We start from the raw sequence: 91541 nt of genomic DNA, 5'->3' as shown, positions 1-91541 counted from the left end.
CAGCGCAGCTCCAGGTTGTAGTTCAGGCCGCCGCGGATCAGGTGAAGGTGAGAATCGTTGAGGCCGGGCACGGCGGTATGGCCCTTGAGGTCAATGACTTTGGTGCCTTCGCAGTGATGTTCCATTACTTCTGCCAGCGTACCAACGGTAACAAACTTGCCGTCACGAATGGCAACGGCTTCAGCAACCGGGTTTTCCCGATCGACCGTGTGAAATTTGCCGTTAGTTAAAATCAGCTCTGCTTTACCAAGCGAAACCATAGATCCTCCTGAACTGGTATGTCCGAATAGGGCGGCTGTGCCGCAGGACGGGAAATGCGCTGCCGCAGGGAAAGCAGAGCACGAACAGAACAGGATTATGGTGAGACTGAAGTGGCAGCGTCTAGTTATACGAAAGGATACCTATACCTTCGTATAGTTATACACAGAGATAATAGTGCGTATAAAGAAAGCCTCCTACACTGCGGCCTGACAGTGACCACCGGTTTAGCATGATGATGTTTGACGGCCTTGCCGTCATGCGCATGCCTGAGCCCTAAAGCGGCCTCGCATCTGGCTACTGTCACCTTTGATCCGTACTGATATTCACGGAAATCCAGTTACATTAACCTCAATGGGTAAATTCATGTCTAATTCAAAGCTTGAAGTCCTGACGCCACAGAACAGCCAGATTATTTTTATCGATCAGCAGCCACAGATGGCCTTTGGCGTGCAGTCAATTGACCGCCAGGTGCTGAAAAACAACGTGGTGGCGCTGGCCAAAGCGGCCAAAGTCTTCAACATCCCGACCGTCCTGACCACCGTTGAGACCGAAAGCTTTTCCGGCAACACCTTCCCGGAGCTGCTGGACGTGTTCCCGGGCCAGGACATCCTTGAGCGTACCTCAATGAACTCCTGGGATGACCAGAAAGTGCGTGACGCACTGGCCGCTAACGGCAAGAAAAAGGTGGTGGTTTCCGGCCTGTGGACGGAAGTCTGTAACAACAGCTTCGCCCTGTGCGCAATGCTGGAAGGCGACTACGAAATCTACATGGTGGCGGATGCGTCAGGCGGCACCACCAAAGAGGCCCACGACTACGCGATGCAGCGCATGATCCAGGCCGGCGTGATCCCGGTGACCTGGCAGCAGGTGATGCTGGAGTGGCAGCGTGACTGGGCACACAAAGAGACGTACAACGCGGTAATGGATATCGCGAAAGAGCACTCAGGCGCTTACGGTATTGGCGTTGATTATGCCTACACCATGGTGCACAAAGCGCCTTCCCGTCAGAAGAGCGAACACCAGACTCTGGCTCCGGTACCTGCACCGGTTCGCTAATTGCTAAGCTGGCTGGTCCGTTTTGCGGCTGGCCAGCCATTGCAGCATTAGTGGGGTTGCTGGGCATGTTGGTCTGTATTCCGCCAGACAAGCGGTTAATCACTTGTTAGCCCGTTATGCTGGCTTGATTTCACCCTGAATGCGTACCGACAATCAGCGGAACCCCGCCTCCGGGTGGAGGAAAAACACCTTAAGGAACATCCTCGTGCACGTGTGAGGATTATCAGAGGATAACAGCATGATGCTGTCTCATCGTATTGTCATTGTTGATGATGAACGCTCAGTGCGTAGCGGACTGAGCAATTTACTGCATTCTGATGGGTATACCACCCGGGCGTATGCGTCTGGCGAAGAGCTGCTCTGCGATGACACTGCGCTTGATGACGTCGACATGCTGATCCTCGATATCCGCTTAAAAGGAATGAGTGGTTTTGAACTTTTTGCAGAGTTGAAGAAAAAATCGGCTTTGCCCCCGGTGATCTTCATCTCGGCCGATCAAGAAGAAAACATGCAGTGGTATGCCATCGCGCTCGGCGCATTAACCTTTTTGCGCAAACCGATTGATGTTGATACGCTCCTGACACTGATTCGTAGCGAGTTATCTCAACGGGAAGCACGCTGATGAGTATCATTTCTGTCATTCCATCCGAGAACGACGATGAGGGCATTACGCTCTCAGACGATGCCAAACTCACTTTGCTGACGCAAGATGGTTGTATTGCCTGGTATATTGGCACGCCTTCTGTCGGAGAGATGTTTATCCTGGCGACAGCTGCCAGCGATGAGGTGGCATTTCAGAGCACGCAGTTGTTAAAAAATGAGTTCGCTCTTTCTACCCAACTTTCCTCACTATGGGCGGTAAAACCCTCTGGCCACTCACGCTATCATGGCCGCTATTCGCTGATTTATCCGGTTTTTCCCTTCAGAACGTTGGCACAAATCATAGGTACGCCCACCGAAAAAATCAGTGATTACCTGCGAAAAGCCATCCAGCTTTGCCTTCCTTTGAGTGAATTGCACCATCAGGGCATCGTGCATGGCGATATTAAACCCGGCAATCTGTTCCTCAATGATCAAGGCTCTTACCGAATTGGTGGATTTGGCCTGGCCTCCACGGCGGCTCACTCACTGTTGAAGAATACCTTTCGTGCCTCTGGCGGCACGTTAGCCTACATGTCGCCGGAACATACCGGACGCACGCCCAACCCGGTAAATAGCCTCAGCGATCTCTACAGCCTTGGCATTGTGTTGTATGAAATGCTGACCGGCAAGTTGCCCTTCGGCTCTCCCGATGCAGGGCAGGCGGAATGGATTCACCATCATATTGCGACGGCACCGCGCCCACCGGAGTGTGTCAGAGCCGATGTGCCACCGATGTTGTCCGCTATTTTGCTGCGGCTGATGACAAAATCACCGGCGAACGGTTATCAAACTATTGACGGGCTTATCGCGGATCTTCGCCGCTGCCAGGCGACGTTAACGCCCGAAAATGAGATTGCGCTGTTTACGCCTGGCTTACAGGAGCGTTTCACGACGAATTTTCGTGCTGAAACGCTCTTTACCAGCCATCCGCAAGCGCGACTGTTGATTCAAGCGTTGGAGGATGTGCATCGCAGTTCGACGCAAACGCTGGTGATGATCAGCGGTGCACCGGGCACAGGAAAGTCTTCGCTTATCGCGACCGCACTGAAAAAATTGCAGGACAAACACATCCTGTTGACGGTAAGCAAAGCCGATCAGCACTCACCGGTTGTGCCTTACTCGGTATTAGCGTCGGCATTTCGTAGGGTGACGTTATATCTGCTTGGTTTATCCGCAGCGGATGTTAAAGCGTGGCAAGCGCGGCTTTTACATTACCTCGATGATTACGTTGCTTTGGCGGTAGAGCTGGTGCCTGAATTAAAACAACTGCTCAATATCAGTGCGCCGGTTGTTTTAGAGATGGACACGCTGGATGCGCGTGAACGCTTTAATCAAATGGCTTGTCGCCTACTCAACGTATTTGCCACGCCCGGCAGGCCACTGGTGATGTTGATCGATGATATTCACTGGGCAGATCATGCCAGCTTGCAGTTGCTGGAAACGTTGATTGTGCGCAACGAAAATCTTCCTTTCATGCTGGTTGTTACACACAGAGATGCAGAATCGATGCCTTGCCCGTTGATTGCAGGCTTTCTTACCCGCATACGAGCATCAGCCGCGCGCGTCATGGACATTACGCCTGAACCCCTTTCGGTGAAAGCGGTGTCGCGCTGGCTCGCTGGCGCACTGCATACCCGAGCGAGTAGCACCTTTGAGCTGGCTCAACTTATCCATGAAAAAACGCACGGCAATCCGCTGTTTATTCGGGAGTTTTTCAGGCAGGCGGTAGAGGATGGGCTGGTTTTTTACAGTAAAGACCCACTGAAATGGCACTATGATCAAACAGCCCTGAAAGCTCGCCAGTACACAGATAATGTCGCGAGTATTGTGGTAAAGCAGCTCGAAAGGATGCCGGAGTCGGCGCGCCAGCTTTTAGGATGCCTTGCCTGTTTAGGCAGTAACGGCGATCTCGCTTTAATCAGTCAAATTCTTGGCATGAGTGTGCTAAAAGTTCAGGAACGGCTTGCGCCTGCCATTAGCGCAAAATTTATCACGCTCACCTTCGATGAATATGCTTTTAGCCACAATCGCGTTCACGATGCCGCATTTTCACTGATTAGCTTTAAACAAAAGCTTCGCCTACATCAACAAGCTGCCTGCCTGTTAGCGGAGTCTGCCAGGCGGGCTGAAGGCAACGAGACCTTGTTCCGTGCCGTGCATCACATTACGTTGATGTGTGACGTTCCGCTGACGTCAATGCAGAGTAAAAATTATTATCAACTTAGCTTTATGGCGGCTCAACAAGCAAAGCGAGCAGGGGATTACACCTCGGCATTACGTTATTTGCAGACGGCACATTCACTGAATGGCCAACTTACTCAACGCAATGATTTTGCCATAAGCCTGGAGCAGGCAGATTGCAAATTCCTGCAAGGGAATCTCAGCGAGGCTCAGCAGCTTTGCACGCAGTTGTTAAGTATGCCGGGCAATCTGACCGAAAAATCTGCCGCTGCCTGCTTGTCAGCTGAGATTCATATGCGCCAGTCAGACAACTATTTAGCCTTAGAAACGGCGCTTGCCTGGCTCGCGGTATTTGGTTTGCATTTCAATCGTTATCCTGATGATGCTGAATGTCACGCGGCCTGGCATTCGCTTAAAACCCGGTTAGGTGACGACCCCGAAGCGATATTAGGTTCGCTGCCTTTGATCACGGATCGTGAGAAAGAGTCGGTATTGAATTTGATGGCCAGCACCATCTTTGCCTCTTCCTATGATTGTCCGCAGCTGCACCTGTTGTTGGTGTGTAAGATGCTGGAAATGACGCTGGACCATGGATTAACGGGCGCTTCAGCATTTGGATTGGCATGGTTTAGCGTGCTGATTTCGGATCGCTACAAAGCGTATCACTTTGGTTATCAATGCGGTCTGCTGGCTACACAACTGGCGGAACAGCATGATTTTACCCGCTATAAAGCCCGGACGCTGTTACCCCTCGATCAAGTGGGGATTTGGACGCAACCTTTGTCGTTCGCTATTGATTGCGCAAAGCAAAGTTTTAATGTGGCTGTTGCGCATGGCGATCGTTCCTTTGCCTGCCTCGCGTTGCGCCATCAGATCATGAATTATCTGACGCGCGGCGATCATCTGGAATCCGTCCTGACCTCAATTGAACGTGGTCTGGCCTTTACCCAAAAATCCTATTATCCAGATGTTGAAAACGTTCTGTTAATGCAGAAGTACTTTGTGATGCATTTACGCAACGGAACGGGGCACACATTCACCGGTTTTGATTGGTATCCTGAAACATTAATTGGCAGTGAGCCGGGGCTCATGTCCGGGCCGAAAGCGATGGTGCAATTTTGGTCCTGGATCTATCGCGGGATGACCCATTTTTATGCCAGTGAATATTCAGACGCTTTGCGCTATTTCGATCTCGCAACACAGCTCATCAGTGCGGTGCCGGGATATATTTATCTGATGGATCTGCATTTCTACAGTACGCTTTCTCATACCTTGTCAATGCGTCACGAATCAAACAATCCTTCAAGTTACCGTGCAGCGAAAAGCCATCTTAACGTCATTTCTGAATGGGTAGCGCTCAACCCGGCGCTGTTTGCAGATAAAGAAGCGTTAATCAAAGCGGAACTGGCAAGGCTTGCCGGCGAATTAGGGCCTGCTCTGGCGCAGTATGAATCGGCGATTGCGCTTTCTCGCCAGGCTGGTTTTACCCACATCAATGCGTTGGCCAATGAGTTGGCAGGTCACTGCGCCCGAAGTTTTAAATTAGATATCGCCGCAGATGCCTATTTTAAAGGTGCGATGAGCGGTTGGGAAAACTGGGGAGCGATTGCCAAAGTTCGTCTGCTTGAGCAGAGCCATCCGCATCTGACCACGCAGGGGCAAAGTAGTGCATTTGCGACCATTCCTTTTGCTCAGGATGAATCGATCCAGGATCTTGAAAGCGTGGTTACGGCGGTTCGGGCTTTAACCGAAGAGATTAATCTGGATCGGTTGATTCATATTCTACTGAGGATGTTGCTTGAACGTTCAGGTGCGCAACGCTGCCATTTGATTCGCGTGCTGGATGGCAATATTCCGCAAACAGAAGCGTGGGCAGAAGCGACAGCGGATGGCGTTCGAGTAAAAATAGCGAGAGAAAGACCCGCAGCGACAGATTTACCGCTTTCAGTGCTCTCTGCTGTGATTCGAACAGGGCAGGAGATTCGCACGGGCAAGCCTGAAGATTTCAGCCCGTTTAGTCAGGATCCGTATCTTGTTGCCTCCGGCGCGGCTGTTTTGTGTGTGCCCATGTTTAAACAGGCCAATATGGTTGGGGTGCTCTATCTGGAAAATCGCCTGATGCCCGATGTCTTTACCGCAGAGCATTCACACATTGTAAAAACCCTCAGCGCGCAGGCTGCTGTTTCATTGGAAACTGCACGGTTGTATGCCGAACTGCTGGAAGAAAACATTCACAGACGTCGCGTTGAGAAACAGCTGCGTGATAGTCAGACTTCATTGATGTTGGGAGAAAAAATCAGCCATACCGGCACATGGAGCTGGGAAATTGAACAGGACATGATGATCGTATCGAATGAATATGGCCGAATTCTTGGCCTACCTGAAAATCAGGATCGATTGTCTATGGCCGATTTCCTGACCCGTGTTCACGCTGATGATTTTGAATGTATCAATGAACTCGTCAATGTCAGCGTTCGAAAAGGGATCACTATGCAGGCGGAGTTTCGCGTAATAAGACCTGATGGTGAATGTCGCTATATCAAGGGGATAGGGCAACCGGTGGATAACTGGCCGGAGGTTAAAGAATACTTTGGCACCATTGCAGACATTACGCTTCAGCGCAGAGCGGAAGATGCGGTGCGCATCGCACAAGCTGATTTGGCCCGCGTTTCTCGTGCCACAACGGTAGGCCAGCTAACATCCTCAATTGCCCACGAAATTAATCAGCCGTTGATGTCAATTGTGGCAAATGCAGGCGCAAGTCTCCGTTGGTTGAAGCGTGAACCGCTGAATCTGGAAAATGCCTGCCTGAGTCTGGATGAGATTATCGATGAAGGTAAACGTGCGGGTGAAATTATTCGTGGTTTGCAGTCGTTGACGCGGAACCACGATTCCGCCTATGCACCGGCTAATTTGCATCTTATCGCGAAAGATATTTTGTCGCTGTCACGCATGGAACTTGAAAGCAAAAGGGTTTCGCTGGAGTTGCAGCTAAGGGCAAACCAGGCGGAGATATTTTGCGATCGGATTCAAATTCAGCAGGTCTTACTGAATTTAGTCATCAACGCTATCGAGGCCATGTCGTCAGTAGACGATCGGACCCGAACACTGACACTTTCAACCTTTAATCCTACACCTGAGACGATTCGCTTCGAGGTGCTTGATAATGGAACCGGCCTGACACAAGAGGTTCATAAGCGTATTTTTGATTCGTTTTATACGACTAAAAAAGAGGGGATGGGAATGGGGTTGACCATCAGCAAAAGCATTATCAAAAAGCATTGTGGCGAGCTGGAAGCTGAAAATCGTCCTCTCTTCGGCAGCGTCTTCTGGTTTACGTTACCCACCGAGCAGTAAAGATCGTGTGCCCGCAAGGGCACAGTTTTGCGTTACGAGCCCTACGCCACCTAAAATTACGAAGGCGTCGGCTCCTTTATCGACGCCGGTTATTCATGATATTGAGTCGTTCTGCTGTTCTGACTAAATCAGAGAGGGAACGCGCATTCATTTTATCCATCACTCGACGTTTATGAACCTTTGCCGTGATCTCACTAATGCCCATCTCTGCGGCGATCTGTTTGTTAAGAAGCCCGCTTATCGCGAGCATCATGACCTCGCTTTCACGTGGCGTCAGCGTCTGATGCCGTGATGTCATCTCTAACTTCTCCTGAGATGAGGTCATATTTTCCTCAGAAATACGCAGCGCTTCCGCCACGGCTTCAAGGATGCGATCGGGATCAACAGGTTTAGTCAAAAATTCATACGCGCCCGTTTTCATCGCTTTTACCGTCACAGGAATGGTACCAAAACCCGTCAGGAATATGGTAGGAATGGAATAGCCCCGCGCATTTAAGGTTTTGACCACATCAAAACCGTCAGCGCCAGGCATATTAATATCCAAAACCAGGCAACAGGGCGTGGGATTAATGTTATAGGCCAAAAATTCCTGCGGTGAGGAAAAAGGAATAACGTCATAATTCACTGAGCTAAGCAGATTATTGAGCGCAGAGATTACGGATGGGTCATCATCAACTACATACACTATGTGATTCATAATTGGTCTCATTTAAAACCTGAAATTCACTGATGTTTAAAGTAGTGCGTAGATTTAATATACCGTTAAAAGGATGTTTTTCCACACGTGGTGTCTACAAGCCGCCAGCATTTCCACGATATTATCATAATAGTAATCATTATCATCCTTTAATGCATGACTTAACGATAAATATCTAACCTATTGAGTTGGCTGTATTAATTACATACAGCGCATGTGGTGAGAACATGAGCAAGTGTTGAAATAAGCATCATAAATAGCCATTAATTACATAACATGTGCGTTTATGCTCTTTTTCATTGAATAAGGGTGAGCGTTTCTCGAAAGATAAAAATGTTTAAATTTATTCGCGCATGTTTTTCATTGCCAAATTTACTATTGAGCAGATAAGGGCATGACAGAATGCGTTAACTTAAAAGACAATATTCTTTATGAAATGTAATAATCATTATTATATCCTGCCGTTACAGGTAACTTATTACAACAAATCATCAAAATTAGAGGTTAATCGCTATTCTTTAACACCGTGCGCTTTTAATTTAAACAGTTTAGCAGGGTGATTTTCTAAGCTGATGTGGTTATTTCTCAACACTATTTCAATATTGCGCGCCAATTTGATGCAACGATTGACACTATTTCGCACTATTTGGTGAGATGACCTCCATGAGTCTACTCTTTAGTGCTGACCTTCTCACATCATCCCTCGAAAGCCAGCGGGGCTTCAGCAAAAGTGGGCAATAAACTCGTTTTGCTGCAAATTTTATGCGCCATACACATTGAGAGAATCGTAAATCTGACGGCGTAAAAATTTTCGCCGCAGATTTGAGGAATTAACATGCATAGCGAAAATGAAAACAGTCAGGCAAGAAAAGTGCTCGTCATCGGTGGAAGCCGGGGTATCGGTGAAGCGATAGTTCGCCGCTTCGCTGAACAGGGCGATCGCGTTACTTTTACCTATGCCAGTTCCGAAGAGAAGGCACAGACGATAGCTCAGCAAACGCAAAGTCAGGCAATCAAGCTTGATGTATCTGATCGTGATGCGCTGATAGAGGCTGTAGCCGAAGCAGGCGCGCTGGATGTTCTTGTGTTTAATGCAGGATTATTAAGTGCTGGCGATCCGCTTGAGACAGCTGCTGATGAGATTGAAAAATTATTCATCGTTAATATACACGCTCCCTATTTTGCCGCCGTCGAAGCGGCGAGAGAGATGAATAAAGGTGGCCGAATTATCATTATCGGTTCTGTTAATGCCGATCGGATACCGATGAAAGGGCTCACAGCTTACGGCACCAGCAAGGCTGCATTACAAGGTGTAGCCAAAGGGCTGGCAAGAGATTTTGGCGATCGCGAAATAACGGTCAATGTGATCCAACCCGGTCCAACTGATACTGATATGAATCCGGCCGAAGGGCCAATGAATGAAACGATGCACAGCTTTATGGCGATCAAAAGACATGCTCATGCCAGCGAAGTTGCTGGCATGGTGTATTGGGTTGCCGGACCGGAAGCGAGCATGGTGACAGGAGCGGCACTGACCATTGACGGGGGCTTTGGTGCATAAAGATTTAACCAGCGGCATCTAAATTTTGTCACATGTGATTTAGATGCTTGCTTAACCCATTTGCCAATCATTTTTTTCTCAACCACAGTAGATTTTCAGCATCACGTCTCCGCTTCACACTTGCCCACATTCTCGGCAACGCATATCACATCATCCTTGATGTAATCCAACACAACATAGCAATTTTCATGCGATGCCCAAGGCTACCAGGCCCAAAAACCCACTCCGTTACCCTGCAGTAATAAAGGTGCGCATAATCAACATTATGTTAAATGTGATAACAAGGAACCTCGCCAATCTTGGGTTTAAGCGCACACTATTTCCTTCAGTTTACTAATAATTAATTCTTCGGGCTGGCTTACACGCCATAACGGTAAGCCAGCGCTATGTCAGTATTTTTCTATATTACTTCATGACACTGAACGGCAGTTTCAGGCCGCATCAAAAATGACATACAGCTTACGCATCTGTGTTTCGATAACCCACGTGCCTTGGGTATTTTCTTCAAAGAAAAAAGAATCTCCTGGTTTGAACGTCAAGGTAGCTTCGCCGTCTGGCGTAAATGAGCCCTCGCCGCTCAGGAAATGCATGATTTCTGCTTGCTTGACTGAGCGTCGATAGCTTCCGGCTGTACATTCAAAAATACCGGTATCAACATTCTCTTTGCCGGGAATGATTTTTTGCAGCCCGGATAGCTGAATAGTCGGTGTATCAGGTAAGCCCTCAACGCTTCCCCAAGGCTCTAACTTTTCTATGGACGCGGGCTGATCGATCTTTTGCACTTTCATTTTTTTTGCTTCCTTAAACGCAGGCTTTATTACTGTGACTTTTGCTAAAAATTGGCCAGTTTTCAGCGTGTTGCTTTATTTTAAGGATGAGGTAAAACAGCTTGATGGGGTTTTCAGTCGGCAATTACTATTTTTGCGCACAAAACATCGAGTATTTAACAGAAACTTTTGTGAACAGGGATTATCAATTAAGCGATGGCGTATCACCCATGAGAATCTAGCGCGCATGCTCATCAGGTTTAGCGTTGATATCAATCCGTTCTTCGCTGTAAATTCGTTTAATCCGGCTTTGTTAAGGATTCAAATCTCGCGCAGGCGCGCATCGTCTTCACATTACTTATCCAGCTTACTACTCAGCGCTACGCGCTCAAAACCCAGCGCAGTGAAATAATCAGTTATGGCGGAAAGTCTTCCTTGCTGATCAACCATTGCTATCCAAGTGTCTGGACGAATAAGATAAACGGCATTTTCAGCGAAGCCTTTTACCGCATATTCCTGTTTCCAAGCTATGTTATGCAGCGGAATCGCATGAGCCTCACACCAATCGACAAGTTCTTTTGTCGCTGTGCCTAAAATATGTATCTGCCAGGTCATTTCTCTGAGCGGCACATAATTGTCATATCCTTCAGGCGCGAGCCACGGCAGTCGATCACCTCCCCTGATTTTGCCTGCATCTCCCTTACTCAGTGGGCTGTGGTGATACTCCAGCATGGTTTGTGAAATGATTCGGAACAGCGCGCTGCGGGTGCTACCAAAGCTGTAAATCAGGCTGGCAAACAGAGGAAGAACATGCATTTTAAATTGTGTGGCAACGCTCCCTTCTTTGGTCATCAGCGTAAACATGCGATCAGTGGTAGAGACGAGTTTGCGAGCAAACGAGAGACGTTCCAGTTCATAACTCTCTAGCAGGCTTTCAGGCGCGTGAGTTCGTATAACCGCAGCCAGCTTCCAGGCAAGATTTATCGCATCCAGGATGCCGGTATTCATTCCCTGCCCGCCCGCTGGACTGTGCACATGGGCTGCATCGCCCAATAAAAAAACATGGCCTTTACTGAATTGTTCTGCCACCCGGTGGTGAACCCGGTACGTTGAAAACCAATTTACGCTTTTCACAGTGGCTTTAAGATTGTGCAATGCATGATGACTAACATCATCAAACGTGAGCGGTTTGTTATTGATAATTTTGTCCGCGCGCACTGTCCCAATTAATCGACGCTTACCCGACTTGCCGTAAGCCAGCACAGCAACAAAATCATCGCTGTCCAGCGCTACATGTACCTCGTCTGCGGGTTCTAGCCCGGTTAGCTCAACATCTGCAACATAGAATATTTTATTATACGTTCCGCCCGGAAACCCAATACCTAACTGATGACGAACTGTTGATCCCGCACCGTCACAACCTGCCAAAAATTGTGTTTCACACATTTCCTCTCTGCCATCTGGCAACCTTAACCAAGCGGTAATTTTTTGCCCATCGTCATCCATTTTTATGAGTTCAGTTTCTCGTTCAACGTCTATTCCGAGCGCGGTAAGTTGATCAATGAGCAATCTTTCATGCTCATCCTGCGGATAAACAAGAATGAACGGGTAAGGTGTAACATCTCTTCCTGCATCTCCAAATGAGAGGCTTGCCCGTCTCACTCCTTTTACCCACAAATTGATGGAAGGATTCTGATGACCGGCGTTAACGACCTTTTCGCTTAAATCTACTTGCTCATAAAGCTCGAGCGTCCGGGCCTGAACGGCCATGGCACGAGATGAATCTCCGGGGCCCGCGCTTTTATCAATAATACGTACTTTAACCTTCTGTTTAGTCAACCAGATGGCCAGCACTAAGCCAGTAGGCCCGGCCCCGATAATGAGTACCTCGCACATAATTAGCCTCGATGATAATGAATGACTCACAAATCATTCACGGTGACCCACGTAATCCTGTCAAGGTTGAAGCACTACTCCTGATATTCGGCATCACGAAATTATTCTCGTCTAGATAGAGAGATGTATTAGAGAGCGGGTTTTCGAGCAGCGAGAGTACTGTTTTAGCGTTGCGATGATTGTTCTGAATAGCGTGGACAGGAATATTCTTCAACGAGTGAGGTTATTGAATAAGGCACCCTGTTTTATATAAAGTCATATTGAATGATGTAACTAAGTAAAGTAACAGATTGCATTATGCCTGGTTTAATGGCTCCCTTAGGTTAAGTCTTGACCAATCATCATCCTGTGACCATCCGGTGTCGCTACGGTAAATTCCCGCATCCCATGTGATTTGTTTTCTGGGGCCGCTACCAGAATCGCGCCATGACGTAGAAATTCTTCATAAAGCGCATCGGCATCATCCACATAGAGATAGGCAAAATAGTTATGATCGCCGGTATCAGCGGGTGAAAGAGCATTGGGTGAATGGCCCAACATGATACGGACACTTCCCCTACTCGCCTGTTGCCATCCCAATCCTTCTGGCCACGTTAAATGAAATCCCAGAACGTCGCGGAAATACGCTGCGCTTTTAGTCAGATCAGGCACTGCAAGCACAAATGCGCTCGAATGTAGATGGGCAATAATATCAGTCACGCTGGCATCCTTATTGAAAAATTAACGCATCGTATTAACCCAAGACCTGCTGCCCTGCACTTTTTTCCAGCCGGTACACATCAATCATGGAAAAAAGAACCAAGACAGAAATACCTATGAATGCCAGATTAATATCAACGTGAGCAGGTGTGTGATGGTTATTCCACACCATTGATATACGCAGAAACAGTGCTGAAAGTGCAATACCCGCACTCATACTAAACTGGAAAAAAATACTGAAAATAACGGATGCATCACTCATTTTGTCCTGTGGCACATCGGCAAATCCCAGACTGTTATAGCAACTGAACTGCAATGAACGCGTCAGTCCGCCGATAAATAGAATAACGGCAATAGCGTAATAGCTCAGTGATGGGCTTAATAACAGGCAACTTAAAATAGCCAGCAGGCTGATCACCCCATTCCACATCAGAATGCGTCTGAAACCCCATCGTTTCATTAACCAGGTCGTAGCGGGTTTCATTGCTAAATTGCCAGCGAATACCCACAACACCATAGAGCCAGCCTGAACCGCGCTCCAGCCAAAACTCAGTTGGAACAGCAGCGGTAACAAAAATGGAATGGCATTAATGGAGGCGCGAAAGAGTGAGCCTCCTACCACTGCACTTCTGAAGGTCTGAATCGTCAGTGTTGAAAAAGGCAGCAGCGGACGGGGATGAACGAAGCTATGGCGAAACGTTAAAATACAAAAAATGAGACCGCCCGCAATAAGCAGACATCCACTGTCGATTTCACCATGCCCCATCAGCTCCAGACCGGTAATCATCATTACAAATGCGGACGCGGTAAAAATGAAGCCTTTAATATCGAAGGCTCTGATCACCTTTTCTCGGGTTTGCGGAACCAAGAAAAATGAGGCGATCAGCGCCAGAACACCCAGCGGAATATTGAGCCAAAATATCCACGACCAATGGCTGTAGGTGACGATTACGCCGCCCAACGGTGGCCCTAACACCGGCGCGATCAAGCCAGGCCAGGAGATAAAGGCGATCGTTTTAACCATATCTTTTTTTGCCGTCATCCCTAACACCACCATGCGCCCTACAGGCACCATCAATGCGCCGCCAATCCCCTGTAATATGCGGCTGAAAGCAAACATCGGCAGGCTCTTACTCATGCCGCACATCACAGAGGCGAGAGTGAAAATCAGAATGGCGCCCACGAAGACACGTCGCGCGCCGATTCGACCGGCCAACCATCCACTTATCGGAATAAAGATCGCTACCGCAAGCAGATACGCGCTAATACCGATATTCAGTTCTACGGGACTAACAACAAACTCTCTCGCCATCTGCGGAATTGCTGTCGCGATAACCGTCGCATCCAGGTTCTCCATAAAAAAAGTAACAGCCACTAAAAGTGCCAGCCAGAGCGTGCTTTTTGAGAGCGAGTTGCTGTGCGGATGACTGTGACTCATAAAGATAAATTCCTTATAAAATTAAAGCATTAAGCAATTTTATTCTGGCTATTGATAGCAAGCGATTCGTTATCGCGCGAGAAACATAGCGTAGCTATCCATAACCTCAGTAATCCCCGTTTTAGAAGGAACCTTTTAATCTTCTCTCAGTAGCTGGAAGTTTTGAAGCAAATCACAATAATCATGGAGATTCCTAATAAAAGGCATATTGATGAGGTGGATTACTCACGCACCTTGTCCCGATGTGGGTCGCCGCATTAAAAACAAACTGCCGTTGAAATCGCATTCCGCTGAATTTAAAGGGATAAGTGATAAAAACTGCCATCTGCTGCATGAGTAACTTTTAGCACTAAATCTTTGCGAAATTAAACCGATAACAGCTGCATCATGTGCCCTTCCTCAGGATATCGAGATGTCGCTTAAAAAATCCTCATTACTTGTTTTACTCACTCTTTTTATAGTGTTTTTTACCAGCATGAGCGCCAATTTCTGGCTGCTCAACCGAAGTAACCAATCACTTGATGCCGTTAATAAAGAGATTCGCGTCGTACTTTCAATTATTGATCCAATAAACCACAGCCGTACGTTGCGTGTACGGCTGATGGAATATATGAAAACATTGGAAACCAGCCAAAATCTGCAATCAAAAGATACGTTGGATGCTGCGAAAAGCGTCATAGCTAAAGCGGATATGGCTTTTCAAGCTTATTTAAATGCGCCTAAACTTCCCGGCGAAAATGCGGTGGCTGATGCTTACCGTAAAACCTATTTGGCTTACCGTGAACAAGGTATCCAACCCCTGCTTGACGCCGCTGAAGCGAATAATCAACAACGCTTTAACGAGCAAATTGCCACTGTTGCCCGTCTGGATCGGCAATATGAAATTGAACTCGATCAGGTGCTGGCGCAGCATGAAGCCTATGCGAAAGCGCTCAACCAAGATGCGCAAAGCCATTTCAGCTTTGGCATGGGCTTAATTATCGCCTTTGGCTTGCTGTTCCTGGTGGTGATTATCGCTGTACTGTTTTTTATAAAGCACTATGTTTTGAACCCTTTGAACAACGCAAAAGCACATTGTGGACAGATAGCCGAAGGGATTTTAAACACGCCAGTACCGGTAAAAGTGGGCTCACGCAGTGAGATTCAGGATTTGATGACGACCATGGAACAGATGCGTCTTTCATTAACAGACATTATCAGCCGGGTTCGTCACTCGACTCAGACTGTTTCTCATGCGTCACAAGAGATTGCCGCTGGGAATATCGATCTGGCCTCGCGTACCGAACAGCAGGCCGCAGCGCTGACGCAAACAGCCGCGAGTATGGAAGAACTGGGCGCAACGGTAAAACAGAATACTGAAAACGTTCAGGAAGCGAGCCGTCTGACCAGTGAAGCAGTGAAAAATGCGAGAACCGGCGAGAAAGTGTCGCAAGAAGTGATCGTCACCATGGGAATGATCAACAGCAGCTCGAAAAAGATCGAAGACATTATTGGCGTGATAAACAGCATCGCTTTCCAGACTAATATTCTCGCGCTCAACGCAGCAGTAGAAGCGGCGCGAGCCGGAGAACAAGGTCGAGGCTTTGCTGTCGTTGCGGGTGAAGTGCGTAATCTTGCCCAACGCAGTGCGGTGGCCGCTAAAGAAATCGAAACGCTCATTGCGGAATCCGTGGTAAATATCAAAGCAGGCTCGAATCAAGTTTCACGTACCGGTGAAGCGATCAGCGCCATTATCGCCTCAGTCAATCAGGTTGATGTTTTGATGGATCATATTTCCACTGCTTCTGATGAACAGAGTCGGGGCATTAATCAGATCGAACAGGCCGTTATTGAAATGGAAAGTGTGACCCAGCAGAACTCAGCCTTGGTGCATGAATCCGCAGCCGCTTCTTCTTCTCTCGAAGAGCAAGTGCATTATCTGACACATTCTGTGTCGGCTTTCAGGCTCTCTGCTGACTAAAGCAGAGAAAAAAGCACCAGAACCCCAAGCCGTTTAACGCTTGGGGTGACTTACTTTATTTTAAGCTCATACACGACACACGGCTGATCGTAGTGTTCTTCAATACCCACATATGTCATTCCCAACCGTTGCATCACCTTGTGTGAAGCCAGATTTTCTGGATGGGCGACGGCGACCAGATGCGCTGCGTTAAAACGTTCCACAGCAAAGTGGATAATCGCTTTGGCTGCTTCTGTTGCATAGCCTTTACCCTGTTGCTCTTTTCTTAAACGCCAGCCAAGTTCCAGAGGTGCGCCATCCAAATTGGCAAGGTGTTGCAGGCAAGCAGCCCCGATAACCTCTGCGGTTTCCTTTTCAATGATTGCCCACCATGAATATCCACGTTGCCGCCAGCGCAATTGTACGCGCTCGATAGATGCAACGGTTTGCTCATGTGTTTTGATGGTGCCATCGCCAATGTAGCGCATGATCTCGACATCGCTGTCCATGGCCCGCAGCCCATCAATATGTTTTAACTCATAGGGTTCTAAACGTAATCTTGCTGACTCAATAGTTAGGTTCATATTCACTCATGGTTATAAGTAGAAAGTCGCGCCAGAGATTTTGTATAACACAGCACAGAATTAAGCGCATAAGTTCATGCCTGTGGCTGTTATGTTAATGCGAGTAAGCAGTTCAGCTATGTGATTAAAAACAGGATGACCGCGACGTAACGACGGAGGGAATAGCGGTTCTGTTGTCATTGTACCGGTGGCCTCATTGAGGATCGTTTAAAAGCGCGACGCTAAATGCCTAACCTATTGACTTAAATTCAGATGATAAGAGAATGTTTCTTTTAGAACGACTACCAGAAAAAACTGGAGTTTATTATCGTCTGTTCTCGCCGTTATTCCCTTGTAACTCACATCAAAAAGCGAAGTGCGTTGGTCGCCTTTGCCCTTTTAGTTGTCAGTTGCTCCTCGGAGCCGCCTAAATCATTGGTCACTCCGCTGACTCCAGTGACAAAACAGCCACTGCCGAGCCAGCCTGAGCAGCAACACCAACCGGTACGCGGTGTTTGGCTCGCCACCGTTTCCCGTCTGGACTGGCCGCCGGTTTCATCCGTTAATCTAAGCAATGCAGAAAATCGCGTTAAACAGCAGCAGAATGCGCTGACACAAAAGCTGGATAAACTAAAAAGTCTGGGCATCAATACGGTATTTTTTCAGGTAAAACCCGATGGCACGGCCCTGTGGTCATCAAGGATTTTGCCTTGGTCAGATATGCTGACAGGCAAAATTGGTGAAGATCCGGGCTACGATCCGCTGCAGTTTATGCTGGATGAAGCGCACAAGCGCGGGATGAAAGTACATGCCTGGTTTAATCCCTACCGCGTCTCCGTGAACACCAAGCCTTCTACTGTTACCGAATTAAACCGGACATTGACGCTGCATCCTGCCAGCGTCTTCGTACTTCATCGCGACTGGATCCGTACAGCCAGCGATCGCTTTGTGCTTGATCCCGGCATTCCAGAGGCGCGAGATTGGATCACCAGTATTGTGGCTGAAGTGGTGGCGCGTTATCCGGTCGACGGTGTGCAGTTCGATGATTACTTCTATGCCGAAACCCCGGGTTCCACTCTCAATGACAGCCAGACCTTTAAACGATATGGTCAGGGATTCGCGTCCAAAGCAGACTGGCGGCGGCACAATACACAGACTCTGATTGAGCAGGTTTCTCATACCATTAAGCAGCTTAATCCCAATGTTGAATTTGGCGTCAGCCCCGCTGGCGTGTGGCGTAATCTTTCACACGATCCTGCCGGTTCCGACACGCGTGGCGCAGCAGCTTATGATGAAGCCTACGCCGATACCCGCCGCTGGGTACAGCAAGGTTTGCTGGACTACATTGCTCCGCAGTTGTATTGGCCCTTTTCACGTCAGGCGGCCCGTTATGATGTGCTGGCCAAATGGTGGGCAGAAGTGGTGAAACCCACCAACACCCGCCTCTATATTGGTATCGCACTCTATAAAGTGGGGGAACCCTCAAAAAATGAACCTGACTGGACGATAAAAGGCGGCGTGCCGGAGCTTAAAAATCAGATCGATTTGAATGAGTCTGTGCCGCAAATCAATGGCACCATTCTGTTCAGAGAAAATTATCTCAACCAACCTCAGACCCAGGATGCGGTGCATTACCTTAAAAACCGTTGGGGAAGCTGAGCTGAACCGCCATAAGTGCCATAGACCGTTCCGGTCAGTAAAAAGGCCGCAACAGATAACGTTGCGGCCTTTTGAAGGGGAAACCGTCAAGCAATAAAGCCTCACCGGCTTTTTTAGAAAGTGGCGTTTACGCCCACATTCCATGTCACCTGGTGATAATCGCTGTTGCCGCCCACCGTTGAAACGCCAGCAAATGCATTCACTTTTTCACCGAGCGGCACGTTCGCGCCCACCGCGACATCCAGCCAGTTCTTGTCACGTGCCTCCACCGTCCGTGCAAATGAGGTGCTGGTCGATTGCAATCCTGCTGTTACCGTAGAATCGGTGTCACCAAATTGATGGTTGTAACTGACCTGCGCCCATGGATTTATCAGCCACTCTTTACTGTCGATGCGCCAGCCGAGTGATCCAATCTGTGAATGGGTAGTTTGATCGGAATAACGCATAGACGTGCTGTTATTGCTCTGCTCACGATAACCGCCCACGCGACCATAATCCAACGCGTAACTGGCGACAGGACCGGTGGTGATGTGTGTACCCAGCGGCAGATCCCAACCGGTTTGCACACGCATACCCAACAATTTTCCGCCTGTGTTACCTTGCTCGGTTCGGCTAGCAGGACCGATTTTGATATCACGCTCTATGTCATCAAAATCGAGATCGGCATAATGAAGATCCGCGTTGATCCAGCCTTGTTCAAGCAAGGTCAATTGACTGTATAGCGCCACCAAATTGCCGCGTAAGCGATAATCAAAGTTAGACGAAGGTTCCTGTCGCTGGTTGGTATTGGAGAACAGCACACCTGTTTGCCAGTTGTCGGTGAGCTGATAACCAATACCCAGCGTCAGGTTAGCGGTATTGGCATCACCATCCGACCAGGCATCACCTTGATAATCGACATGTTGCCCGGCGTAACCGCCGAATACGGTAAATTCCCCGGCATCTGCAGGTTTATGGCGCTGCTGCTGTAAATGCCCATCAAGCGTGTTGTGCATGTCACGCGCCATCATCAGCGGTGACTGGGACAGCGCAGCGACTTGGGCTGGCGCATCAAGAATCGACTGAATGTAGTCGGCGATCATGGCATGCACTGCGGGGCTGGGATGAAGACGATCAGCGAACAGATAATCCTGAGCAGATGAGAAGCCTGGTGTAGAGGATGCACATTCATCTGCCGACGTGCCTACCGGACACGCCATGCCGATGGTGTTAGTCAATCCATATTGACCGGGACTGGCGATAACTTCATTGAGCAAGCCGGCAATATCAACCCGTACGATATTGCCCTTGATTGCAGCAAGGCCACTCTCTTCCTGCTGATTAAATTGCGTTGATAATGTGGTAGCCAACTCACTCAGCTCCTGCCAGGCATTGTAAAGTTGCTCCGCCAATGCATCACGCACCGCTGGCACGTCAGACACTTGCGCCGCAGCCTGAGTAAAAGCATTTTGCACCGCCTGATTACGTGATGCGGTGTCGGTAGTAGAGACGCTGTCCAGCGACTGGAATGCAGCAACCATTGCCGCATCAGAGACCGGGCCGAGCACTCTGAGCACCGTCTGAATCATAAAGGGCGTTTCACCCAGCTGCGGCGTGGTGGGCACAATCACCGCACCCGCACCGGCATCCAGCAAAGTCTTCACCTGCGAAGCGGCTGCGGCTGCACTGGTATCAATGGTTTCGATCGCTGTTAACGGATTAGTCACCGCAGCCGCTATGTCGTTGGCACCCACCCAATGAATATAAAGCCCGTTGCTGTCAGCCCTGCCGCCGGTTGATCGCAGATACGCGGCCAACTGATCTTGGGTATTTAACGCGGGATCAAGGGCTGGGATTGCCACCGCGCCGCCCTGCGCATAGTTACTGCCGCCCAATGTCGAACGCTGCAAATTTTGTCCCAATCGCTCGGCTAAAACTTCGTCATAAATAGGATATTGTCCCCCATCGTAAGTGAAGCGGCCAATGTTACCGCCGTCACTGAGACTGTCGCCAAAAACGGTGAGATTATCCCACGCCATGGCGGGAAATGACGCTAGCGAGGCGCTTAACGTGGCGAGGGCAGCAAAAGAAAGCGCGAATCTATTGTTTTTCATCATCAGCTCCGGATGAAGTGCCAGACAAAACCCGACTGGCGGCAAGAGTGTTCGTCTTGCGCGTATAAAAGCAGCAACGCAAGTCAGAGGTAAACGCCACATCAGAGATGTGCGCCAAATCAAAGAAATAACAAGGACGATAAAAACGTAGTCAGGAAAAATCCGCTTTACCAGTTTGGCAAGGGAATTTGACTTAAAAACAGTTTAGAAGAAGGGATGAATAACAAGGAATGCGGATGTGATTACATTGATCTGTGCAGCAAAGTAAACTCACCTTTGCTCAGTAAAACTTGGATTTGTCAGGGATTAACCCACTGAGAGTCCACAAGTGCGCCGCTGTTGTCATAAGTAAAAAACGCTCTCTGATTCTGTTCTTTGTGTAGCTGATACCAATCCAACGAGCTGGCGCGCACGATTAACACGCCAAAATTCGCCTTTCCTTCGGCTTCCTCAGCAGCGCTGATCGCTTTAATGTCATCACATGCTCGCGCGCCTCCGGGAGGCCCACCCGCGTAGGTTTTCTGTGTATGGGCGGGCAATCTGCTCCATGTCGCTTGAGCTAAATCGCTTTCAGCATCATAGGGCTCTACCTTTCCCTGAAGGCGCAGTTGCAGTCGCATTTGAGCGCAATATCCCAATACCGTGACGTGCGGATTGGCTGCAATCTCCTGCCATTTCAGACTCCGCGTATCGGTATGAAATTCCATAACCCGCATCAGTTTGTCAGCACGTCGCAAGACTATCGTTCGTGCCTGCGGTTTGCCTTGTTCATCGACTGAACAAAAAGTAAGGTAGCGAAAAGCGGATTCCGGCTCGCTCACGGCTTGTTCAAGCTCTGCCCAGGCAGCAGCATCAATCTCGTTGAGGTTTATTGGCATCATCATGCTCCTGTTAGTCGTACAGGCCGGCTGAAGCCCGAATTATAGACGCCAAAAGGAATAAAGGTTGGCGACGCCCCTTACGCAGCGGGTTTCAACCTTAGCGCTATCACAATCAACACCATGACGCCCGCGCTCATGATTAACCAGGCGCTAGAGAGTGAAGCGACACTGTCACGTATGAGTCCGGCGATTAGGGGCATCAGGGCGGCAATCAAATAGCCACCTCCTTGCACCCGTGACAATAATTTCCCCGCCTCAGTCGGCGTTCGAGCATGATCAAGCGTCACAATCAGCGAGAGTGGAAACAGTGCGCCAATGCCCACACCCAGCAGCAGCGTTGATGCAATCGGCATGGTACCAGGGGAAAAGACCAGACACAGCAACCCCACCAGCAACAGGAGCAGAACGACGATCAGCGGAGCACGGCGATCGGGAAAACGATGAATCAGCGCAGAGACGGCAAAACCCGCCGCGACTTCGGTTAACGTTAGCCAGGCCAGCATGTAACCGCTGCTGCGTGCGCTCCACCCCGCCTGAATATAGAATGGCGGCAACCAAGCCAAGACCAGCGTATACGCGCCTGTTCCAATGCCGAAGAACAGCATTAACAATGCAGTTCGGGATGACGATAAGGCAACATCTGCATGCGATGTTTTTTCCAATGGGCGATGTTTGATTTGGGTCAGCCAAATAACCAAAGCGAGAAGCGCCAGCAAACCGGCCATGGCAAGCGTAGGCTGTAGCCCCAATCGCGAAAAAACCGGCTCGGCGCTGGCAGCAGACAGCGCGGCACCCGCCATAATACCGGTGGTAAACAGCGACATTAAGGTACCCGCTGATTGCGCATACTCTTTTTTAATTAGTGCGGGCATTAAAGCCTGTATCACACCCACGCCGGCTCCACCCGCTAACGCAGTACACATCAATGCTGTCACAGATGAATCCCATCCCCGCAGCGAACAGGCGATAGTCAAAACCGTCAATCCAGCAGCGATACCCCGCACAGCGCCCACTTTAATTAATAGCCAGGGTCCACTCAGCGCTGCCAGCCCCATCATCGCAACCGGCAAGGTAGTAAGCAGACTAAATCCAGTGGCTGATAAGCCTGTTTCGCGCTGCAACACCGGAAACAACGGACCGATGGAGGCGAGAATAGGACGAAGATTCAACCCGACAAGAAAAGCGATAAATGCGAATATTATGGGCAATGGTACGACATGTTTCACAATGGACTCCTTTAGAACGGTTTTTGCTTTAGCAAATAAGCGCCACCAACATTTATCTTAACGTTAAGATAAATAATCATCTTGTGTAAGATGCACCGCACAACGCGACAAAATAGCCACACTGTTTAGGGGCGAATAATGCACGACCATATCGACTTCGTTATCGGCCAATGGGATAACGCCATGCCGGAACTGGATGTCTCTTCGATGAAAGTTTTTGGCAGAATGCTGCGGCTTATGAAACATGTAGGAAAAGCGCGGGCTCAAGCGCTGGAGCCGTTTGGGTTTCGTGAGGGTGAATTTGATGTGCTTGCCACTTTGCGCCGTGCCGGTGCGCCTTATTGCCTCTCGCCAACGCAGCTGTATAAATCGCTGCTGGTCACTTCAGGCGCAATGACGCATCGCCTGAGCCGGCTGGAGCAGGAGGGATTGATTGAGCGCATTGAGGATCCGCAGGATAAACGCAGCACATTGGTGGGACTGACCACGCAAGGCCAACAGCGGATTGAGCAAGCGCTGGTCGTTCACACCGCCACGCAAGCGGCGATATTGGCAACCTTATCTGCAGCTCAGCGAGAAGCGCTGGAAACGCAGTTAAGAGCGCTACTGCTTACCTTTCCCGGCGAATCTGTAGAGTAAATGACGTAGAGGGCTGCCAGGCAGATTCGCTATCGTCACAGAAAACAATCTGTAATAAGCTGGCTTTTTAGCGACTCAACTATAAGAAAATTATGGCAGCACCCTCAACAGAACAAGACATGCGTAGCCGGATTATTCAGGCTGCTCAGGATGTCATCATTGATCATGGTGTTGTGGGAGCGACCGCCCGTAAAATTTCATCACATGCCGGGATATCACCTGGTACGTTGACCTACCATTTTCAAACAGTGGATGAAATTCTTGAGGCCGCTTTCACGCGCCTGGCTGAGCACGTTTCCGTAAATTTCCGACAGCGGCTTGAATCGGCAGCTGATGTAAGCGAAGCAATAGAGGCCGTTTTGGACCTTATCTGTGGTGAAATCGTGGCTGCACCACGCAATATGCTGTTGAGTTTCGAACTCTATGCCTACGCGTCACGTAATCATAAAATTCGTCAGATATGCCGTAACTGGCTACGCAGAAGCAGAGACGCATTATCTTTGCATTTCGATATTCAAATCGCCATGACGATCGACGCGCTGATTGAAGGTTTTACCGCCCATCGGCACTTGGGCGAAAAGATGCTAAGTCGCGATGAATTGCGAAGTATCCTGCAAAAGTTAACCTCTGACTGACTTCTTTAAAAGAAACCCTCGACATTCAGGGAACAGTGTCGTGTATATTATCTGCTCTCGTACGGTTGTACGACAACCAGAAAATTCAATCCTTGCCGATCAGCATCATCGTGTAAGGCAGAAAACAGGTAAGCGAGGAACGATGAAAGCAAATGTGATTAACCCTGTTACGCAGGTTGAAGATGGTCTGCTTTATGACGCAAACCATGACGCTGAGATCATCTTGAAAAGAAAAAAAGCCAAGGAAGCCTGTTTCAATTTCAATAACTTAAATCCGGTAAAAGAAACTGAAAAACGTCAAATTCTGACGGAATTATTGGGCAGTCATGGCAAAAGCCTCACGATAGAATCCCCTTTCCATTGCGATTACGGGAGCAATATTTATCTGGGGGAAAACTTTTATGCTAATCATAATTTGGTGATTCTTGATGGCGCAGAGGTGATCATTGGGGACAATGTTTTTATCGCTCCAAATGTCGGTATTTATACTGCGGGACATCCCCTCGATCCAAAGAGGCGAGCTGAAGGTCTGGAATTTGTACTACCGATAAAGATTGGCAATAACGTTTGGATTGGTGGCGGTGTGACGATTACGCCAGGCGTGACAATCGGAGATAACACCGTGATTGGTGCGGGAAGCATGGTTAACCGTGATATTCCGTCAGATGTTATCGCCGTGGGTAATCCATGCAAAGTGATTCGCACGCGTTCAGAGGAAGATAGCCAGCGTGAAGATTTTCATCGCCGATAAGCTTCATCCAGTGAATCAAAGGGCAACGGGATTGCCCTTTTTTATGCGTTAAAGATTGAGTCAAGGCGCAAAGAGAGCAAAGAAAGATGTAGTGCTCTGAAGGCCCAAATCGATTACCCACGCGTTCAGATAGGTGCCTTACTTTTTGTCCAGCGACCACGTCGCGCTACTGACATCGACTTTCACCGGCAACAAACCGATTTGGGTAAATTTATCTGCCAGCGCCTGCTGTTCTTTGAACACTTCTGGCGTCATACGTTGCGCGCCATACGGCATTCTGGCTAACGCTTTCTGCCAAATAGGCTGAGGAAGTCCGGTTGATGTTGAAAGAATTTTCGCCGCTTCTTCCTGATGACTGTTTGCCCAGTGACTCAAGGAGCCTAACTCATCAATTACTTGCTTTGCCGTCTCTGGATAGGTATCCGCAAATTTGCGGCTAGCCAGATAGAATGTGTAGTGCGGAACCAATCCTTCGGCATTTTTCACCAAACGGGCTTTAGCGTTGCTTTCGACTTCCGCATAGTAAGGATCCCAAATCACCCAGGCATCCACAGCACCGCGTTGAAAGGCGGCGCGTGCATCTGCAGGTGGCAAATAGACCGGCGTAATATCTTTATAGCTCAGCCCAGCATTTTCTAGCGCAGTGACCAGAAGGTAGTTAACGTCAGAACCTTTATTCAGCGCCACGCGTTTGCCTTTCAGATCAGCAACCGTTTTGATGGCGGAATCAGCAGGAACCACAATCGCCTCGGTTTTAGGGTTAGCCGGTGAATGCGCAAGGTAAACAAGATCGGCTTTCGCTGCCTGTGCAAAGGTTGGTGGCGCATCGCCAGTTGCGGCCAGATCAATGCTGCCAATATTTAATCCTTCCAACATTTGCGGCCCGGCTGGAAATTCAACCCAGCGCACACCAATCCCCTGTTTCTTAAATTCACTTTCCAGCGTGCCACGGTATTTCAGCAGGGCAAAAATATTCGCTTTTTGAAAGCCAATATTAACGGTTTTTGGTTTCTCTTCTGCCTGTGCGTTACAAGCCATCCCCGCTTGTGCGGCAATAATCAGCGCGCTAAGTAATAGTTTTTTCATGTCTCTTTCCTGAGTGGTGTTGTAATCAGCGCAACATAACAAACGCAAGGTGAACGGCTTAGCGACTAAAAATTCTATGCTTAGTTAAAAAACGTCATTGCTGCCAAACGGCATCCCGCACCTTAATGGCATGATTAAGCAGTCCTAACGCATAAAAGCGATCCGCAATCCGCTGTTGCTCGCGAATCATGGCAAGATTCATGTGCTGCGTCTGATGACTGCGGCGTGCCAGGGCATGCGTCAGCGAATCAGTGCAAATACCTAACTCAGTAGAGAGCAACGCAGCGGCCTCCGGTCTGTGCGCGTCTATATAGCGCCCGGTCTGCTCCAGGGCAGACATGAGTGTCTGAAGCAGATCGCGGGAATGCGCTGCAAATTCACGACCCGCAAGATAAAACTGATAGTTATTAACCCGCCCTACGCCGTCAGCGATCACGCGCAAGTGCCCCTCTTTCTCCGCATCGCTAAGCAAGGGATCCCACATCATCCAGGCATCAATGGCATGACTGTCACTGGGTGTCAGAGGATACTTTGGCGGCGCATAAACAATACGCACATCGTCCTGCGCTAAACCGGCTTCATCAAGCAGTTGCAGTAACAGAAAATGGACGTTTGAGCCTTTAGTCACGGCAATACGTTTGCCTTTAAGATCCGCTATATGCTGGATCGGACTCTGCTTTGCTACCAGCAACGCTACGCTTTGCGGCGCAGCAGGTTCCCAGGCAACGTAAACCATTGCATCGTTATTCGCCTGAGCAAACAGAGGCGGCACCTCGCCGGTGGTACAAAAATCAATTTCTTTGTTACCCAGTGCGTGTAACAGCTGGGGTCCAGCAGGAAATTCGCTCCATAACACGCTCACGCCCTGATCGACGAGTTGCGCTTCCAGTGACTGACGCGCTTTGAGAAAACCGAGATTACCGAATTTCTGATAACCGATACGCAATTCTCTTTCTCGTTGTGGCCGTGAAGAATGGGCTGGGCTAGCGTGCCGGCCCAGGCTGCGACGCGGTTTAATCAGCCCAAGATGCCCAAGATGGGTACGCAAAGTATTACGTGAGATCCCCAGCAGCGTGGCCGCCTGTAGTTGATTTCCCTGGCTCAGCTCAACAGCATTTCTCACCAGAGATTCAATAACGCGGGGATAAAGCGGGCTAAGGCTTTCCAGCAGTTGCGTACGTAGGAAACGGTCAAGATCGCCGTCATCCTCGGGTTGATCGTGAACCGTGATAGCGCCCAGCCGCAGTTGCTGCGAGGTAATTAACGCTTCTTTACTGAGTAACACCGCATTGTGCAGCGTATTTTCCAGCTCACGAATATTGCCGGGCCACGGATAAGCCTTGAGGGTTGCCATGGCCTCATCGCTTAGCCGACATTGAGGACGGCCCAGACGGCGGGCATAAAGCTGCAAAAAATGCCCGGCCAGCAGGGGAATATCTTCACACCGCTGACGCAGCGGCGGCAACGTCACGCTGGCGACATTGAGCCGGTAATAGAGATCCTCACGAAACCGGCGTTCGCGTATCGCCACGGCTAAATCTCTATTGGTTGCCGCAATCACTCTGACATTAACCTTCACTGCGCGGGAAGAACCTACGCGCGTAATCTCTCGCTCCTGTAAAACACGGAGCAGCTTGACCTGTAACGGCAAGCTTAATTCACCGATCTCATCAAGCAAAAGCGTGCCACCGTCAGCCGCTTCAAACCAGCCTTGATGTCGATCCATTGCGCCGGTAAACGCCCCTTTTTCATGGCCAAAGAGTTCTGATTCCGCCAGGCTCTCGGTCAGCGCTCCGCAGTTAACCGCTAAAAACGGATGCTGACATCGCTGACTATGATGATGGAGGTAGCGCGCCATGACTTCTTTACCCGTTCCGGTTTCCCCAATGATCAATACGGTTGCGTCAGTGGGAGCCAACTGGTCGAGCACGCTTTTGACAGCCAATGAGGCAGGATCGATCAAATCAGGGCTGGGGAGCTGCATGGAATGTTCCCGAAAAAGATGAAGAACTTGAAGATATCGTGAGTCGAGCGCTGAAACGAGAGGCCGAATAGCCGCGAAAGTTGCAAATGCAACAGCGTACACACCACTGCTGTTGCATTTGCAACACATAAGATTTTAAATCGAAAACTTTACTTACTGAATTTTAAAGAAAAAATAGCGCACCTACCTTGGCATGTTTCCTGCAATCGCTTTTATAACCAAATGATCAGTCTCTATGTATTAAATTTAGATAACGTTATAAAGGAATCAGCTAATGAGCGAAGCGAATCAGGAAAACATTAAACTCTTTTGGTTTTTACCCACTCATGGCGATGGTCGCTATCTGGGTACCACACAAGGTGGCAGAGCCGTTGATCTCCCTTATTTACAACAAGTTGCGTTAGCCGCCGATAACCTGGGTTATTATGGAGTGCTGATCCCTACCGGTAAAAGCTGCGAGGATTCCTGGCTGGTGGCATCTGCGCTGGCCCCCATTACCAAAAAACTGCGCTATCTGGTGGCGGTACGTCCCGGTTTACAACCGCCCAGCCTTGCCGCCCGAATGGCTGCCACGCTGGACCGCCTTTCAGAAGGTCGCCTGCTGATCAACGTTGTCACCGGCGGCGATCCGGTAGAAAACAAAGGAGACGGTATTTTCCTCAATCACGAGCAGCGTTATCACGTTACCAAAGAGTTTCTGGAGGTCTATTCACGCTTATTGCAAGGTGAGAAAGTCGATTTCAACGGTGAGCACATCCGCGTTGAAGGCGCTGAAATCTTATTCCCGCCGGTACAGGAAAATGGCCCACCGCTCTATTTTGGCGGCTCCTCTGAAGAAGCCATTGACGTCGCGGCTAATCAGATCGATACCTACCTTACCTGGGGCGAGCCAGTTGCACAGGTGGCAGAAAAACTGGCAGTGGTTCGCAAACGGGCAGAGGAAAAAGGCCGCACGCTCTCTTATGGCATTCGCCTTCACGTTATTGTGCGTGAAACAGAAGAGGAAGCCTTGGCAGCAGCCAATCGGCTGATTGCACATCTGGATGAAGAAACCATTGCAGCTGCCCAGAAAATTTTTGCGCGCATGGATTCCACCGGGCAAGCACGAATGAGCGCACTTCACAGCGGCTCACGTGAGGGATTAGTGATTGGTCCGAACTTGTGGGCTGGTGTGGGCCTGGTGCGCGGTGGCGCTGGAACGGCGCTGGTGGGCAGCCCGCAGCAGGTCGCCGACCGCAGTCGTGAATATCAGGCGCTGGGTATCGAAAACTTTATATTCTCCGGTTATCCGCATTTGGAAGAAGCACACCGTTTTGCCGAACTGGTGATGCCATTATTGCCGCTGGCCGCTAACGCCGAGAAAAAGCAGCGTACTGTTAATACCGGACCTTTCGGCGAAACGATTGGTGGCGATCGCCGTCCGAGTAAGTAAGTCAGCTAATCAACAAGAGAGCCCGCGTATGTCTGAAAAGCACATTGTCATCATTGGTGGCGGATTTAGCGGCACGGCGCTGGCTATTCACCTGGCGCGTTACGGTCAGGCAGGTTTAAAGGTCTCGGTAATTGAGCCGCGACCTCAGCTGGCACAGGGTGTGGCTTACAGCACAGAAGATCCTGCACACCGTATTAATGTGCCCGCCTCGCGGATGCAACTTGCCGGCGATGAAGAAGGCGCTTTTGATCGCTGGTTCCGCTCATCACCTGACTTTCAGGCCGATACCGATGCCTTGTGGCATGATGGCGCTGTCTATCCGCAGCGCGGGCAGTTTGCCCGCTGGGTAAATGAACAGTTCCGGCAGCAGAAGCAGTATTCCGCGGTAGAACTCACCCATATTCATGACCGTGCGGTTTCATTCCATGCTGGCGTAGTGAGCACAGCTTCTGGCGCTAAGGTACAAGCCGATGTTGTAGTGCTGGCAATCAGTCATCCGCCGCCTGCCTTACCTGCAATACTCACGTCGTTACGCGGTCACGTCGGGCTGATTGCCGATCCGTGGCAGCCTAATGCCTTGGCAAAAGTGGGCGCTGATGATCAGGTCGCGATCATCGGTTCAGGCTTAACCATGTCAGATATGGTCGCTTCGCTGCATCGCAAGGGACATCGCGGAAAAATCACCGTGTTTTCCCGTCGTGGTCAATTACCTCGCCCTAACCTAAGCGGCAACTATGAGAACCGCGAGTTAAATTACCTTCAACCACAACAGCCTACTGCACGGGGCTGGCTGCGACGCATTCGTCAAGAAGTCACAGACGCTGCCGCTGAAAATCTGCCCTGGCAAGGGGTGCTGGATGATATTCGCCGTCATGGTCAGCAAATCTGGCAAACACTGTCGTTAACGGAGCAGCGTCGCTTTTTGCGGCATCTGCGCCCGTGGTGGGATGTTCATCGTTACCGAATTGCGCCACAAGTGAGTGCCGTGCTGTCTCAACTGCAGGCCAGCGGTCAGCTAACGGTTATGGCTGCTCGCCTGCTTGCGGCAGACGCAGCCGAAGACAGCCTCCAGCTGACGCTTCAGCCGCGAGGTTCATCACCTGAACTCTACCGGGTCGACAGAGTCATTGTGACCACCGGGCCCGCACATGGCGCCCTGCTTAACAGCGACGCGTTATTACACCAGCTTGCTACAGAAGGCGTAATCCAGGCCGATCCGCTGGCGCTGGGTATCAATGTCAATGCGCTGTCACAAACCCTGAATGCACAAGGTCTGGCTAATCCCCATCTTTATGTCGTCGGGCCAGCCGCCCGCGGCCGTTTTGGTGAATTGATGGGCTTGCCGCAAGTTGCTGAACATGCTGAGTCGGTGGCGAGACAGTTACTGAGCATCGCACCCTCCTCTTCTACGCAAGCGGGCTCACACGAGCACATTGACTAGAAATTGCTGGAAAGGGATCACGGCTGAACGGGTAGAGTGAACAGCCCTGATCTTTTAACGATGATTAAGGCGGCGCGATAGCCTATCGCCACAAAATTGCAGCAGCGTCACTAACGCCACCAGCACCACAATCACCGTGACCATCACCTGCATATCGAAGCGTTGATAACCATAACGATAAGCCAAATCCCCCAATCCTCCCGCACCGATTGCCCCCGCCATGGCCGATGCATTGATCATAGTAACCAAAGTAATGGTGAAGCCACTTACAATGCCAGGCCGCGCTTCCGGTAGCAAGACATGCCAGATGATATGCCAGCGATGGAAACCCATCGCCTGGGCCGCTTCGGTCAATCCTTTGTCCACTTCACGCAGGCTGACCTCAGCGATTCGCGCAAAAAATGGCGTCGAAGCCAGGGTTAACGGCACCACCGCCGCCCATACGCCGTAGGTCGTGCCCACGACCCAGCGCGTAAAGGGAATCAGCGCCACCATTAAAATCAGAAACGGAATGGAGCGGAATAGATTAACGACCCAACCCAAGATCCTGTTCACCATCGGGCTGGGAAACAAATCGCCGCGTCCGCTGACCACCAGAATCACCGCCATTGGCAAGCCCAATAACAGCGCCATCAACGAGGAAACTCCGACCATTAATAACGTGTCCAGCAGACCATTCCACAGACGATCAATAGCCAGTGACATAACCTAATACCTCCAGCCGATCGGCAAGGTTTGCCAGTTGCAACGCTGCCGACTTCGCCTCATGTTGTGCATCCAACAGCAGCAGCATTTGCCCGGTTGGTTTGTTTTCTACCCATTCAATGGCGCTGTAAATCAGCGTGATTTCACCCGTTGCCTGCGCACCTAAAGCCCCCAGATTAGGCTGCGCACCTTCTCCGGTATAGCGCAAACGCAGTAGCAAACGGGAGTCGGCATCTTGCCGCTGCGCATTCAGCAGCGGCACAATATTTTCTGGTAGCGCCTGATGATTAGGGTTGAGTAATTGCCGAGTGGTTTCTTGCTGCGGATCGCTGTAAACCTGCCAAACCGGCCCGCGTTCAATAATTTCACCTTTATCGATGACCGCCACTTTGTGGCAGAGATCGTGTACGACATCCATTTCATGGGTGATCAACACGATGGTGATATGACGCTGCTGATTGATCTTTTTTAGCAGTGCCAAAATGGCGCGCGTGGTTTCAGGATCAAGGGCTGACGTCGCTTCATCACACAGCAGAAGTTCGGGGTCGTGTACCAGTGCCCGCGCAATGCCAACGCGCTGTTTTTGTCCGCCTGAAAGCTGGGATGGCCACGCATGCTGCCGTTCTTCCAGCCCGACCAGCGCCAGCAGTTCATCTACTTTGCGCTCGCGTTCTGCTGCGGGGATACCCGCCACCTTCATCGGCAGTGAAATGTTCTGACGCACCGTTTTTGCTGAGAGCAAATTGAAATGCTGAAAAATCATGCCGGTGCGACGTCGCCACTCCACTAGCTGTCGCTCGCTGAGCGCGCTGATGTCGATACCATCAATCACCACCTGGCCTGCAGTCGGATTTTCCAGCCGGTTCAGACAGCGGATCAGGGTCGATTTGCCTGCACCGCTGCGGCCAATGATGCCAAAAATCTCACCACGCTGGACCTTCAAGCTGATGTTATGCAGTGCATCACTTTGCTGGCCCGCATATCGTTTGCTTAAAGCCTCAATATGGACGTGAACCTTGCCGTTGGCTTCCACCCTTGGCACATGCAGCGCATCGCGCTCACCGGGCAATGTCAGGCTAACCATAATTACTGGCTCCAACCCGGCTGGTAGAGTTTGCCATAGAAGCTATCGAGTTTGGCCCGTACTACTGGAGAGTGCTGATAGATATCGACAAATTTTTTCAGACGCGGATCGTCCTGATGACCGTCACGAACAACGAACTGAATGACATATTCGGGGTGTTCAAGGCCATCAAACAGCAGCGCTTTTTCCGGGTCGATGGTTTTCGCCAGGCGTAAATAGTGCGGATAGCCTTGGGCTAAATCCACTTCATCCAGCGAACGTGAAAGCTGTACTGCTTCAACTTCGATGATCTTCAGATCTTTGGGATTGCTGGCGATATCCTCCACGGTCGACTTCAGTCCAGCGCCCGGTTTCAAGGTTATCAGACCCGCTTTTTGTAACAACAACAGCCCACGCGCGCCGTTGATCGGGTCATTGGCGATAGCGACGGTTCCACCTTGTGGGATCTGATCAATAGCTGTGTGCTTTTTGGAATAAAGCCCAACGTTGTTGATGATGGCGGGTGCGTAAGGCACCAGATGGAATCCACCCTCTTGGTTGGCATTTTCCAGGAATGGCTTGTGCTGAAACAGGTTAACGTCAATATCCCCGTTTTCCACGCTGACGTTAGGCGCAGTCCAGTCGGTAAACTCCACCAACTCCACATTTAGTCCCTGTTTTTTCGCTTCCTCAACGGTGGTTTCCAATGGCGGTGCGAACGCAGCCGTGGTGCCCACTTTCAGCGGCCCGGAATAGTCAGCCGCTGATGCCGCGGCGCAGAGTGTTAACAGCGTCACGCCAAGCGCTGCCGCCAATTTTTGAGAATATTTCATCGCCTTTCCTTGAGGTTAATAGAATCAATTAAAATGGGCTGCTTGTCGCCAGCGTGCCGCCGGATGACGGTCAGGCAAACGGTCCTGTTGCTGAAAGATTTTTTTGCGTAATGAACCGGGTTGATAGGCAGTTTTGTAGCGACCGCGCTGCTGAAGTTCCGGCACCACCAGATCGATAAAATCGCTGTAACTCTGCGGATTGAGAATGTGAGTCAGGTTGAAGCCGTCAATATCGCCTTCATCTATCCACTGCAACAGCGCGTCGGCTACCTGAGCCGGATCGCCAATGATTAAGGGATAGCGGCTGCCCATCGCATGCTGCTCCAACAACCGACGTCGCGTCCAGCCGCTGTAAGCTTTGCTCACCGACTCAATCGCGCGGGTATCACCGGTTTCAATCGGTGCATCTAAATCGAACGCGGCTAGATCGACGCCGATCGAGCTAGAGAAATGGGCAATACCCGCTTCCGGGCTGGCATATTCGAGATAACTGCGATATTTCTCCTGCGCTTCGCGTTCCGTCGGTGCCACAATCACGCCGACGCCCATAAAAATACGCAAATCATCAGCGTGACGCCCCGCGTCCATCGCAGCCTGACGCAGCCGTTGCGTCTGCTGACGCATGGCGTCAGGTGAACGGGCATTGACGAAAGTACATTCAGCATGGCGAGCAGCAAACTGGATGCCGCGTGCAGAGGTTCCGGCCTGAAACAGCAATGGCGTGCGCTGCGGTGACGGGCTGCTGAGGTGATAACCCTCAACCTGATAGAATTCACCCTGATGGTTAATTAGATGAATTTTGTCGGCATCGGCATACAGCCGGCGCTGGCGATCGACCACCAACGCATCATCGTGCCAACTGCCTTCCCATAACTGATAAGTGACATCCAGAAACTCGTCAGCCTGATCGTAGCGTCGATCATGGGCCAACTGTTGTTTGTTGCCCATTGCACGGGCGGCGCTGTCCAGATAACCCGTGACGATATTCCAGCCAACACGCCCTTGGGTCAGATGATCCAGCGTCGACAGGCGACGCGCGAACGGATACGGTGCTTCGTAACTGAGATTGGCGGTAACGCCAAAACCGAGATGCTGCGTTACGCCAGCCATTGCCGACACCAGCATCAGCGGATCGTTAACCGGTAACTGAATCGACTCGCGCGCGGTGAGATCGATGCCCTGCTGATAAACGTCATACACGCCAAGAATGTCAGCGATAAAAATTCCGTCAAACAGCCCGCGTTCCAGCAGACGTGCCAAATCGGCCCAGTAATTCAGAGAATTAAATTCCACTGAACGATCCTGGGGATGCGTCCACATACCGTGATGAATATGGCCGACACAGTTCATCGTGAAAGCATTAAGTAAAATCTGCTTTTGACTCATATCGTGCCTCGGCGCGGCGGCAATACGCCATTAAGCAGATGATTGCCAATCGCCGGATATTTCCAGCGCACCGGATCGTGCAACGTATGGGTGCGGGCGTTGCGCCAGTGGCGGTCGAAGTTGTATTCACGCAGGCTGGCGCGAGAACCGGAAAGCTCAAACAATAAATTGCTCGCCTCCAGTGAAACCTCCGTGGTCCAGGCACGAGCTTTCGCCACCTCGACAGATGCCCAGGCGACCGTTTCCGCATTAGGCTGTTGTTGCGCGACATCTATGGCGACGCCTGCCTCTTCGATTAACGCGTCGCCTGCAGCGAGTCGTGCCGCCAGCCGACCGGTGCGGTCAAGGGTAAGCGGGTCTTCGCTCGCGTGATCAACCCCGCTGTCTGGCCAGGGTCGGGCGCGATGACGCAGGAAATCGAGCATGTCCCTGAACGCCGCACGTGCAATGCCCTGATCGATAGCCGCATGCAGGATTTGTGCAAGTGGCCCAACGGTGGTGGGCCGTTCGAATGCGCTCTGAAACGGCACCACATCCTCAGCGGCAACGGAGACATTCTCAAATAGGACGCTGCCGCTGCCGGTCGTGCGCTGGCCAAAGCCGCTCCAGTCATCAATCACCGTGATGCCAGGCTGATGCCGTGGCACAAAGACCAGTTGCTCTTTTCCCTCTGCGTCTTTTGCCGCTGTAGGAATGCGATCGGCAAACAGCGCACCGGTGGCGTAGAACTTGCTGCCGTTAAGGCGAAGATCGAGAATCTGCGTGCTACGCTGATGCGCTGCGGGTGAACTGAACTCTGCCAACGCATTGCCCAGATGCACACCCGCCAGCACTTCGGCGTAAAGTCGTTGTTGCTGCGCCTGGCTGCCGTTAATGCGTAACACTTCCAACGCGTAAAAATGGTTTTGCGGTACCTGACCTATCGCCGCATCGGCTTCGCTGATTATTGCAATAACCGCAGCCAGCGTAGCGGTGGAAACAGCAATGCCGCCGTATTGCTTCGGCACGGTGATCGCGCCTAATCCTGATGCGAAAAGCTGCTGTAATTCTTTATGAGGTAACAGACGTTCGCGGTCACGCTCTGAGGCTCCGCTGCGAAACTGCTGTGCCAGCTGGTGCGCCACATCCAACGCCTGTTGCGCATTTTTGATGTGGGTCGCGGGCTGTTTTGGCTGAACCTGTGTCATCGCTGCTCCTTAAATCCAGGCGTGGCGCGTTGGGTAGACCGCGTTGAGGTAATAGTGACCAATAGCATGTGTTTTCCAACGCACCGGATCGTGCAAGGTGTGGGTGCGCGCATTGCGCCAATGGCGATCCAATCCATGACGTAGCAACGTGGCGCGGCTGCCGCCCCACTCCAGCAATTTTTCACTGGCGCGTAGGGCGACGTCGGTGGTCAAGACTTTGGCCTCGGCGACCGCAATGGAGGCACGCGCACTGTTTTCAACACTGAGCGCCAGCGGATCGATGTTATCGAGTACGTTAGCCGCACGCTTAAGTAACGCATTGGCGGCACTCAGCTCGGTGCTAATGCGTCCGATATCGGCAAGAAGGTAAGGATCATCCGCATTGCGTTCGACATTGGCATCCACCCAAGGACGTGAACTACTGCGCACAAATTCCAGCGCATCATCCAGTGCGCCTTGCGCGATGCCTGCATCGATGGCTGCCTGAATTAGCTGAGATACCGCACCGCGCAGCGTCGGTTTTTCCGCTGATGGCAAAGGGATGATCAACGCGGGATCGACCGCAACCTGCTCCAGCCGCACCGTACCGCTGGCGGTGGTGCGCTGACCGATGCCAGACCAGTCATCGATGATCTGTACCCCTTCGGCGGGCAATGGAATAAAAGCCATTGTCGGCAGGCCGTTATCCTGGAGCGCGGTGGTGACCAGAATGTCGGCGAACAGTGCGCCGGTTGAATAGAATTTCTCGCCGGTTAACCGCAAACCTTGTTCGGTGCTCAGCAGTCGAGCCTGAACATCGCGGGTATGTCGGGTGTTCTTTTCCGGGCCGCCGTTGCCGAGCCGTTTGCCACTCACCACCGCTTGCAACAGTTTCTGCTGCTGCGCTGCGCTGCCTTCACCCAGAATGAACTGAATTAACCCAAAGTGGTTTTGCGGAATTTGTCCAAGCGACGGATCGCTGGCAGAAATCAGGCGAAACACCTCAGCCAGGGTTTGATAACTCAGCCCGCCGCCGCCAAAAGCGCGCGGTACGCTGATGCTACCTAAACCAATCTGGGTGAACTGTGCGAGCAGTTCACGTGGATAAATCCGTTGCTGATCGCGCGCTACTGCACCGACTTTCGCCTTTTCGGCCAAAGAACGTGCTGCCTGAATCGCCTTGTCATCCTCGGTCAGCACAGCCGCCTGGATTGCTTCGGGGAAATCGAAAGGGTTTGTCATGGTTTTTCCAGTTAATAAACGGAAAGTCAGGGGCGGACCGCTCTTAATCCAGCGTGTTAGTTGAAATAATTAAGTGACAGGGATAATAGTCAGTTCATTTAAGGCAAGTAAATAGCGCGGGTTGTTACAAATATGGGAAACGTAATTCACTTTTTAGCTATAGCGTGAGCGCACTGAATCAATGTAAACCCTGACAAGGCATCATCAATGATTTATAAGATAAATTGCAGCGCGCGTTAATTCTTAATTTAATAGAATGAATAGTTTTTCTTTTTACGTTACGCACGGCCATTGCTTTAGCAATTAATCCCACTAAAAACAGTAAGCACTGCATTATTTATAACTGCACAGGAAAGGCTATTATATTAATTGAATTCCTCAGCGTGCAGAAACGCCTATTGATCGCAGAGAGAATTATCCGGTGTCACTTGAAGCGACATATTATTCCCGAATAGGGATTAAAGGCGGAGGTAACAGCAAGGCGCAGAGTGATATTCCCTTAAGCGTGATGAGTAAAACCCTGTAAAGCACACTCCATTGCGAAAATTGCCGGATGATTCAGGCGAAAAAACTTAAGGCTATTACGGATCCTTTTACTCAAAAAAACGCCTTAACCCATTGAGTGAAGGGAATATTTATTCCGTCATGATAAACAGAGATTTACAATGAGGACATAATACGGCTTGTCCACGATCTCGTTTAGTTGAAGACTGCTTAGAAAATTTCTTACACACCGGGCACTGAGAATTAACTTCATGCTGCTGTAAGTTATCAAATATTCGATTTAGCCATGTCATGATAAATTCCTCTTTGAGGTTTATTTAGCCTAACACAATCGAATTTAGTTAACTTTTATATTTACGTCCTTTCCAATTAAACTCGCTAACATCAACAGAATGTTCACTATTTACTTTTGAATACCTGCCGCTCATTCATGAGCGGCAGGCAGATAGATAGAGAGTGCGGAATCAAATATTAGTACTCAGATTCCTCGCCTGGCAGAGGAATCGAGAGTTCCATACCTTCGGCACCTGCATAAAATATAATAAGATCAGTGGGTTCATTGGTTGTATAGCCGCGATGAGCAATATCGATGGACTCATTAAAGGCTTCTCCTGCACTGAAGGTTTTTGTCTCACCGGTGAATTTATCCTCAACGGTAAGCGAACCCGAAACGACGAAGGCGGTATTAGGGATAGGGTGCGTATGCCACGGCAACTCAGAATGAGCCGGAATGGTCATTTTCATTAGTGTAATCTCAGGTTTTCCCGTCGGGTAGTTTTCAATCCCCTGTCCGTTCCACGCTTTACCGCTATTTAATAACGTTTCACTTGTCACCGTTTTTTCTGAATCACTGCTCATATCACTATTACCCCTTAAAATTAACCCGCTGATAAACCAGCTATTCATAATGAATTTAAGTAGCTAATTATAGACGCAAATTTTTAAAATATTTTACAACATATTAATAAGGTTGGTTTTTCGTTTAGAGCAAGGGATTGCCAACCCTATTAACGAGGGTTATGACGAAAGGGCCAGCCAATAAATCACCGCGCAGTTTCACTCAAGATCTCACTGGCATCACAGTAAACCGGAGACATCTCAATTTATCTATAACGATAACATCCGCTATTAAAACCAGGTATGTTAAATCCAGTTGGCAGCGTAATGCCTCATTCAAAATCACTTTCTTTCAACAATGTTATGAGATTACTTTTACAGGGAGAGTCCATGGCTAATTATTGTTGTTTTAAAAAACAGGGCAAGCTTATTGCTCTTGAAGCAAATAAATGCAGCCATGAAAAAGCTGAGCGAGATTGTTGTGATCAACCTTGTAATGATATTGAAGCCCGCGATGCTGCTGAGGCCCTGCTGAAATTTTCAATCTTACTTCATGTAAATGAAGCGGTTAAGCCTGCATATGCTAAAGAGACAGTTTTTCATTCAGCGTTGAAGTTATTTTTTAAACGGCAAAACCTCAATAAACCCTTATGATCAGGCTAAACGGTATTTCAGCATGCCATCATCAATTTACTGTGGAACGAATTTCACCTTGCGCATGAGTGAAATTAGAAAAGATGACGCGAAAAATCATTTCAGCCCAAAAGAAAGCGTCAACTGCACTTGCGTTGATAAAAGAGTATTCGTAGAGGTTTAGGGCAACACTGTCACTGCCTTTATAGATGAAAGTATTCAGTATGAAAAACCAGAGGCAAGCGTAGCGTTAATCAGGCTCTTTTTTGACGTTAAAAAGAGCCTGTCAAAGTTTATGCGAGATCCAGTGAATCACGATGCTGCTGGCACTTAACCAGAATATGATTTTGAAAAGTGGTTGGCATACGATTTCGCACCACCGAAGAGGACCCGATATTGTTCTCAGACTCGTAATCATCACGGGTGATTTTGAGTGTGGCACTGTTTGTAAAGGATCCCGAAGGAGAGGCACTCCGCTGTTGCACATCGAACACGTTAACCACAAAGGTGTCATCATCGATTCTAATCACATCATAACGAACCAAGCGGCTATCTGTGTTGCTGTTTATATAGTGTGTTTCAACTTCAGAGAAAATCATCATCACATCCTTCGTGTTTTACAGCGGGTAATGCTGAAGCATGGATAATATGGAAACGGGCAAGCGATGTCATTGCCCGTTGTGCGATTATTGTTTATCCAGCATGAGGAGATGAGCTAAAAGAAGGCGTGCTTAAATGAGGTCACGAGAGGGATCATCGCCTATCCTGAACCATTTCCAGACGGCGCAAACGACGCTCGCAAAGCAGTGAATAAATACCGCCGACTGCGACCAGAAAAGCGCCCGCAATCGTCGCTTCCTCTGGCAAATTACCCAGAAACAAGAACCCAATAATCACTGACCAAAGCAGCGTGGTGTAATCGAAAGGCGCCAGCAAAGAAGCATCTGCATAGCGGAGGCTTAATGTCAGTAATATTTGGGTGATACCGCCAAACAGCCCGCAGCCGACCAGTAATAAAATTTCACGTCCTTCTGGTATTTTCCAGCCTGCAATCACTGTGACAAGTGAAGTTAATCCCGTCATGACGGTAAACCAAAAGGCGATCGCGCCGGCCTTTTCTGACCGATTCAACGAGCGGATTTGAATCAAGGCCCCGGCGGTAAAGAGGGCCGCCAGCAGTGCCAGAAACACGCCGGTAGAAGAACCGACATTCAAGGCGTTATCTGTCAGTGAAAGGTGCCCGGAAAGCATGATAACGATACCGCTAAATCCCGCCGCCACTGCCAGCCAGCGGTGAGCGCGCACCTTTTCTCGTAATATTAGTGCTGCAAGCAGAACCGTAAACAGCGGGGCCGCGTAATTGATTGCGGTGGCATCGGTAAGCGAAATGTAGAGCAGCGCTAAATAGCTTAAATACATGCTGCAGGTTCCGGCAAGTCCGCGGATAAAGTGTCCCCGCACATTGGCGGTTTTAATCCCTTCTCGCACGCTGCCCTGCACCTTCAGCCAGAGTATTAATGGCAGCATCGCAAAGCAGGAGCGAAAAAATATCACCTCGCCTACCGGGATCGTTCCATCCAGCGCTTTTACACAGGCAAGCATCAGCGTTGAACTGAGCGCAGCCATAATTTTCATTGATATACCGGTTGCAGCACTCATTCAGCATGGGATCCAAAGCGGGTTTAAAGCAGATTTACACTGCCTTTTGTCATCAAAAGCCTATCAGAATCTGTCAGTCACCCTGCGCTGAAGTTGAAGGGTTAATCAGCAGATAGTTTTGTTTCAAACCGATGGCCATTCGCGCCGCGCCATTGATAACCCTCTCTAAGCGCAATAAAAAAGGCACCAAACGGTGCCTTTGATATTTTAACGGTTCAAAATGACCAGCGAACACCGGCGTTATAACGCCAGCCTTTAGCGCCATTTCCGTCAATCTCTTTACGGTAATCCGCCTCGGCATAGAACGACACATCACGCTTCAACGATGCCGAGCCGCCAATGCCTACATCCCACATCTGCCCGAACTTTCCGCTGTCAAAGTTTTGATTGATGTCGCTGCCGGTTGAACCGATGTTCACTTTCGCCGTTCCGCCCCAGCCGTGAAAATAGTTCGCGCGAAGGTACGGCGTATAGAGACGCTGGCTGTCGTCCTGCCAGGTGCGAGCGAGACGTGCGCCCAGTCGGCCAATGGTTTGATCATAATCATCATAGGAAACGCGGGTGCGATCGCTGTCGGTAAAGTTTTCCATGTTTAAACGCAGCCAGGTTAGCTGAGCCTGCGGTTCGAATCGTACACCGTGAGCAAACTCAAACGGATAGCCCGATTCCAGCGACGCGGCCCAACCCTTGCCTTTTGGCGACGCCACCTCTTTCTGCCGCGCGATATCCGTTTCGCCGCGATACCAGCTCCATGCCAGCGAACCATCAACATAGAAACCGCTGTCACGTTGCCAGGTTCCATATAAAGCCAGGCTGTCGCTGTCGAAAGAGGTTGAGCTATAGCCATCAGCAGCATGTGGACGAATACGTGTGTTACCGCGCGTATAGGCGATGCCGCCGCGCAGGCTATCTTGTGCGCCATCTAACCTCAACAGGTTGCCGCCGAGCTGCACGGCACTGTAATCGAGGTCAAAATCATAGCCGTAATCACTGAATCCACGGTTGCTTTGGTATTCCAGGTTTGAGCCGATATAGCGGATAAACATTTCACCGCCCAGTGCATCCGGATTGTTTTGCTGATAGCGCAGCTCCCCAAGCCGTTTATGCAGATCGTCAGTAATAGCGAGTGTGTAATACGCCAAACCAACCGGGGCTGAAATGTAAGAAGGCACCTGCGGCGTGACAGCCGGACGCGCTGCCACCTTACCACTACCCGCTTGTGGCTGGCAGAGCGAGCCATCTTCACAGACAAAAGTATTGGCGAGGCGATAATCCCAGAACGCGTTACCGCTACCGCTGACTTCTCGCTGGCTGGCGTCGCTGCTGCCCGGCGCGAAACTATACACACTGTATTGCCACGGTCCCGATGCGACATAGCCCTGCTTTAAGGCAAAACTCGCGCGACTGGCGCTACCTGAAACCTGTGCCAGTGAAATACCCTCCGTTGCAGTGATTGTGCTGTCGCCGTTGGTATCCGCCACCGTGCCGCCAATAAGCGTATCGTCGATAAACGTGGTGCCGCTGACGTTACCATTAACACGCAACGCATCACTTTGCGTGTTAAACGAGTTGAGCCGCAGGCTACCGCCGTTTGAGACTAATTCGCCATCAAGGGTCAAGGTGTTATTGGCGACGTTAGCGCCGTTGGTTAAATCCAGCGTACCGGCGTTATTCACCACCAAAGAATCATCGGTTGCGCCCTGCAACAGTGGATTAACCCCATCACCCACAAACAGCGTTGAGCCGCTGTCGATATTGATGGTGCTGTGTGCCAGCTTGATGTTGTCCGTTAACGTCCATTGCGTGTTGTAGAAATTTAAGGTGCTCCAACCTGCACCGAGATTAGTGCCTTTGCTCAGGTCGTCATTGGAGAACGAACCACCGCGCGCAGTAATCTCACTTAAATTAAGCGTGCTGCCCGCGCCGCCCTGAGTCGTGATATGGCGTGTGTCTGCCAGGCTGACCTTTTCTATAGTGGCGGAATTATTCGTGCCGTTGCCCATCGTCAAGCTGCCGTTGATCGTGCCGCCGGTCAGGATCAGGGAATCACGCCCATTACCCGTATCCACATCGCCCAGTACCTTACCGTCCAGAAGTGCAATGAGATCATCCGTCGCGCCGCCGGCGATGACCACGGTTTCGGGATTGGGTGCAGTGATGATGCCTTCATTGATGAATACCGTTTCACCTCCACGCAGGTCGATGATCGGAGAACGCAAACTCAAAGAGGAGATTGAGCCCTGATTGATCACTTCGCTGGCAGTACGGGTGACAATCGCCGAGCCGCCATTAGCGGCCTGAATGTCAATCGAGCCTTGTGTCACCACCCTGCCGCTGGTGTTAGCCTGCACGCCGGTTCCCTCGCCGGGAACAACGATGGAATAGCCTTGCCCAATCAGCAAATCATTGCTGGTGGTGGAACCGTCCTCATTAGCAAACAGATAACCGGTGCCGCCGCTGCCTACGTTAATTAACGCGCTGCCGTCAGGATCGAAGGAGGTTGCCGAGCGAATAGCGGCACCGCGTCCACTTTCCAGCCGAACGTTTTGCAGAAAAATCGAGGCGGTTTCCGCGCGGTTGTTAATCGCACTTCCGCTGCCGTAGGCTCCAAGAATAATGTCATTGGCTTCAAATCGCTGCGCGCCGCTGTCAAGCAACAAACCGTCAGCGCTGCCGTTGGCGCTCAGCGTGCTGCTGCCTTGCCCATCGCCGTAGATTTTTAACTCTGCGCCACTGCCGACCCGCAGCGCAGCGATGCCGTCATCAACCCGTAATTCGCTGTCCATGGGCACGTATTGACCATAACCGCTGCTGACATCAACGCCGATACCTGAAGCCACATGCACGCTGCCGCGGTTGATAAAGTTACCGCCATCGTGAACCCGAGCGCCGGTGCTGTCAGGCCCGGTCAAATTGACCCGTCCTTGATACTGGTTGAATAATCTTGCAGCGTTGCTGACGTCAAAAGCGGTGATAGTTTCACCGTCACCCACAATGTCAGAGGCCGCATAAACGGTTGATTCATTGCCGACGCTGACCACAGCAGTGCTGTTGCGGCCATTAAGCGTGATGGGATTAGTGACAACGCCTTCCGCGTTATCGCTAACGCGGACGGCCGTTGCACCATTGCCGGTCACAGTAAACACGTCGGTGCCAAAGATGTTTGTGCCTAAGCCGGAAGCGACGATCCCCGTGCTGTTGGCTCCGCTTAACGTGACATTCGCGGCGCTGAAGGTTGAGAAGAAGGCCCCCGCGCTGATGCGATAAAGCGTGGATCCTTCAGTACTGACGTCCGTTGTGCCGCCGCCGCTGAACAACCTGGAACCGATATCCATGGCTTGATACGCAGTTTGGTTGGGACTGTGGAATACCACACGACTGTCGGGTCCAAGGTTGAGCGTTGCCCCTAACACAGCTTCAGCCCCTATCACATCATCACCGTACAGGTTAATGATCCCGTTCTGATTAATGCGTGATAGTGGGTAATACGCTACTGCGCCGTAGGTTGGCGACACCAGGATGCTCTCTCCCGCACTCACGTTTAGCGTTCCGCTGTTATTGATCACAGAGGGCGTAACGCCGTCACCGTCTAACGGATAGTTATAGGCATAAAGCCCGGTACCACCGCGCGTGACACTGATGTCGCCGCTGTTCGTCACGGTTGCGCCAGAGTACGCTTCAATACCGTAGGTTCCCTGACCAGCAAAAGTGATGTTACCGGTATTGACCAGTTGTGCCTGGTTCCATGCCTGTAGGCCGGTTTGCCAGTCAGCGCTACCCTGTATATCGGCATGGTTCACCAGCAAGGTATTAGCAACCGGCGGTGCATCGGGATCGCTGTATTCGCCGAGCAGATTACGTGTTTTGCCGTCTACTGCTGCCGCTCTTGCTGTTTCCCCCACCATATTAAATGTGGTGTTCGCGTCAATAGTGCCTTGAGCGCCGCCTTCTACCAGCACGCCAGTTGCGATCTGACCAATATTGAATGTCGCGCCGTTAGTGTTAATTGTCGTGCCTTTGCCGCTGCCCATTACGCCAATTGCCGAAAAGTCGTCGGGCGTGAGTGTCAGGCTGTGACCATCAAAATCTGCGCCATCCTGGTAGCGGAAAAGAACGGAAGACCAGCCAGGCGTAGTAAAGCTGCTGTTGGCGGGCAAATTGATTTTGGCGTCTGGACCGAGGGCATAGAAAGTGATCTGATATTGACCGCTGCTCTGTTGAGGCAAAGCGTTTGACGTTACGTTGACGGTGGCATCGCCTTCGGCGCGAATGCCAATGACCGAGTCGCCATTAAGGTTGATCGGCCCGCTAAGATCCGCTTTAGCCTGGCCGCCCGGTTCCCCTTTTACCCAAACGGCGGTATCGAAAGTGCCGTCATAGACATTAACGTGGGCGTTGACGTTTATCGTGCCGGTAGAGAACGCGCTGGCGCGGTTGCCCTCGCTGGCAATGACTTTAATTGCTGTGGTGCTGTCACCGTTGACGTTGATGGTGCCGGTATTACCCACCCGCCCGCTGCTGCCGGAATCGACCACCAGCATGCCGACGTTCTCGGCTGGCTGAGACTCTGCGCGCCCGTTGAGGTCAATCACACCATTATTGAGCGCCAGCGCGTCAGGCCCGAATCTAACGCGCATGCCGACGGCATTCTGTACCTTAGAACCCACCACGATACGACCATTATTGATTGCGCTGGCATTCAGAATTTGATCAATACCGAACACGCCGTCGTTCAGATACACCTCGACATCTTGTGTTGCGTCTGTTTTACGGTTCTGCGGGGTGCGGCCAATATACAGGGTGCCATCCTCTGCATTGATAAAACTCCCTTCACCGCTGAAACTCACCCCTGCCGCACTGCTGCCGTTACCAACATTAGCCACGCCAACATTGATATTACCGTGGTTAATGGCATGGCCGTTGCCGAGCCAAATCGCCGAACTGCCTCCCGATACGGGCGCATCACTAAGGGCAAAGTTGATTACGCCATTATTGGTAAACTGGCTGCCATAAGAGGACGCGACAACTTTTCCGATATAGCCCTGCGTGCGGTTATCCACCCCTTCGCCGTTGGCATTATTGAAGAAGCCACCGTTGATCACCCCATTATTAACCCCTGTGCTGCCGTTGATCAGCTCCAGCGCCTTGCTTTCTGACTGTACCGGTCCGCTGCTGGCAAGTTTTCCATTAATTATCGCGCGCGCCCCGTTGCTGGCGCGCATCACTGCGGTGCTGTTGTTTTTGACTTCAAGGGTTTTACCGCGATTGATTTTCACACTGGCATTCGGGCCATCGGCGCTCAGCACCACCTGATCACCTAAAGGCTGTGCGACTTCATCATCAAGGTTATTGGTGCTCATGCGGTAAACCACGCTGCCTTCGCGCAGTGCATAGGCTTTACTGAATTCGGGATTGTAATCTTCCGCCCTGAGATTGGCGCTTCTGAGTTGCAAAACCAGCCAGTCATTATAATTTCTTAGTTCGGTGCTGTTAGTGACATTGAAGGCATTCACCGCGCCATCTTTGGTGGTTACGGTAAAAGCACCGCCATAATCCACCACGTTACCCACGTTATAAGCGAGCCGATCGCCACTGTAAGGCGGGGTTGCCGCGGTAAACGTGATGCGGTTATTTGCGTCCCAGTTCAGGTGTCCCCGCTTCTTAGCGGTAAAGAGTTCGCTCTGTTTAGCCGCCATCGACCAACGATTGGTGCTCGCGCTGCTCGCGGCGCCTTGCTTGCCAATAGCGATATTAAGTGTGCCATTACTTACGGCGGCGACCCGCGCATTAATATATTGGCCATCTTTCACATCGTAATAATCAGGGACCTGCGCAGCGCCACTCACGCTAAGCAGATCGTTAAACGCAAACGTATCGTACACATCATAATATGTTGAGGTATGCGCTTCGAAATCGGGGATGCGGACAGTGAAATTTTGCAGTCCCAAATCGAGCCGTTTTTCACCGATCAGATTGTCGTTAATAATGCGGCCCGTGTTTTGCAACTCACCCAGCGTGATGCGAGTTGCACCACTTGCGCCCGGCGCAAACTGCGGTAAACCGCTTAGGGTTTGTGTCGTGCCGTTACACAGGCAATAGACACCAGCCTTATTATCGTTAAATTCAGGGGTATAAGGTTTGAGTAATGCAGCAGAAGCATTGAGTATCGGAAATAACAGACCTTGCGCAGCAACAAGGCTCAAAAACAGAGGATTTAATTTAAACACAATGTTTTCCTCATCAGAGAAAAGACAAAGCCTGCTTAACGTTAGGCGTTATATTTCAGGCGGAGTTTATGAATAAATTGTTTTGGAAATGATAACGTTTGAAATAGGATGAAATGAATCACAGCACTTTGTTGCACTAACGTCCAGCAGGACTTAACAATCGGCAGGCTGTAGAAAAATGATTTAGAAAAATAGTTAAAAAAATAAATAGGGTTTATTGGACCTAATTGAACCGATTTAGCCAAGGTAATTCAAACGGATGATTTTGAATTAACGGCCTGTGATAATTAAAAATATCGCATGAAAATTCACGCAAGGATTATTAAGGTTATAAAAGCGTTTTTTGTAAAGAAGAATAAGTCTAAGGACAATTTTTCTACTGAGGAAAATTTTATATCCACTAAGCGAATTTATATTGTCCTTAATAGGAACTATCGCAATTCCAACTTATAAAAATACCCCTCTTTTTATTAATTGTTGCCTTTTTACGGATTGTGTTTACCTGATAGAGATAACATCCATTAAAGCCGATTGATGGAAAGTTGTTCATCGCCCTAATCCACTTCAAGCGATGAACCTGTGTTGCGTTTTAGTCAGAGTATTTTCACAAGCCCAATGGCCTTCTCAATCACCATCAAAATAGCCACGGCGACCACAATGAAAATCACTGAAATAGCGTTGACCGTAGGATCAAAGGTTTGATCGACATAGTTAAACACCCGCACCGGTATTGTGATGGTATCCGGCGCGCTCAGAAACAGACTTACCGACACTTCGCCAAATGATGTCACGCCCGCAAATACCGCGCCGGCAACCATACCAGGCTTAATCAGCGGCAAGGTGACGTGCTGAAAGGTATACCAGCGTCCTGCGCCGAGACTCATCGAGACCGCTTCCAGCCGCCTATCCATTGCGGCCAGACTGACGCTAACGGTACGCACCACATAAGGCAGCGCAACCACGATATGCCCGATCACTAAGCCACTGATCATACCCGCGATACCGGCAGCTGTAAGGACATACAGTAAGGCGATACCCAACACCACTTGCGGGATCATCAAGGGTGACAAAATGAAAGCCTGTAACGCTTCGCGATAGCGAAATTCAAGACGCGCCAGTGCCCACGCGGCAAAAGTTCCAAGCATGACCGTTATCGGTGTGACCACCACCAATAAGATCACGCTAATGATCAGCGAGTCGCGCCAGCTCTCATCGTCCAGCAAGGCATAAAACCAGCGCAGCGAGATGCCCTGCGGCGGAAACTGCGGATAGGCTTCAGGGCTAAAGGCTGAAAGCACAATCACCAGCACCGGCAACGCTAAAAAGAGATACACCAGAATGCCCGCAAACGAAGCCAGAATTTGGCTCAGCCGTAACATCAGGTTGCGATCACGGCCCATAATTTTTCTTCTCCCAGCGCTTCAAAAACAGGCCCGTAACACCTGCCACCGCCAGCGTCATAACCAGCAACGTCAGCGACAAAGCGGCCGCCAAGGGTAAGTTGGCAATCTGCATTGCCTGCTGATAGATGGCGATTGGCAACAGCGGTTGCAGACGTCCTCCGATTAACAACGGCGTGATATAACTACCGGCAGCGAGCGAAAACACAATGATAAAACCGGTTAACATTCCGGGCAGCGTTAAAGGCAAAATTACCCGCCGAAATGTTTGAGCCGGTGTAGCGCCCAGGCTCATGGCGGCCAACCGCAGTGACGGCGCTATGTCGTTTAACGACGTAATTAAAGGCAATACGGCAAAAGGCAGCATCACTTGCACGTAGGCGATCACCACTGCATTCATATTCCACAACAAACTCAGCGGTTGGGGTATTAAGCCAGTAAACAGTAAAAAGCCGTTAATCAGCCCATTTTGTGCGAGCAACACAATCCAGGCGAACGTGCGGATCACCACGCTGGTTAATAGGGGGGAAATCAAAATCACATACAACACTGTTCGCAATCCGCGCTGCTTGAGTGAAACCAACAGCCAGGCCGCAGGCCATGCCAGCAGCACGGTAATCACGGCCGTGAGTAACGACACCCATAACGTTGTCCAAAGCGCGTAGCGATATTGCGGTTCGCTAAATACGATCAGGTACTGCGCAAAGCTGTATCCTGGCAACGGGTTAAGCAGGCTGTCGACATTGGTCAGGCTTTGATCGAACAGCAGCAGCAGCGGTACCAGCAAAAACAGCAGTAGAAACACCAGGCACGGCGTCAGCATGAGCCACGGGAAAGCATTAAGCTTCAGGGTTTCTTTTAGGTTGCTCATGGCTGTATCGCTTGGTCAGGCAGCACAATTACATCTTCCTCACGCCAGTGAAGATGCAGTGTATCCCCCACCGCAGGCAGGTTTTTAAAACCCGCTTCAGCAGGCTGCACGCTGAGTACACCGCCGCCAGGAAGCTCGCACAGCAGACGTAATGTTGAACCGGCGAAGCGAGCTTCTTTGATGATCGCACGCGAGCTGTTAACGGCCGATTCACCCGGCGACGAGGAAAGGCGTATACGTTCCGGCCTGACGATCAATAACGACGTATGTGGATGAAAAAGCGCAGCCGACAGTTGCAGCGGCTCAGCGTTTGCGCGGAAATGCGCCAGGGCAATATAGCGACCTGTAACAGGGTCGGGCGTAACGTGAAACAGGTTAGCCTGACCCACAAACTCAGCGACAAACCGGTTCTTCGGCAAGCGATAAAGCTCCGGCGGCGTGCCAACCTGCTGTAGCTGCCCTTGCCCCAAAATGCCGATGCGATCGGACAAGGTTAGCGCCTCTTCCTGATCATGGGTGACTAAAACCGTGGTGATGCCGACGCGTTTTTGCAGGGCGCGCAACTCGTCCTGCATCGCCTTGCGCAAGCGGGCATCGAGGTTTGATAAAGGTTCATCGAGCAGTAACACCTGCGGTTTTATCGCCAGCGCACGGGCAATAGCGACGCGCTGCTGTTGACCACCCGATAACTGATGCGGCCTGCGTGTTCCTAACCCTTCAAGCCGAACCTGCTTCAATGCGTCATCCACCCGCTGGCGCTGCTCGGCGCGCGGCACTTTACGCACCTTGAGTCCGAACGCGATATTCTCCTCAACGCTAAGATGAGGAAACAGCGCGTAGTTCTGAAACACCATGCCAATGTTGCGTCGATAAGGCGGTAGACCGGTCACGTCCTGACCGCCAATGAATACTCTGCCTTTATTGGGTGCTAAGAATCCAGCGATGATATTCAACAGCGTTGTTTTGCCACAGCCGCTAGGGCCCAGCAGAGAAAAGAATTCACCCTGTTCAATATTGATACTCACCCCGTCCAGCGCGCGGTGTTGCTCAAACTGACGCTCGACCGCTTCGATGATCACTGAACTCATTTTGCCGCTCCCAGCGACTGGCTCCAGCGGCGCGTCCAGTCAGCCAACTGCGGTGTAGCGCTGCGATAGTCGATCCAGATCAGCTTGCTATAAGCCTCTTCGCCCACTTTCACCTGACTTTTCAGTACATCACTGTACTGCACCTCTTTATTGGTCATACCGTAAAGCGATTTGTCTGAGAACGCTTTTTGCACCTCAGCGCTGGACAACGCGTTCACCACTTTATAAGCATTAGCCAGATTCGGTGCGCCTTTTGGGATCACCCAGTTAGCCGCACCAACCACTGGACCATCGGAAGGATAAACGAAGTCAACTTTCATGCCCTGCTGTTTCAGCGCGAATACGCGGCCATCCCAATAGGGCACAATCCACGCGTCACCTCGCTCCAATAGCGTTTGAATTGCGCCTGGGCTATCCGGGAAAGCGACAGCGTTACCGCGTAACGTTGCTAACTTAGCAAACGCGTTGTCTACATCTGCTGGTTTAGCCAGTTCTCCGCCTAACGCATGCACCAGCCCGGCAAAAAATTGCAGGCCCGCTGCGTAAGTGGGTGAAGAGATCGCAACGTGCCCTTTGTATTCTGGGTTCCACAAATCCAGCCAGCTTTTCGGCGGGGTTTTCACCAGATCAGTCCGATACGCCAGTCCTAACTGACCCAGACTGAACGCTGCCGCGTAGGTTTTATTGTCGGTGACAAAACGTGACTGTACGGTTTGATAAAGCTTACCCAAGTTAGGAATATCTGCTGCCTCAAGAGGCTGCAATAAACCTGCTGCTTGCGCACGCTGCACCGTATCAGGCTGAAAAACCACAATATCATAAGGTGAGCGGCGACCTTTCGCAGCCCGTAATTTAGCGAACCACTCGGCATCTGCACCGGGCACCACGGTGAGTTTGATATGGTTATCTTTAGCAAACTGCTCCAGCCCAGACGCACGGATGTTCTTTTCCCAGTCGCCGCCATACACGCCTACTACCACCGAATCAGTGGCTTCTGGCGTAGCTGCTGCCTGCGCAGTGGAACTGATGGCGAGGCCGATTAAAGCGGAAAGCACGATCTTTTTAATTTTTATGGCAGACATGAGCCATCTCCTGGCGGTTAAGGGGTGAAAGTTGCTGTTCCAGCGCGGCGACGGCGTGGACAAAACAGTGCCGCGCAATTGCGATGTTGTTATTGGTTTCAAGCGGAAAACAAGGGGGTAAATGAGCCAGTGCCTCAGCAAAAGCAGTGTGTCGATAACGCTGCCGCTCGGCAGGTGAGCGGGAATAGAGCAAGTGATTTAATCGACTGAGCACCGCCGGTTCGAACACCGTTAGCCAGTTATCACGCGCCACACCACGCGAGGATGGCGTAGCGCGTTCAGCCTGACGTAATGCCGCTGTCGCCGCCTCGTCAAGGCCTTCGGGGGTAATCGCCACGCCATATTGCTCAGCTGCTGCAGCCACCGTCAGCAACGCATTCTCCACATCCTGTTTCACAGCCACAGGATCGCGTTGAAAAGGATCACCCCAACCGCCTCCGCCCGGCGTTTGCAGCAACACTTCGTCGCCTTTCTTGACGCTTAACAGGTCTATTTTTCCCAGTATCTGACCGCCGTTAAGGTGCGGATTGAGCGTTAGCCGCGTGGGTTTGCCTGGCATTCCACCGTTCACGCCCCAAGGCTGAAAAAGCATTCGCTCCATGCCGCGCGCCAGCAGCGTAGTGTCATCCTGCAAAATACGCACGTGAATCTGCTGCCCCATGCCGCCGCGCCATTGACCTGCGCCTGCGGAATCTTCGCGTAAGGCATATTGCAGAATCTGGATCTGCGTTTCGGCCTCCACCATTTCGACCGGATTGTTTGCCAGGTTAGAAATACTGTTATCGCGGCCATCAATGCCATCCCGGCCATAGCGTCCGCCACCGCCGCCAACCATCGGCTCCATCACCTGCACGTTCAGCTCTTTGCCGTTGCCTCCACTTTCAGCCACCACAAACGGAATAATAGTGCCGCCGCTGGCGGCTGGCATGACTTGCGGTAAAGCCTGTCCTAACAGGCCATTCAGCAGATCGTTGACGCGCACTGCCGTGGCGTGTCTGACACCCACCGCAGCGGGATAAAGCGGATTTACCAGCGAACCAACGGGTGCGTAGAGCGAAATCGGTTCGAGCAGCCCGGCATTAAGCGGAATGGTTTTGTCCAGGGTGCAGATCAAGGCCAGAATACGCAGCGTGAGCCAGGCGTGCGGTTCACCGTGGCTGGGAATGTTCAGGGCGACAGCCACCTGCGCATCACTGCCGGAGAAGTCCAGATGCACGTGACCATCATCAAAGGTTGCGCTCAGCGCCAGCCGCACCGGCAAGCCACTGCCCGCCGCATCATCCAGAAAATCTTCAAACTGGTAGCAACCATCCGGGATGCGGCGCAGCACCTGACGCGCCCTTGCTGCCGCATACGTCTGCAAATCTCGCTGTGCCTGGACCACCGTTGGCGTGCCATGTTGAGCAACAATTTTTTCCAGCCGCTGGCGTCCCGCGCTCAGCGCCGCAAGCATGGCCTGAATATCGCCAGCGTTGGCTTCCGGTGTGCGGCTGTTGGCAGCCAGAATATTCACCACATCCTGATTCAGCTTGCCTGCACGCACCAGTTTCACCGGCGGGATTTGCAGTCCTTCCTGAAAAATATCGCTGTTAGTGGGCGATATACTGCTGGGTACTCTGCCGCCGACGTCTGAGGCGTGTAAAAAAGCCCAGCCCCAGGCGACGATTTCACCCTCAACAAACCAGGGTTCCAGCACTTGCAGATCGGGCAAATGCGTTGCTAAACCGCGTGATCGCCACGGATCGTTGGTGAGGATCACATCGCCCGGCTCTGGCTCAGTTATTGCCTGAAGAGTGGTGAGCGCATTTAACCCGACAAAGCCAGAAACGCCGATGCCTCGCGGATAGGCGAAAAATTTACCCTGTGGATCAGCGACCGCACAGCAGAAATCAGCGGTCTCTTTAACGTACAGTGTGCGGCCCGTTCGCTGCAGGATGTGACACATCTCTTCGGTCAGCGCCGTGAGTTTCTGATTCAAAATCTCAAGCGTAATCGCATCCAACTTCATCGTGTTTCCCCTTGCGGCTGACGGCTGATGATCAAATTACCCGCCTTATCCAGTTGCCCTGACCAGCCGGGTAAAATCAACGTAGTGGTATCGTCTTGTTCAACAATTGCCGGCCCTGCAAGAACGTGGTCGAACTGAATCTGTGACCGTGACCACACCTCAGCGGAGAGCCAGTTTTGATGGAGAAACAGTGGGCGCTGAAGGCGTGATTCACTCGCGGGTGCAGGAACAAACGCATTCTCTGACGGGCGCGGCAATGAAGCCGTTAATGAAAGACGCAGCGTGGTTAATTCAATCCCGACGGCCGCATTATTAAAGCCGTAACGTTGTTGATGAAGCTGTTGGAAAGCCTGTATCAAACCTTCCAGCTGGATATTTTCTGGCTCCGCCAGGCTAACGCTGAGTTCATAAGCCTGACCGCTGTAGCGCATATCTGCTTCTACCATGCAGCGCGATGTATGACTCAGCGTTGCGGCTTGCTCCTGGAACCATTGCTGGGCCAGCTGATTGAGTTCGGCAATCGTACTGCTTAAGGTGCTAAAGGTTTCTTGATTAACAAACACACGCAGGCTGCGAACAAAATCTCTGCGAATATCCGCCGTAATAGCGCCTTGTGCGCAAAATGTCCCTGGACGCAGCGGAACGACAAGGCGATCAATACCGGCTTCACTGGCGAAGAAATTAGCGTGTGTGGGGCCCGCACCACCAAACGGAATAAGTGTTAACGCATCCGCTGAAACGCCACGCTGCGCCAACGCTTTATTCAACGACGTCGCCATTTGCGTGGTCGCTACCGCCAACGCGCCGCTGGCAACGCGCTCTGCAGCATGGTCACCTTCAAGCCCCAACTGCCCGGCAAGGTTTGCCAGCGCCTGATGCGCCGCCGCAAAATCCAGCGGAAGAGTGCCAGCCAGCAGGGCGTCTGGCGCTAAAATGCCGCACACCAGATAGCAATCGGTAAGGGTTGGAACATTGCCGCCGCGATTGTAAGCAACCGGCCCGGGATCAGCGCCTGCGCTCTCTGGGCCCACTTTCAAAATGCCAAAATCGTCCACGTGAATAATCGATCCGCCCCCTGCGCCCAGCGCGGAGACACCCACCACCGGCAATATCAGTGGCATGCCGCCAATATCAGTACGATTGACGCGCTCTACTTCGCCGTCGGCCGAAACGGAGATATCGCTGCTGGTGCCGCCCATGTCAAATGTGACAAAGCCGCCGCTTTCGGTGCTTTTTGCTAAATACGCTGCGGCGATAACGCCTGACGCGGGACCGGATAATAAGGTATCAACCGGACGTTCACGGGCCGCATCCAGTGGCAAAACGCCGCCATTTGATGCGGTGATCAATAGCGGAGCATCTATCGTTTGCCGTTCAAGCAAATTGCTTAAACGGCTAAAGTAGCGCTGCATCAAGGGTTGGATATAGGCGTTCAGCCCAGCCACCAGGGTGCGTTCATACTCGCGGATCTCAGGCCACAATTGTGCAGATGAAAGCACCGGAATAGCAGCGAAGTAGCGACTCAGTTGTTCGGCAAGTTCGCCTTCAGCTCGTGGATTGGTATAACCATTGATAGTGACCAGCGCGACGGCACTGACGTTTAAAGCATGAATGCGCTGCGCCAGCGCGTTCAATTCACTTTCTTCAGGCCACTGCAATACCTTGCCCTGTGGACTGAAACGCGCCGAGATTTCCAGTATGCGCTGACGAGGCAAAAATGGCGGTTCTCGATCGGCATGAAAATCAAAAGAAGAAGGCATGCGGGCGCGAGCTATCTCCAGCACATCGCGAAAGCCTTGGCTGATCACCAGCGCGACGCGGGCACCGCGACGCTGAATGATGGCGTTCAGACCCAGCGTAGTGCCATGCAGCACTAAAGTGAGCGCGCTGGCCGGCAATCCACTTTTTGCCAGTAAAGCCATTAACCCCTCACTGACCGCCAAAGCAGGATCTGAAGGTGTACTGGGCTCCTTGTGGAAGAGCGTGTTCTGACGCTGAGGATCAAATAAGACAAAATCGGTAAATGTCCCGCCTACATCTATTCCCACGGTTACCCCGGCATCGGGCCTGTTATTCACCTTATGACTCCTGAATCACTGGCAACTTACTAAAATCGCAGACGAAAAGTGCTGCTAATTTCCTTTGCTTTCAGCCATAAGACGAGTAACAAAAATCACTATCCTTTGCCGTAATTCGCATTAAGCCTTGCGCGCTATTGGCGCTAAATGGCTATAGATGGGAAAAATCGGTCTAACTCTTCGCATCGTGATGCTTTATTTTGGCTTTAACGCAAAGGAGAAATGAGATGTCGACATCGCTAAGCCCAGAGGAAAATGCCCTACTGCCTGCTATTGAGGCGTGGATCTCGTCCCATCGTGAACAGCTGATCGCTGAGTTGGCAGAATGGATTGCCGTGCCCAGCATTAGCCGAGCTGACCTGGCTGTACCGGGCGCGCCGTTTGGTCCGGCATGTGCCGAAATACTGGAAAAAGTGTTATCGCAGGCCACTGCGGCGGGGTTCCACACTGAAAATCATCAAGGCTATGCGGGATCAGTGGTTTATGGCGAGCACCCGCAGGACATTGGCGTAATCAGCCACTTGGATGTCGTACCGCCCGGTGATAACTGGACTTATCCTCCCTTCACGCTGTCCCGCCATCACGACTTTTTAATTGGACGTGGCGTCGCAGATAACAAAGGCCCGGCAATTCTGGACCTTTATCTGCTTAAGCTGATACGTGATTTGGCGATTCCGCTGCATCACAACCTACGCATCGTTTACGGCTTAGCAGAAGAGACCACTATGGCGGATCTGGCCTGGTTCGCGCAGAACGGTCCGGTTCCTGACGTCTCGATTGTGACCGATGGTAAGTTTCCGGTGAACAATGCACAAAAGGGTCAGCTAACGCTGAGTCTCCATGTTCCCGATGCCGGTTTACTTGCCGCTATACAGGCTGGAACGGCCAGCAACAGCGTGCCGGAATTCGCCCAGATCCTACTTCCTTCGGCAAAAGTAGTGAATACCGATCAGCTTACTGGCTTAGCGGCTGGCAATGTGACAGGGGTCGAGACAGAGAAGGGGCTTGTACTGCAGGCGCGCGGAAATGGTGGGCACGCCGCGTTTCCTGATGGCACGCTTAATGCCGTACGTGTCTTGCTGGCCGCGTTGCTACAGCTGGATCTGCTGAGTGACACTGAGACGGTGTTGGCAAACCAGCTAGACCGACTGTTTGGTTCACCTTATGGTGAATCCGCAGGTATTGGGTTGGAGGATAATCATTCCGGCAAACTCACGCTCAACGCGGGTATCTGGACAAATGCGGCGCCCAATGTGCTGAGCATAACCTGCGATATACGTTATCCCGTTTCCTTTCGCGGCGAGCAGATTCTGGAAAGATTTAAACAGCATCTTAGCGCTTCGGATGTGCAACTTAATCCTCAATGGCGTGATGTGCCGCCTTTCTTTTTACCCGAAGAGAACGAGATTATTCAGCTGCTGCAACAGAGCTGGAACGACATCACCAGACGTGAGGATCGGCCCTATTCCATGGGCGGCGTCACACATTCCAAGGTGTTGCCCAATGCGATTACCTTTGGGCCCGGCTACATTCGCACCGCAGAAAATACCCCTGACTTTCTACCACAAGGACACGGCCTGCCGCACGGTGCTGATGAGGCTACGCATCTGCCCTCGCTGCTGGCAGCGTTACCACATTATGTTATTGCTCTGATTCGGCTGGATCAGCATTTATATCAAAAGCGGACTAACCGCTGATAACAACGCTGGTGTGGCGTTGATAACAAGCCAGAAAAAAATAGATGGGGTGCTGGAAAGATTTCAGTAAGCCCCCGTCACCCTTTTACCGCCTCGGGAAAAACCTCCACTAGCCAGGCGATAAACACCCGTAGACGATGTGTCACATGGCGGTTTTGCGGATAAACAACGTGGAAAGGATAAACCGGAGGCCGCCATTCATGCAGTATTTCCACCAGCGATCCCTGTTTCAGCTCCTGCTTTATTGAATAAGTGAAAGTTTGAATAATGCCCATTCCGGCAATCGCCGCCGCCAAATGCGCATTGCTTTCATTCACGCCAATGCGATGATCGGGTTTAATTTCTTTTTTCTCGCCGTCCCTTTGAAATCTAAAAGGAAAGGCTCTGCCCGTTAACGGAGAAAGGTAGCTGATCAGCTTATGGCCATTGCTGAGTTCTTCGGGATAGGCGGGGATACCGAACATTTTTAAGTATTCCGGCGTGGTGCAGGTAATCAGGCTTGCATTACCAATATGCCGCGCAATCAGCGATGAATCGTCGAGTGGGCCACCACGAATCACACAATCGATATTGCCACTGATCAAATCCACGGGGCGATCGGCAACGCCCAAATCAAGGCGAATATCAGGATAGCGTGAAAGGAAGTCCGGCAGCGCCGGAATCAACACGTCGCGAGCCGTTGATCCCCCCACATGAATATGTAAGTGCCCGTGCGGTTTGTTGCGAGACACGATAAATGACGTATCGATATCTTCCAGATCGATAAGAATACGCGAGGCTTTCTCGTAATATTCACGCCCTTCCGGCGTGGTCATGACGCGTCGGGTAGTGCGCTGCAACAGACGAACACCCAGATGCGCCTCAAGAGACTTCACTAATTTGCTTAAGGTGGCATTCGGCATGTTGAGTGAATCTGCCGCGCGCGTGAAGTTTCCGGTTTCCACTACCCGCGTAAAAGCCCGAATGGCCATCAACTGATCCAACTGCCGCTCTCCTCAATTCGCCAGAATGATTATCCACCGCTGTGAATAGTCATTTTCATTTTTGCTAATTTTTCCGCAATGTCTTCGACGCTACATTACTTACAGGGCCTGTTTAGCAAAACATTTAATAAGTAAATGGCTTCAAAAACAGGCAGGTAAATCAACTTATCGGAAGGAGTATGTAATGAGCAAGCAATTGTCTGGAAAGATCGCGCTGATTACCGGCGGTACGTCTGGGATTGGACTGGCAGCCGCCCAAGAGCTGGCTGCACAAGGTGCGCAGGTTTATATCACTGGACGCCGTCAACAAGAACTGGATGCGGCGGTTGCCATACTCGGCTCCACTGCTGTGGGCGTTCGTGCCGATGCGTCATCGTTGACGGAGCTGGATGCGGTTTACGCGTTAATCGCTAAACAATCTGGACGACTGGATATCTTGTTTGCTAACGCAGGCGGTGGCGACATGATGCCGCTGGGCGCGATTACCGAAGAACATTTTGACCGTATTTTTGCCACCAATGTGCGAGGCGTTTTATTTACCGTGCAGAAAGCCCTGCCGCTGCTGGTTGATGGTGCCTCTGTGATTCTGACCGGCTCCACCGTCTCCATTAAGGGGACAGAAAACTTCAGTGTCTACAGCGCCAGCAAAGCCGCCGTAAGGAATTTTGCGCGATCATGGTCGCTGGATTTGAAAAATCGTGGGATACGCGTCAACGTGGTCAGCCCTGGGCCAGTACGCACGAACGGCTTGGGTGGATTGGTTCCCGAAGAACACCGTCAGGGACTTTTTGACAGCCTGGCAGCACAGGTTCCATTGGGCCGGCTGGGTGAACCTGAGGAGATCGCTAAAGTGGTCGCGTTCCTGGCATCCGATGCGGCAAGCTTTGTGAATGGCATTGAGTTGTTTGTTGATGGGGGAATGGCTCAGGTTTAAGGGAGTGGTTTTTTGACTCTTGAGTAGACCGATAGGATAAAACGTCACCCTCTTTGGCGTTTTATCCTTTATTTGTCCTGTGCGATCTTTACCCCATGAAACCACCCGAGAATCCCCCTGCATTAACATAATCAAATGCGTGCGCACGCCGTCACGAATAAGGTTGAGCCGCCGTAACGTATCTTACCCGTGAAGTGTTGAGTGGAAGGAAATATTAACTACCGCAACACGTGGAACGATCGCGCCTGCGCCTGATAACGGCAGGCCTTAGAATGCGAAGACAAAAAAGGCCGCCCATTGGGCAGCCCGTTTTGGCACGTCCTTGTGCGACCATGTTTATTTGATTAGCTCAGCCGAAACATAGGCACCGTTATCAACGCGCGCGCCGGTGATTTTGTATGACGCGCCTGCTTTATGTGCCTGAGCCGCAATTTTGGCTTCAGCACTGTCCAGAGTGGAAGCTGAAGCGGTAACACTTTGTGCGAAGCTGCCGAAAGAAAACAGTATCAGAGCGGTAACTGCAACAGTAGTTTTGATGGATTTCATGGTCATTTCCTCAGTGAAGTTTGTTTGTTTGAGGCGTTCTGCCTCGATGTGAACAATCATAGAGCTGAGGAGAGCGGATTAAAAGCTGAGCTATTTGCTCAAATAAATCAAAAATATTGAATATGTTTCGAGGCCTCCGAAAAGGCTGTTTTACAAGAACAGATTGATACGTTGCACAGCCTTAGCCAAAAGCGTGTTTAAAACTTACTGTCAGAAACCGTTTGGCCATCAGCAAGTTGCCTTCAAGCCGGTGTCAAGACGCTCCCCTTTCTAGCTTCGCGGCTAAAGCTGCCAGTGGAAATGCCGATAAATCGTACTCATCCAACCACTGTATCAAGCGACTATGTTAACGATAAATCATAACCAAACCGCTGCATTGTCGAACAAAGGACGTTTGAGCACCGGCTCTGTGCTGGAAAGAACCATTGAAAGATTGTCATCAGGGTTGCGAATAAACAGCGCAAAAGATGATGCTGCAGGACAAGCCATCTCCAACCGCATGACGGCAAACATCAACGCTGATAGCGCCGTAGCGCGAGGTCTTAATGACGCGATTAGCTACTCACAAACCGCTGAAGGCAGCCTGAGTACCATCGGTGACTTGCTGATTCGGGCTAAAACGCTGTCGATTCAGGCTGCCAACGGCACGTTGTCTGATGCTGACCGCATAAGTGTAAATACTGAATATCAGCAAATTCTTGCCGGTATAAATGACATCGCCGATCAGACGGAAATTTTTGGTCAGTATCCCTTAGCCACTAATAACCCGGAATTGCCGCCGGCTCTGCTGGGTGATGTAGCACCTATCAAAACCCAATTTCCCGTATCGGGTAAAAGCTATTCGTTTACTTCCGGCATTATCTCGCTGGCGTATATCCCTGCGGGATCGACAAATATAAAAATCAGCATCGATTCGCTGGGTCAGGACGATGATCTCCAGTTATTTACGCGAGACGGCAAGCATCTGGTTGGCACGCCGATCAACGGCAGCGATCCCGATTTTACCTGGGTAAGTAAGGGAATAACGGATGACGCAACCGCGACATCACGTCTGCTTACCAGCAGCAACGGCTTCGCCAGCGGGGCAACCTACGACGATTCGCAGCTGACTGAAGGTGGTGCAACGTGGGCATTGGCGGGCAGCAATTCGCTTAGCTATAACGGAATGACCATTAGCTACAGCGGTGATGGCGATCGTTATGAAGATGCAACCACCGGCAATTTCAACGATGGCGTCAATGGCAGTAACCGTCAGGAACGCATCAGCATTAATACCGTCACGGAAGATCTGATTGTGGTGGTAGTCGGCAATGGTTCTTTTAACAGCAATCTTACCTGGGGATTACTGCCAGAACCCGCATCGACGCCCGCCGTTGCGCCAAAGCAGAGCCGGCCTTTAGACGTCGTGACCAGCGCAAACTTTGGTCAGCCGGTGCAGTCAGACAGGATTGCGGCTACGCCATCGGATACGAAAACCTTGGGACTGAACAACACCACGTTGCTGAGCGAAGGTGACATTTCCATTACCATGACAGCATTAGATGCAGCGCTAGAGAAAGTCAGCCAATACCGTTCAAGCTATGGCGCTAAGATCAATCGCTACGAATCGAATAAATCCGTGCTGACACAACAAGGGATCGACACAGAATCAGCCCGGAGCCGAATTCAGGACGCAGACTATGCCCAAGAAGCGAGTCTTTTAGCGCGAACGCAAATATTGCAGCAGGGACAAAATGCTGTCTCGAAAATAGCGAACAAAACGTCCGAACTCGTTCTTGATCTGTTGCGCGATCAATAACGGCTTCAGGTTCAACGCCCCCGGTTTTCATCTCCGCTTTAGCGCAACCACGCTTGATTATTCGCAGGTTATTTCACTCGGTGCCATGGAGGGCCACTGCCATAAAAGGCCAAACACGACAGCCTTTAAATACGCCTTTTTATGAACACTGACGCGCCATAATAATCTCCATACCAATTTGCTGGCCGTAAGAGAGTTCAAGCGTATTTCCATCCGGGTCATTAAAAAATGCCCAGTAGCCTACTGGCGGCAATGATTGCTGAGCTGCCCGCCGCAAAATCCCTTCCTGTTCAGCCAGTTTGACTTTGGCATCAATCTCTTCCTGGCTGCGACACGCCACTCCAATATGACCAAATGGCCCGAGCGGCGTATCCACGCTGACCTGAGACTGAACCAAGACCAACGCAAACGGACGCGTTAAGTCTGAAAGCCAGGCGACTTTCTGTGCCTCAGCTATGCCTGGCTCGCGCTGATGAATCACCTGCATATCGGCATAGCGCTGGTAAAAATCGATACTTTTTTGCAGATCTCTCACCTGTAATGCCACATGGCTAAATCCGATATCGTTCGCTGACATATCCCTGCTCCTTGAAATCGCTGGAATCTGAGGATGTCACAAGCAGTAATTAACAGTTGATCGCAGGTGCTTAACTGCTGCGCGGTTATGTCATGACGAAGCACACTGTGAGTTTGCTCACCCTTTTGACCCCTATGCGCAAATAAAAGGTAAAGGCTATCAAATCCGTAGATCAATACAGGTAGGAGTTATCAATCTGCCGCTATATCTTGTTACGAAACCGAAACGGAGAATAACAATGAGTTCGACAGAAGATACACACAACACGTTAGCTGCAGGTAAATGCCCCTTCCATCAAAGTACGCCAGATCAAAGCGCGGGCGCGGGCACGGCGAGCCGTGACTGGTGGCCAAAGCAGCTGCGGGTAGACCTGTTAAATCAACACTCCAATCGCTCTAATCCATTGGGCGAAACATTCAATTATCGTGAAGCGTTCAGCCAACTCGACTATTTCGCCCTGAAAGGCGATATCAAGGCATTATTGACCGACTCACAGCCCTGGTGGCCTGCGGATTGGGGCAGCTATATTGGCCTTTTCATCCGCATGGCATGGCACAGTGCAGGTACTTATCGCGCCGTTGATGGTCGTGGCGGTTCCGGTCGCGGTCAGCAGCGCTTTGCACCCTTAAACTCCTGGCCAGATAACGTCAGCCTGGATAAAGCGCGTCGCCTGTTGTGGCCAGTTAAGCAGAAATATGGTCAGAAAATTTCCTGGGCTGACCTCTATATTCTGGCGGGCAACGTGGCGTTGGAAAACGCCGGTTTCCGCACCTTTGGCTTTGGTGCCGGACGTGAAGATGTCTGGGAACCGGATCAGGATGTGAACTGGGGTGATGAAAAAACCTGGCTCGAACATCGTCATCCTGAATCTCTGGCGCAGGCTCCGTTAGGTGCGACCGAGATGGGCTTGATTTACGTTAACCCGGAAGGCCCAAATAACAGCGGCAATCCCGCTTCGGCAGCGCCAGCGATTCGCGCCACTTTCGGTAACATGGGTATGAACGACGAAGAGATCGTTGCGCTGATCGCGGGTGGCCACACGCTGGGTAAAACCCATGGTGCAGCCGCAGCCAGCCATGTTGGTGACGATCCTGAAGCCGCGCCGATTGAAGCTCAAGGCTTGGGTTGGGTCAATAGCCATGGCAGCGGTGTAGGTGCAGATGCTATTACATCGGGTCTGGAAGTTGCGTGGACGCAAACGCCAACGCAATGGAGCAACTACTTCTTTGAGAACCTGTTCAAGTATGAGTGGGTACAGACACGCAGCCCAGCTGGCGCTATTCAGTTTGAAGCCGTGGATGCCGATGAAATCATTCCTGATCCTTTCAATTCAGAGAAGAAACGCAAGCCAACCATGCTGGTAACAGACCTGACGCTGCGCTTCGATCCTGAGTTTGAAAAGATTTCGCGTCGTTTCCTGAACGATCCGCAGGCGTTTAATGAGTCGTTTGCGCGTGCCTGGTACAAGCTGACCCACAGAGATATGGGGCCAAAAGCGCGTTACATCGGGCCGGAAGTGCCAAAAGAAGATCTGATTTGGCAGGATCCGCTGCCGCAGGCAGTTCATACGCCAAACGCAGAAGATATTGCGCGTTTGAAAACAGACATTGCCAATGCTGGCCTTTCTGTCGGTGAACTGGTTTCTGTTGCCTGGGCCTCTGCTTCAACCTTCCGTGGCGGCGACAAGCGCGGCGGTGCGAATGGTGCCCGCCTGGCGCTGGCTCCACAAAGAGAATGGGAAGTGAATGCGCACGTTGCACATGCCCTTTCGGTGTTGGAATCAATCCAGCAAGCTTCAGGCAAAGCATCACTGGCTGACGTCATTGTGCTGGCCGGTGTTGTGGGTGTTGAGCAGGCTGCGGCAGCCGCTGATGTTAATATCAGCGTGCCTTTCACGGCCGGTCGTGTTGATGCTCGTCAGGATCAAACAGATGTAGATTCATTTAATCTGATGAAGCCGGCTGCTGATGGTTTCCGTAACTATCGTGGTGTATTGAATGGCACTTCAACTGAGGCGCTGTTGATTGATAAAGCGCAGCAGTTGACGCTGACCACCACGGAATTGACGGCGCTGGTGGGCGGTCTGCGTGCTATCGGCACCAATTTTGATGGCAGCCAGCATGGCGTGTTTACTGGCCGTTCCGGCGTGCTCAGCAATGACTTCTTTGTCAATCTGCTGGATATGCGTACCGAGTGGAAAGCGACCGACGTCACTTCGGAACTGTTTACGGGACGCGATCGTGTTAGCGGCGAAGAGAAATTCACCGCAACGCGTGCTGACCTGGTATTCGGTTCCAATGCCATCCTGCGCTCAGTGGCAGAAGTCTATGCCAGCAGCGATGCTAAAGAGAAGTTCGTTAAAGACTTCGTCGCCGCCTGGACGAAAGTGATGAATCTGGATCGCTTCGACCTGCTTTAAGAATCAAGCCCGGGAAAGGAACTCTCTCTTTCCCGGGCTTTTTCTTTAATAGCAATGTGATAAGGCCGCTTTACCACTGCGCTATATTCTAAAAATCATCCTGTTAAAGGGAATGACTTATGCTGATTAACCTACAAAATCACGTTAACGCAACCACACAGAATAAAAATAAAACGTGCCACAAGCGTGATACAACAACCAGAGTGCTGTGCTCAAACAGTCAGGCACATATCCAGGTAATGAACCTCAAAAAAATGGGGCTTTCACTTCAGGCTATTGCGGCTATTACTGGCTTCTCGGAAAAAGAGATCATTCATTTTCGCTAAAATACCTGATGGCGTTGAGTGAAAATATCTCTCTCGTTGTCGATTATTTACTGACTGACATTTCGAACGCTAACACAATAATAGCGTTTTACACCGTAGACACTTTACTCCTGTAAAGGATGACGTGCGCACTGTTATTCAAACAACAGCTTAGATAATGGGCAGCAGATATACCACGAAAAAGCCTCTGCTTATACAATAAAAAAGGCGAGACACGCTTTCTGTCTCGCCTTTTTAATCACTGTTAATCAAAGAGTAAATGCCTTATTGATTAACTGCTTCGTGCCTCTTTCTGCACGGCATTGGGCTTACGATGCGCCAGTGGATAAAGCATGCTGGTAATCACTAAACCAATAATCCATGAAATATTGGCGCCGGGAACCAACTTCGCATAAGGACCAGAAAAAAAGGCATTCTCTACAAAAGGCACCTGCACAATAATCCCGCAGAAATAAACCACCAATGCTTGCGTATTCACTAAGCCGTAGCGTCCACCATCAGCACGAAAAATGGACGGAATATGATAATGCTGCTTATTAACATAATAGAAGTCGATCAGGTTAATTACGCTCCACGGGATTAATACTGAAATCAACGCCAGAATAACGTTAATAAAGAGTGCCACGAAGTTATCTGAAGCACCCAACGCCACCAGCACACCGCCAATTAACAGCGAGGCAGAAAAGATCATGCGCACGGATGCGCCGGGGGACCATTTGGGGCGAAAGGTTTGCACTGCAGTTATCAGCGAAAGCACCGCGCCATATAAATTCATGGAGTTGTGGCAGATGATATTAATCAGAAACAGCACCATTAAAACCGGCCCTAACCAGCCAGTAGCATGGCGTACAGACATCATGGCATCGCTGGTTGGCGCAATATTCACCGCCATCATGCCAAACACAAACGCCAGAATAGTCCCGCCGCACGCGCCTAAGTAGGTGGCGATGAAGGGCTTCGCAATGCCAACATTGGCTGGCAGGTAACGTGAGTAATCTGAGGTATAGGGTGAAAAGCTAATCTGCCAAACCGCACCGATACAGAAGGTGCCGAACCAGCCCGCCGCACTGATACTGCCGCGTTCCCAGAAATCAGCTGGCAAGGGTTGCAACATCATCAATATCAGACCGACAATCAGTGCCGCGCCCATTACCCAGGCACCAATTTTGTTTATCTTATGAATAAAATGGTATCCCACCATGCCGATAAAGGTTGCCAAAATGGCACCAATAATTGTCGCGAGAGTAACCGGGATCGTCGGAATGACGTTATTAATCACCTTGCCAGAGAGCGATATATTTGAGATGAAAAAACCCAAATATATCACTGTCGTGAAACATATCATTAACAGCGAGCCGTAACGTCCAAACTGCGCCCGGCTTTGTACCATCTGGGGAATGCCGACTTTCGGGCCCTGAGCGGATGTCAGCGCCAGAAACAAACCGCCGAACATATGACCCGCGATAATCGCCGTTAATGCTGCAATAACATTAAGATGAAACGTTTCTGTTGCAATAGCACCACTGACAATCGCCAGGGGCGCGATGTTAGTACAAAACCAAAGCGTAAACAGGCTACGGGGTTTACCATGACGTTCCGATTCAGGTACATAATCTACTGATTTATCCTCAATAAGATTATTTTGGAGTGATTGAGTATTCACCGTATCCTCGAACTATAAAAATGAATTAGCGCGTAAAATAACAAAAAACGCACTCAAAAAAAACGCGCAGTTATTCTGACAGAATTATTAGTTTTTTTATCCTGCAAAGCCTTGTGATATTTCCGCTTAAAAAAAGCACTATTACGGCTTTTATTTTCTGCCGCTTGCGCTTAATAACAGACGTAAAATCAGCTTTATATAGAAATAATCCTTAGAAGCAGGATTGTTTAATCGGTGAATAACTGACCGCATTATTACACCGATTGGCAAGAAGGAGATTCGCCTTATATCGCCGGCACAAAATCGTCTCAGTCAGGCTAAACGTAGCCCATCATCCTCAACAGCGACTGCGCACGGTTCATCGCCTCAGCGCGATGCGTGACCCCCAGTTTCTGATACAAATTACGAATATGGGTTTTGATCGTTGTCGCCGCCACCGCCAGTTCTCCGGCAATCTGATCGTTGCTATAACCCGAATAAATCAGCCCCAATACCTGCCATTCACGCTGGGTTAAGGGGCTGGTGCGAATCAGTTCAGGCACGTCAGGATGATTGAGCAAACGGCTGATAAAGCTTTCATCAAAATGGGCGAATTTGTGACGATGATATTTATTAATTTCCAGCAGGATCCGACGGGCACGATGACTATCAAGCTCATTGAGGGTGTTTAGCTGAATCAGCTGACGCAGCTGCTGCGCCATCATTTCCCCTTCAATGACAAAATGGCTGATAAAACCGGTGCTGCGCGCGAGCTGAAGCGCCTCAATCAGCGTACGCTGAGCTTCAACTTTGCGATCGGTTTGCCAATAGATCTGGTTCATCAACAGCAGGTTGCGGTTCATGTCACTCATCAGCCGCAGCGCACGTGCGTTGTCATTCAGCTCTTCAAGCACCACTTCGGCCTGGTTCATATCCCCCAGCAGAATCTGCGCACGCGCAATATTGCGCCACTGTCCTTGCAAGAAATGGTTGTTGGCAAAGGCGGGCTTTGGCGTTTGCCGCATCCAGCTAGCGGCGCTTTGTTCATCGCCCGTCATCTGCCAGTAGATCACGCGTACTTTGTCAGCGTTAGCGATCCAGTCGCTGTGCCAGCTGCCGTTGTTAAGCAAATTCTCAAGTCGGTTAAGGTAGCTGCGTGCATTATCCAGATTACCGCGCGCTAAAGAGCATTGAACCAACAGGCCAAGGCATTGGATTTGCTGCTGCGGCTGATAACCGGTTAACACCTTGATGCCTTCGCGCGCGGCGTGCTCCGCCTCATCAAGCCGTCCCCACGCCCAGAGCAATTGTGCACGAATGCGCAGCAAAAATTCATGTAACGGGAACTGAGCCAGATGCTGTTCGCTCACCAGTACAAAGGCCCTTTCCTGGGTTTCATAAGCCGCTTGCAAAAATCCTTGAGCAAAGAGGATTTCGCTTTGCTGGATTAGACTCCAAAGCGCGTAATGCCAGGCTTCATCGCGGCGCGCCATCTGTTCCGTTTGGCGCATCAGCTTAAGTGAATTCACCAGATCGCCTTTGCAGTGCATCACTTCACCGTGCACAGATGTCGCCACAATGCGACTGTAGTGGCGCGTAGCCGGCAGGGTTTCAAGCGCCACTCTCGCCAGGCGCTCGGCTTCATCCGTATCGCCATCATTGATTGCAACCTGCGCGCGCAGCGCGTTAAATTCGCCGCGCAGCGCTTCATCAATTTCGCAGCTGGAGGCGTGTTCGAAGCGTGCCAGCAAACTGTTTACTTCAGAAAAACGGTGCTGGCTCTGCATCAACCAGGCTTGCAGCAGCAGCAGCTTCGGGTTCTCTAGCGTCATCTCCCACGGCAGCGCCTTGAGTGAGGTTTCGAGTAGCGCCAGTTCGCTCTGATTGAATAACGTCCAGGCGTGTTCCAATAACACGTCGCGCAGCATGCTGGCATCGCCAGAAGCCAGCGCATGATGAATCGCTTCACCGGGAAAGCCTTGCGCCATCCAGCTTTCCGCCGCCGCACGATGTATCGCAGGCAGTTCGGCAGCCAGTTCCCATTCACAACGCTGACGCAGAAAACTGCCGAACAGCGGATGATAGCTAAACCAACTGCCGGAATCGTCCATCCGTTGTAAAAACAGCCCCTGACGCTCAATCTCTTCCAGCCGCATCTGGCCATTCTCTTCGCGAGTCACACACGCGATAAGCACATCGTTCATTGAACGCAGCAAGGCGCTTTTTAACAAGAAGTTACGTGTAGGCAGATCGACATTATCCAGCACCTCTTCAACCAGATAATCGGCGAGATGGCTGGCATTAATTCCTGAAAGACGGCGCGCCGAGTGCTGCGCTGAACTCGCGCCCTGGCGGGCAGATAGCGCAATAAGCTGTAAAGCTGTGGCCCAGCCCGCGACGTCATCGCACAAGCGACCGCTCTCTTCGGTTTCCAGCGGTGAGGGCAACCGACAATCAAAAAACTGTTTCGCTTCCTGATGGGTAAACGCCAACTGCTGACTGCCCAATTCAATTAACTGCTCGCGCACGCGCAGATTGGCAATGCCAAGCTGTGGCAGATTACGTGACAGCAAAATTAACGTGAGATTTTCTGGCTGATGACGCAAGAAGAAACGCATCGCGTCATGGATCGCACTGTTCGTGATGAGATGGTAATCATCGACGATCAGCCACAGCGGCTGTTGCCACTCCGCCAGCTCAATAAACAGCTGCGAAAACAACGCATTGAGATTGACATACTGCCGCTTCTGAGCAAGGGCCTCGCTGCGTGGACAGCCGCCATTGCTTGCCTGCTGTAAGGCGGCAATCAAATAATCGGCAAAGCGTTCTGCCTGATTATCGCCCTCGTCCAGTGAATACCAGCCGAGATGCGTTTTGCCGGCTGCCCATTGTGATACGAGTGTCGTTTTACCATAGCCTGCCGGGCTGGTGACTAACACCAGACGATAGTTACCGGCTGCCGTGAGTTTTTGTAGTAGGCGTTCACGTATCACGGTGCTTTCGAGGCGCACGGGCCGACTCAGTTTTGAGGGTATTAACATTGGCGTATACAACTCCAGGAAGGATTAACGCATCATTTTTTTACGCTTCGTAATTAATCCTCACACGTTCAAACATTCGGGTACTGAATGCAAGCAGACCGATTAACTGATCTTTACAAAAGTGGGGTTAATCACACTCCTGCGCCGGTTTCAGATTAGCCTTAGCTTTCTCCACCCTGCTCATCCTCCCTGCGTAATTCTGAGGAGGAGGAGGATGGGTACAAGCTGGACGGGCAAACTGGTACGCATTCTGACCTACCGCTCTGACAGGACAACCTAGCCATGACACAGCATCAATTTGATCCCTCCAGCTTCACGAATGCCCTGACACGTCAGTGGCAACGCTTTGGTTTACGCGATGCCCGCGAAATGACGCGCACGCAATGGTGGCAAGCCCTTAGCGGCGCGCTCGCAGAGAGTGTGGCGGAACAACCTGCCGTAACAGCGCCAACGTCTGCCCCGCAGCGCCACGTAAATTACCTTTCGATGGAGTTTCTGATTGGGCGTTTGACCGGCAATAATCTGCTGAACCTCGGCTGGTATAACGGGGTGAATGACGTCCTTTCCACTTTTGATGTCACGCTCAGCGATATTCTGGAACGTGAAACCGATCCCGCCTTGGGTAACGGCGGCCTGGGCCGACTTGCCGCCTGTTTCCTCGACTCAATGGCAACCGTAGGCCAACCCGCTATCGGCTATGGGCTTAACTATCAATACGGCCTGTTTCGCCAACGCTTTGTTGACGGCGCACAGCATGAATCACCCGATGACTGGCAGCGCGATCGCTACCCTTGGTTCAACCACAACGCTGCGCTGAATGTTCAGGTCGGTTTGGGTGGCAAGATCATCAAAGAGAATGGCGAATCACGCTGGCAACCTGCGTATCAACTGTTAGGTGAAGCCTGGGATCTGCCGGTTGTTGGCTATCAAAACGGTGTCACCCAGCCGCTGCGTCTTTGGCAGGCAAAACATGCTCAACCTTTTGACCTCAGCCGTTTCAACGACGGCGATTTTCTGCGGGCCGAACAGCAAGGCATTGATGCAGAGAAACTGACCAAGGTGCTTTACCCTAATGACAATCATCAGGCCGGCAAGAAATTGCGTCTGATGCAGCAATATTTTCAGTGCGCCTGTACGTTGGTGGACATTTTGCGTCGCCACCATCAGGCAGGACGCACCATTGAAACGCTACCCGACTATGAAGTGATTCAACTCAATGACACACATCCAACTTTAGCGATTCCTGAACTGCTGCGCCTGCTGCTTGATGAACATCAACTGAGCTGGGATCAAGCCTTGAAAATCACCCAGCGCACTTTCGCCTATACCAACCATACCTTAATGCCAGAAGCGCTAGAGTGCTGGGATGTACGCATGGTGCGCAGCCTGTTGCCGCGCCACATGATGATCATCAATACGCTCAATGCGCAGTTAAAACAGCAAGTTGACGCTCAATGGCCAGGCGATGAGGCAAAATGGGCCAAGCTGGCGCTGGTACATAACAACCAGTTGCGTATGGCGAATCTTTGCGTCACCGGCGGTTTTGCGGTGAATGGCGTAGCTGCGTTGCACTCTAAACTGGTGGTGCAGGATCTCTTCCCGGAATACCACCAGCTTTGGCCACAGAAGTTTCACAACGTCACCAATGGCATTACGCCGCGTCGTTGGATCAATCAGTGCAATCCTGCGCTCTCGGCGCTTATCGACAAAACGCTGCAGAAACCGTGGATCAACGATCTTGATGCGCTGAAAGCGCTGGAGAATTACGCCGACGATGCGGCGTTCCGCGCTGAATACCGCGCGATTAAGCAGCAAAATAAAGAAGAACTGGCGCGTTGGATAGCCGCACGTACCAGCATTCATGTTGATCCCAATGCCATGTTCGATGTCCAGATCAAACGCCTGCATGAATACAAGCGCCAGCATCTGACACTGCTGCATATTATTGCGCTTTGGCAAACCATCGTCAGCGATCCGCAGGCTAACCGGGTTCCTCGCGTGGTGTTGTTTGGTGCGAAAGCGGCACCGGGCTACTATCTGGCTAAAAATATCATCTATGCCATCAATAAAGTGGCGGAGACGGTTAACAACGATCCACGCGTTGGCGACCGCCTGAAAGTGGTATTTATCCCCGATTACAACGTTTCAGTGGCTGAGCGACTGATCCCTGCCGCCGATCTTTCCGAGCAAATTTCAACGGCCGGTAAAGAAGCGTCAGGCACCGGCAATATGAAGCTGGCCTTAAACGGCGCCTTGACTATCGGTACGCTGGACGGCGCAAACGTTGAGATTGCCGAACAGGTCGGCAGCGACAATATCTTTATCTTTGGTCACACCGTAGAACAAGTCAGTGCGCTTAAGGCAGCGGGCTATGCACCGCAGACGTGGCGCAAAAAAGACAAACAGCTCGATCAGGTGCTAAAGGCGCTGGAGAACGGCACCTTCAGCAACGGCGATACCGAAGCGTTTGAGTCGCTGTTGCACAGCATCGGCCCCAAAGGCGGCGATCCTTATCTGGTACTGGCTGATTTCCGTGCGTATCTGGAGGCACAAGCCCAGGCAGAAGCGCTCTGGAGCGATCAAGATGCCTGGACGCGTGCGGCGATTCTTAACACCGCACGCTGTGGCATGTTCAGTTCCGATCGCGCTATCCGCGATTATCAGCATCGTATCTGGCAAGCATCACGCTGAGGATCGCTATGAAACCGAAAAACCATCTTGATGGCTTTGCTGAGGCCGTTATTGCGAGCGAGTTTATTAATGCACATGGCCAGCCGCAGGCGATCCCACTGGTGACCCGCCAGCGTTTGCTGGCGATGATGCAGCCGCCAACAGCGCCAGCGACCTCGCTTCCTCCGGTCACGATTTTCCGCGACGGTGAGCCGCTGATTCTGCACCCGATCATCGATTCAGAGGCGCAGTGGCAATTAGTGAGCGAAGCAGGCGAGCATTGGTCTGGTCGTTGTCATGGGAATCAGCCGCTCCGTTTGCCCGCGCTGTCCATGGGATATCACGAATTTACCTTGATACAAAAAGATGAGACCCGCCGCTGCCGTATTATTGTGACACCGTCACGCTGTTATGAGCCGCCCGCGCTGGTGGCTGGCAAGTCGTTGTGGGGCGCTTGCGTTCAGCTCTACACGCTGCGCTCAGATGATAACTGGGGCATTGGTGACTTTGGTGATCTGCAACGGATGTTGCAAGAATTGGCCCCGCGCGGTGGGGCCTTTATCGGCCTCAACCCAATTCACGCTCTTTTTCCGGCAGATCCTGAAAGCGCCAGCCCTTATAGCCCTTCGTCGCGACGCTGGCTCAACTTGCTCTATATCGACGTAGCAGCATTGCCCGATTTCCAACAATCACCGCAAGCGCAAGCGTGGTGGTTGTCAGCGGCTACGCAGCAGGCACTCACCGCAGCGCGTGAATGTCAGGACGTCGACTATACCGCTGTGACACAGTTGAAACTGGCTGCGTTGCGTTTGGCGTGGCAGCAATTCAAACTGCGCGCGCTTAACGACGATAACGTGAAAGCCTTTGCGGCATTCATCGACGAAGGTGGTGAAAGCCTGCGGCATCAAGCCTTGTTTGATGCGTTGCACGCCAAACAACGTGCAGAAAATCCTGCAAGCGGAGACTGGCCAACCTGGCCTGAGGCGTTACAGCATCCCGATAATCCCGCGGTACGCGCTTACGCGCAACAGCACGCCGACGAGGTGCGCTTTTATCTCTGGCTACAGTGGCTGGCGGCTCAGCAATTCGCGGCGTGCTGGAAGGTTTGTCAGCAGCAGGCGATGCCGATCGGGCTTTACCGTGATTTAGCGGTTGGCGTCGCGCAAGGCGGAGCAGAAACATGGAGCGAACGTGATCTCTACTGCCTTCAGGCGAGCGTTGGCGCACCACCTGACATTCTCGGACCGCTGGGTCAGAATTGGGGTTTACCCCCGATGGATCCGCAGATCATGCGGGCACGCGCCTTTGACCCTTGGATTGCGCTGCTGCGCGCTAATATGCGCGACTGCGGAGCGTTGCGTATCGATCATGTGATGGCGCTGCTGCGATTGTGGTGGATCCCCGTAGGACAAAGCGCTGCGCATGGCGCTTACGTCAATTACCCCATCGACGATTTGCTGGCTATCCTTGCGCTGGAAAGCCAACGCCATCAATGCATGGTGATTGGTGAAGATCTCGGCACGGTGCCCGAAGCCATCGTCGAAAAGCTGCGTGATGGTGGCGTGTACTCCTACAAGGTGCTCTATTTTGAGCAGGCGAATGAGCAAAGTTTTCGTGCGCCAGCAAACTGGCCACGCCAGGCAATGGCTGTAGCCACCACACACGATCTGCCCACACTGCGCGGTTGGTGGCAAAGCGACGATTTAACCTTAGGTAATCAACTGGGGCTTTATCCCGATAAACTGATCCTGGCGGGGCTTTATCAGCAACGGCTGGCCGCTAAGCAGGCGTTATTACACAGCCTGCATCGCACCGGGAGCCTGCCAAAACGCGCCGGGCGTCAGGCGCAGCGCACCTTAATGGGTAAATCCCTGAATCGTGCTATGCAGCGTTATCTGGCTGACAGCAACAGCGCATTGCTGGGATTGCAGCCCGAAGACTGGCTGGATATGGCCGCACCGGTCAACGTTCCCGGCACGTGTAACGAATATCCTAACTGGCGGCGCAAGCTAAGCGCATCGCTGGAACAGATATTCAGTGATCCAGAGATCACCACGTTGCTGCGCGATCTCGATGGTCGCCGACGTCAAAAATAAAACACAAAAAAACCTCACTGCTTAGCGGTGAGGTTTTTTCAATGCAGTGAAATAGGTTTTAAAAAGGGTGCGCCGAAGCGCACCAGATGGAGCAAATTCAGCCTTGTCGGGGTAACTTCACCCCTTGCCTTTTACACTGCTGATAAAAACTTTGCGCGCAGAGGTTGAACCTAAACGTTCCGCCTCATCCAGCAGCTTCAGCGCTTTATCAATGTTGCCGCTGTCGACGGCCTGTTTAATACTCTGATTAAAATAACCTTCAGTATCATTCATGATCGGTTCACGCTTAGCCGCAGGTGTTGGCGCGGGCGCAGCGGTATACGCCGCAGGCGCGACCGCTGGCGAGTTGCCGACCGTTACCGGTCCCGGACCCGATGAGCCAAACAGTGGCCCGACCAAAATGGATGAACCTGCACTGGTTTTCACTTTGAGCTTGAGCGTCCCTTCGCGGCTATGGTGAGCAATCGGATCGGGAATATCAGGCACCGCATTTCCCGTTCCTTTCGCGTAGGCTTTAGCGGGATCGATCATCGTAGTGGTTTGGGTTAGATCTTTTTCGGTAGTGAAAACCAGCAAATAGATTTTTTGCTGACCCAGCGCAGGCGTCAGCTTCATCACGCCTTCCAGTCGATCGGCGGACATGACGCCCGGCTGCTGATAGGTAAAGAAGCGGCTGGGAAACCACGCAGCGGGCCGCATGTTCTCATCCAGTACCAACACGTTAGGCGCAAAGACCTGATTCTTCTCTACTTCACTTGTCAACGTCAGGGTCAGTTCGCCGATATTGGCGGGCAGGCTGTATGCCGCAACCGGGCCGGCCAACTCCGCGTCATTCAAGCGCTGGCCGCTGTTCGCAAGCGTTGTGATTTGCGTGCGTGAAGGATCAACAGGTTGCCAGGTCAGTGACTGGATACTTTGAGCAGAGAGCGTGGGTGCAGCAGAGAGATCCTGCGGCACCAGATTGATATCAGCGTGAGCCGTGAAGCTTTGTCCCGCCAGGAGCGCAGCGCTCAGGCAGAACGCGACCAGCGTTTTTGTCATTTTCATTATGGTTACCTCAAAAAGACTGTCAGGCAGCGGCGTTAGCCAGGCAATAGCGTGCCGCGACCAAATTGACATAGCAGAGGCGAAAAGCGGCGCTTATCGCTGCCTTTCGCCTCTTTTTAGCGTGAAATCTCTTACCACCAAATTTCCATCTGCGCGCCGAATGACCACTCATCGTTGTCGCCACGGCTGCTGGTCAGCAAACCGTTACCGGTGCTGTCAGCCGAGGCAAATGAGGTCAGATCGCCTGCAGAGTCTTTGCTGTAGCCCCACTTCTCATCCCATTTTGCGTAGGTTGCAAACAGGCGCAGTGCAGGACGTGACCAAATGCTGTCACCCGCCTGCCACTGTTGAGCCAGCGTGACTTTGTATTGGCCGTTGCGTTCGCTGACTTCCTGCGACTTCACATTGTCGTAGCCCAGTTCCAGCAAGGTGCTCATGATTGGCGTCCATTTGTACATTGGGCGCACACCCACGGTGTACCACTCGGTTCCGCGATTGTTGTCGAGATCGGTGTTCTGATACATGGCGACGTACATCAGATCCCAGCGGTCAGCCAGGGTGATCGCCCCGTGATCGAGGATGCGATACATGTTGCCGTTGTTGTTGATGTTGGTGCCCTGCGGCAAGCCTTTGCCTTGAGAGGTCAGCGCATCCGTAGCGTACTGCAGCACGAATTTGTTGTAGCCCTTCATCATGCTTTGGGTATGTTCAGCCGTGAACATCCAACCATCTTTCGACGCACCGTCTTCCAGTCGATAACCGTCACGGGCGTTTGCGCGACCGTAATCAACACCTAACTCAAGCACGCCATCTGGGTTGGTTTCCAGTCCGGCCAGACGCATATCAAACACGTCATTCGCGGTGCTGGTGGCATAATCACGAATCTGATCGTTAGAGAATGTGTAGGAACCGCCCGCTTCGGATGAACGCGTAGCAGCAAACGAGAGCTTACCGAAGCCTAAATCAACATCTTCCAGGCCGGCACCGGGACCTGAAATATCCCAGTAGTAGAAGTCGATCATGTGAACGTCATGACGCTGATAGAAACGCTTACCGGCCCAGATGGTTGAACCCGGCAACGCTTCGATCAGGTTTTTACCCTTCACATTGGCTTCACGGAAGGCGGGAGACGTCGCTTCCCAGTCGTTTTGCTGAGAAACGGAATAGGCAACGTTGGTATCGAAGTAGAAGCTTTTATCGCCCTCTTTCCATACTTCTTGCCCCAGTTTCAGTTCAGCATAGGTTTCACACTCGTTGCCCAGACGATATTTACTTTGTGCACCGGTCGCCTGAAAACATTGTTGTTCACCACCGCTGCCCGTCCAGCCGATGCCGGAACGCGCGTAGCCGGTAAAATCTACCGCCATCGTTGGTGCAGAGAGCGTACCCACCGCGACGGCAACAGCGATGGGAAGTTTGCGCAGAGTTAACATTTTCTATCTCCTGAGGTCATTGCTTTTCTTGTTTTGGGGGTTACACACCAAGCTCTTGATGCAGCCTGCGACAGGCGCTTCCATCTTCACGGAACAAGTGGCAGCGCTCCGGCGGCAGGCCGATACCTAATGTGGCGCCCTCTTCTACCAGCACGACGTCCTCCTGGCGGTAAACCAGGTTTTGACGAATGGCGGGAATTTGGATGTGGATTTGCGTTTCATGCCCCAGTTGCTCGACCACCTGAACTTCACCTTCAAGGGTGACGTCAGCGATATCGCTGGGAAGCAGATGTTCTGGACGTATGCCTAACGACATGTTGCTGCCAACCTGCACGCCTGCGCTGTCAACCGGCAGCCAGACCAACTGCTGATTGGGCAACCTGACCTGCACCTGATCAATCGCGGTGGCGGTGACTTTGACGGGCAAGAAATTCATTTTTGGCGAACCGATAAAACCGGCCACAAAGCGGTTGGCGGGATAGTGATACAGCTCAAGGGGCTTGCCGATTTGCGCCACTACGCCGGCGTCCAGTACCACGATCTTGTCAGCCAGCGTCATCGCTTCGGTCTGATCGTGTGTGACGTAAATCATGGTGCGCTTCAGGCGCTTATGCAGACGTGATATCTCAATGCGCATTTGCACACGCAGCGCTGCATCGAGGTTGGAAAGAGGTTCATCCAGCAGAAACACGCGCGGTTCAGCCACCAGCGTTCGGCCAATGGCGACGCGCTGACGTTGCCCGCCGGAAAGGGCTTTAGGGCGGCGATCCAGCAGATGTGCCAATTGCAGCACTTCCGCCACCTGATTAACGCGCTGGTGAATCTCAGCTTTCTTCATACCCGCCAGCTTCAAGCCGAATGACATGTTCTCCTCCACCGAAAGGTGGGGATAAAGCGCATAAGATTGAAACACCATGCCAATGCCGCGCTCTGCTGGCGGCACCTCATTCATTCGTTTATTACCGATCAGCAGCTCACCGCTGGTGATGGTTTCCAGCCCTGCAATCATGCGCAGCAGCGTTGATTTTCCACAGCCAGAAGGACCGACAAAAACCACGAACTCTCCTTCGCGAATATCGAGATCAATATTCTTCGATACCACCGTCTCGCCCCAGGCTTTGGTGACATTGCGTAACGCGACGCTCGCCATGATGCTTTTCCTCTCAGCTTGCTTATCCTTGCCCACCCACTTGGCAGACAGACCCCGGCGACCACTATGGGCAAGGAAACAACCGGCAACATCCTCCATAACAGGTGTGAAGACTGGGGGAGGAGTCGGGAGGAGGAGAAAGCGGGCACGTCACCGTTGTTCAAGTGAATGACGCCATTTTTGTGATCGCAGCCGCAGACCGAAGGTGAGTTTTTTGTGCGCCTGACCGGTATAACGGGTTCGTTTTGCTAAGCCGATCACAGCTTGGTTGGCGAAGGCGTAGAACGTAGGAGGATGAGAAGTCGAAGCAGATAAACACAATGTAGCGGGTAGAGCATTTACCGCTTCCGCTAAAAGGATAGAGTTATGATGATGAAAACCGGCACCCGAATCCTGGCACTTTCAGCCCTTACGGCCGCACTCTTCTCGGCTTCCGCCGCGGCAAAAATAGAAGAGGGAAAATTGGTTATCTGGATCAATGGCGACAAAGGTTATAACGGACTCGCCGAGGTCGGCAAAAAGTTTGAAAAAGAGACCGGTATTCAGGTGACGGTTGAACATCCTGACAAGATGGAAGAGAAGTATTCGCAGGTTGCCGCCACGGGTGATGGCCCAGACATCATTTTTTGGGCGCACGACCGCTTTGGTGGCTATGCACAATCTGGCCTGCTGGCAGACGTTTCTCCCGATAGCGCTTTTCAGGAGAAGATTTTCCCCTTCACTTGGGATGCCGTTCGCTTTAACGGCAAACTGATTGGCTATCCGATCTCCGTAGAAGCGCTGTCGCTTATCTACAACAAAGACCTGTTGCCAACGCCGCCAAAAACCTGGGAAGAGATTGCGGGCATCGACAAGAAAATGCGTGAAAAAGGCAAAAGCGCCATCATGTTTAACCTGCAAGAGCCCTACTTTACCTGGCCGCTGCTGGCAGCAGGCGGGGCTTACGCCTACAAGCCCACCGATGGCGGTTATAACGTGAAAGATATCGGTGTTGATAATGCCGGTGCCAAAGCGGGTATGCAGTTCCTGGTTGATCAGGTGAAGGCAAAAACGTTGAATGCGGATACCGATTACTCTATTGCTGAAGCAGCCTTTAACAAGGGCGAAACCGCGATGACCATTAACGGTCCGTGGGCGTGGAGCAACATTGATAAAAGCGGCATCAATTATGGCGTGACGCTGCTGCCATCGTTAAAAGGCAAACCATCAAAAACATTCGTCGGCGTGCTGAGTGCCGGTATCAATGCTGCGAGTCCTAACAAAGAGTTGGCGAAAGAGTTTCTTGAAAACTATTTGCTGACCGATACGGGTCTCGAAACCGTCAATAAAGATAAGCCGCTGGGCGCAGTCGCGCTGAAGTCCTATCAGGAAAAACTGGAGAAAGATCCTCGCATCGCCGCCACCATGAACAACGCGCGCAGCGGTGACATCATGCCAAACATTCCCCAAATGGCCGCCTTCTGGTACGCCATGCGCACCGCCACACTTAATGCGTTCAGCGGCAGGCAAACCGTTGATGCAGCGCTAAAAGATGCCCAAGCGCGTCTGAACAAGTAATCCTCTCCTGGAGCCGGAATTGTCCGGCTCATTACCGCTGTTAAGGAAAACCGAATCATGTCAGGAAAACCGAAAGCGAGGCGGCACAGCGCAGTGCTGAAGGGCTTACTCGTCGGGATCTGCTGTCTGCTGGTCGGCTATCTGCTGATTTTAATGTATGCCCAAGGCGAATATCTGTTTGCGCTGCTTACGCTGATTGTCAGTGGACTCGGCATCTGGATTTTTTCCAATCGCCGCGCCTATGCATGGCGCTATGTTTATCCGGGCATTGCCGGGATGGCGCTGTTTGTGCTTTTTCCCTTGGCGTGTACCGTCGCTATCGCATTTACCAACTACAGCAGCACCAACCAGCTTACTTTTGAGCGCGCGCAGCAGGTGCTGTTGAGTCGTCAGTATCAGGCCGGTAACGCGGTAAATTTTTCACTGTTCCCTTCCGGGGATCGCTGGCTACTGGTGCTGACAGACGGCGAAAATGGTCAAACGTTTGTTTCTCCGCCTTTCACTTTTGGTGAAAAGCAGCAGTTAAAAATGACCATCGCGACGCCGCCTACAGGTGAACGCGCAACGCTGCGTACCATTACCGGTAATCGACAAGCGTTGAGCCAAATCAGCGCTGAACTGCCCGATGGTCGGCAGCTCGTCATGAGTTCGCTGCGCCAATTCTCAGGCACGCGACCGCTTTATGTAGAAAGCAGTAACGGCGATTTAAAAAACCAGCAGAGCGGCACTGTTTATCGCCCTAACGCTGAGAGCGGCTTTTATCAGGTGTTGAATGCCGATGGCAGCTGGGGCAGTGAGAAATTGAGTCCCGGTTATACCATCAACACCGGCTGGCAAAATTTTCTGCGCGTCTTCACTGACGAAGGCATTCAAAAACCCTTCCTTGCCATATTCGCCTGGACGCTGATCTTCTCGTTGCTGACAGTGGTTCTCACCGTCGCGGTTGGCATGGTTCTGGCTTGCGTGGTGCAATGGGAGGCGTTGAAAGGCAAAGCTATCTATCGCGTCATGCTGATTTTGCCTTACGCCGTGCCGGCGTTTATCTCCATCTTGATTTTCAAAGGCTTATTCAACCAAAGCTTCGGTGAAATCAACGTGATGCTCGACGCCCTGTTTGGCTTCAAACCGGCCTGGTTCAGCGATCCTACGCTGGCACGCGCCATGCTGATTTTGGTGAATACCTGGCTCGGCTATCCCTACATGATGATTTTGTGTATGGGACTGTTAAAAGCGATCCCGGACGATCTGTATGAAGCTTCCGCGATGGACGGAGCGGGACCGATGCAAAACTTCTTTCTCATTACCTTACCGTTGCTGATTAAACCGCTGACACCGCTGATCATCGCCAGCTTCGCGTTTAATTTTAATAACTTCGTGCTGGTGCAGTTGTTGACCAACGGCAGCCCCGATCGCCTCGGCACCACCACACCAGCGGGCTATACCGATTTGCTGGTGAACTACACCTGGCGTATCGCCTTTGAAGGCGGCGGCGGGCAGGACTTTGGTTTGGCTGCCGCTATCGCGACGCTGATCTTCCTGCTGGTGGGTGCGCTTGCGGTGATAAACCTGAAAGCAGCACGCTTAAAATTTGATTAAGGAGCAGTTATGGCAATGGTTCAACCTAAATCGCAGCTGCTGCGTCTGCTGCTAACGCATCTGCTGCTGCTGACCTTCATCGCCGCGATTCTGTTTCCGCTGATGATGGTGATTGCGATCTCGTTGCGTGCCGGTAATTTTGCGACAGGCAGCCTGATCCCGGATCAAATCTCGTGGGAACACTGGAAGCTGGCATTGGGCTTTAGCGTGGAGCACGCTGATGGACGCGTCACACCGCCGCCCTTTCCGGTGCTGCTCTGGCTTTGGAATTCAATAAAAATTGCTGCTATTAGCGCAATTGGCATTGTGGCTCTTTCGACCACCTGCGCTTACGCCTTTGCTCGAATGCGTTTTACCGGCCGCGCCAGCTTGTTAAAAGGGATGCTGATTTTTCAGATGTTCCCCGCCGTACTGTCACTGGTGGCTATTTATGCGCTGTTTGATCGCTTAGGACAGTATCTGCCCTTTATCGGTTTAAACACCCATGGCGGGGTGATCTTCGCCTACCTTGGCGGCATCGCTCTGCATGTCTGGACCATTAAAGGCTATTTTGAAACCATTGATGGATCGCTTGAAGAAGCGGCCGCCTTAGACGGTGCCACGCCGTGGCAGGCGTTCCGTTTGGTATTGCTGCCGCTTTCCGTGCCGATTTTAGCGGTGGTGTTTATTCTGGCGTTTATTGCCGCCGTGACTGAAGTGCCGGTTGCCTCGCTATTGCTGCGCGACGTCAACAGTTACACCCTGGCGGTGGGGATGCAACAATATCTCAACCCGCAAAACTATTTATGGGGCGACTTTGCCGCAGCTGCGGTGCTCTCCGCCATTCCGATCACACTGGTTTTCTTGCTGGCTCAACGCTGGCTGGTAAGCGGCCTCACTGCAGGCGGTGTGAAAGGCTAACGATCATCATTGTGTTATTGCCACTGCTTCCTCAATGCTCTCTGTGATTGAGGTCTTCGGCGGCCTTCAGGCCGCCTCTTTTCTTTTCAGCCATTCGGCTTTTATTCCCACAGACATCACGTCGCGCGCTCTGCTGCTAGCTGCGCCAGCCAGGATATCATCGCTTCGCTGCCAGGTTGATTCAGTGTTCGTTGCGGCCAGGCGAGCATATAAGGTTTGCTGAGCGGCAGGCTCATCTCGTCAATGATCACCAGATCCCCTCGCGACAGCTCAGCTGAAATTAATCGCCGCTGTCCTAATAAAACGCCCGCACCCGCGACTGCCGCATCAATGGCCAGCGACGTCAGGTTAAAGCTGAAGGCGGGCTGCGGCGAAGGTTCAGGCACGCCTCTGGCCTGAAACCAGCTGCGCCAGTCAGGCAAGAATCGCCCTTCGTTTCCCCAATCGAGGTGAATTAAAGGGGCTTGCTTGAGTAAAACCGCCTGCGGATAGCGCGTTAATAACAGCGGGCTGGCAACAGGAATGACCTCATCAGTAAACAGCCATTGCCTGTCCAGTTGCGGATAGCGATCCTCGCCAAAGCAGATAACAAAATCAGCAGGCGTGGCGGTGAAATCCACTGGTGCATGGGTGCCATGCAGACAAAGGTCAACCGTTGGGCAATGTTCACGCCACTGAGATAACTGCGGCATGATCCACTTTGACGCCAAGGCAGGCAGCGCATAGAGCGTAAGTTTCGGCGTGGCGGCTGCATGTCGAATGTTCTGCTGTCCAAGGTGCAAAATATCAAAGGCTTCGGTAACGTAGCGCAGATATTCTTTACCGGTTTCAGTGAGCATGACGCCGCTTTGCGTCCGTACAAACAGCGTGCTGCCGAGTTGCTCCTCAAGCTGTCGAATTTGCTGGCTAACGGCTGCGGGCGTCAGCGCCAGTTGTGCCGCTGCTTTTGCCAAACTTCCTAGCTCGGCGGCCACTTTAAAGGCGTGAATAACACTAATTTTGGGTAAACGCGATGTGTGCATAGGCATTAAGTTATCCTTATCAAAGCGTTAAATTTTTATCGTTATTCGGCATTGGCTTAGCGGGCTACAGTAAGTTGAAACCTGCCAACAAAGAGAATTGCACCCATGCCTGGATCACTTGTACGTTTGGACCTGCATCCTTTGGATGACATCGAATGGCGTCGTTCCTGCCGTGAGCAGCTCAACACGCAAGGTGCGCTGGTACTGCGCAACTTTTTGCAGCCTGAGGTGCTGGCGGCAATCAAGGCGGAAGGCGATGCACAGCGCCATCTGGCTTACCATACTGCCAGCAAACATAACGTTTTTCTGATGAAACCCGATGCCGATTTCAGCGCCGACCATCCTCGAAATCGTGACGTGATCAGCACCAAAGGGTGTATCACTGATGATGTCATCGCGGCCGATTCACCGTTACGTCAGCTCTATAACAATGACACGTTTAAGGCTTTCCTCTGCGATGTGCTGGGTGAAGCTGCGCTTTATCCTTACGCCGATCCTTTATCATCCATCAATCTTCATTACGCCCCGCACGGCCAGGAATTGGGGTGGCACTTTGATAATTCATCGTTTGCCATCACGCTGCTGGTACAAAAACCCCGTGGAGGCGGCATTTTTCAATACGTGAAGGATCTTCGAAATGCCGACGCGGGTGAGATGAATTTTAACGGCGTTGCGGCGGTACTGGATGAACGCCAGGCCGTTGATGACCTGGCGATTGAAGCGGGTGATTTGGTGCTGTTTCGTGGCCGTAATTCGCTGCATCGCGTAACACCAACTGAAGGCGACATCACCCGCATGCTTGCCGTCCTGGCTTATAACACGCAACCTGACATTGCTCTGTCAGAAACCGCTCGTATGACCTTTTACGGGCGACTTTAAGCGGTGGGTGCGCCGGTTAAGGCACGCCAACCTCGACGGAAAATTTGCTGCGTACGAAACGCCACTAATGCCTGCCAGTCATCATCGGCAGGCCAAAATCCTTCAACCAGGTCGCGCTTAATGTCACGGCCTTGCGGGCTGTCTGGGTTTCCATACAGATGCAGCCAGTGATCCTCACGTACCCGCCGATGCATATCCTCGCCTGAATACGTACCGCATTCAATAACCAGTGGAAGCATTCGCGTTTGCGGCAGCGATGTCAGCAAATATTGTGACAGGTAGCCTGTCGCGGTAGCCGTAACGCCAGTGACACTGTCACTATCTTTGCCGGTGAGCAGCAGCGTCAGCCATTCTCCATAGATCTCTGCCCCCCAGCTGTGCGCAGCAACGCGCTGTTCGGCAATTGAAAGCAGCATCGGGTGCCCCCAAGCGCCCGCCCCGGTGTGAAGATCAAAGCTGAGGAGGGTTTTGGCTTCGCTAAGGTGCGTTGCAATAATCTTTTGCATCGTCAAACAGGACCAACTTGGCCGTTCGCCGCCATAAAAGAACCCGGTCGGTTCGCTGTATTGTCCCGCCTCTACCACCGGTTTCACGGCTGACCAGCCAACGGTTTCCAGCGCGGCTGCCAGTTGCCGGTCAGCACTGGCTCGCTCGCCGTGATAAATGCTGTGCCATTGCCCATATTGGGCATTTACAGGTGCGGGTTGACTGAAGTCGATAAAGTTTCGGTTCAAATCAATATTGTCTTCATTTACCCGCCGCAAATGCGCTGCACCCCACGGATTCAGCAGATGAATAAATACCAGCGCGGTATCAGCTTGCAGGGTCGCAACATCCAGTGCATCAAGCCAGCCGATTTGGCTGTCTGAACCGTAATAACCTTCAACACCGTGTGTACCAGAAATGATCAACATCACGCGGCTGGCCTGTGCACTGCCAATTAGCGCAACATCGGTATAGAGCGTTTCATTGTTGGGGCCAGAAAGTGGATGTGGATACGAAGTAAGCGTGCCACTTTTACGTTCTACCGCAGCGATAAAACGCGCCCGCTGCACACTGTATTGAGGTAATTCACGTTGTGCCATCGTCGTTAATCCAGTGGGTAGACATCAAAATTGAAGTATTTTTTTGCTAACTGATCGTAGGTTCCGTTTTTATGCAGCTCCGCCAACGCCTGATTGATCAATTGCTGATTTGCGGTGTCACCTTTGCGTAATGCAATGCCGACACCATCACCAAAGATCTTGTTATCAATGATGGTGGCTTTAATGGCGTAATCTTTACCTTCCGCTTTGCTCAAAAAACCCTGCTCAGCCGATACCGCATTGGTCAGGCTTCCATCAAGACGTCCTGCAATCAGGTCGGGATAGACCTCCATCTGATTAGCATAAGAGACCACTTTTACGCCTTCAGGTGCCCACTTGGTTAACGCGTAGGTTTCCTGGATCGTACCTTGAGCGACACCAATACTTTTACCGCGTAAGGTGCTGATATCGACAGTGAGTTTGCTGGCTGAAGGTGCAAGTAATGCGCTTGGCGTGTTGTAGAGCATGTCGGTGAACAGGACCTGCTGGCGGCGTTTGTCCGTCATCGACATCGCCGAGAGAATGGCATCAAACTTTTTCGCCTGCAGTGCCGGGATGGTGCCGTCAAAGCCCATTTGAACCCATTCGCACTTCACCTTGGCCTGCTTACACAGGGCATTACCCAGATCGATATCGAAACCTTGCAATGAGCCATCGGATGCTTTTGATTCAAACGGCGGAAACGTGGGATCTACGCCAAAGCGTAAGGTTTGCTGTGCAGATGCCGCACAGCTGAACGCAGCAAGTGAAAGCATTAACAGGGCGGACAGGCTCTTGTTCATCATTAACTCCGGGCAGGTGAAGTTGGAAAAAGCACAACGAGTTAATAGCATGGTGCTGTGCACTCCACCAGAGAATATGAGGCTTAAGGTCAGAGTAAATTATTATGAAAGAGAAGGAGTTAAGTAAATTTAACGGTGGGATGAAGCTGCGGTTGATGCTAAATGTCCTGTTTTGATTTTTGATTCTATGCTGAACATATTCATTACCTTGTCATTTCGGTGTAAACGACACAAAGGCGGAGATAAATATGAAGTTTGATCACTTACGTATTGCCAGACCGGTCAGCGAATTAGAGAGAAGTTCTGGCATGTATTGCAGAGGGCTTGGCCTAAAAAAAGTGGGCGAATTCAGCGATCATGACGGTTTCAGCGGATGCATGTTGGGCCGCGATGATTTGTCCTGGCATCTGGAATTTACGGTATGTCATAGCCACCCTATTCTTCCTTCACCTTCACAGGAGGATCTACTGGTGCTTTATATCCCCGATAAAATCGACTGGCACAACGCTTGCGCCAGAATGGACGATGCGGGCTTTTCCCGATTGGGATCGTTCAATCCTTACTGGAACAATAACGGCGTGACCTTTGTGGACGTTGATGGTTATCGCGTTGTGCTGCATAACGCAGCATGGGGTTCGCCTTAAGCGGTTTTAAGGCATGATTAACATGGCTTAACCTACTTAATAGTTTTTTCTCACTTTTCTGCCCTACTGCTTATGTCAAAGGCATTGGCAGTCAGCCGAGGCGTCGGGCCGATTAACACTGAGCATCGGGCTATACGAAGCACAACGGCCCGGTCTGGCAGGACGCCAGCAACGTTAACTCTCTGCCGGCGTCTTCGGTGCGCCTGGGCACGCTGAACAGTAATCCGGCATTCTGAGAGCAATACACGTCGTTGTCAGGCGTTTTTACCCGCTGGTTTATGATCTTCAAGATAGAAAATAAGATAGATTCCCGGTGAGTTTTCGACTTCTAACGAGGTATAGGTGTAACGAGAAATACTGCCTTTATCATCAATGATGGCTTTATTACCGGCACCAATGCGGCTTACATCGTGGAAATCCCACATTTCACGAAATTCATCACTTTTCTCAATCAGCTCTGTGATTATCGACTCGAAGTTTTCCGTAAAGCGCTCTGCGACTTGATAGGCTCTGAAAGCCGCAATGGTGTGTCTGGCGGCCTTTTCCCATTCAAAAATCTTTTTACGGTACGCATCGCTAAGGAACATCAGTTTCAGTGAATTTCTCTCGGCAGGCGCAATTAAAGACCAGTCAAAAATCTGGGTTGCCGCTGCGCGGTTCCAGTAAAGGATATCCATGTTCGCACGCCGGACAAAGGCAGGGTGCGGATGAAGGGCATCCACCATAGCGATCACTTCAGGTGAAAGTTCAGCGTTATCCTCATTAGATGCCCCGCCACCGAAGACAATGGCATTGAGGTATTGCTGTTCAATCATCGTCAGTTGAAGCACTTTACCAATACGCTTGAGAGCCGCAGGCGAAATGCTGATATCTCTTCCCTGTTCAAGCCATGTATACCAACTGACGCTCACTGCCGCCAGCTGTGCGACTTCCTCTCTTCGCAACCCGTCAACACGTCGATTCTGCGCGCTGAACCCGAAATCAGCCGGATTCAATTTCGCCCGGTGTCTGACGAGAAAATTTTTGATATCTGCGTTTCTTGACATGCTCACTCCTGGGTATGACCTGAAGTCATAGGATAACCCGCCCTCTTTTTCGCCAGGCATACAGCTTTTATGATGCCGCAAACTTTGCTGATAAGTCCCGTTTTCAACACGCTAAATTCGTTTTTTATCAATGCCGTTAGACAATCTACTGGAAAATAAAATGAGTACGAGCAGCACCAGCAGTATTAAAACCATGCTTACTGGCCTTCTGACACTGGTCACTGTGATGGGAATTGGGCGATTTTCTCTAACACCGCAAATCCCGGTGATGATGAATGATGGTTATCTGACACTTTCGAGTGCGGGGATCCTGGCTGCCATGAATTACATCGGTTATTTGGCGGGAGCGATTCATGTCAGTCGTATTAAGCACAGCCATGCGCAATATCTAAAGGCGGGTATCATGGCGACGGTGCTGGTTACGCTACTTTCTGGCACCACCGGTTCGTTTGCGATTCAGTGCTTGTTCCGCCTGATTGCCGGTGTCGGTGGCGCATGGGCGCTGATCATCGTGACCGCATGGACGCAAATGACGCTGGCTGGCAATAATGCACCTCGCCTCTCTGCCGCGGTATTCACCGGCCCCGGCGTGGGTATCATGTTATCCGGGATATTGGCCTGGTTGATGGCAACGTATCATTTTCACTCCTCCGCCTCTTGGTATGTCTATGGTGCGGTCGCGCTGATCGTGAGCTTACTTATTAGCCGGAATCTTCCCGCTGAATTTGGTCCCGCTAAATCGCAGGTCGCGCGCCATGAACCTATCAGTGCCGATTTGAAAAAGTTGGTGGTGATCTACGCTCTGGCCGGCTTTGGTTACATTTTGCCAGCAACGTTTTTGTCTCAGATGGCGCATAGCGCCTTTCCTGACGGCAATCAGGCGGCCTTTTTCTGGCCGCTATTTGGCTTGTCTGCGGTTGCAGGCGTTGCGCTGATTATTCTTTTTTCAGCGCGATATAATACGCAAGTCAGTTTAGCGACAGCGATGATTTTGCAGGGACTAGGCGTGGCCGCAGCGGTTGTCGTGCATAACGCGGCGGGCTTGCTGATTTCAACGATTTTGACCGGATTGGGATTTCTGTCGATTATGCAGCTGACGATGCGCTTTGCGCGTGAAATATCATCAGGATCCGTGGCCAAAACCGTCGGAATTTTAACCTCGGGCTACGCCACCGGGCAGCTGGTCGGCCCGTTGGTTTCATCAGCAAGCGTTGCGCTCTTTGGTTCTTTAAACGAGGCGATTGTACTTGCGGCGCTTTGCCTGATTGCGGGCGGATGTAGCGTGATGTTGCTGATCAGGAATCCTCAGCCGCTCGCAGCGCAGGGTCAGCGCTAAGGGTCTGTGTTAAAAAAAGAAGCCGCTGTTCACATTCGCGAGCGGCGGCTTTGTTATCTGTTCTGTCATCGGTTAAGGGTTCAGGCCATTTTCTGTGAAACGTGCAGCGCCGCAGCATCATTGGCTTTAGCGACGGCATGGGCCAGATTGCTGTCGAGGCTCAACGCCTGACACAACACGCCCATAAAGCAGTCTCCCGCACCGTGCGTGCTCACTAAAGTAATCTTTTTGGCTGGCAAACTGTGGCTGGCTTGCCCCGCCTCAATAAAGGCCACGCCATGTTCACCCGCAGTAACCACCACGCTGGAAAAACGCGTAGCGAGCGTTTCCGCTGCGAGCACGGCTGAAGCCAAATCATGCACGGTCACATTGCTCATATCACGCGCTTCAATGGCATTCACCACCAGCAGATCAATGCAGCCCTCAAGCTCAGGTGTGAGTAAGCGTGCAGGTGCCGCGTTAATGCAAACCGGGATATTGCGCTGCTTTGCTGCACGTGCAGCGTGTAAGTTGACCGCTTCGGGAACCTCATTTTGCAGCACCAACATCGTTACATCTTGCCAAAAGGCCTCGTTGTCGAAGGTTTCTGCCGCGATGTGCTGATTGGCATTCGACACGACGACCGCGCCGTAATCACCTTCGGCGTCGGTGATCGCCACGCTCATGCCTGAAGGAATATCGTTAATCACGGCGACAGCATCGGTGTTAACGCCCGCCTGCCGTAATACATTGAGCAAATATTTTCCCTGCTCATCTGCACCGACCGCACCCGCAAAAGCGACGTCTGCTCCTGCTCTGGCGGCAGATACCGCCTGATTCCCACCTTTACCGCCAAACTTATAGCGGCAAGCGCTGCCCATTACGGTTTCGCCTTTTTCCGGGCGATGATGGGCATCCAGCATAATGTCGTAATGCAGGCTGCCGGTGACAACAATTTTACTCATGGTTAGAATTCCCGAAGGTCCTGAACCGCATGCTGTGTTTTCATCAGGTTTCTCTCCGCTCGCTTGAGATCTTTTTTAGCGATGGCCACAAACAGTGCATCCAGAATATTAAGCTGGGCAATGCGTGACGCGGCATTTTCACCTAACAGATGCGATCCCTGAGAGGTTGAATTGAGCACGACATGCGCGTGGCGCGCAATGGGCGACTCGGCGTAATTGGTTAAGGCAATCACTTTGGCACCATTACGCATGGCCAGTTTCACGGGATCATTTACCGCGCGCGTGGCACCCGAGTGACTAATGGCGATGACAACATCATCGTCAGATAACACGGCAGCGGACATCAACATAATATGGGCGTCATCGTAGGCCGTCGATTTAATGCCAATCTTAAGCATCTTATGCGATAAATCTCGGGCTACCGTGGCAGAACCGCCCACGGCATATAAATCGATGTGACGCGCTTTAAATATAATATCCGCCGCACGGTTGAATTCAGAAATATCAAGAATCGACATGGTTTCTTCGATTGCCTGAATAGACGTTCTGAATACTTTTGCCAGCAATTGCTCCGAAGAATCATCAGGCTCAATTTCAGCATGCAATCCTGCCACTTCAGATTCGTTGTAATAAACCAAACTGCTTCTGAAGTTTCTAAAACCGGTGAAGTTAAGTTTTTTAGTAATCTTAACAATCATCGCTTCCGAGACATTATTTTCCTGCGCGATCTCTTTTAAAGATGTTTGCTCAGTAATGTCAGTTCGGGCAGTAATTGCCTCAACCACTCGTCGTTCTAAGGGCGTGAGTTGGGGCAAACGCATACGGATTTGAGCACCAATGGCTCGCGGATCTTGCTTCATTATTTGCCTCGGGTCGCTCGGTCAATCAACATCGCTATGATAATAATAAGGCCAGTCGCGAGCAATTGGTAAAAGGCCTGAATATTTAGCAGAGTCAATCCATTACGTAACGCACCCAAAATAATGACGCCGATGATGGTGCCAAACACACTGCCTTTGCCGCCCATCAAAGATGCGCCACCAATGGCCGCAGCGGCAATCGCATCCAATTCCCATAAATTACCAATCGTTGGTTCGGCTGCGCCTAAACGTCCAATTAGAATCAGCGAGGCCAACGAAGCCAGCACGCCAGAGATAATATACACCGTGACTTTGGTGCGTTTAACCGGCACACCCGCAACACGCGCCGCTTCTTCATTGCCACCAATTGCCAGAATATATTCACCCAGCGGGGTTTTGTTCATCACGGTCCACAGCACCAGCGCAATCACCGCAACAATCACAATCGGCGTCGGCACACCCAACAGCGTACTGTTGATAATGCTACGAAATTCCATCGGAATGCCGAAAATCGGGCTGCCGCCGGTATAAATCAAGGCGATAGCACGGAACAGTGACAAGCCGCCTAATGTTACGATAAAAGGCTGCAAACCGGCGTAAGCGATCAGTGTGCCGCTAAAGATCCCGCAGATTGCACCAATTCCCAAGGTGGCCATAACGGCCAGCGGCACCGGCACGCCTGCTACCATCAAGGTTGCGCCTAATACGGCAGAAAGTGCTGCCGTTGGCCCGACGGATAAGTCGATTCCGCCCGAAATAATCACCAGCGTCATGCCCAATGCAATTAAGGCGTTGATCGAGGATTGTTGTAAAATATTGAGCAAGTTTGGCACCGTAAAAAATACCGGTGACAAAAATGAGAACG

At 51.3% G+C, this 91541-nt stretch carries 68 protein-coding genes (1 of these 68 only partly in view); 24 read left to right on the top strand and 44 right to left on the bottom strand.

What is annotated here, in order from left to right; translation table 11 throughout:
• The coding region (locus SC127_RS15055; protein WP_332627038.1) for an amidohydrolase family protein at positions 1 to 260 on the bottom strand (260 nt) is incomplete at its 3' end.
• Between the two features lie 364 nt (positions 261 to 624).
• Here SC127_RS15055 and SC127_RS15050 point away from each other — a divergent pair.
• The 3 genes from SC127_RS15050 (at position 625) to SC127_RS15040 (ending at position 7497) form a co-directional block, all read left to right on the top strand.
• Complete coding sequence (locus SC127_RS15050; protein ID WP_215848393.1) at positions 625 to 1317, top strand: hydrolase; 693 nt, start codon at positions 625 to 627, stop codon at positions 1315 to 1317.
• A gap of 238 nt (positions 1318 to 1555) precedes the next feature.
• Positions 1556 to 1939 carry a response regulator gene (locus SC127_RS15045; RefSeq protein ID WP_215848392.1) on the top strand — a complete coding sequence of 128 codons (384 nt, stop codon included), beginning with the start codon at positions 1556 to 1558 and terminating at the stop codon, positions 1937 to 1939.
• Positions 1939 to 7497 (top strand): trifunctional serine/threonine-protein kinase/ATP-binding protein/sensor histidine kinase, encoded by a 5559-nt coding sequence (locus SC127_RS15040; RefSeq protein ID WP_332627037.1) that lies wholly within the window; start codon positions 1939 to 1941, stop codon positions 7495 to 7497. Before SC127_RS15045 ends, SC127_RS15040 begins: the two co-directional genes overlap by 1 nt.
• Positions 7498 to 7573: 76 nt before the next feature.
• Here the strand turns inward: SC127_RS15040 and SC127_RS15035 are convergent, their stop codons facing one another.
• Positions 7574 to 8194: a response regulator transcription factor gene (locus SC127_RS15035; RefSeq protein WP_332627036.1), complete on the bottom strand. Its 621-nt coding sequence runs from the start codon at positions 8192 to 8194 to the stop codon at positions 7574 to 7576.
• Between the two features lie 835 nt (positions 8195 to 9029).
• On the opposite strand from SC127_RS15035, the gene bdcA reads away from it, so the two are divergent.
• The gene (gene bdcA / locus SC127_RS15030) at positions 9030 to 9755 is read left to right on the top strand and encodes an SDR family oxidoreductase (RefSeq protein ID WP_332627035.1); all 726 of its coding nucleotides are present in this window, start codon (positions 9030 to 9032) and stop codon (positions 9753 to 9755) included.
• Between the two features lie 431 nt (positions 9756 to 10186).
• Here the strand turns inward: bdcA and SC127_RS15025 are convergent, their stop codons facing one another.
• The 4 genes from SC127_RS15025 to SC127_RS15010 form a co-directional block, all read right to left on the bottom strand.
• A complete protein-coding gene (locus SC127_RS15025) occupies positions 10187 to 10543 on the bottom strand; it encodes a cupin domain-containing protein (RefSeq protein WP_332627034.1) in 357 nt (118 codons plus the stop codon).
• Between the two features lie 333 nt (positions 10544 to 10876).
• The gene (locus tag SC127_RS15020; protein ID WP_332627033.1) at positions 10877 to 12418 is read right to left on the bottom strand and encodes an FAD-dependent monooxygenase; all 1542 of its coding nucleotides are present in this window, start codon (positions 12416 to 12418) and stop codon (positions 10877 to 10879) included.
• A gap of 318 nt (positions 12419 to 12736) precedes the next feature.
• Positions 12737 to 13117: a VOC family protein gene (locus SC127_RS15015; RefSeq protein WP_243079109.1), complete on the bottom strand. Its 381-nt coding sequence runs from the start codon at positions 13115 to 13117 to the stop codon at positions 12737 to 12739.
• Between the two features lie 34 nt (positions 13118 to 13151).
• On the bottom strand, positions 13152 to 14555 hold the full coding sequence (locus SC127_RS15010) for an MFS transporter (RefSeq protein ID WP_332627032.1): 1404 nt from the start codon (positions 14553 to 14555) through the stop codon (positions 13152 to 13154).
• Between the two features lie 412 nt (positions 14556 to 14967).
• Between SC127_RS15010 and SC127_RS15005 the strand changes: the two genes are divergently transcribed.
• The gene (locus SC127_RS15005; protein ID WP_332627031.1) at positions 14968 to 16515 is read left to right on the top strand and encodes a methyl-accepting chemotaxis protein; all 1548 of its coding nucleotides are present in this window, start codon (positions 14968 to 14970) and stop codon (positions 16513 to 16515) included.
• A gap of 50 nt (positions 16516 to 16565) precedes the next feature.
• Here the strand turns inward: SC127_RS15005 and SC127_RS15000 are convergent, their stop codons facing one another.
• Positions 16566 to 17078: a GNAT family N-acetyltransferase gene (locus tag SC127_RS15000; RefSeq protein WP_215848384.1), complete on the bottom strand. Its 513-nt coding sequence runs from the start codon at positions 17076 to 17078 to the stop codon at positions 16566 to 16568.
• 303 nt (positions 17079 to 17381) lie between these two features.
• Here SC127_RS15000 and SC127_RS14995 point away from each other — a divergent pair, with 303 nt between their 5' ends.
• A complete protein-coding gene (locus SC127_RS14995; protein ID WP_442955757.1) occupies positions 17382 to 18716 on the top strand; it encodes a glycoside hydrolase family 10 protein in 1335 nt (444 codons plus the stop codon).
• 113 nt (positions 18717 to 18829) lie between these two features.
• Here SC127_RS14995 and SC127_RS14990 read toward each other — a convergent pair whose 3' ends face one another.
• The 3 genes from SC127_RS14990 to SC127_RS14980 form a co-directional block, all read right to left on the bottom strand.
• On the bottom strand, positions 18830 to 20809 hold the full coding sequence (locus SC127_RS14990; RefSeq protein WP_243079112.1) for an autotransporter outer membrane beta-barrel domain-containing protein: 1980 nt from the start codon (positions 20807 to 20809) through the stop codon (positions 18830 to 18832).
• 299 nt (positions 20810 to 21108) lie between these two features.
• Positions 21109 to 21693, bottom strand: a complete 585-nt coding sequence (locus SC127_RS14985) for a pyridoxamine 5'-phosphate oxidase family protein (protein WP_332627030.1) — start codon at positions 21691 to 21693, stop codon at positions 21109 to 21111.
• 74 nt (positions 21694 to 21767) lie between these two features.
• Entirely contained in the window at positions 21768 to 22916 is a 1149-nt protein-coding gene (locus SC127_RS14980; RefSeq protein ID WP_332627029.1) for an MFS transporter, read from the bottom strand.
• 138 nt (positions 22917 to 23054) lie between these two features.
• Here SC127_RS14980 and SC127_RS14975 point away from each other — a divergent pair, with 138 nt between their 5' ends.
• From SC127_RS14975 to SC127_RS14965, 3 genes are all read left to right on the top strand, one after another.
• A complete protein-coding gene (locus tag SC127_RS14975) occupies positions 23055 to 23555 on the top strand; it encodes a MarR family winged helix-turn-helix transcriptional regulator (protein ID WP_243079114.1) in 501 nt (166 codons plus the stop codon).
• A gap of 92 nt (positions 23556 to 23647) precedes the next feature.
• Positions 23648 to 24190 carry a TetR/AcrR family transcriptional regulator gene (locus SC127_RS14970; protein ID WP_332627028.1) on the top strand — a complete coding sequence of 181 codons (543 nt, stop codon included), beginning with the start codon at positions 23648 to 23650 and terminating at the stop codon, positions 24188 to 24190.
• 40 nt (positions 24191 to 24230) lie between these two features.
• Positions 24231 to 24941 (top strand): sugar O-acetyltransferase, encoded by a 711-nt coding sequence (locus SC127_RS14965; RefSeq protein ID WP_332627027.1) that lies wholly within the window; start codon positions 24231 to 24233, stop codon positions 24939 to 24941.
• Positions 24942 to 25079: 138 nt separating this feature from the next.
• On the opposite strand, the gene SC127_RS14960 is transcribed toward SC127_RS14965, so the two are convergent.
• Together SC127_RS14960 and SC127_RS14955 are read right to left on the bottom strand one after the other, a co-directional pair.
• The gene (locus SC127_RS14960) at positions 25080 to 26027 is read right to left on the bottom strand and encodes a sulfonate ABC transporter substrate-binding protein (protein ID WP_279234026.1); all 948 of its coding nucleotides are present in this window, start codon (positions 26025 to 26027) and stop codon (positions 25080 to 25082) included.
• Positions 26028 to 26121: 94 nt separating this feature from the next.
• Complete coding sequence (locus SC127_RS14955; protein WP_243079116.1) at positions 26122 to 28011, bottom strand: sigma-54-dependent Fis family transcriptional regulator; 1890 nt, start codon at positions 28009 to 28011, stop codon at positions 26122 to 26124.
• 274 nt (positions 28012 to 28285) lie between these two features.
• Between SC127_RS14955 and ssuD the strand changes: the two genes are divergently transcribed.
• Both ssuD and SC127_RS14945 read left to right on the top strand, forming a co-directional pair.
• Positions 28286 to 29443 (top strand): FMNH2-dependent alkanesulfonate monooxygenase, encoded by a 1158-nt coding sequence (gene ssuD / locus SC127_RS14950; protein WP_332627026.1) that lies wholly within the window; start codon positions 28286 to 28288, stop codon positions 29441 to 29443.
• 28 nt (positions 29444 to 29471) lie between these two features.
• Positions 29472 to 30884: an FAD/NAD(P)-binding protein gene (locus tag SC127_RS14945; protein ID WP_332627025.1), complete on the top strand. Its 1413-nt coding sequence runs from the start codon at positions 29472 to 29474 to the stop codon at positions 30882 to 30884.
• 54 nt (positions 30885 to 30938) lie between these two features.
• Here the strand turns inward: SC127_RS14945 and SC127_RS14940 are convergent, their stop codons facing one another.
• The 8 genes from SC127_RS14940 to SC127_RS14905 form a co-directional block, all read right to left on the bottom strand.
• On the bottom strand, positions 30939 to 31589 hold the full coding sequence (locus SC127_RS14940) for a methionine ABC transporter permease (RefSeq protein ID WP_243079118.1): 651 nt from the start codon (positions 31587 to 31589) through the stop codon (positions 30939 to 30941).
• Positions 31573 to 32673: a methionine ABC transporter ATP-binding protein gene (locus SC127_RS14935; RefSeq protein WP_332627024.1), complete on the bottom strand. Its 1101-nt coding sequence runs from the start codon at positions 32671 to 32673 to the stop codon at positions 31573 to 31575. The genes SC127_RS14940 and SC127_RS14935 overlap by 17 nt, the downstream gene beginning before the upstream one ends.
• A gap of 2 nt (positions 32674 to 32675) precedes the next feature.
• Positions 32676 to 33485: a MetQ/NlpA family ABC transporter substrate-binding protein gene (locus tag SC127_RS14930; protein ID WP_243079120.1), complete on the bottom strand. Its 810-nt coding sequence runs from the start codon at positions 33483 to 33485 to the stop codon at positions 32676 to 32678.
• Positions 33486 to 33509: 24 nt separating this feature from the next.
• Positions 33510 to 34871, bottom strand: coding sequence for an LLM class flavin-dependent oxidoreductase (locus SC127_RS14925; RefSeq protein ID WP_332627023.1), 1362 nt, complete (start codon positions 34869 to 34871; stop codon positions 33510 to 33512).
• On the bottom strand, positions 34868 to 36058 hold the full coding sequence (locus SC127_RS14920) for an SfnB family sulfur acquisition oxidoreductase (RefSeq protein WP_332627022.1): 1191 nt from the start codon (positions 36056 to 36058) through the stop codon (positions 34868 to 34870). The genes SC127_RS14925 and SC127_RS14920 overlap by 4 nt, the downstream gene beginning before the upstream one ends.
• A 9-nt stretch (positions 36059 to 36067) precedes the next feature.
• On the bottom strand, positions 36068 to 37279 hold the full coding sequence (locus tag SC127_RS14915) for an SfnB family sulfur acquisition oxidoreductase (protein WP_332627021.1): 1212 nt from the start codon (positions 37277 to 37279) through the stop codon (positions 36068 to 36070).
• Positions 37280 to 37914: 635 nt separating this feature from the next.
• On the bottom strand, positions 37915 to 38076 hold the full coding sequence (locus tag SC127_RS14910; RefSeq protein WP_215848693.1) for a YnfU family zinc-binding protein: 162 nt from the start codon (positions 38074 to 38076) through the stop codon (positions 37915 to 37917).
• Between the two features lie 178 nt (positions 38077 to 38254).
• A complete protein-coding gene (locus tag SC127_RS14905) occupies positions 38255 to 38641 on the bottom strand; it encodes a cupin domain-containing protein (protein ID WP_332627020.1) in 387 nt (128 codons plus the stop codon).
• A 369-nt stretch (positions 38642 to 39010) separates the two neighbouring features.
• On the opposite strand from SC127_RS14905, the gene SC127_RS14900 reads away from it, so the two are divergent.
• The gene (locus tag SC127_RS14900) at positions 39011 to 39274 is read left to right on the top strand and encodes a hypothetical protein (RefSeq protein ID WP_332627019.1); all 264 of its coding nucleotides are present in this window, start codon (positions 39011 to 39013) and stop codon (positions 39272 to 39274) included.
• Between the two features lie 272 nt (positions 39275 to 39546).
• Here the strand turns inward: SC127_RS14900 and SC127_RS14895 are convergent, their stop codons facing one another.
• The 9 genes from SC127_RS14895 to SC127_RS14855 all read right to left on the bottom strand — a co-directional run bounded on the left by SC127_RS14895 (position 39547) and on the right by SC127_RS14855 (position 55666).
• On the bottom strand, positions 39547 to 39855 hold the full coding sequence (locus tag SC127_RS14895) for a hypothetical protein (protein ID WP_332627018.1): 309 nt from the start codon (positions 39853 to 39855) through the stop codon (positions 39547 to 39549).
• Positions 39856 to 40006: 151 nt separating this feature from the next.
• Positions 40007 to 40912, bottom strand: coding sequence for a DMT family transporter (locus SC127_RS14890; protein WP_332627017.1), 906 nt, complete (start codon positions 40910 to 40912; stop codon positions 40007 to 40009).
• A 215-nt stretch (positions 40913 to 41127) separates the two neighbouring features.
• Positions 41128 to 47139, bottom strand: a complete 6012-nt coding sequence (locus SC127_RS14885; RefSeq protein WP_332627016.1) for an autotransporter outer membrane beta-barrel domain-containing protein — start codon at positions 47137 to 47139, stop codon at positions 41128 to 41130.
• A gap of 593 nt (positions 47140 to 47732) precedes the next feature.
• Positions 47733 to 48539, bottom strand: coding sequence for an ABC transporter permease (locus tag SC127_RS14880; protein ID WP_243079128.1), 807 nt, complete (start codon positions 48537 to 48539; stop codon positions 47733 to 47735).
• Positions 48529 to 49410, bottom strand: coding sequence for an ABC transporter permease (locus SC127_RS14875; protein WP_332627015.1), 882 nt, complete (start codon positions 49408 to 49410; stop codon positions 48529 to 48531). Before SC127_RS14875 ends, SC127_RS14880 begins: the two co-directional genes overlap by 11 nt.
• Positions 49407 to 50498 carry an ABC transporter ATP-binding protein gene (locus SC127_RS14870; protein WP_332627014.1) on the bottom strand — a complete coding sequence of 364 codons (1092 nt, stop codon included), beginning with the start codon at positions 50496 to 50498 and terminating at the stop codon, positions 49407 to 49409. Before SC127_RS14870 ends, SC127_RS14875 begins: the two co-directional genes overlap by 4 nt.
• The gene (locus SC127_RS14865) at positions 50495 to 51580 is read right to left on the bottom strand and encodes an ABC transporter substrate-binding protein (RefSeq protein WP_332627013.1); all 1086 of its coding nucleotides are present in this window, start codon (positions 51578 to 51580) and stop codon (positions 50495 to 50497) included. Before SC127_RS14865 ends, SC127_RS14870 begins: the two co-directional genes overlap by 4 nt.
• Complete coding sequence (locus SC127_RS14860) at positions 51561 to 53588, bottom strand: hydantoinase B/oxoprolinase family protein (RefSeq protein ID WP_332627012.1); 2028 nt, start codon at positions 53586 to 53588, stop codon at positions 51561 to 51563. Before SC127_RS14860 ends, SC127_RS14865 begins: the two co-directional genes overlap by 20 nt.
• Entirely contained in the window at positions 53585 to 55666 is a 2082-nt protein-coding gene (locus SC127_RS14855; RefSeq protein WP_332627011.1) for a hydantoinase/oxoprolinase family protein, read from the bottom strand. The genes SC127_RS14860 and SC127_RS14855 overlap by 4 nt, the downstream gene beginning before the upstream one ends.
• A 227-nt stretch (positions 55667 to 55893) precedes the next feature.
• Between SC127_RS14855 and SC127_RS14850 the strand changes: the two genes are divergently transcribed.
• Positions 55894 to 57363, top strand: a complete 1470-nt coding sequence (locus SC127_RS14850) for a Sapep family Mn(2+)-dependent dipeptidase (RefSeq protein ID WP_332627010.1) — start codon at positions 55894 to 55896, stop codon at positions 57361 to 57363.
• A 77-nt stretch (positions 57364 to 57440) separates the two neighbouring features.
• Here SC127_RS14850 and SC127_RS14845 read toward each other — a convergent pair whose 3' ends face one another.
• Entirely contained in the window at positions 57441 to 58346 is a 906-nt protein-coding gene (locus SC127_RS14845) for a LysR family transcriptional regulator (RefSeq protein WP_243079135.1), read from the bottom strand.
• A 184-nt stretch (positions 58347 to 58530) separates the two neighbouring features.
• Between SC127_RS14845 and SC127_RS14840 the strand changes: the two genes are divergently transcribed.
• On the top strand, positions 58531 to 59280 hold the full coding sequence (locus SC127_RS14840) for an SDR family oxidoreductase (protein ID WP_332627009.1): 750 nt from the start codon (positions 58531 to 58533) through the stop codon (positions 59278 to 59280).
• Between the two features lie 336 nt (positions 59281 to 59616).
• Here SC127_RS14840 and SC127_RS14835 read toward each other — a convergent pair whose 3' ends face one another.
• On the bottom strand, positions 59617 to 59826 hold the full coding sequence (locus SC127_RS14835) for a DUF1471 domain-containing protein (RefSeq protein WP_332627051.1): 210 nt from the start codon (positions 59824 to 59826) through the stop codon (positions 59617 to 59619).
• A gap of 343 nt (positions 59827 to 60169) precedes the next feature.
• On the opposite strand from SC127_RS14835, the gene SC127_RS14830 reads away from it, so the two are divergent.
• The gene (locus tag SC127_RS14830) at positions 60170 to 61624 is read left to right on the top strand and encodes a flagellin N-terminal helical domain-containing protein (RefSeq protein WP_332627008.1); all 1455 of its coding nucleotides are present in this window, start codon (positions 60170 to 60172) and stop codon (positions 61622 to 61624) included.
• Between the two features lie 139 nt (positions 61625 to 61763).
• On the opposite strand, the gene SC127_RS14825 is transcribed toward SC127_RS14830, so the two are convergent.
• Positions 61764 to 62201 carry a VOC family protein gene (locus SC127_RS14825; protein WP_243079138.1) on the bottom strand — a complete coding sequence of 146 codons (438 nt, stop codon included), beginning with the start codon at positions 62199 to 62201 and terminating at the stop codon, positions 61764 to 61766.
• 238 nt (positions 62202 to 62439) lie between these two features.
• Here SC127_RS14825 and katG point away from each other — a divergent pair, with 238 nt between their 5' ends.
• Positions 62440 to 64620 carry a catalase/peroxidase HPI gene (katG, locus tag SC127_RS14820; RefSeq protein WP_332627007.1) on the top strand — a complete coding sequence of 727 codons (2181 nt, stop codon included), beginning with the start codon at positions 62440 to 62442 and terminating at the stop codon, positions 64618 to 64620.
• Between the two features lie 597 nt (positions 64621 to 65217).
• Here katG and SC127_RS14815 read toward each other — a convergent pair.
• Both SC127_RS14815 and malT read right to left on the bottom strand, forming a co-directional pair.
• A complete protein-coding gene (locus tag SC127_RS14815; RefSeq protein WP_215848686.1) occupies positions 65218 to 66609 on the bottom strand; it encodes a purine-cytosine permease family protein in 1392 nt (463 codons plus the stop codon).
• Positions 66610 to 66926: 317 nt separating this feature from the next.
• Complete coding sequence (malT, locus tag SC127_RS14810; protein ID WP_243079140.1) at positions 66927 to 69629, bottom strand: HTH-type transcriptional regulator MalT; 2703 nt, start codon at positions 69627 to 69629, stop codon at positions 66927 to 66929.
• A 282-nt stretch (positions 69630 to 69911) separates the two neighbouring features.
• Between malT and malP the strand changes: the two genes are divergently transcribed.
• Positions 69912 to 72320 carry a maltodextrin phosphorylase gene (malP, locus tag SC127_RS14805; RefSeq protein ID WP_243079141.1) on the top strand — a complete coding sequence of 803 codons (2409 nt, stop codon included), beginning with the start codon at positions 69912 to 69914 and terminating at the stop codon, positions 72318 to 72320.
• 8 nt (positions 72321 to 72328) lie between these two features.
• Complete coding sequence (gene malQ / locus SC127_RS14800; protein WP_332627006.1) at positions 72329 to 74395, top strand: 4-alpha-glucanotransferase; 2067 nt, start codon at positions 72329 to 72331, stop codon at positions 74393 to 74395.
• 117 nt (positions 74396 to 74512) lie between these two features.
• On the opposite strand, the gene malM is transcribed toward malQ, so the two are convergent.
• From malM to malK, 3 genes are all read right to left on the bottom strand, one after another.
• Positions 74513 to 75442, bottom strand: a complete 930-nt coding sequence (malM, locus tag SC127_RS14795) for a maltose operon protein MalM (RefSeq protein WP_243079143.1) — start codon at positions 75440 to 75442, stop codon at positions 74513 to 74515.
• Between the two features lie 131 nt (positions 75443 to 75573).
• Positions 75574 to 76875, bottom strand: a complete 1302-nt coding sequence (locus tag SC127_RS14790; RefSeq protein ID WP_243079144.1) for a maltoporin — start codon at positions 76873 to 76875, stop codon at positions 75574 to 75576.
• Between the two features lie 40 nt (positions 76876 to 76915).
• Positions 76916 to 78025 carry a maltose/maltodextrin ABC transporter ATP-binding protein MalK gene (malK, locus tag SC127_RS14785; RefSeq protein WP_215848682.1) on the bottom strand — a complete coding sequence of 370 codons (1110 nt, stop codon included), beginning with the start codon at positions 78023 to 78025 and terminating at the stop codon, positions 76916 to 76918.
• Positions 78026 to 78391: 366 nt separating this feature from the next.
• On the opposite strand from malK, the gene malE reads away from it, so the two are divergent.
• Genes malE through malG form a run of 3 tightly spaced genes read left to right on the top strand, consistent with a single transcriptional unit; the run spans position 78392 to position 82078 of the window.
• On the top strand, positions 78392 to 79582 hold the full coding sequence (gene malE, locus SC127_RS14780) for a maltose/maltodextrin ABC transporter substrate-binding protein MalE (RefSeq protein ID WP_243079145.1): 1191 nt from the start codon (positions 78392 to 78394) through the stop codon (positions 79580 to 79582).
• 57 nt (positions 79583 to 79639) lie between these two features.
• Positions 79640 to 81178 (top strand): maltose ABC transporter permease MalF, encoded by a 1539-nt coding sequence (gene malF / locus SC127_RS14775; protein WP_243079146.1) that lies wholly within the window; start codon positions 79640 to 79642, stop codon positions 81176 to 81178.
• Between the two features lie 9 nt (positions 81179 to 81187).
• On the top strand, positions 81188 to 82078 hold the full coding sequence (gene malG, locus SC127_RS14770) for a maltose ABC transporter permease MalG (RefSeq protein WP_215848680.1): 891 nt from the start codon (positions 81188 to 81190) through the stop codon (positions 82076 to 82078).
• A gap of 116 nt (positions 82079 to 82194) precedes the next feature.
• Here malG and SC127_RS14765 read toward each other — a convergent pair whose 3' ends face one another.
• Positions 82195 to 83106: a LysR substrate-binding domain-containing protein gene (locus SC127_RS14765; RefSeq protein WP_332627005.1), complete on the bottom strand. Its 912-nt coding sequence runs from the start codon at positions 83104 to 83106 to the stop codon at positions 82195 to 82197.
• A gap of 99 nt (positions 83107 to 83205) precedes the next feature.
• On the opposite strand from SC127_RS14765, the gene SC127_RS14760 reads away from it, so the two are divergent.
• Complete coding sequence (locus tag SC127_RS14760) at positions 83206 to 83979, top strand: 2OG-Fe(II) oxygenase (protein WP_332627004.1); 774 nt, start codon at positions 83206 to 83208, stop codon at positions 83977 to 83979.
• Here the strand turns inward: SC127_RS14760 and SC127_RS14755 are convergent.
• Together SC127_RS14755 and SC127_RS14750 are read right to left on the bottom strand one after the other, a co-directional pair.
• Complete coding sequence (locus tag SC127_RS14755) at positions 83976 to 85064, bottom strand: DUF2817 domain-containing protein (RefSeq protein WP_243079149.1); 1089 nt, start codon at positions 85062 to 85064, stop codon at positions 83976 to 83978. The two genes, SC127_RS14760 and SC127_RS14755, sit on opposite strands and share 4 nt — an antisense overlap.
• A 5-nt stretch (positions 85065 to 85069) precedes the next feature.
• Positions 85070 to 85846 carry an ABC transporter substrate-binding protein gene (locus SC127_RS14750; protein WP_243079425.1) on the bottom strand — a complete coding sequence of 259 codons (777 nt, stop codon included), beginning with the start codon at positions 85844 to 85846 and terminating at the stop codon, positions 85070 to 85072.
• A 248-nt stretch (positions 85847 to 86094) separates the two neighbouring features.
• Here SC127_RS14750 and SC127_RS14745 point away from each other — a divergent pair, with 248 nt between their 5' ends.
• On the top strand, positions 86095 to 86490 hold the full coding sequence (locus SC127_RS14745) for a VOC family protein (RefSeq protein ID WP_332627003.1): 396 nt from the start codon (positions 86095 to 86097) through the stop codon (positions 86488 to 86490).
• 254 nt (positions 86491 to 86744) lie between these two features.
• Here the strand turns inward: SC127_RS14745 and SC127_RS14740 are convergent, their stop codons facing one another.
• Complete coding sequence (locus tag SC127_RS14740; protein WP_243079151.1) at positions 86745 to 87596, bottom strand: helix-turn-helix transcriptional regulator; 852 nt, start codon at positions 87594 to 87596, stop codon at positions 86745 to 86747.
• Positions 87597 to 87696: 100 nt separating this feature from the next.
• On the opposite strand from SC127_RS14740, the gene SC127_RS14735 reads away from it, so the two are divergent.
• Positions 87697 to 88872, top strand: a complete 1176-nt coding sequence (locus SC127_RS14735; protein WP_332627002.1) for a YbfB/YjiJ family MFS transporter — start codon at positions 87697 to 87699, stop codon at positions 88870 to 88872.
• Between the two features lie 80 nt (positions 88873 to 88952).
• Here the strand turns inward: SC127_RS14735 and SC127_RS14730 are convergent, their stop codons facing one another.
• The 3 genes in view from SC127_RS14730 to SC127_RS14720 are tightly spaced (at most 2 nt apart) and all read right to left on the bottom strand, a layout consistent with a single transcriptional unit that may run on beyond the window.
• Complete coding sequence (locus SC127_RS14730; RefSeq protein ID WP_243079153.1) at positions 88953 to 89816, bottom strand: PfkB family carbohydrate kinase; 864 nt, start codon at positions 89814 to 89816, stop codon at positions 88953 to 88955.
• Positions 89817 to 89818: 2 nt separating this feature from the next.
• Positions 89819 to 90676 carry a MurR/RpiR family transcriptional regulator gene (locus SC127_RS14725; protein WP_215848674.1) on the bottom strand — a complete coding sequence of 286 codons (858 nt, stop codon included), beginning with the start codon at positions 90674 to 90676 and terminating at the stop codon, positions 89819 to 89821.
• A protein-coding gene (locus tag SC127_RS14720) for an ABC transporter permease (RefSeq protein WP_243079154.1) crosses the window boundary here: on the bottom strand, positions 90676 to 91541 show its 3' portion. The gene runs 106 nt beyond the window's last position; only the last 866 of its 972 coding nucleotides appear in the window; its start codon lies beyond the right edge, outside the window; it ends in the stop codon at positions 90676 to 90678. Before SC127_RS14720 ends, SC127_RS14725 begins: the two co-directional genes overlap by 1 nt.

It is taken from the genome of Pantoea sp. T14 (genome assembly GCF_036663535.1).
Taxonomy (GTDB): Bacteria; Pseudomonadota; Gammaproteobacteria; order Enterobacterales; family Enterobacteriaceae; genus Pantoea; species Pantoea phytostimulans.
This window is presented reverse-complemented; position numbering and strand designations above follow the sequence as displayed.

Coding starts and splice junctions, on each gene's coding strand:
- SC127_RS15045 (WP_215848392.1), top strand. CDS start 1,556: ATGATGCTGTCTCATCGTATTGTCATTGTTGATGATGAACGCTCAGTG.
- SC127_RS14880 (WP_243079128.1), bottom strand. CDS start 48,539: ATGGGCCGTGATCGCAACCTGATGTTACGGCTGAGCCAAATTCTGGCT.
- SC127_RS14750 (WP_243079425.1), bottom strand. CDS start 85,846: ATGAACAAGAGCCTGTCCGCCCTGTTAATGCTTTCACTTGCTGCGTTC.
- malF (WP_243079146.1), top strand. CDS start 79,640: ATGTCAGGAAAACCGAAAGCGAGGCGGCACAGCGCAGTGCTGAAGGGC.
- SC127_RS14985 (WP_332627030.1), bottom strand. CDS start 21,693: ATGATGATGCCAATAAACCTCAACGAGATTGATGCTGCTGCCTGGGCA.
- SC127_RS14830 (WP_332627008.1), top strand. CDS start 60,170: ATGTTAACGATAAATCATAACCAAACCGCTGCATTGTCGAACAAAGGA.
- SC127_RS14970 (WP_332627028.1), top strand. CDS start 23,648: ATGGCAGCACCCTCAACAGAACAAGACATGCGTAGCCGGATTATTCAG.
- SC127_RS15000 (WP_215848384.1), bottom strand. CDS start 17,078: ATGAACCTAACTATTGAGTCAGCAAGATTACGTTTAGAACCCTATGAG.
- SC127_RS14925 (WP_332627023.1), bottom strand. CDS start 34,871: ATGAGTCAAAAGCAGATTTTACTTAATGCTTTCACGATGAACTGTGTC.
- SC127_RS14895 (WP_332627018.1), bottom strand. CDS start 39,855: ATGATGATTTTCTCTGAAGTTGAAACACACTATATAAACAGCAACACA.
- katG (WP_332627007.1), top strand. CDS start 62,440: ATGAGTTCGACAGAAGATACACACAACACGTTAGCTGCAGGTAAATGC.
- SC127_RS14915 (WP_332627021.1), bottom strand. CDS start 37,279: ATGACAAACCCTTTCGATTTCCCCGAAGCAATCCAGGCGGCTGTGCTG.
- malT (WP_243079140.1), bottom strand. CDS start 69,629: ATGTTAATACCCTCAAAACTGAGTCGGCCCGTGCGCCTCGAAAGCACC.
- SC127_RS14935 (WP_332627024.1), bottom strand. CDS start 32,673: ATGGTTAGCCTGACATTGCCCGGTGAGCGCGATGCGCTGCATGTGCCA.
- malM (WP_243079143.1), bottom strand. CDS start 75,442: ATGAAAATGACAAAAACGCTGGTCGCGTTCTGCCTGAGCGCTGCGCTC.
- SC127_RS14930 (WP_243079120.1), bottom strand. CDS start 33,485: ATGAAATATTCTCAAAAATTGGCGGCAGCGCTTGGCGTGACGCTGTTA.
- SC127_RS14990 (WP_243079112.1), bottom strand. CDS start 20,809: ATGAAAAACAATAGATTCGCGCTTTCTTTTGCTGCCCTCGCCACGTTA.
- malE (WP_243079145.1), top strand. CDS start 78,392: ATGATGATGAAAACCGGCACCCGAATCCTGGCACTTTCAGCCCTTACG.
- malP (WP_243079141.1), top strand. CDS start 69,912: ATGACACAGCATCAATTTGATCCCTCCAGCTTCACGAATGCCCTGACA.
- SC127_RS14790 (WP_243079144.1), bottom strand. CDS start 76,875: ATGTTAACTCTGCGCAAACTTCCCATCGCTGTTGCCGTCGCGGTGGGT.
- SC127_RS15020 (WP_332627033.1), bottom strand. CDS start 12,418: ATGTGCGAGGTACTCATTATCGGGGCCGGGCCTACTGGCTTAGTGCTG.
- SC127_RS14725 (WP_215848674.1), bottom strand. CDS start 90,676: ATGAAGCAAGATCCGCGAGCCATTGGTGCTCAAATCCGTATGCGTTTG.
- SC127_RS14835 (WP_332627051.1), bottom strand. CDS start 59,826: ATGAAATCCATCAAAACTACTGTTGCAGTTACCGCTCTGATACTGTTT.
- SC127_RS14945 (WP_332627025.1), top strand. CDS start 29,472: ATGTCTGAAAAGCACATTGTCATCATTGGTGGCGGATTTAGCGGCACG.
- ssuD (WP_332627026.1), top strand. CDS start 28,286: ATGAGCGAAGCGAATCAGGAAAACATTAAACTCTTTTGGTTTTTACCC.
- SC127_RS14975 (WP_243079114.1), top strand. CDS start 23,055: ATGCACGACCATATCGACTTCGTTATCGGCCAATGGGATAACGCCATG.
- malG (WP_215848680.1), top strand. CDS start 81,188: ATGGCAATGGTTCAACCTAAATCGCAGCTGCTGCGTCTGCTGCTAACG.
- malK (WP_215848682.1), bottom strand. CDS start 78,025: ATGGCGAGCGTCGCGTTACGCAATGTCACCAAAGCCTGGGGCGAGACG.
- SC127_RS14920 (WP_332627022.1), bottom strand. CDS start 36,058: ATGACACAGGTTCAGCCAAAACAGCCCGCGACCCACATCAAAAATGCG.
- bdcA (WP_332627035.1), top strand. CDS start 9,030: ATGCATAGCGAAAATGAAAACAGTCAGGCAAGAAAAGTGCTCGTCATC.
- SC127_RS14940 (WP_243079118.1), bottom strand. CDS start 31,589: ATGTCACTGGCTATTGATCGTCTGTGGAATGGTCTGCTGGACACGTTA.
- SC127_RS14745 (WP_332627003.1), top strand. CDS start 86,095: ATGAAGTTTGATCACTTACGTATTGCCAGACCGGTCAGCGAATTAGAG.
- SC127_RS14960 (WP_279234026.1), bottom strand. CDS start 26,027: ATGAAAAAACTATTACTTAGCGCGCTGATTATTGCCGCACAAGCGGGG.
- SC127_RS14730 (WP_243079153.1), bottom strand. CDS start 89,816: ATGAGTAAAATTGTTGTCACCGGCAGCCTGCATTACGACATTATGCTG.
- SC127_RS15040 (WP_332627037.1), top strand. CDS start 1,939: ATGAGTATCATTTCTGTCATTCCATCCGAGAACGACGATGAGGGCATT.
- SC127_RS14865 (WP_332627013.1), bottom strand. CDS start 51,580: ATGTCTGCCATAAAAATTAAAAAGATCGTGCTTTCCGCTTTAATCGGC.
- SC127_RS14910 (WP_215848693.1), bottom strand. CDS start 38,076: ATGACATGGCTAAATCGAATATTTGATAACTTACAGCAGCATGAAGTT.
- SC127_RS14860 (WP_332627012.1), bottom strand. CDS start 53,588: ATGAAGTTGGATGCGATTACGCTTGAGATTTTGAATCAGAAACTCACG.
- SC127_RS14840 (WP_332627009.1), top strand. CDS start 58,531: ATGAGCAAGCAATTGTCTGGAAAGATCGCGCTGATTACCGGCGGTACG.
- SC127_RS14760 (WP_332627004.1), top strand. CDS start 83,206: ATGCCTGGATCACTTGTACGTTTGGACCTGCATCCTTTGGATGACATC.
- SC127_RS15025 (WP_332627034.1), bottom strand. CDS start 10,543: ATGAAAGTGCAAAAGATCGATCAGCCCGCGTCCATAGAAAAGTTAGAG.
- SC127_RS14870 (WP_332627014.1), bottom strand. CDS start 50,498: ATGAGTTCAGTGATCATCGAAGCGGTCGAGCGTCAGTTTGAGCAACAC.
- SC127_RS15035 (WP_332627036.1), bottom strand. CDS start 8,194: ATGAATCACATAGTGTATGTAGTTGATGATGACCCATCCGTAATCTCT.
- SC127_RS14850 (WP_332627010.1), top strand. CDS start 55,894: ATGTCGACATCGCTAAGCCCAGAGGAAAATGCCCTACTGCCTGCTATT.
- SC127_RS14740 (WP_243079151.1), bottom strand. CDS start 87,596: ATGCCTGGCGAAAAAGAGGGCGGGTTATCCTATGACTTCAGGTCATAC.
- SC127_RS14955 (WP_243079116.1), bottom strand. CDS start 28,011: ATGCAGCTCCCCAGCCCTGATTTGATCGATCCTGCCTCATTGGCTGTC.
- malQ (WP_332627006.1), top strand. CDS start 72,329: ATGAAACCGAAAAACCATCTTGATGGCTTTGCTGAGGCCGTTATTGCG.
- SC127_RS14900 (WP_332627019.1), top strand. CDS start 39,011: ATGGCTAATTATTGTTGTTTTAAAAAACAGGGCAAGCTTATTGCTCTT.
- SC127_RS14875 (WP_332627015.1), bottom strand. CDS start 49,410: ATGAGCAACCTAAAAGAAACCCTGAAGCTTAATGCTTTCCCGTGGCTC.
- SC127_RS15005 (WP_332627031.1), top strand. CDS start 14,968: ATGTCGCTTAAAAAATCCTCATTACTTGTTTTACTCACTCTTTTTATA.
- SC127_RS14765 (WP_332627005.1), bottom strand. CDS start 83,106: ATGCCTATGCACACATCGCGTTTACCCAAAATTAGTGTTATTCACGCC.
- SC127_RS15050 (WP_215848393.1), top strand. CDS start 625: ATGTCTAATTCAAAGCTTGAAGTCCTGACGCCACAGAACAGCCAGATT.
- SC127_RS14905 (WP_332627020.1), bottom strand. CDS start 38,641: ATGAGCAGTGATTCAGAAAAAACGGTGACAAGTGAAACGTTATTAAAT.
- SC127_RS14890 (WP_332627017.1), bottom strand. CDS start 40,912: ATGAGTGCTGCAACCGGTATATCAATGAAAATTATGGCTGCGCTCAGT.
- SC127_RS15010 (WP_332627032.1), bottom strand. CDS start 14,555: ATGAGTCACAGTCATCCGCACAGCAACTCGCTCTCAAAAAGCACGCTC.
- SC127_RS14735 (WP_332627002.1), top strand. CDS start 87,697: ATGAGTACGAGCAGCACCAGCAGTATTAAAACCATGCTTACTGGCCTT.
- SC127_RS14825 (WP_243079138.1), bottom strand. CDS start 62,201: ATGTCAGCGAACGATATCGGATTTAGCCATGTGGCATTACAGGTGAGA.
- SC127_RS14755 (WP_243079149.1), bottom strand. CDS start 85,064: ATGGCACAACGTGAATTACCTCAATACAGTGTGCAGCGGGCGCGTTTT.